The organism is Companilactobacillus mishanensis (genome assembly GCF_003946505.1).
GTDB lineage: Bacteria > Bacillota > Bacilli > Lactobacillales > Lactobacillaceae > Companilactobacillus > Companilactobacillus mishanensis.
Genome location: NZ_RHON01000002.1, coordinates 173,015 through 288,357, shown reverse-complemented (window position 1 = coordinate 288,357; position 115,343 = coordinate 173,015). Strand labels below are relative to the sequence as shown.

Below are 115,343 nucleotides of genomic sequence, written 5' to 3'. Positions count from 1 at the left end.
TCCAACAATTCCGCACATAATTATAGATCTCCTATACTGGTATAGTTTATTCTTTAATATTGGTATAGGTCTGTTTACTGCCTATATCTTTTTAGAACAATTACAACTTTACTAATGTAACGGTATTATGTCAACTATTTATTAATATTTGTTAAAAAAATAACGAGAATGGTACATATGGTACAGACCGATATCGGTATTGGTATAAACCGAATAAAAAAAGAGATTGGCTTTTGCCAATCTCTTAATTAAACACCCATATCTTTTTTAACTACGTCTGCAATACGTTCTGTAAATGTGTTCACTTTTTCCTCAGTTGCAGCTTCGCACATTACACGTAATAATGATTCAGTTCCGCTAGGACGAACCAACACACGACCGTCTCCATCCATCTCTGCTTCTACTAATTTAATAGCATCTACGATGTCTTGATGGTCCTTCCAGTTGTTCTTGTCACTAACTGGAACATTGATCAATCTTTGTGGATAAATTTTCACTGGTTCGGCTAATTCTGATAAACTTTTTCCAGTTTCTTTCATAACATGAAGTAGATGGATACCTGTCAACATTCCATCACCAGTATTCATATATTCAAATAAAACAACGTGACCAGATTGTTCGCCACCAATGTTATAGTTATTTTCTCTGATTTCCTCAACAACATGACGGTCACCAACAGCTGTCTGAACATACTTCATATCGTTAGCTTCGATTGCTTTATATAATCCCATATTGCTCATAACTGTTGTAACAATAGTATCTTTCTTCAAACGGCCACCATCATGCATATATTTACCTAAGATGAACATGATCTTATCACCATCAATGATATTTCCATTTTCATCTACAGCAATACAGCGGTCACCATCACCGTCAAAAGCCAATCCGGCAATAGCATCTGAATCTTTGACCTTTGCTGCTAATTGCTCAGGATGTGTTGATCCAACGTGATCATTGATATTGATACCATCTGGATGTGAGGCCATGATGTCAAAGTCAGCATTTAGGTCGGCAAATAATGTACTTGCTAAACGACTTGTTGAACCATTTGCTGTATCCAAAACAATATTCATACCACTTAAATCATCAGAAATTGTTTGCTTCAAGAATTGAAGATATTTTTGAGCACCTTCAGGATAATCTGAAACACTACCTAATCCTTCAGCAGAAGGTCTTGGCAAAGTATCTTCTTTGGCATCTAAGAGTGCCTCAATTTCATCTTCAACATCATCTGGTAACTTATATCCGTCAGAACCGAAGAACTTGATACCATTATCTGAAGCTGGATTATGTGATGCAGAAATCATAATACCGGCATCTGCTGATACAGCTCTAACTAAATAGGCTACAGCTGGTGTTGTAACTACCTTCAAGTTCAAAACTTCGATACCTACTGATAAAAGTCCAGAAATCAAACTGTCTTGTAACATTTGTCCTGAAATTCGTGTGTCACGTGCAACTAACACACGTGGACGGCTATTTTCATTTTGAGAATGCTTAGTTAGTACATAACCACCAGCACGTCCCAATTTAAAAGCTAATTCGGGTTTAAGCTCTTTGTTAGCAATTCCCCTAACACCGTCTGTTCCAAAATATTTTGTCATAAATACACTACCCCCAACGTTTAATCTGCGTCGTTGTTTTCATCATTATTGTTATTTGTTGAATCTTCATTATCGTTATTATTATCACTTGATGTATTATTGCTTGAATTATTATTGTTAGAAGAACTTCCACTTCCACTAGAACCACGAACTGAAATAGAAACTATCACCATCTGTGGATCTGAAGAAGTTATCTGTCCTCTAAGTGCATCAGCAATATTAATATTACGCTTAGTTTCGTCAGTAATACCAGTTACGTCGACTGGAAGTTCGATCGAATTACCAATTTTATCCAGCTGACCTTGAGTACCATAAACTGTTACGGAATCAATGTCGCCATCAAAGGAGTAACTCATCCCTGATGGGGAGCTCCCCTTTTGGGTAAAATTTATGCTGACCTTCTTACTCGGTAAACTGATCGGTATCTTAACATGAACCGTCTGTGGCTCAAGTGTAACGTTCAGAGTCTTACCTTTTTTATCCAACGCTTGGACCAGAACTTCCTGATCAAACGTATTCTTTATACCTTTTGGCAAAATCGGTTTAACGACTAATTTATCGATTTTTTTAATATCAGCTGCTGATCCAGTAACACGAACAGTATCAGGAGAAACACTTGGCTTACTTGCCTCATATCCTGATGCTAGTGAACTCTTGCTGTACGAAACATTTACTGGAAATGACTTAGATTGTCGTTTCTGAATGTTTACATTCACGTACTTAGGCTTAATAGTATAAGTCAATTCAGAATTCAAACCATTCTGTTGGATCCTAACTTTGTGCTTACCTGGCAAATATTTTTTCAAGTCCAAATATAAACTAAAGTTTTGTGTGTTCTTTGTGGCAGTTACTAACGCCGAAGGTCCCTCAATCGTAATTTTTACGGTAGATGGATAGCCAGTAATATAGTAACTATCAGTATTGGCTTGAATGGTCAACGGAACAGTCATGGTTGCCTTAGTTGTTGCAGTCGATTGACTTGATTGATTTGAATCTCTAGTTGAGCCCACGCCGGGGGAACTTACACTTATGAAAAGCCAAAGAGCGGCACAAAGTGAAATAAAGGCATAGAAATAGTTACTATTTACTATCTTCTTCATCATTCTTATGCTTCCCCCTCTTCTTCCGGTTTCTCAAAGTAATCATGTCTAAAATAGAACGATTATTGTCCTCGGTAGATTCTGAAAGTTGAGCCTTCAAGTATTTCAAATAGTCCTCACGAGATAAGTCCAGCATCATGTGACCATTCTTGGTTATCATGACACCACCTGTTTCCTCTGAAACTACGATAGTAATTGAATCAGTAACCTCACTGATACCAACTGCAGCTCTATGTCTAGTACCCAGTTCCTTTGGAATCGTATTACTCTCTGATAGTGGCAGATAAGCTGCCGCTACAGCAATGCGATTTTTTCGAATAATTACTGCCCCATCATGCAGGGGCGTATTCGGAATGAAAATATTAATTAATAATGCACCAGTTACTTCAGCATCCAAATCAATACCAGTTTCGACATATTCTTCAAGACCAGTATTCATTTCTAAAGTGATCAGGGCACCAATTCTACGCTTACTCATATACTGAATAGCTTGGTCAAGACTTTCAATCAAGTGATTCTTAGTCTTACCTTCCTCGTTACTATTAGTACTGAAAAATGGCATTCGACCTAAATGCTCCAAGCCACGTCTAATTTCTGGCTGGAAAATAACTACGATAATAATTACTCCCCAGTTGATAAGTTGATCCATCAAGAACGAGACAGTATGCAGGTTCAATGCCCAACTGATTATTTTAATTAGAAAGATGACAACGATACCTTTTAGTAACTGAACCGCCTTAGTCCCACGGATCATCGAAAGTACCTTATATAGAACATACCAAACTACCAAAATGTCAGCTAAATTCGCAAGGTTTTGCAATGTAAAAATATTGCTTGGTATAAAATTCATAATTTTTACCCCTCTTAGCTCGAAATCAATTATAGCAAACAATTAGTATTATAAAAGCCTATTTAAAGGTCTATATAATCTTATTGTATATCGAAATTAATAACTTCTTCACTATAATTGATATTTTTCCGAAGATTATTGGCAGTCACACGACTAATTTTACCTTGCTCCAATAGATCCTGAACATAGGCTCTTTGATAGCTTAGAGCATTGACTTCGAGATTGATTCTCTCAACATTGAATTTCTCAGAATGGTTACGACGTTTACCCTGTAGTAATTCCAATCTTTCTTCATAATGTCTTTGGAAAACATATAACAGATTGTCATATGCCATCTCGCCATCATTTTCTTCTAGCTCACGGAGTTTTTCGAGAGCACGTTTTGCTCCAGCAACAGAAGCAATTACAGCTTCGTGGTTATATTGAATAACTTCTTCCTGTTTGACAAATGGTAGATGAATAAATCGTGTTAACTCACGAATCGTTCTACGGAAGTAAGCAATAAAGAACTCAGTTGTTTGATTGTATCTTTTCTTGACTAGTCCTTTTTTATACTTTTCAATTTTCTTAACGGCCGTATCATAACCATCTTCAGAAATTTTCTTGTTGTCATAAAGCTCTTCGACTGCTTCTAATTCACAATTGAAACAAACATCCCATAACTCAGCATCTTTTTTACCTTTGATACGCTTCTTGCTGATTGGATCTGGTCCATTAGACTTTAGTTGTAGATTATGCAAATTAAATACATATTCAGCAATGACTGTTGTATAAACCATATCTCTGTTATCAAGATTTTCAGCACGTAACTTACTGATGGTTTTTTCCAAGACAACTTTATTTGCTTCATTAGGAGTTAATTCAGTTTTAGTCGAAACGACTTCTGTATCATCAGCTTCATCATCTATATCAAGATCTTCATCGGTATTTATTGAGTTACCACGATATGTGATTGGTGCACTACTCTTGGTAATCAACGGAATCAAAATTGTTGCTCCAAGTAAACTGTAAATAATTACAGCACTAGCAATAAATAGTAACAAAGTTCTGGCTGGGAAAGCGGCACCGCTATTTGTAACGAATGGCAATGACAATACACCGACCATGGTAACCGCACCACGAACTCCAGAAATACCAGACATTAAACTGTAATAAAATCTAGTACCAGAAAAAAGATTGAAGTTAGTTCTATCTGATCTTTCAAAGAAAGTTGAATAGAAATAACTCCAGATGAATCTAATGACTACTAAAGCGACCCAAATAACGAAAGCAAAACCAAGCGCCTTGAAAGTATTCATGTTATCGTTATGGATCAATTCTTCCATCGCGAAAGGAATCTCGATACCTAAAAGAACGAACACAAATCCATTCAAAAGGTAAACTAGCATGTCCCAAGTACGTGAAGAAACCAGTCTGATTTCTGGACTGAATGCACCAGTTGTTCTGCTAGACGAAATATTCAAAATACCAGCAATAACAACAGCTACAACACCTGATACATGTAATAGATCTTCGGCAATATAGTAGATAATAAATGGAATCAAAATTTGAATAATAGCATGAAGAATCGAATCATCAACACCTTGGTTGATCAAATAAAGTCTTACACCATTGAATATCCAAATCATAACAGCTCCGGCAAGTGCACCAACGATTGCTATATAGAAGAAGTCTAGAGTTGCACTACGAAGCGAAAATACCCCTGTTACAGTGGCAGCAACAGCATATTTGAAGCAAATCAAACCAGATGCATCGTTGATCAAACTTTCACCACTGATCAGATGCATTAATTTATCAGGTAATTTAGCCTTTTTAGCGATTGATTGAACGGCAATCGGATCAGTTGGAGATAGAACAGCAACTAATGTGAATGCGGTAGCCCAAGGCAAACTTGGGACCAACCATTTCACTAATGCTCCACCAACGACCGTCGAAACGATTACCAAAATAATCGCATTACCCATAATTGGACCCTTTAATTTCCACAATTCTTTCTTGGGAAATCTGTTCCCATCATTAAAAAGAATCGGTGCAATAAACACTAATAAAAACCATTCTGTATTGACCATAATTTTTACATTAAGAGTCATTGCTGCAATAACGCCCGCAACAATTTGAATCAGACTGGCTGGTATAGAAACGAAATAGTGGCTAATTATGTTGGCCACGATCAACAATGAAATAATCAGAATGATTGTTTCAACTATTTGCACTGACTTCACCCACCTTTGTATCATCGCCTATGATCCGTACTTCGGTTTGTAGATCGATGTCGAAATCTTTTTTTATTGTTTTTTGGATCAGATGTATCAAATCCATATAATCAGTTGCTGTTGCATGATTTATGTTAACGATAAATCCTGCGTGTTTCATTGAAACTTGTGCTCCACCGATAATGTGTCCCTGCAATCCTGCTTTGATGATCAGAGGACCTGTGAAGTGGCCTGTAGGACGTTTGAATACACTCCCGCAGCTTGGGTATTCAAGTGGTTGCTTCGAACGTCTCAAAGCGTTTAAGCGGTCCATTTCGTCTTGAATCTGTTCTTTGTCACCTGGTTTTAGTTGGAAAGTTCCAGAAATGACGATTCCACCATTCTCTTGAATGACACTGTGACGATATGAAAAGTCCATTTGTTCATGAGTAAATGTACGAATTTTTCCGTCTGGTAACAATACTTCTGCAGATAGAAAAGCGTTCGTGATTTCACCACCGTATGCACCGGCGTTCATGAATACAGCCCCACCTACACTTCCAGGGATACCGGCAGCAAATTCTATACCAGTCAACCCAGCTTTTTGTGCAGCTATGGTCGTATCAATAATAGTTGCTCCAGCCTCAGCTGTCACTTGATTACCATTGACTTCTATCTTATTGAAGTTTGGCAAAATTATTACAACGCCTCGAATGCCACCATCTTTGATAATTAGGTTGCTAGCATTACCAATAATAGTGATTTTTACATTATTTTCTCGAGCAGTATTTACTATTTGAACTAATTCTTCACGAGTCTTAGGAAATGCCAAGGTGTCGGCGTTTCCTCCAGTTTTAGTGAAAGTATATTTACTTAATGGTTCATCATTTTTGAATTCAATATTAGGTAATTTATCTGTTGGAAAGTTCAAGTTACATCATCCTTTTTGTGTACATAAGCTATTACTAATTTTATCATAGACTATGTAACATAACGAATAATCGAGCATACTAGAATGCTATAATTGGTCGGAGGCTATTATGAAACTCATTTCGTGGAACGTAAACGGACTTAGAGCCGTTGTAAAAAAAGATTTTAAACAAATATTTGATGATTTGGATGCTGATATTTTTAGTATCCAAGAAACCAAATTACAAGAGGGACAAATTGATCTAGAACTAGAAGGTTACCATCAATACTTCAACTACGCTGACCGTAAAGGTTACTCAGGTACAGCAGTATTTTCAAAAACTGAACCCATCAAAGTAACTTACAACCTAGGTGTCGACGAATTAGATCACGAAGGTCGCACAATAACGCTAGAGTATCCTGATTTCTATTTGGTCAATAGTTATACACCCAATTCTCAGCAAAAATTAAAACGACTCGATTTCAGAATGAGTTATGACGACGCAATGAGAAAACATTTAAAATCACTCTCAGAAAAGAAACCTGTCCTACTATGTGGGGATTTAAATGTTGCTCACGAAGAAATAGATATCAAGAATGATAAAACTAACCATCAAAATCCTGGCTTTTCTGATCAAGAAAGAGCAAAATTTGGAGAACTATTAGATGCCGGATTCGTCGATAGCTTTAGATACTTACATCCTGATGAAGTTAAATATTCTTGGTGGAGTTATAGATTTAATGCACGTAAGAATAACGCTGGATGGAGAATCGACTACTTTGTCGTATCCGATAATGGCAAGTCAATGATCAAGAACGCTGATATTCTAAACGATGTCTTTGGTTCTGATCACTGTCCTGTTGAAATAGATTTAAATACAGAAGGTGAATAATATGAATTTCGTATCAATGGATTTCGAGACTGCCAATGGCCACCGGACCAGTGCCTGCTCATTAGCTTTAGTACTTGTTCGAGATAGTAAAATCGTGGACAGTTTTTATACTTTGATCAATCCTCAAGAAAATTTCAGTCCACGTAATATCCAAATCCATCACATCACGCCACGTGATGTCCAAGATGCACCAACATTTGACCTTGTATGGCCACATATCGAAACACTTTTTGACAGCTCACATCTTGTGGCTGCACATAATGCCAGTTTCGATAACAACGTTTTAAAAAGCACATTAAGTAATTACGGAATTTATCCTCCAAAATTCTTAACTATCGATACCGTTCGGACTAGTCGCAAGTTCTATCCGGAAATGCCTAATCACAAATTAGATACAGTTTCTAGAAGTCTGGATATTCAACTAAAGCATCATCACAATGCACTCGCCGATAGTATTGCCTGTGCTGAAATACTTCTCAAAACTGAACAACAATTTGGTAGCGAGCAACTAAAAAAGATGGTCAAGCTAACTAGCTAGACCATCTTTTCCATTATTTGAGTCTTTTTACTACGTGACCTAGTAGTGAATCCATACTTTTTATAAAGTTGGATCGCTGCTGGGTTATTTTTATACACTTCTAAAGTAACTTTTTTTATTGGTGCCGATTTCGACCATTCTAACATTTCCTCCGTTAGATATGAGCCAATACCCTGATGCCAAAAGTCTTTATCAACTACGATTCCAAATTCAGAACTCGCCTTGTCGATTTTTTCTAAACGACTGAATCCGATTATCTGATTCTCAAATATAGCTATCATCAATTCATCCAACTCTGATTCGTATATTTCATCTAAAGACTCACGTTCTTGTTCAACAGATAAATTTTTAATTGAATCATGCTCGATAAAATCACTCTGATCACTAACTCTATTCAAAAAATCGATCAACATTTCTGAATCGTCAGGAATAGCTTCACGAATAGTCAATTGGTCACTCATACAATGCCTCCAAAATCACGAGATGAATATTTATCACCGTGTAACTTAATAGTGATATCTCTATCATCTTCACCAGCGCGCTTTATATTGACAGAAATGTGATCCTCAGGAACCTCATCTTTAATAAACTGAGGCCATTCGACCACGGTCACACCATTACCATGAAAATATTCATCGAAACCTAAATCTTCATCCGGATTATTTTCCAAACGATAAGCGTCCATATGATAAAGTGGTAGTTTTCCATCTTGATACTCGCGTATCAGGGTAAAAGTTGGACTCTTGACGTTTTTCTTGATTCCCAGACCACGAGCCAAGCCACGTGTGAATGTAGTCTTACCGACTCCTAAATCGCCGTTTAATAAGATTACATCACCTGGCTGGATCAGTGTTGAGAATTTGTTTCCAAAATCTTCAGTTTCAGAATAAGAATGTGTTGTTAAATGATATTCGAGCATGTTCGACCTCAAAATTTAAAATTAAAGTGCAAGTGCAGCAGTTAAAATTGACAACTTGAATACATCATCAGCGTTACATCCACGTGAAAGATCAGAGATTGGTTTGTCGAGTCCTAATAGAATAGGTCCTACGGCGTCGTATCCACCGAATCTTTGAGCAATCTTGTAACCAATATTTCCGGCTTCAAGTTCTGGGAATACGAAAACATTTGCATTACCAGCAACTTTTGAATCAGGTGCTTTTTGGTTACCAACTGAAGGAACGAGTGCGGCATCAAACTGTAATTCACCATCGATAGGAATTTCAGGTGCTAATTTTTGTGCAACTTTTGTTGCTTCGGCTACCTTAGTAACTTCATCACTCTTGGCACTACCCATTGTTGAAAAGCTCAACATTGCAACTTTAGGGTCAATGTCAAATAGTGGTGCAGACTTAGCAGCTTGAACAGCGATTTCTCCCAATTCTTGAGCATTAGGATTGATGTTGATCGCACAGTCTGAGAACAAGTATCTTTGGTCACCCTTTTGAAGAACGAAGGCTCCACTGATTCTTGAATTACCTGGTGCAGTCTTAACAATTTGTAAAGCAGGACGCACGGTGTCACCAGTTGAATGGATCGCACCAGAAACCATACCGTTAGCTTTATCTTGATAGACTAACATTGTTCCGAAATAATTGTTATCTTTAAGCATTGTTTCAGCTTGTTCTTTAGTATTCTTACCTTTACGACGTTCTACAAAGGCATCTACCATATCATCGAATTCTGAGTATTCATTTGGATCGATAATTTGAATATCTCCCAAGTCTAACGAATTGTCGCCAGCTACCTTAGTAATATCTTCCTTGTTACCAATTAAGATAGGTTTTAAAATTTTGGCACTGTTTAGTTTTACAGCAGCGTTCAAAATTCTTGGCTCGTTACCTTCTGGGAAAACTATTGTTAAATTCTTCCCATCAATTTTGTTCTTTAAACTTTCAAATAAATCCATTTTCATTCCTCCATTTCATCGACAACCGTTGGTAATTGCCAATTGATTACCCTTTCATTATAAGATAAAAGCGCTTCATTTGTGCGAGAAAATGGTTTTGTTCCAAAAAATCCATGATATGCCGACAATGGACTTGGATGTGGGGAGCTAATAATTGTGTTCTTAGACTGGTCTATCAACGATGATTTACTCTTGGCAGCGTTTCCCCAAAGTATAAATACAACTCCACCTTTTTTGGACAAAGCTGAAATTGCATAGTCAGTCAATTGTTCCCAACCTTTACCACGATGTGAATATGCTTGACCCTTTCTGACAGTCAAAACTGAATTTAAAAGTAAAACTCCTTGATCTGCCCAAGCTTTTAGATAACCATGATTCACTGGTGTACATCCCTCATCAGATTCCAACTCTTTATAAATATTTTTTAAAGATGGTGGAACTCGAACTCCTGGCTCCACAGCAAAACTGCAACCAATTGCCTGATGTGGCTCGTGATAAGGATCCTGTCCCAAGATAACTACCTTAGCATCAGCGTATGAAGTCCATTGGAATGCTTGAAAAATATTATACATATTTGGGTAGATTGTTTGAGTTTCGTATTCTTCCTTCAAAAAATTGTGTAATTTATGATAATATTCTTGTTCAAACTGGTCTTTCAAGACATCCTGCCAGTCATTTTGAATCAATGTTTTCACTTGATACACCCACCTAACTAATGTAATTTTTTCAATAGAAATATGTTAATATGCAATTATAAGCATAACTCATTGGAGGTTTTATTTTATGATCAAAATTATCGCATCAGACATGGATGGAACTCTCTTGAACGATAAAATGGAAGTCTCATCACGTAATATCGATGCTATAAATGAAGCAACAGCCAATGGGATAGATTTTCTCATTGCTTCAGGTCGAGGACTATCCGAAGCTAAGCCATTTTTAAGAAACGAAGTTCATCCTGGATATATAACTTTGAATGGTGCCGAAGTATACAACCAAGATGAAGAACTTATTTCGAGTAATCCCATTTCCAGGAAGAGTGTCAAAACAATTTCTGATTATCTGAAGGCAAATGATCTGTATTTCGAGCTTATCACTGATAAGGGAATTTTTTCAAATAGCGAAGAAAAAAGTGTCAGCAGTCTCGCTGAATTGTTACATATCCTCAATCCAAATACGACATATGAACAAGCACTAACAGATACTAAGGAAAAAGTTAAACATTCCCAGACCATTTTCATTGACGACTTAAACGAAATTTTGGATAATCCTGAATATAAATTAATGAAATTTCTAGTTTTTGATAGTCGACAAGATGAAGTCTTCGGACCATTAAAAGCGGAATTAAGTAAAGACAAAGACATTGTTGTAACATCCTCTTCACCAAACAACGTTGAAATCAACAGTGTAGATGCTCAAAAGGGCATCGCTCTGATGGAATATGCAAAATCAAAAGGTGTAAAGCCCGAAGAAACTATGGCAATCGGCGATAACTTAAACGATTATTCAATGATAAAAGCCGCCGGAATCGGAGTTGCTATGGCAAATGCCGTTCCTGAGATTTCTGAAATTGCTGACCAACACGCTGACACCAACGTCAACGATGGAGTTGCTAAAGTTATCGAAGAAGTAATCAAAAAAAATAATACCGTAGGTAATTGCGAATGAACTTATACATACGCAAGGCTGATCTGATTTCTGGTAGCATCATGGTAGTTTCAAACCAGAATAAAGAGACCGTCTTTATAGCCTCACGAGACAAAAATGATCCATTTCAGATTCAATTATTCAATCGACTAAACCAAAAGATTGCTGAGATAAAGCTGAAAAATAGTTTTCTGCGGATCTTTTCAATTGAAAAAGAAGGCAAAGAAATTGCCACTATAAATGCCATCCCAATGTTAGATGTTAAATATGTTCATCTTGGCATCATCAATTGGAATATCGTTGGCAACTTGCCTCTTTCTGAATATCACGTTAAAAAGAACCGTGAGGTCATTATGGAAGTTACGCCCACCATTTTGAGTTTGGGTAATCAGGGCCTTCAACTGAAAATCAAAAATATTGAAGATTTAGAAGTTGGAACATTGATAGCAATATTCTTAGATAAATACATTAAGATGCCTGGACTACAACCGGATGACAAATTAACTGAATTACAATCAAAATCTAAGTTATCGTTTTTAAACTTTAAAATAAACAAAAAATGCTAAGACTCAAAATTTGAGTTCTTAGCATTTTTTATATGGCTTTTGAAGATTGATCATTATCACTCAATGGTACTTGGTTCAAATCAAATTGCATATGGTCATACAAATGACTACCAATATACAATTGGCCAACCTTCTTAAAACCTATTTTGTCATAAACATGTTTAGCTGGTTCGTTATCAACGTCAACATTGAGACTCAAAACCTTTTCTCCACGCTTCTTAAGCATATCGATAAAGTCGATCATTGTTTCAGTTCCGACACCCTGGTTTTGGAATTCAGGTGCTACCGCAAATGAATCCAAATACCATTCACCGGGCCAAGCTTCTTTGTCAGTAAATATCGAACTTTGATTGATTCCGTGTTGTTTAAGAATCTTCACCAATGGATCATCAATTGTTTCTTCAGCTTCCTCAGGATAACTGACAACAATTGCAGCCACTTTATCGTCTTTTTCATTTACAAGAATGTGATCAAGTCCGTAGCGGTAATTTGAAAGTTCGAAGCCCTCTCTAATTACTTGCTCCATTGTGTCATTACCAGCTTCTTTAAAAATATCTAATTCCATTTCATCGAAAATCTGGAATAATGTGGGTAATATCTGGTCGATATCTTCCTCTTTTGCGTTTCTAAACATCATTTCACCTCTCATAACATGATACATTAAGTCACTGTAATTACAAATCTTCATATGCCGTCATTTGTCTGCCTTCAATCTGTAATTTATTTTCACATTATTAACATCTGCCTCTTTTAAAGGCTTACGTCTTTGATATTTTGAATCAACAACTTTAGAAAAATTATCTAAAATTTTAGATGCATATTTTCCACTTAATGGATCAGTACTACCACCTATTGTTTTATCATCCAAGATTTCATAATCCCATAAATAATCTTGATTTTTCTTGTAACTCTCTTCATTAACAAAAAAGGAATAAGTATATCCACCAATCACTTTACTTGGTGCTATAAAAGTAAATGTCACACTTTTAATTCCCTCAAAACGTTTTACAACATCTTCTACAATCTTTTTCTCATTTTCTTTATGCAACTGTTCCTGACTTTGTTGTCTTTGCACTTCTTGATTATGAAGAAAGTCCTCAATTTTCAAGGTAATTCCTCCAATACAAATAATTAAGACCAGAATAATAATTAAGGTAATGATTCTTTTTCTTTTACTCATGTTTTCCCCTAATACAAAAAAACGTTTTATTACATAAAAATGAATAAAACGTTTAAATATTTAATTAGCTCCAAAATTAACTGTATGCAAGGAATTCATAAGTCTTCTAGGATGTTTCCTTACATAAATTGTTCTATCACTTCATAATATTTTACATGATTTCGGTTGATTAACAAATTAGTTACATAAAAAGGACAGACCATTGCTGGTCTGTCCTAAATAAAAGCGAAAATATTATAAAACTCGATGATTTTTTCATCTTGGAAGGTGTAATCTCAAGTTTTATTTTTTGAGGTGGTGTTTCAATTGCTGTCAACTTTTCCTGTCCTCTAAAAATAATATTAAACTATCAATTTACCTAATAACATCAGCACTATTCTATTAATGTTTTAAAACAACACAGTTTTGTAAAACTGCGTTAAATAGTCAAATGTGTTTTGACGATATTACCATAATCATGTAATTGTTGGATCACGATTTTCTTATCAGTTACCATTTTCCCATCTAACCATGTTGTCATCACAAACAAAAAACCGCCCATTAGGTAGTTTTCTGTCAGTAAAGGTGTATTTAATGGCAGTTCAAATCTATGAAACGATGCACTCAATATTCCTAACAAGTAATCCTGACGATTCATCAAGGTCGTTAAATGATATAAATTCAAGCAAAGTATCTTGTTTGCCAAAATATAATCAATTGTTGAAACAATCACTTCATCATAGTTTGTACATTCCAGCATTACTTTTCTGATGACCGTGTTCTCAAATAAATATAAATAAATATCTTCGATACAGTCAAAATGGTAATAGATTGTACTTCGACTCATTTTGGACGTCTTCGTTAGATCGGTGATTGTGTATTTTTCGTAAGCACACGATGATAATTGTGTTTCCATTGTATCCATTAGATGTTTCTTAGTTAGGTTCATCGTTGCTCCATATTATTAGACGTTTAATTATCATATCATAATCATTAGAAATATCCTATAAACAATATAATAAAAAAACGCCATCAAGCGAGTTTTCCTAATAACGTACTTTCGTAGCACGTTGGATTTCTCTTTCTTGATCACGTTTTTTGATTGTCTCACGTTTATCGTATTGTTTCTTACCTTCAGCAACTCCAATTAGGACTTTAGCAAAACCATTTTTAAGATAAACTTTCAACGGAATTACAGTAATACCCTTTTCTTGGACTGATCCGGCGATACGACGTATTTCTTTCTTATGAAGCAGTAGTCGACGATTTCTAAGTGGATCATGGTTGAACTGGTTTCCTTGATCGTAAATAGCAATATTTACGTTCTCAAGCCACATTTCACCATTTCTCGCTTGGACAAATCCGTCTTTGATATTCATTTTTCTAGCTCGAATTGACTTGATCTCAGTTCCAGTTAGTTCAATACCAGCTTCGAAGGTTTCGAGGATGTTGTAATCATGTCTCGCCTTACGATTAGTTGCTACTTCATTAGCAGATTTTTCATGATGTTTTTTCAAGCTCATCACCTGCTTTCGTATTTACCACGTCTCTTGTGATTGTTTTGGCCGCCTTTTCCACCGCGACCACTGTTTCCTTTACCGTTTCCGCGACTATTGCCACCTTTACGGTATGTTGGACGACTGTGACTTGCACGACGCTTCTTGAATTCAGCTTCACGTTTGTCAGCAGCTTCTTGTTCTTCTTTATTTAGAACGCGTTCAAAGTCAATTTTACGATGTTCAACATCAGCTCTAATAAGTTTTACTTTGATTGCTTGACCAACTTTGAAAATCTTACCAGTATTACGTCCATGCATCGACATGCTCTTCTCGTCATATTCGTAATAATCATCTTTCATATTAGAAATATGAATTAGACCTTCAACGGTATTTTCAAGTTGGATAAACATACCAAAACTAGTTACAGAACTGACAACAGCATCGAATTCTTCACCAACTTTGTCTTCCATAAATTCAGTCTTCTTAAGATCATCAACTGCACGCTCAGCATCGATAGACTTACGTTCACGACTTGAAGTATGTTCAGCAATTGGGCTAAGTTTGCTTGACCATTTTTCCTTCTCTTTATCAGTAAAGCCGTTCTCTGCATATTCATGGATCATTCTGTGAACGATCAAGTCAGGGTAACGTCTGATAGGTGAAGTGAAATGTGTATAGTATTCTGCAGCCAAACCAAAGTGCCCCAATGGATTGTCTGAATATCTAGCCTGTTGCATACTTCTCAATAACATGATCGTAACAACTGGTTCTTCAGGTGTGTCAGCAACTTTTGCTAATACACTTTGGAACATCTTAGGCTTGATATCTTTTAGATTACCTTTGACTTCGACACCAATGGCGGCAACGAATTCAAAGAAGTTTTTAACTTTTTCTTCATCAGGTTTTTCATGGACACGATATAAGAATGGAACGTGTTTCAAATTGTAGTTTTCAGCAACAGTTTCGTTGGCTGCCAACATGAATGATTCGATCATTCTTTCTGAAACACCACGGTTACGCAATTTAATATCGATTGGCTTACCGTTTTCATCAACAATGATTTGTGCTTCTGTTTCTTCAAAGTCGATAGCTCCACGCTCGTGACGCTTGTTGAAGAGGATTTCATGAAGTTCTGCCATATCCTTCAACATTGGAGTCAATGCAGCATATTGGGCAGTTAATTCTTCGTCACCCTTCAATATCTCGTTAACATTGTTGTATGTCATACGATATTTAGATTGGATCACACTTGGGAAAATATCATGAGAAATAACATCCCCTTGAGGATTTATTTCCATTTCACAAGTCAATGCTAGTCTATCTTCACCAGGGTTCAATGAACAAATACCATTCGAAAGTCTAAATGGAAGCATTGGAATAACTCGATCAACTAAATATGTACTTGTACCACGTTCATATGCTTCATCATCGATCGGTGAACCTTCACGAACATAGTGAGTAACATCAGCAATATGAACACCCAAATGGAAGTTACCATTTTCAAGTTTTTCAACTTCAACGGCATCATCGAAATCCTTTGAGTCATCCCCATCAATAGTGATAACTGTGTTCTTCGTCAAATCTTTACGTCCTTGACGGTCAGCTTCTGTAACGTGATCAGGAATTTCTTCAGCAGCCTTTAAAACTTCTTTAGGGAATTCTGGATTGATGTCATTATCAAGAACGATTGAAATAATATCGACACCAGGATCATTTTTGTTACCAATGATTTCTAATGCTGTACCTTCCATACTTTGTGGATGAGCGTCATTAGGATATTCATCGATAGACACTTGGACCATATCACCCATTTGTGGATGAAGGCCCTTATCTGAGATGAAAATCATATATGAAGCTAATCGTTTTTCATGACTTTGAATGTATCCAAAATGGCCAGATTTTTTAACCTGAACATCACTATATGGATGGAATTCTCCAACGATTTTATCGATCGATCGTTCAATAATTTTTGTAACTTTTGCTTCTGGACCTTTGTCATCCCATGGATTTGAAGGTTTAGTTATTTGAATCTCAACTTCATCACCATTGACAGCGTGAAGTGTGTGATTCTTGGTAACGAAAGCATCTGGTTCAACTTCGTCATATCTGACAAAACCGAATCCTTTTTCATTAGCTTTGAAGACACCTTCCAAAACTTGTGTCTGTTGTGTCATTTTGAATTCTTCTTTATTGGTCAAGGTAATCTTACCTTCACCTTCAAGCACAGCCAATGCTTTAACGACACGTTTAAATGCTGAGGCACCGTGCATTCTCAAAGCATCTTCTACTTGTTCAGAGGTATATCTACGATCCGGATTACTTCTGAAAAACTCAAGTATGTCGGCTATTAATTTATCTTCTTTATCAGGCATTTCTATCCTCAATATTTTCTAAAAAGTTTAAAACATCTTGCGATAATTCTTTATGGGCACGATTTATAGTCAGAACATGACCTGCATCATACCAATGTATTTCAGATGTTTTAACATCAGCGTCAACTTTAACCGCACCATTGCGGTCGACCATTTCGTCAGTCTTTCCTTGACCGATAAAAAATGGCTTATTGATATCTATTAATTTTTCGTCAACAGCATCTGTTGTTTCTTGTAATCCTGCTAAGAACCCATCGATACGTTGATCAATTTCTGTTAATTTTGTTTGAATCGTAGCACTATCCAACTCGTTTAGAGCATAGACTTTTTCTGAGTAAGTCAGAAATGCTGAACGAATATTTTTGAAACTTTTGTTGTATAAAGGAGAACCAAAGATACCACCAGCAATAATTTCTGGACATTCTTCGACGGCTTTTGAAGCAAAAATTGCTCCCAGCGATAGTCCAAAAATGTATATTTCAGTTTTACCTTGAGACTTCAAATATTCTATCGATTCATTAACTTGTTTCCACCAAGCGGTTGCCCCACCCTGATTGATTATGTCAAGTGGTTCACGTGTTCCGTGTCCCGCAAACATTGGCGCATAAGCGGAATATCCATTTCGCTCCAGGAATCGTCCTAACAATCTCATATCGTTCGGAGTTCCAGACAACGAGTGCATTAGGATAACTGCTTTGGGTCCATTATCAAAAAAGAATGGTTTTGGTGCAATAATTTTCATCTAAATTACTCCTTATAACAAAAAACCTCCTGAGATTCTCCAGGAGGGTTACTTGTTTAGTGAGATGATAAATATACTAAGACTAGCGCAAATACGAAGAAGAGTACTAGTAATACATAGGTAACTTTAACCATGAAGGCTTCGAATCCACGCTTCTTTTGGTTATTGAACAAGTCACCACCACCACCAGACAACGCATTCAAAGCATCTTGTTGCTTTGTAGGTTGCATAAGTACGGCAATGATTATCAATACAGATACGATTATAAGTAATACTTCAAAAAGATTATACACCGGCAAAACCCCCGTTCATGGTGTTTAAAGCTGAAATCACTCCTAAAACAATAACATAAAACAATTCAAAATTCTAGTCTATTCCATTGATAAGCTCAGTCAATTTTCGTTTTAATAATGAGCGCTTACCCGCGTTGACCATCATTACTATGCGGTCACCGGCTTTTATCATTGTATCGCCTCGCGGAATTATTTGGCTTTCCCCACGATAAATTGCAATAACTAAAATATCTTTGGGAAATGCAATATCACGGATATATTTTCCATCAATACTGCTACCTTCAAATATCGGAATTTCCACACGATCAGTCAAATGACTGACTCGATTCAAATAACTATCATTTATATTAAGTTTTTCCTTCAATGACTCATAAATTGGAGCTCCATTAAGCATATCCACCACAATGTATGCGACCAATGAAATCACTGCAAGTGGCATCAGATGTCCAAGTGAACCTACCATTTCCGTCACCAGAATTATTGCGGTAAATGGCGCTTTACCAATACAGGCAAAGTAACCAGCCATTGAAAAAATAATTAGATTGCTCTCAAAAGTCAGTGGTAAAAGTCCTACCTGATGCATAAATACCGCATAAATTGCACCGATTATGGCACCCAAATTTAGGATCGGCAAGAAAATACCACCAGGTAAACCAGAACCATAAGATACCATTGAGAATATAAATCTCAAAGCAAACAAGCCTATCAAAATCCAAAATCCAACTTTCAAATTATTCAAGTTGACGATCATATCATTTCCGCCACCGATAAATCTAGGAAAAGTCATTCCAACTGGAATCAGTAAAATCAGTGGAATCATTCCTTGTAGATGACGAGGAATTTTTGTTTTGGCATATAGACTTGGCATATATAATAGAACTTTTTGATATACACGTCCCATTAATCCCAAAACAATTCCTAGCAATAGTAAATGCCAATAATATTTGATCGGCAAACTCAATTTATAAGGAATGTTCAATACTGGTGTCAATCCAAATACATACAAGGCAATCAAATTAGAACTGACCGCACTTGCCAAAGCAGTTATCCAAACCATTGGTGAGAAGTTATGATAAACCTCTTCCAAAACAAACATCGATCCCGCAATTGGGGCATTAAATGCCGCCGCAAGTCCACCAGCAGCCCCACTGGCGATCAAAATACGCTTAGAAACTCCAGAATCGACTTTCAGGACAGTTCCAAATCCTTGTCCAACACTTGCCCCCAATTGAATTGCAGGGCCTTCACGGCCAAGAAATAGACCAGGACCAATACTCATGATTCCACCGACAAATTTACGCCACAGAATCGACCACCAATTGAGCTCTAATTCACCATCTAATTGAGCTTCAACTTGCGGAATACCAGATCCAGAAATATTGGGTTGTTTTTTCAACATCATGGAAACCAATAATCCAACCACCACAAGAAAAATCAACAATCCAACAATGAGCCAGCCATTATGTCGCGCTTGTATGAACAATCCTTGGAATGTTTTTAATAAGCTTCCGATCGACCACCTAAAAGAACTTACGATGATTCCTGTTAATACCCCAACGATAATCCCTTGCAGAGTCAATATTAATTTTTCACTATCAACCGAAATTGACTTCATCGACTGCCCCCTCATATTCAATAAACATAATTACACATTAAATTTCAAAATCTGGCATCTGATAAACAGATGGTGATTCGGCCTTGAAACCAGCTTCTAACAACTCAATATCAGTAATTGCTTCCTTGTCAGTAACTAGTTTGGGAGCATCATTAATCAAAGTGTCATAAGTTGCATCATAAAACTTGCCATAATCCCCGACAGGAGTTTTGATCTGCTTCTTGATCCAATCACCGTTGGAATTACGATAATTTGCTACACCGTAGTACATTGGACTATCTTCCCCAAATCCTTCACTACCTGGCATAATACCGGCTTTTAAATCATTTTCTTGTTGATCGGCACCATATTTAATAAATGAACCATTGGTACCATGGACGATAAATCGTGGATAATCACTAGCAACCACAAACTCTGCCTTAACTTTAACTTTGTTTTTCGTACCATAATGTAGATCCACATCAAAATAATTATCGACTGCATCTGCAACTTCATTATTTCTAATATCGTAGGCAACTGTATCAGGTCTTCCGAAAATAGAAACCATTCTATCCATTAGATGAATTCCTAAACCATAAAAAGTACCTTGCTCTTTTGTTCCAGAATCAGTAACTGTATTTGGACGATAATAATCAATATGAGATTCAACTTCGAGAATATCTCCGAGGAATCCTTGTTCGATAACTTTTTTAACAGCTAAATAATCGCCATCAAATCGTCTATTCTGATATGGCATAACTAGAACTCCGTTCTCACGGCCTAGTTTTAATAGCTCTCGAGCATGTTCAACTGAATCAACGAATGGCTTTTCTACAATCACAGATTTATTTGCCAAAATAACACTTTTAGCTAACTCATAATGTGTGCTAGCTGGCGTACAAATGGTAACTAGATCAATTTCTGGATCATCCAAAACATCATTCAAGTTAGTAGTAAACTTCGTACCTTTATCTTTGTAAGGTTGAGCCAATTTATCATCAACTGACTTTCTTGTATACACTTTTGCAAGTTCAAAGTCGGGTCTAATATTCAAATATGGTAAATGATATCTGTTTGCAGATTTTCCAAAACCAATAAACGCTATTCGTAAACTCATATGAAGTCTCCTTTTTTAAACACATACTATTACTATATAATTTTGAGCACAAAAAAACAGTCCCGAAGGACTGTTTTTAATAAACTAAAAATTATTTGTTCAAGTTATAGAAACTGTGGATACCTTTGTATTCAGCTTGGTCACCTAATTGATCTTCAATTCTCATCAATTGGTTGTACTTAGCAATACGGTCAGTACGTGACATTGAACCTGTCTTGATTTGACCAGCATTTGTAGCAACAACAAGGTCAGCAATTGTTGTATCTTCTGTTTCACCAGAACGGTGAGAAACAACAGCTGTGAATCCAGCTTCTTTAGCCATTTCGATAGCTTCAAAAGTTTCTGTAAGTGTACCGATTTGGTTAACCTTGATAAGGATTGAGTTTGAAACTCCCATTTCGATACCTTTCTTCAAGTAGTCAGTGTTTGTAACGAACAAGTCGTCACCAACTAATTGAACCTTGTCACCAAGTGCTTTTGTAACTTTTTGCCAGTCTTCCCAGTTGTCTTCGTCGATAGGATCTTCGATTGTGATAACAGGGTACTTGTCAACGATTCCGTCAAGTAAGTCGATGAATTCGTCTGTGCTCAATGAAGCACCGTTTTCGCCTTCACCCTTAAGGTCATACTTGCCAGTTTCTTTGTTGTAGAATTCTGATGATGCACAGTCAAAACCGATTGAGATATCGTCGCCTGGTTTGTAACCAGCTTTTTCGATAGCTTCAACCAAGATCTTGAATGGTGCTTCGTTGTTTTCAAGGTCAGGAGCAAATCCACCTTCATCACCAACGGCTGTGTTTAGTCCACGGTCTTTAAGGATTGATTTAAGTGCTTGGAATGTTTCTGAACCCATACGTACGGCTTCATGAACTGATTTTGCACCAACAGGTACGATCATGAATTCTTGGAAGTCAACGTTGTTATCAGCATGCTTACCACCATTAATAACGTTCATCATTGGTGTTGGTAGAACATGGGCGTTAGGACCACCAAGGTATTCGTACAATGGAAGACCAATTTCGTCAGCAGCAGCACGTGCAGCAGCTAATGAAACACCTAAGATAGCATTTGCACCAAGGTTACCCTTGTTTTCTGTACCATCTAATTTGATCATTGCGTCATCAAGAGCTCTTTGGTCAGTTACATCCATACCAATAACTGTCTTAGAAATCTTGTCGTTTACGTTTGAAACAGCTTTAAGAACACCTTTGCCACCAAAACGTGATTTGTCGCCATCACGTAATTCAACAGCTTCGTGTTCACCAGTTGAAGCACCTGATGGAACAAGTGCGCGGCCAAAGCCACCTAATTCAGTATATACTTCGACTTCAACAGTTGGGTTACCACGTGAGTCAAGAACTTCGCGACCTAAAATATCAGTAATTACAGACATAGATTATAAATCTCCTTTATGAGTTTTAATACAAATCAATTTTAACCTTTATGAAGGTCAAATTAAATATCATTTTATTTATTTATTATTTTTGAAAGTTAACTAATGCAAGGAATGATTCAGGATCCATACTTGCACCACCAACAAGTCCACCATCGATATCTTCTTTAGACATCAAATCTTTAACGTTAGCAGGTTTAACTGAACCACCGTAAAGGATACGTACTTTATCAGCAGTATCAGCGTCATACAAACTAGCAATCTTTTCACGGATTACGTGAACCATTTCTTGAGCTTGATCACTTGTAGCTGTTTTACCAGTACCGATAGCCCAGATTGGTTCGTAAGCGATAACTGATTTAGCTAAGTCAGCAGCAGAAATGCCTTTAACAGCATTTTCGATTTGACCAGTAACCCAGTCTTCAGCTTTTCCAGCTTCACGTTGTTCAAGAGTTTCACCACAACAGATGATTGGCAACATGTTGTTCTTAAGAATAGCATGTGCTTTCTTGTTGATGTCTTCGTCAGTTTCGCCAAAGTATTGACGTCTCTCTGAATGGCCGATGATTACATAATCAAGACCCATTTCTTGAAGAGCTTTTGGTGAAGTTTCACCAGTAAAGGCACCTTCATCTTCAAAATAACTGTTTTCAGCAGCTGTCTTCAAAGGTTGACCTTCAGCACCTGCAACAAGTGTTGTTAAGTCAATAGCAGGAGCTCCAATAATGGCTTCTACACCAGATTCTGGTAATTTACCTTTGATACCGTCTAAAAATTCTTGGGTTTCTTTAGGATTTTTGTTCATCTTCCAGTTACCCGCAATAATAGGTGTACGCATAAATTTAACACTCCTTTAATTATTTGTCTGAGATTGAATCAATACCAGGTAATACTTTACCTTCAAGGTATTCTAGTGAAGCTCCACCACCAGTTGAGATGTGTGTAAGCTTGTCAGCAATACCAAGGCTCTTAGCAGCAGCAGTTGAGTCACCACCACCAACGATTGTTGTAGCATCTGATAAGTCACCAAGTGCACGTCCAACTTCGAGTGTACCTTCAGCAAACTTGCTCATTTCGAATGCACCCATTGGTCCATTCCATACAACAGTCTTAGCACCCTTCAAAGTATCTTTGAACAATGCGATTGACTTAGGTCCGATATCCAATGCCATTTCGTCATCAGGAATATCAACACCATCAGTAGTTGTAGCAGCAGCGTCGTTTGAGAATTCTTTAGCGACGATGTGGTCTACAGGAAGAACAATTTTGTCGCCTGCTTTTTGAAGGAGGTCCTTAGCAAGTTCAACTTTGTCTTCTTCGAACAATGACTTACCGATCTTGTGGCCTTGAGCAGCCAAGAATGTATAAGCCATACCACCACCGATAATGATATGGTCTGATTTTGGAATAAGATGTTCAATAACACCGATCTTGTCTGAAACTTTAGCTCCACCAAGAATAGTTACGAATGGGTGTACTGGATTGTCAACAGCGTTACCCAAGAACTTGATTTCTTTTTCCATTAAGTAACCAGCAGCAACTGGTTTGCCAGCAGCTTTCATAGCTGTTGAGATACCAACGTTTGATGCATGGCTTCTGTGAGCTGTACCGAAAGCATCATTGATAAATACATCACCAAGTGAAGCCCAGTATTCGCCTAATTTAGGATCATTTTTACTTTCGCGTTTACCAAAGTCATTGTCGATATCTTGGAAACGAGTGTTTTCCATTAGTAAGATGTCGCCATCATTTAGTTCGTTGATAGCATCTTCTAATTCTTTACCTTCGTTAACAGGTACGAATTTAACTTTTAATCCGCTTAATTCTTGTAACTTTTCAGCAACTGGTTTTAATGACAAGGCTTTCTTGTCTTCATCACTCTTGATACGACCCAAGTGAGAAAGTAAGATCACTTTTCCGCCATTTTCAGCAACATACTTGATAGTTGGGATAGCGGCAACGATACGGTTTGTATCGCCAACAACACCATCTTTGATAGGAACGTTAAAGTCGACACGCATTAGAACTTTTTTGTCTTTTACATCAACGTCAGAAACGATAAGTTCGGCCATTATAAATCCTCCAATAGTTTTCCTTCAAAAAATGGCGGAAGGAGTTATCCTCCCTCCGCCAATTTAATACGTTAAATTAGGTTGTAAACTTTGTTATTTTAAACTATGAATTAGTTTAAGCTAGCAAATTTTTCAAGTGTACGAACCATTTGTGCAGTAAATCCTGATTCGTTGTCATACCATGCAACAGTCTTTACAACTTGGCCGTCACCTGAACCAACGATTTGTGTTTGTGTTGGGTCGAATACTGAACCAAATGATGTACCGATAACGTCAGATGAAACAATTTCATCATCGTTGTAACCGAATGAAGGGTTGTTGTCAGTATATTTCTTGATAGCAGCGTTAACTTCGTCAACAGTAACTTCTTTACCAAGTGTTGTAACTAATTCTGTAAGTGAACCTGTGATAACTGGAACACGTTGTGCATGTCCATCAAGTTTACCTTTAAGTTCAGGAACAACCATACCAAGGGCTTTAGCAGCACCAGTTGAATGAGGGATGATGTTTGCAGCAGCAGCACGTGCAGCACGAACATTACCTTTACGTTCTGGACCATCTTGAAGCATTTGTGTAGCTGTGTATGCGTGAACTGTTGTCATTGTACCAGCTTTGATACCGAATTCTTTGTTTACGGCATTAGCTAATGGTGCAAGACAGTTAGTTGTACATGAACCAGCAGATGCAATCTTAACGTCGTTTGTTAGGATGTCATCGTTAACACCATAAACAACTGTAGGCATTTCACCTGATGGAGCTGAGATCAATACACGTTTTGCACCGGCATCGATATGAGCTTGTGCTTTTTCTGATGATGTGTAGAAACCAGTACATTCAAGAACGATGTCAACACCGTCGTTGCCAACCCATTTAAGGTCTGCAGCATTCTTTTCAGCATATACAGGGATTTCTTTACCATCAACGATGATTGAGTTTTCTGTAGCTGTAATTGAATCAGTCTTGAAGTTACCATGAGCTGTATCATATTTAAGTAAGTGAGCAAGCATAGCAGGTGATGTCAAGTCGTTGATTGCTACAACTTCCAAATCACTGTCGATTGATGCAATACGACGAAATGCTAAACGTCCAATACGTCCAAATCCATTAATACCAACTTTTGTAGTCATACAAAAATTCCTCCTTCAGGAAAGTAAAAATATATTATATTTTTTTAAGGGTTATCCCTTAAAATCGATTGTGAGGCACCTTCATCAGTAATTAATATGGTGTGAGAAGGTGCATTTTTCATATATGCTTGAATTGCAGTAGCTTTAGATGCACCACCAGCAATCGCAATCACATATTTAATATTAGTAAGGTCCCGAACATGAAGTCCAATTCTAGGTACCTTATAGACAAGCTTACCATTTTGATCAAAGAAATCTCCAAATGCTTCAGCTACCGCATTACTAGATGAGATTGTTAGTTTATCCTCATCAGAAAGATTTCTTCTCTCAGCCATAACGCTCGCCGTTCCGATACTATGAACAACAACATTACACTTATATATTAAGTCAAGTACTGACTTAATTGAAGCCTCATTTTGGAGAGATTCAAAACTTCTCTCACTAATGTCTTCTGGTAAATATAAAGCCCTGTGTTGTCCGTGAGTTCTGTTGGCCATTTCGGCACACACACTGTTGGCTTGGATAATCACTGATTCTCCAACTCCACCACGTGCTGGCAAGAATAACAAATCGCGATTCTTAGAAAGACTTGGCGATAAGTTGCGCGCCACACGTGCAAGTGTGCTACCACCTGTAACAGAAATCAAGTTTTTACCTTTCGGTAAGATCGAACTTAGTAGTTGGTTCAGTCTCTGGCCAAAGGAATCGATCACACGATACTGTTTGTCTGAATTACCTGGCAAAACAATGCATCGTTCAATTCCTAACTTTTGACTTAATTGCTGTTCGATAAGTGCTGTACCCTGAAAGTCAGCTAGTAATTTGCTCAGTTGACCATTGGCTTGAATCCCCGCCTTGGTTAGAGACATTCCTGACTTGGATGAATTAATCAATCCTTGATTCTTCAAAAGGTCAGTCTCGGTTCTAAGGCTTCGTTCAGTAACATTGAGGTCATCTGCTAGGACCCGACGGCCCACCGGTTCCATTAATTTGATACTTTGCAGTATCCTGAAACGTTTTTCAACTGTCTTAATGAAATCGGGAGCAACCAAATCCAACAATTCTAAATCATCATTAATTGTCATTTGATATACTCCTTGGGACTAATCCTGTCCCTGTATGTCCTTTTGTGACCCATATACTCAAAAAATAAAAGCCCGGATAAACTTTGTTACCTCTCAAGCACAGTTCCTATTATAAACGCTCGTGCGAAGAATTCAAGTATAAAGTAGCCAAAAGTATAAGGTTTTTTTTATTTTTGCGTAAGATTTACATTTCAAATTTGTTTGAGATAATATGTTTATGAATGCGCCGCTAGTGTAATGGATCGCACACAGGATTCCGGTTCCTGGAATGTGGGTTCGACTCCCACGTGGCGCATATGTTTGTTGGGACATTTTAAGTCCACACTTGGTTACTATCGATTGATCGTGGCCTTTTTTATCACGTTTAATAGTTAATATCATGTTTTTATAATCGAAATAATATCGTCTCAATCAATTAATTGTATATCGGCTTGCTTATATCTTTTCCTATACTATAGTTATAAAATTATAACTGTATCGGGGAAATCATTTAAGTTTGATTTAAGGTAGCAACGGTATTACTTAACTAATACATAGGAAAGCGGGAATTGGTTATGAAACATAAGAAAACGTTATTATTAGTTGTTCTGTTAGCATTTTTAACAGTTATCGGAACAGCTTGTTCATCTAGTAGTTCGGACTCAAGTAGTAAATCTTCGACTTCTTTTAAGAAGACTGATACAAATGATTCAAAAAAAGATCCTTCTTTATCAAAAGTAACTAGTGAGGTTGAATCTAAATTCAAGCAATACAGTTATAAAGATAAGAAGACTGGTGTAACATTACGTTACAACTTATTCGTTCCAAAAAATTATAGTAAGGATAAATCATATCCGATGTTAACATTCATTCCTGATGATTCAGTCACTGGACAAAGTACAAAGACTGGTATCACTCAAGGATACGGTGGTAGTATCTGGGCGACAAATTCAGAACAAAAGAAACATGCTAGTTTCGTCTTGATTCCAGTTTTCGATTCATCAACTGTTTCCGGTGGAATGGGAGAATTTGGATCCAAAGTAGTTAAGAAAAATGTTAATACATACCTAGACTTACTAGATCATCTCGAAAGTAAATATAGTATAAACAAAGACAGGCTTTATGGTTCAGGTCAATCAATGGGTGGTATGACAATGTTCTACCTCAACGCTACTCATCCTAATTTGTTTGCAGCTACTCTTTATACATCATCTCAATGGGATGTTAGTCAACTTAAAAAACTAAAGAATCAAAAATTCTTCTATATTGCTGCTGGCGGAGATTCAAACGCTTCGACTGGTCAAAAAAATGTTAAGAAGATGTTGAAGAAAGATGGCAAGAAATATACATCCGTTACCTTGGATGCAACAGCTTCAGCTAAAACTAAGAATACCGCAGTTAATAAGTTGATCGACAAGAACGAAAAAGCCAACTTTATTACTTGGAAATCAGGTTCAGTGCTTAAGGATTCAACTAAAGGAATGGAACATATGGCATCGTTTGATTATGGCTATACGACTCCCGCTGTCCGTGACTGGTTATTCAATCAATCTAAATAGTTATATTTTTTTAGGAAATAAATTAAAGGAGAATACCAATTGGTATTCTCCTTTTTAGTATTTATCTATCTTCAATACCTGTGTGCAATTTGCGAATAAAAATGAAGCATGTTAGCAATAGTAACAAACAGGCACCGAAGCCTAATTTGATACCAACTAATTCCCCACTCATCGTTCCCATGTCACTATGTTTGTCAGCAATAGTAATAATAGCAATCAGTAACGCAGTTCCAAAAGAAGCAGCGACTTGTCTTAAAGTGTTGTATAAAGCTACCCCATCAGGAATTTGTTCGTTTGGCAAATATGACAAAGCTTGAGTCTGGATCGGTATCAACACTAGTACCAGTCCAAACTGTCTTATCGTTTGCCCTAATGTAATCATCAAGATTGAGGTCCCTGGTGTGACCAAAACTTGTAAAGTTGTTCCAATACAGTCAATCGTTATCCCAATCAAAACTAAAAATCTAACTGGATATTTGTCGAACAATTTTCCACTTATTGGTGACATGATTCCTGTCACCATCGCACCTGGTAATAATACCAACCCAGAAATCAATGCACTTTTATGGAAAACATTTTGGATCAGTATAGGTAATAAAATTGTATTTCCATACATGGTGACCATCAAGATCATATTTAGAATGTTGGCAATATTGAATTGTGTATGTTTAAAAACATTCAGATTAACAAAAGGATTGCTGGATCCCTTTTGGGTTTTGAAAAATAATGCGGTAAATACTAGACCGGCAATTAATAAACCTAGAATGTTCCAAGAAACAAAGTTGTATTCACCAATGTTAGAAAATGACCAGAGTAAGCACAATAGTGCAAAACTCGCTGTGACCATCCCTTTTACATTGAAAGTTAAATCCGTTTCTTTGGTAATTCTAGGTAACTGGAATACCGACAAAATGATGCTCAAAAGTGTGAATGGCATAGTCATGATGAACAAGTATCTCCAAGAAAAGCTGTCCAAGACCACTCCAGAAAGTGTTGGACCAATGATCGGAGCAAAATTGAATACCAGACCTATGATTCCCATGACACTTCCACGATGTTTTTTATCAGTTGAACGCATTGCCATAACATTGACAAGTGGATTCATGACTCCGGCACCAATTGCTTGGATCATTCTTCCAAGGACTACTAACAAATATTGATTAGCAATGGCACCGATTAAAGATCCAATGAAGAAAAATGACGAGAATAATAAGAATAGCATTTTGAACGAAAACTTTTTCATTAAATATGCACTGACTGGGATCATCAATGCATTTGCGAGCATATATCCATTACTCAACCACTGTGCAGAAGAATATGAAATATGGAATACATGCATAATTGGTGGCAGTGCAGTGTTCATCAAGGTCGAACTTAGCACGCCAAAGAAACTACCAAATAAAACTATAAATAATGAATTTCGTGTCCCCTTTTGCATTATTCTCTCCCTTTAAACATTAGTTGACATAAGCAACTTAAATAACTATATTTAATTTAGTTGCTTATGTCAACCAATGGAGGGAATAATGAAACAATCAGATATTGATAAGATTCGCCAATTCGATCGATTTTATACAAATGTATTAAAACTGACCGATAAATATCATCTGCATACCCACTACACACTCCTGGAAGCACGAATACTTTTGGAGATAAATGCCGGAACCAACACCGCAAATCAGCTACTGACCTTACTTAAATTAGATAAAGGATATTTAAGTCGTGTTTTGAAAAAGTTGGAAAACGATAAGCTGATTTCAAAGGAAGTTGATCCTAGCGACCTAAGAATCAAGAAATTAATTTTGACCAATGACGGACATGCTGCCTTGGATGTGATCAATAGTCGAGCAGATTCACAAATTGAGGGATTATTTGCGAATGTGCCTTCAGAAGACATAAATAATATTATAAAATCAATGGAAGAAATCCAAAACAAATTGAAAGAGTGAACAAGAAAAGATCATGGCAAATATTTATTTGAGAAAATCTACAATAGAAGATTTAGATTCAATCATGGAAATTATCGAAGAAGCACGGGCCCTACTAAAAAAAGATGGTAGCCCTCAATGGCAAGACGGATCACCTGATGTTGCCACTATTAAGTTGGATATTGAAAAACAAGAAAATTGGGTGTTGATGGTCGACGACAAAATTGCTGGAACTACTACTTTGATGACTGAAAATGATCCCAACTACAAAATCATTCAAGATGGAAGTTGGAACAACGATGACACCCCATACGTCACAGCGCACAGAGTTGCCATTTCAAATAAGTTTCGAGGGATGCATCTAGGAAAATTCTTATTTTCAAATTTAATGACCATCGCCATTGAACATGGATTTAAAAATTTCCGAATCGACACACACGAAATGAATAAAAGAATGCAAGGTTTATCAGTCAGTTTAGGTTTCAAAAAACGTGGAATCATTTATGTTGGGCCATCTGAAGATGATAGACGGATCGCATTCGAATTAAATCTTTAAGCCACTAGTTGTGAGAGGAAGGATCATTTGGAAACTAGACTAGACGACATCAGACCGGCTGATGTTGGAGATTATATGAAGGTATTTGCCTGTACGGCAGTCATGTTGCAGTCCGTATTAGGATTCGTGGTTGGTACTGAGCCATCAAATGACATCCAAATTGTTATTAGCTTCCTATATAATCTAGTTAAATTCACCGCGCCAGCATTTATTTTTGGAATCTTATATTCGACTATGCGCACTAATATGAACTCAGATTTGAAAAATTACCCACATTATTTAAAAAACCAATGGTCAGCCTTATTTGTTCCAACAATTTGGTGGACTCTAGCCTATCTACTAATATTTCCCACAGTCCAACAAATAAACCATTACAACAATTTAAGTAGTTTTCTATGGCAGTTTATCAACGGAAATGCGGCGCCCCATCTCTGGTACAACACTATGATGTTGCAATTCATCATCCTCATGCCACTGTTCTGGATGCTGGGAAGATGGGCAAACAATTCTGATTCCAGGGCACTATGGATAATCATTATTACCATCGTTGGATACTTTGCTTGGATTTATTTTTATGATTTAAAAGTATTTCATGGACTTGAATCAACAAATTGGTATCTACTCGATAGATTGTTTATCAGTTTTATCATCTATGGGATATTTGGAGTTATCGCTTGGATCTACCGAGAACAATTTGAAAACTTGATCAAAAAATCTTGGATTTTCATATTGGTCGCCTTGATTGCGACTTTTATCTGGACCAACAAAGAATTGTTAAGCTTTGGATTTCCATTAAAATTAGCCAACGCTCCATACTATAAGCCATCTATGACACTGTATTCACTTCTAGTGATTGGATCAGTGGCAACCCTAGCAATCAATCACCTTCGTAAAAATTCAAAAGTCTTACCAGTGTTTCATTTTTTGGCAGTATACGCATATCGTGCCTATCTATCGAACGTTTTCTGGCTCGAAATAATCTGGTTAATTTTTGGAAAAACGCTCGCTCAGTCACATCCAATTTGGTCAATTTTTATATGTTATTTTCTTACTTGGATATTATCGTTCTGTTCAGCTTATCTACTACATATCATCTGGTCCAAAATGAAATCTGGCGCCAAGCAAATCACAGCCTGATTTAACTATTTTGTGGGATAATTATTCAGTTAACAAATAAAACATATTTATTTTTATTTTATGAGCTTAGTTTGTTGACCCAATATAAATTATATGCTAAATTAGCACTGTACTATTTAGAGTGCTAAAAGTTAGTTAGCGCTAATTAATAATAGGAGGCAGTATATGTTAGTTCCTACAGTTATTGAACAAAGCTCACGTGGCGAACGTGCCTATGATATTTATTCAAGATTATTAAAAGATAGAATCATTATGTTATCTGGTGAAGTTAACAGTCAAATGGCCAACACAGTCATTGCAGAATTACTTTTCCTAGACGCACAAGACTCAGATAAGGATATTTCAATGTACATCAACTCACCCGGTGGTTCAGTTACCGACGGATTAGCTATTGTTGATACTATGAATTTTGTTAAATCTGACGTGCAAACAATTGCAACAGGTTTGGCTGCCTCAATGGGTAGTGTTCTTTTGTCATCAGGAACAAAAGGTAAGAGATTTGCTCTTCCAAATTCAACTGTCCTTATTCACCAACCATTAGGTGGTGCTCAAGGTCAACAAACTGAAATTGAAATTGCAGCCCAAGAGATTTTGAAGACAAGAAAGAGATTAAATCATATCTTGGCCGATAACTCTGGACAAACCTTCGAAAAACTTCAAAAGGATACTGATCGTGATAATTACATGACAGCCCAAGAAGCTAAAGATTACGGTTTGATCGATGAGATTATGACAAACAAAGCAGATAAATAATTTTTATAATTAAAGTAGAAAGCAAATTATTTTGTTTTCTACTTTTTTTGTGGAATGGACAATAAAAAATAATAAGCCTATTCTTAGTTTGAAGGAAGTAATTATCATGGAAGACAAGCAGATCCAAAACCCAATGAGTAGAAAGTTATTTGTCAGCACCCTGCTGGCAGGTACTTTTACCATGTCGATCAGTCAATCATCCCTCTCGACAGCCTACCCAACCTTGATGAAATTTTTCGGTGTCACCGCACCTACGATCCAATGGTTAACTACAGGTTTTATGTTGATCATGAGTATCATGATGCCAATCAGCCCCTGGTTGCTAAATAATATTTCGTTCAAAAAATTATTCCTGAGCGTTGTCGGAATATTTGGAATTGGAACATTAGTGATCATCGTATCCCAAAGCTTTGCAATGGCAATGCTTGGGCGAGCGTTAGAAGCTATTGGGGTGGGAATTTTATTCCCATCGTTTCAATCGGTACTACTAGCAATAACCCCGGAAGAAAACCGTGGTACAACAATGGGATTTGCCGGACTAGTAATGGGTTCCGCACTTGCTAGTGGCCCAATTATCTCCGGTATCGTCTTGAATTATCTGAAATGGCAAGGACTCTTTGTAATTTTTCTAATTATTATGGTTCTCATCTTTGTTTTAGGATCATTTTATATCAAAGACGTCATGCCACGTCATAAGATGAGATTGGACTTTCTATCAATCGTTTACTTAGTTGGATTGATTGGTCTACTTTATGTCGTCAATCAAGCCGGCAGCACGCACAGTTTTGGAACTAGCTTATTGATTATTTTGATAATCAGTATTGTTCTGACCGGATTATTTATTTATCGTCAATTAACTTCAAAGGAACCATTACTCGATTTGAAAGTTATGAAGACATTCAATTTTGATTTGGCAATTTTACTCACCGGATTTTCATATATTTCATTGATAGTTGTTACAATTATCTATCCACTTTATTATCAAAACATTTTACATACATCCGTTTTGATTTCAGGGTTAGCCCTAGTCCCACCAGCAATCTTGTTAAGTATCTTAAATCCATTAACAGGTAAATTGGCTGATAAAATTGGTTTTAAGCCTACCTTACTCTCCGGAATGTCAATGATCGTCGTTGGCTGGTTCCTATTATTTGTTATCAACATCAAACTTGGCATCTGGCCAATGATTCTGATTGCCATGTTGATCGAAGGTGGAAATGCTTTCGTTATGATGCCAGCAACAACATTAGGTGGTAATTCATTACCCGAAGATCTGATTCCACATGGTACTGCGATTATCACGACGGTTCGTCAATTACTAGGATCATTGGGTGTTAGTTTAGCAACCTTGATTCTAGTAAGCAGTAATCAAAATCATAACCTACCAGCAAACGAAGGATTAGCCGGATATCACAGTGTATTCACTTTCTTCTTCGTACTTGCACTAATTGGTTTAGTATTTGCCATCATGGTCAAAGATTACAAAAAGTCTCCAAAAACACAAAAATAACACTTCATTATGAAGTGTTATTTTTTTATACTTTAGCCTCTTCAGCCATTTGATTTATCTTACGTAATCGATGATTGATACCAGATTTTGAAATGGAGCCACTTGGTACCATGTCACCCAGTTCCTTCAAGGAAACTTCAGGATTATCTAATCTCAAAATTGCAATCTCTTGTAATTTCATAGGTAAGGAATCTAATCCAATTGTGTCACGTAGATATTTAATATTCTCAATTTGACGTTCAGCTGCTTCAACTGTCTTGTTGATATTAGCATTTTCGCAGTTAACTAAACGGTTAACTGAATTACGCATATCACGGACTATTCGGATATCCTCGAATTTTAGCATTGAATTAGTTGCACCAATCAATTGCAGAAAGTCGGCGATACGTTCTGCCTCTTTCAAATAAACGATATACCCATTACGACGTTTAGTCGTTCTTGCATTCAATCCAAAATGATTCATCATTGTGGCGATATCGTCGTTATGAGATTCATAGAGTGAATAAATTTCCAAATGATAACGAGATGTCTCAGGATTATTGACACTACCTGTGGCCAAAAATGCTCCACGTAAATAAGAGCGCATTCTTTGGTCCTCTCCTAATATGTCAGGAGTTACATCAGTATTGATCGACAAACCTGTTTCATCAGTAATACCTAAGTCTTTCAATACTTTTTCTGTATCACGTTTCAGACGAACAAGATACTGATTGTTCTTCTTCAACTTCATTTTTTTACGAACTAATAGCTCAGATTCCATTCCATACTTTTGTTTGATCAATGAAAAAATTCTTCTCGCAATTGCGGGATTTTCGGTTTGTACTGACAACACGAAGTGATGATTTTGTAAACTTAATGAACCATTCATTCTGATCAGAGCGGATAACTCAACACGAGCATGCTCTGGATGGACCTCTAAGCTAGTGAGTTCTTTCTTAACCTCACTTGCATAGGAAGCCATGTTATCTCACCTCATTTTTTCTATTCCCTGTTTGAAATGCTAAATTAAGAATTTCATGGGCAATCTTGTCTCCATCATGGAATGCACCGTGATCACGCAATTTGAGAAAATCATCAGAAATGACTTTACATCCCATTTTGCGTAGTGATTCAAAGTCAGGCTCAACTTGATTAATATATTCGTCGTACTTTTTACGATCCATGTACCCCTTGGGAATTGGACGGGTGTTGACTAAAACAGTGTCAACAAAATTAGCACCTAAGTGATCATCTAAGACCTTTACGTGATCAGCATCAGTAAAGCCTTCTGTCTCACCAATCTGCGTCATAATATTACAAATATATACTACTTCCGCTGGTGTCTGTTTGACCGCTTCACCAAGCTGTTTGATCATCAAGTTAGGCAGAATACTTGTAAATAAACTACCTGGTCCTAAGACAACTACGTCAGCTTGCATGATCGATGCCAAAACTGGCAACAATGTCTTGGGCTCATCTTCAGGATTATCTGAATTTGTTACCCAGACTTTTTTGACGTGTTTACCTGAATGAGTGATTTCATGCTCCCCTGACAAAGTTGTTCCGTCAGTGAATTCTGCATTCAGCGTCAATTTAGTATTTGAAGCTGGGAAAACATTCCCATCGATACGCATCATTTTCGACAATTCTTGAACTGCATCAAAAATATTCGGTGTCATTTCACTCAAAGCTGCAATTATCAAGTTTCCTAATGCATGTCCTGAGAAAAAGTCATCATCACTCTTGAAGCGATGCTGGAAAACTTCTAGCTCTGGACTTGGCAAATCAGACAATGATGCCAATACGTTACGGATGTCCCCTGGTGGCACAACGTTGATATAATTTCGAATTATACCTGACGAGCCTCCATCATCTGCCACTGTAACGATTGCGGTGATATTTGCATCTTCTTTTCGTAAACTGTTCAATACAACTGGTAAACCAGTTCCCCCACCTATAACAACAACTTTTGGACGACGTCCTTTTACGACTCGTACTATCCTATTTGCTGCCATTTTGAATAACCTTCTTTTGAGATTTGTCCATATCACGGTGTGTGATATCTACATAATATTTTTCTTTCAAATCTGTACCTAATCTTTGTGCAATAGCTACTGAACGATGTTGTCCACCTGTACAACCAACTGCTATCGTCAAACTTGTCTTACCTTCTTTTTCATATCCAGGCAAGATATCTTTCAATAGTCCATAGAATTTATTGTAAAAATTCTCTGTTTCTGGACTATCCATCACATAATCATAAACTGGTTTATCCATCCCTGTTTGGACTTTCAATTCAGGAACATAGTAAGGGTTTCTCAAAAAACGAACATCCATTACTATATCTGCATCGATTGGTAAGCCATATTTGAAACCAAATGACATTACCTCTACGTGAAAGGTTGGAACTTCTGAACTCTCTTGGAAATTAGCAAAAATCGCTTCACGCAATTGTCTTGGTGACAAGTCAGTTGTATCAATTACGACTTGGGCACGAGACTTCATTTCACCGAGTAATTCACGTTCTTTTTGGATTCCATCCAATAGACGACCTTCCATGGCTAACGGATGGCTACGACGTGTCTCTTTATATCTTGAAACCAGTTCCTCATCTGATGCATCAAGGAACATGATCTTCATTTCGACCTTTTGATCTTTTTCTTGCTCATCAACTTGCATTTCAGCTAGCATTGAGAAAATTTCATCATAGAAGGCGCGAGATCTAATATCAACAACTAGAGCAACTTTACTGATAGTTCCTGATTCATGCACCAATTCCCAAAATTTTGGAAGTAAATTTGGTGGCATATTATCTATACAAAAATATCCTAAATCTTCAAAAGATTGCATTGCTACAGTCTTTCCAGCACCGCTCATTCCGGTAACTATGACTAAACTAAGTACCTTTTTTGACATTAGTGCACCTCACATTCAGATACTAGCATAACATTACAACCCGGGCGTGTCTATTTTAATGTCATCTGAATAATATTCTTTTATTAGAGTATAATGATTGCCATAAATAAATCGTTTGTCTGTGGAGGTTTCTTAATTGAATACTGTCTTCCTGATACTACTCCTTGTTGCTGCTGTCGTCGCAGCTAATGCTCTTTTTACTAAATTCAATGTAATTCCCGCTGCTTTCGTTCAAATTGCTGCAGGTTTGATTTTGTCATTATTTCCTATATATAAAAATTTCCATCTTGAACCTGAGGTGTTCTTATTAGTAATAATCTCGATGTTGATGTTTAACGACGGTCAGCATACTAGTTTAGGACGTTTGACTAGGTCATTTGGAACAACATTCTCTTTGGCGGTCGAATTATCAGTTGTTTCGATCGTCATTGTTGGATTTTTGACACATCTCCTTATACCGAGTTTGTCACTAGCACTAGCATTTGCCTTAGGATCAATTATTACTCCTACTGATGCCGTTGCAGTTTCTTCAATTACCAATAAGGTCATGGTCCCGACCGAAGTTATGAATACCTTGGAAAATGAATCACTCTTTAATGATGCATCAGGTATCGTAGCAATGAATCTACCAATTGCTGCCGCTGTTACTGGAAAATTTTCAGTCTGGCATGGACTGGGCGACTTCTTCTTCGTCTTCTTCGGAGGTATCGTTGTTGGGGCAATATTGGGTGCCATCATCGTTCAAATACGTATCCGACTAATTAATAATCGTGTTGATATGCCTTCCGTGATCGTCCCCTTCACATTACTGACACCGTTCGTTGTTTATCTTTCTGCTGAAGCGTTAGGTGTTTCAGGAATCTTGGCCGTTGTTGTTACCGGTCTTTTCCATGGTGTTCAACAGAACAAACTTAGACTGACGACATCATCACTACAAATCGTCATGTCATCCACGTGGAATATTATTTCTACTATCTTGAATGGAATAGTTTTTGTTCTATTGGGACTTTCGCTGCCAAGTGTTATTGCCAGCTTGCGTAGCCGAGGAACTTCATCGGTAGCAATATTGATTGGTGTCGGAATCCTACTATACGTTGTCATGACTGTTTTGAGATACTTATGGACCCGATTTGATCTTGCCAGAATCCGAGCTTGGGACAAACATGATAAAAACAGTAATAGTATTGTTCTTGCCCTAAGTGGCGTTCATGGAACTATTACTTTGGCCATGGCGTTTTCTTTACCATTCACACTAAACGGCAGGCCATTTACATATAGAACCGACATGATTTTTATTGCTAGTGTTGTGATCATAACTAGTTTGCTGGTCCCAACAGTTATCTTGCCACTAATGCTTCCAAAACAAGTTTCTAAAGTATCAGAAGTTGCAATTGCTGATGCTAAAGGTTCAATGGTTACACATGCGATCCAATTAATAAAAACAAAGTATGGCAATACTGCCGCGGCTAGCCAAGTTATCAACATATTGGATGGTCAACGAACAGTTGATGGTAAATTGAACAAGAATAAATTAGACAAACTATTTGAGGGCTGTTTTAATGCCGAACAACTTGCTATAGATAAAAATCTTGCAGATGGAAAAATAACAAGTCAGTACGCCGACTTATACATGAACGTTGCTCAGAGAACCATGATGCATTACCAGCAGAATGGTTTCCAGAAGTTCAAATTTGTATTTAAGTTCAGAATTGGCCAAAGATTATCCTTGTCTGAAGATGCACGCAGAAAACGTAAAGAGTTCAAGAAAATGAAACCAAACGGGATGAGTAAGGAAGAATTGATCAGACGTAATAGGAGCATGTGGACCAAAATGAGATCTGTTGAAGAAATCCCATATTCCAATGTAATCGACTATCTAAACAAAAACACGACCGAAGATAATGCCAAAGAAGTTAGCGTGGCACGTCGTGCTTATGATGAAAGACATCGTCGTCTTTCTGGTCAAGGTGAATCGATGCAAGATGAACAAAACGAATTGTTAATTGAAGCATTCCAGCAAGAATACAATTTCATCCAGAATCAAGTCGCTAGGAAAGTTTTTGACCGTGAATTAGGCAACGCACTTTATGAACAAATTTCTACAGATCAATTAGTTTACCTTCAGTCAGTAAATGACGATTAAAAAAAGACAGTTATTTCGGTTTTACAGGTACTGCAACCATTTTTTGCAACAAATAAATAAAAGCACTATCTGATTTTTATTGGGTTACTGATAATCGGTATTCTACCGGTGATTGGTAACCCAATTTTTGTAAAATACGTTCATTATTCCAAAATTGGATGTATTCATCCACCATTTCAATTACAATTGAATTTGAGCCTATTGGCTCGTTGTTTATGTAGAACGTTTCAGACTTTAGTGAGGAATGAAACGATTCTATCAGGGCATTATCAGCTGGAGTTCCTTTACGGGACATACTTCTGATGATGCCTTTTTCTCTGCACTCATCAAATACTTTCCTTGATGTATATGTGGATCCTTGATCACTGTGAAGTATTGTTTCCTCGCCCAACTCTGGTAATTGTGCAAGAGTACCAAGAACCAATTGCTCATCAGGATGATCTGATATTTTATAAGCAATTATTTCATTGTTAAATGTATCCATGATTGTTGATAGATAAAGCATGCACGTGCCAAAAGGTAGATACGTGATATCTGTCGTTAATTTAGTTAATGGGGTATCGGTATCCCAATCACGATTAATTATATTATCAAAGGTTTTGAAGGGATTTCCTGACCGATGTTGTACCTTGATTTTTACTTTACAACCCCAATTATTTTTGGACATTATTCGTCTCACTTTTCCTTCAGTACAAGCAAATGAAACTTTAACCTTATTGAATACTTTGCGATAACCAAATCGGAAGTGAGCTACTTTACAAACTTTATGAATTTCTTGCTTCAGTTCTTTGTTTCCGGGTTCTTTTGGTTTGAGATTCCTATAATAGGTGGATCTTGCAATACCTAGTATTTCGCAAATTCTCGCAATCGGAATATCGTGACTTAGTTCTGTGATCATATTGATGGTGGATTGATTTACCACAACCTTTCCTTGATTAAATATTTTTTTACGACAGTTAACTCTTGTTTCATTGCTTCGATATCTTGTTGGTATTGAATCTCTGATGACTCACCGGCGTTACCTTTTCGGTATTTATATTGCTTACCTGGTTCCTGTCTAAGTCTGTAATAATCGCATTTCGCACATATTTGCGCCAAGTGTGAATAAGTCCATCACTCTTTAAACCAAGCCTTTGAACAATTTCTCTTCCCGACATTCCGGTATTTAGAAGCCTAACTGCCTCCAATTTTGTTTCATATGAATATCTATTGTTAGTCAAAATAAAAACACCTCCGAGATTTATATTATCTCAGAAGTGCTTTTATTTATCTGTTGCATATTATAGACTCAGTACCACAATCGATAATAACTGTCTATTTTTTACTTCTTATCTTTTAAAGCATCTTTTGTACGTTTAGTATCACGTTTCAAAATTGGTCCTAAATACTGACCAGTGTAACTCTTCTTAACTTTTGCAATATGTTCTGGTGTTCCAGTAGCGACAACATTTCCGCCACCTTCTCCACCTTCTGGTCCAAGGTCGATGACCCAATCTGAAGACTTGATAACATCTAAGTTATGTTCGATGACCAAAACAGTATTACCTTCATCAACAAGTCTTTGAAGAACATCCAATAAACGTTTGATGTCGTCTGTATGCAATCCAGTTGTAGGCTCATCTAAAATATAGAAGTTGTGTCCATTAGACTTCTTGTACAATTCAGAAGCCAACTTCATTCTTTGAGCTTCACCACCAGATAATTGTGTAGCTGATTGACCTAGTGAAACATAGCCAAGTCCTACATCAACAATTGTCTGGAGCTTTCTTTTGATTCTTGGAATATTACTAAAGAAATCAAGTGCTTCTTCAACCTTCATATTCAAAACATCTGAAATGTTCTTGCCCTTATAAGTTACTTCCAAAGTCTCAGAATTATAACGGGTTCCATGACAAACCTCGCAAGGTACGTATACGTCAGGTAAGAAGTTCATCTCAATTTTAATGATTCCGTCACCACGACAATTTTCACAACGTCCACCTTTAATATTGAAAGAGAATCTTCCCTTTTTATATCCACGTAATTTTGCTTCATTTGTTTGTGAGAACAAATCTCTAACATCATCAAAGACGCCAGTATACGTGGCAGGATTACTTCTTGGAGTTCTTCCAATTGGGCTTTGGTCAATGGCAATCATTTTCTCAAGTTTATCGTAACCAATTATTTTCTTATACTTACCAGGCTTTTGAGAATTACGATTCATCTTCTGTGCCAGTGCACGCTTCAAAATCATATTGACTAAGGTTGACTTTCCAGAACCAGACACACCAGTAACTGAAATAAATTTACCAAGTGGAAATTTAACATCAATATTCTTTAGATTATTTTCAGCAGCGCCTTCGACTTCAACGAAGTCACCAGAACCCTTTTTGCGTTCCAAGGGTACTGGAACAAATTTCTTACCAGCCAAATATTGTCCAGTTAGTGATTTTGGATTATCCTTCACTTCTTCTGGAGTTCCAGCAGCAACAATTTTACCACCTTTTTCACCAGCACCAGGTCCAACATCAATCAAATAATCCGCAGCCAACATTGTGTCTTCATCATGCTCGACAACAATTAATGTATTACCGAGGTCACGCATTTTCTTAAGTGAACTGATAAGACGATCATTATCACGCTGATGTAATCCAATAGAGGGCTCATCGAGAATATACATGACACCTGAAAGATTAGATCCAATCTGTGTAGCCAAACGAATACGTTGAGCTTCACCACCAGAAAGTGTTCCGGCAGATCTAGACAATGACAAATACTCCAAACCAACGTTGATCAAGAAAGAAAGTCTGTCTCTAACCTCTTTCAAAATTGGTTTAGCAATTACTGTATTCTGTTCACCTAAAGTTATTGAATTGAAGAATGGTAGTTCATCTTTGATAGAAAGATCTGAAACTTCAGCAATATCTTGGCCTTCAACTTTGACTGCTAAAGCTTGACGATTCAATCTCTTACCATGACAAACAGGACAAGTAAGTTCAGTCATATACTTACGCATAACCTCACGTGTAAAATCAGAACTTGTCTCATGATAACGACGATCGATATTTTTCAAAACACCTTCAAATGGAACATCAACATCCCTGACGCTTCCAAAGTCATTTTCATAATGGAAGTGGAACAACTTGCCATCTGATCCATTCAGAATCAAATCTTTTTCACGTTTTGATAGCTTATTGAACGGAGTATCCATATTGATCTTAAAAGTCTTACATGCTTGAGCAAGCATTTCTGGATAATATTGAGAACTAATTGGGTTCCATGGAATAATGGCCCCTTCAGCTAGACTCTTTGATGGATCTGGAATTACAAGGTCCATATCGACTTCTAGCTTCATTCCTAGACCATCACAGGCCTCACATGCACCAAAAGGAGCATTGAAGGAGAATAATCTTGGTTCCAACTCTCCAACTGTGAAACCACAAAGTGGACATGAATTCTTTTCAGAGAAAACCATCATGTCACTACCAATAACATCGATGTTCATGTATCCATCTGATAATCTCAATGCTGATTCAACAGAATCAGTTAAACGAGATTTGATATGGTCATTAACAACGATTCTATCAACGATAACATCAATATCGTGTTTCTTATTTTTATCCAGTTCAATATCTTCACCGATATCTCGAGTCTCACCATCAACTCGTACACGAACATAGCCTTGCTTTTGTATTTGAGCAAGAGCTTTTTTGTGTTGTCCCTTTTTGGCACGAATAACTGGAGACAGTACTTGTAATTTAGTACCTTCGTCTAATTTTAAAACTGCATCAACCATCTGTTGGGCTGATTGGCTAGTGATCACCGTACCATCATTAGGACAAATTGGAGTCCCAACTCTGGCCCACAGTAAACGTAGGTAATCGTTTATTTCTGTAACTGTCCCTACAGTCGATCGAGGGTTCTTTGAGGTAGTTTTTTGGTCAATAGATATAGCTGGACTTAACCCATCAATAGAGTCAACATCTGGCTTATCCATCTGTCCTAAAAATTGTCTAGCATATGAAGAAAGACTTTCAACATAACGTCTTTGTCCTTCAGCGTATAACGTATCAAATGCTAATGAACTCTTCCCTGAGCCAGATAAACCTGTCATTACGACCAATTTATCTCTAGGAATAGTCACATCAATATTTTTTAAATTATGAGCTCGTGCCCCATGAATTACTATTTTATCGTTCAGCATTCCTTAATCCTCTTAATTCATTTCTGCCTTTAATTCTAGAATTGTATCACGTAAATTAGCAGCACCCTCAAAATCAAGTTTCTTAGCTGCTGATTCCATTTGTTCGGTCAAATTATCGATCAATTCATTCTTTTCTTTCTTACTCATATCTTCAAAGTTCAAATCATCTTCAACAATTTGTTCCTTCTCAGATTCCGAATTATCGACCTTATGGAACATTGTAATTGCATCGCGGATCGGCTTAACAATTGTAGTTGGTGTTATGCCATGTTCTTTATTAAACTTCATTTGGACTTCACGTCTGTGTGCAGTGTCATCTATCGCACCTTGCATAGATTCGGTTATAGAATCAGCATACATAATGACTCTACCATTTTGGTTTCTTGAGGCACGTCCAATAATCTGAACAAGTGAACGTTTGGCACGCAAGAAACCTTCTTTATCGGCATCCAAAATGGCAATCAATGAAACCTCAGGCACATCGATACCTTCACGAAGTAAGTTGATACCAATAAGCACATCAAACTTTCCAAGTCGCAGATCTCTGATAATTTGACTACGCTCAATAGTCTTGATATCACTGTGCAAATATCGGACTTTTATACCTAGATCTTTAAAGTAATCGGTTAAATCTTCTGCCATCTTCTTAGTCAAAGTCGTGACAAAAACACGTTCATGTTTTTCAACACGATCGTTTATTTCCGCGACCAGATCATCGATTTGTCCCATGATCGGTCGGACCTCGATTACCGGATCTAGCAATCCAGTTGGACGAATAACTTGTTCCACTTTATTCGGAGTTCTATCTAGTTCATATGGACCAGGTGTTGCAGAAACATACATTATCCTTTTGACATGAGTTTCAAATTCTTCCAGTTTCAATGGACGGTTGTCCAATGCACTTGGAAGTCTAAATCCATAATTTACTAGCATTTCTTTTCTAGCTCTATCACCGTTATACATACCACGGATCTGAGGCATGGTAACGTGAGACTCATCGATCATAATATTGAAATCGTCAGGGAAGAAATCTAACAACGTAAATGGAGGCTCTCCCTCTTTACGTCCTTCCATGTGCCGAGAATAATTTTCGATACCAGATGTATATCCCATCTCACGCATCATTTCGATATCATACTCAGTACGTTGCTTGATACGTTGAGCTTCAAGAAGTTTACCTTCTTTTTCAAACTTAGGAACTTGAACATCCAACTCATGTTGGATTCTTGTCAAAGCTTGTTCCATGCTGGCATCACTGATCATAAAGTGAGTTGCAGGGAAAATACCGATGTGGTCCATTGATCCAATGATTTCACCAGTCAAGGCATTCATTTCAATAATACGGTCGATCTCATCACCAAAGAATTCAACTCGAATAGCATTATCATCTCTTGATGCTGGGAAAATATCCACGACATCACCACGAACACGGAAACGTCCACGTTGAAAATCGATATCATTACGTTCAAATTGGTTCTCTACTAATTCTTCAAGTAACTTATTACGTGATATCTGCTGACCGACTCTTAATGAAATAATACTGTCAGCATATTCTCTTGGATCACCTAAACCAAAGATACATGAAACTGAAGCCACAACAATAACGTCATTACGCTCAAGCAAAGAGCTTGTGGCCGAATGACGTAACTTATCGATTTCATCATTGATACTAGAATCCTTTTCGATATAGGTATCACTTGATGGAACATATGCTTCTGGTTGGTAGTAATCATAATAACTAACAAAGTACTCAACAGCGTTATTGGGGAAAAATTCTTTCATTTCACCATACAGTTGTCCAGCCAAAGTTTTGTTATGAGAAATAATCAAAGTCGGTTTATTAAGATTCTTGATAACATTGGCCATGGTAAAGGTCTTACCGGTACCAGTGGCACCTTCAAGAATCATTTCTTTTTCACCATTTTCAAAGCCCTTAGTTAGCTTATCGATGGCTTGCGCCTGATCACCAGCAGGTGCATATTTAGAAACCAAATCAAATTTATTGTCATCTACTCTATCTATCACTTTTTAACCTCCAGAGCTAAAAAATACATCTAACTCAAACAAGAATTAGATGTATTTGCGTTAGAAAAGATTATATCGTACATACATATTAACATACCGAACATACTTTCGCTACAGTTTAGCTTTGCTTTGAAAAACGCGGCACAGCAAGGAAAATTAGCAATCCAATTAGGAACAAAATACTTAATGATGCAGCACCAATTGTGGATTTACCAGTCATTTGTGTAATAACTGCAACAATCAGTGGACCTAAAACTGCTGAGAATTTTCCTAGAATATTATAGAAACCAAAGAACTCGCTTCCGGACTCTTTAGGTATTATTTTACCAAAATATGCTCGACTTAAGGCTTGTAATCCACCCTGACTAGTTCCAACTAATATTGCTAGAACCCAGAAGTCCGTGACTGTCTTGAGTCTCAATGCATAAAGACAAATTACAAAATAAACAATAATTCCAATGATAATTCCAGTTCGAGTTGAAGTTTTATCAGCTACCCATCCGAATAGCAACGAAAATGGGAAAGCTATCAACTGCACTGCCAACAATACGATCATAAGCATTGTTGTATCGATTCCGATATCCATACCGATTGATGTCGCCATGGTAAATATGGTATCGACTCCATCTATATAGAAGAAATATGCGACCAGGAACCAAGCAACTTGTTTGTACTTACTGATATGTTTAAGCGTCTCGAATACTCGCTTTAAACTGCCAGTAACTGGATTACTTGTCGGTTGAACCGAATACTTCTGCTGAACATTTTTTTGAAGTGGAATGTAAAAGATGATCCACCATACGGCAGCCACGATGAAACTCCACCTGGCTACGCCATAACTGCTTAGCATGCCAAATCCATTGGTTAATTGTAAAACTAAAAATAATATAAACGCCATAACTCCACCAAGATAACCAAATCCATATCCTACTGAGGAAACTTGATTCATCTGTGTATTATCAGCAACATCCGTTAGGAAACTGTCATAGAACAAGTTTGCCGCGGAATATCCGATAGCTGACAACACATATATGGATATAAGTGTTTGCCATTGGCTCGATGGTACCAGTGCTAAAGCAACAGTCGCTAAAATACCGATCCAACAAAAAACATTCAGCAATCGCTTTTTATATCTCGGATAATCGGCCAGTGCTCCTAAAAAAGGTGCGAGCAGTGAAACTAATAAGGTTCCAAAACTATTGGCATATCCCCAAAACGCCGTTGCATTTGCTGCACTTACCCCGTTCCCTTGAGCAATTGATTTGAAATATATCGGTAGAACGGCGGTCGTGACAATTATTCCATATCCGGAATTGGCCCAATCATAGAAGACCCAGCCCCATTGTTGTTTATTTAACTTCAAGATGACACCCCTTTATTTTTGTAGAACATCCTCTATGCAAGTACCTGGTAGTCCTTCATCGAAGCTCAATCCCAACAATTTAGCAAATGTTGGTGCCTCATCAACTAAATCGGCTTTGGCAACTGTGGTATTTTTGTTCACTGCTGGTCCATTGAACAATAACGTTGTTTGATAATCGGTTTTTTCTGGATCATAACCATGGACCCCGTTATAACGGTCCGATTGTCCTAACGTTGCAGGATCAACTTTTTCAACTACTGTAGGTCGGTTACTTTCATCTGTGAAATAGTAGCCTGCTTTTGCTTCTACCATCAATGTACATTCTGGGTCAGCACCACGTTTTGCCGTTTCATCTTTCGTATACACTTTTTCGACACCTTCAACGTGTTCAACTAAATCACGCAATTCATTTATGTGGTCAAAATTTTTAGTGTAAATATAAGTTGAACCATCACAAGTTTTTGCCATTGCTGACCAGTCCTTGCCGAAGGTTTGGTCATCCCTTGGTTTTAGCCAATCCTTCTTTGCAAACAATGTATTCAAATGAATCATCTTATTAACATTTATCTGATAATGATCACCCAATATTACAAAGTTAGTATCATCAAATGTGCCAGCTTTTTTTGTTGCATCAATTATCTGCTCAACATGCTTATCCAAACGATGCAAGGCATCCATCGCTTCATCTGAACGAACACCATAACAGTGCCTCATGCTGTCCATATCAACTAAATGAATCATAGTCAGATTTGGTTTCTTATTTTCCAATGTATCGACTGCACAAGCTGTGATAAATTCATCCAATTGTGGCTGTTTGATACCATTTCTCAACTTACCATATTTGTGATTCATTTCGAGTAAGAACATTGGAGAACTGGCTTTCAAAGAAACCATCACTTGATTAGTCCAAATTCTATTAGGAAAAATTTCTGCCAGATTGTAATTTATTTTACTTCCAGCTGTTACTGGCCATAAAAAGGCAGCTGTCTTCATACCCTTTTGGCGGGCCAAGTCATACAAAGTTGTCGACTTAACATCCTTTTGGTACCAATACCAATCGGGTGAGCGTCTTTCTGGTTGAATCTTGGTATTATTGACAATTCCATGAACGCTTGGATATTGTCCCGTAATAATAGTCGTATGAGACGGATAAGTAAGTGTTGGATAAATACCAGTAACAGACTTTACCCAAGTTCCTGTCTTCATTAATTTATCTAAAGTAGGTAATGAATCTCGATGTTCATTAAGATCCCTATACCCCAATGAATCCAATGAAATTATGACCATATGTTGATTAGTCGCCAAAATATAAAATCCCCTTTTAGAAAACAAACTCAATAACAATTATTATATCTCAATTGACAGATCGATGTCATAAGGTTCACGAAACATAAAAAAATAGATGTGAGTTTTATTCACATCTATAATTGAAACTATTTTAATTTATATAATTAGCTAACCACTATCAATGATTTGATAGCTTCACGATTTGTCATTGCTTGATAAGCAGCATCAATATCATCTAAGTCAAATTGCTTTGTAAACACTTTTCCAGGATGAATATCTCCATCTAAGACAGCTTTGAGTAACAACTCTTTATCATATGTTGTTACAGATGCTGGACCACCAGCAACAGATACATTACTACCAAATGATTCAGTCATATCCATCTTAGGTTGATGTGGCAAGCCAACACGACCAACGATTGCACCTGGACGAGCAATCTTCATTGCTGTATCAGTTGCCAATTCAGTTCCGACACATTCCAAAACTGCATCGGCGCCAGAATTATTTGTTAACTCCATGACTTTAGCAATACCATCATCACCACGTTCGGCAACAATATCAGTTGCTCCAAATTCTAAGGCTAACTTTTGACGATCTTCATGACGACTCATGGCGATAATTTTACGTGCACCACGCATTTTTGCAGCAATTACACCACATAATCCCACTGCACCGTCTCCGACAACTGCAACTGTATCACCTTGTTGTACGTTAGCAACACGGGCAGCATGATAACCAGTAGCCATAACATCAGCTAAACTCAACAAGGAATTTAACATTTCGTCGCTATAATCAGCAGGTTTTCCAGGAATTTTTACCAACGCCCATTCACCATGTTGAAATCTAACATATTCAGCTTGAACACCGCTACTGAAATTATCAGTATGATTCTGACAATCTCCATCAAATCCGGCTAAACAAGCGGCACAATGTCCACAACCGTGAGTGAATGGTGCAATTACAAAATCTCCTGGAACAACGGTAGTAATATCACTACCAACTTCTTCGACGATACCGATTGCTTCATGACCATTGTTTTGTGAATTTGCATCTTTATCTTCAAAACCACGATATGACCATAAATCAGATCCACAAACACAGGTACGGACAACGTGAATAATAACATCATCACTCGCCTGAATTTGAGGTTTCTCACTATCCTTGATTGCGACTTTTCCTGCTTTAACAAATACAGTATCCTTCATTTTACTATCTCCCAAACTTAGATTACTATTCCCAACTATCGATTTCTTTAGCAAAATCATCTAATTTTTTGGCAGCATTATCATCACTGTCACTTGTGATTCCTATATAGAACTTCATTTTTGGCTCAGTACCTGAAGGTCTAATAGCCACCCAAGTTCCATCTTCCAAAATATATTTCAAGGCGTCAGCTTTTGGTAGGCCAGTGTCTTTAGTTCCAGCAGAAGTTATATCTGTTCCATTGAGATAATCTAAGGATTCGACAACTGGTACCCCATCAATTTCTTTGAGTCCTTCTTCACGGAATTCTTTCATGATTTCTGCCATTCTAGCTTTACCTGACACGCCATCAAAAGTCTTAGAAATGGTTTTTTCACGATAATATCCAAATTCTTGATATAGATCTTCTAAGGCATCATAAATTGTCTTACCTTTTGATTCATAATAAGCAGCAGCTTCAGCTAATAAAATAGTTGATTGCATAGCATCTTTATCACGAACAAAGGATTTTACAAGATAACCATAACTCTCTTCAAATCCAAATAAGAATTCATGGCTTCCAGTTTCTTCGAAGTTTTCAATTTTCTCGGCAATATACTTGAAACCAGTTAAAACGTCATACATTTTCACGCCATATTTTTCAGCAATCTTAGTTGCTAATTCAGAAGAGACAATCGATTTAACGACTGCACCATTATCTGGCAAAGTACCGGTTTCTTTTTTAGCTTGTAACAAATAATTTAACAAGACAGAAGCAATTTGATTACCTGTCATTAATTTGTATGAACCATCTGGTTGTCTAACAGCAGCACCTAATCTGTCAGCATCCGGATCAGTAGCAATCAAAATATTAGCATCAATTTTTTTGCCACGTTCAATTGCCAAATCAAATGTCTGAGCAAATTCTGGATTTGGAAACGGAGTTGTTGAGAACTCAGGATCTAAGATTGCCTGTTCAGTGACCATACTGAAGTTCTCAAAGCCTAAATCTTGAAATACTCGAGGAGCAATCATTTTTCCTGTTCCATGAAGCGGTGTATAGACAAACTTCATCTTATGGCCAACTTCTTTGATCAAGTCATGATTTACAACAACTGTATCTAGTTTTGCCAAATAATCTTGATCAACATCTTCGCCAATCAGTTGCATCAACTTTTGGTCTCGTAATTCATAAACGGTCTTAACATCTATGGAAAATAAATCTTCAGCTTTTCTAACAAATTCGGTAATTTTATCAGATTCAACAGGAGGCATTTGACCACCATCAGGACCATAAATTTTGAATCCATTATATTGCTTAGGATTGTGACTAGCGGTGATCATGATTCCCGCATACGTATGCAAACTTCTGACAGCAAAAGATAATTCTGGAGTGGGTCTCAAGCTATCGAAAACATAACTCTTGATGTTATGTGCACCCAAAACCTTGGCTGACTCAATTGCAAAATCCTGTGAGTGATATCTTGAGTCAAAACTGATCGCTACACCACGTGATTTTGTTTTATCGTCCAATGTGTCCATGAATAATGCCAAACCTTCAGCTGCTTGTCTGACTGTATAGATATTCATTCTGTTGATTCCGGGTCCAATAACACCTCGCATACCAGCAGTTCCAAATTCCATGGGTGAATAGAAAGCTTCTTCAGCTTCCTCAGAATTATTTTTTAAATCATTTAATTTTGACTTTAACTCTGGATCCAATTCAGAATAATCAAGCCAACGTTTCATATTTTCTTGCCAAGACATGTTTGACGGTCCTCCTACTTTGTAAGTCCTTACATTACATTATAGCAATCAAGGCCAATAATAAAAATGAATGTCACCATACTAACTGAAAATAATTAAATCTAACTTAAAAAGGGTACAAAAAAAGAGTTCAGGTCATCCCTAAACTCTCACTTATTAACTATTTTGAAGTTACTTTTGTATCTGCATCTGACAATGTTTGGATGTAATTGAAGGCTTCTTGTCCAGCAATTCCACCATCACCGACAGCTGTAGTGATTTGACGCAAGTCTTTCTTACGAACATCACCGATAGCATAAATACCAGCAACTTTAGTTTTCATGTGGTCATCAGTATCGATCCAACCAGCATCATCCAAAATTCCAAGTCCTTTGAATGATTCTGTCATTGGTTGAATTCCAACATAGATAAAAGCACCTTTAGCGGGAACAACATGTTCTTCACCAGTTTCTTTATCTACATAACGAACACCAGCAACTTTATCGTCTTCATCAACGATTTCTTTTACGTCGGCATTCCAAACAAATTTAATTTTATCATTTTTAAATGCACGATCTTGAAGGATCTTTTGGGCACGCAATTGGTCACGACGGTGAATAATTGTAACGGATTTTGCAAGTTGAGTTAGGTAAACTCCTTCTTCAACAGCAGAATCTCCACCACCGATAACAGCAACATCTTGTCCCTTAAAGAAGGCACCATCACAGACAGCACAGTATGAAACTCCACGTCCAGATAATTCATTCTCTCCAGGAATACCGATTTTCTTGTATTCAGAACCGGTTGCAATAATTACAACACTAGTTTCGTAATCTCCATCATCGGTATGCACAATTTTTTTAGCACCATTGTCCTCGATTGATTCAACAGCACCATATCCGAATTCAGCTCCAAATTGAGTTGAAGAATTGAACATCTTTTCACTTAGATCTGGTCCCAAAACTGAATCAAATCCAGGATAATTTTCAATTTCGGCTGTGTTATTCATTTGTCCACCGTAAATACCACGGTCCAAAATCATAACTGACAAATTAGCACGGGATGCATAAAGTGCTGCAGTCAAGCCCCCAGGACCTGCACCAATAACTACTACATCGAAAGTTTTCATTGCGTTACCTCCTTAACACTCAACAAATATTACCATTTTTATTTTAAATTGCTATTAAATTGCTCACACTTTTTCAACATACCAAGGAATATCATTCTTACGACGACGATATATGATCAGAACGATTGCGGCGATAAGCAAAATAACTGAAAGTACTTGTGAAACTCTAACACCGGGCATGATATACAAACTGTCAGTTCTCATCCCTTCAACGAAGAAACGTACGATTGGATACCAAACTAAGTAACTTAAGAATACTTCACCACGTTTGTAAAGCTGCTTACGATGTCTTATGGCAAGTATTATTATTAATCCTACTAGATTGGCCATCGATTCGTAAAGGAAAGTGGGTTGACGATAGGCTCCATTAATAAACATTTGCTCAACAATGAAATGAGGTAAATGTAATGACTGCAAGAAATCTAACGAGGTCTTGGCTCCAAAGGCTTCTTGATTCATGAAGTTACCCCAACGACCAACTATTTGACCTAACATTACAGATGGTGCTGCAATATCAAGCATCAACCAAACTGAGAGCTTTCGACGTTTACAGAGTACTAGTAAAACAATAAATGCCGCAATCAATCCACCATATATCGCGATACCACCGTGCCAGATTTTAATTATTTCACCTGGATTTGCCATATAAAATGGTAATTCAAAAATCACATAATAAATTCGAGCACCAATCAAACCAATTGGAACACCAAATAATACTAGATCCAAAATATTGTCCGAATCAATGCCACGACGAGTTGCTTCTCTCATTGCCATAATTACTCCAACTAGAGCACCTAGAGCAATTATGATCCCATACCAATGTATTTCTAAATTACCTAAATGAAACGCAATTGGATTCAATGCAAGTAAAGTCATTACTTATCGTCTCCATCATCGGAATTTTTTTGACCATTTTCTTTGATCAAAGATCCCAAGTTTTCTTCAAATTTCTTTGTTGCATCAAAGCCCATTTTTCTAGCTCTAAAGTTCATAGCAGCAACTTCAATGATAATTGAAATATTACGACCAACTTTAACTGGAATAGTAATTTGAGGAACACCAACATCAAAGAAATTACGAGTCTCTTCCATTGAACCTAAACGATCATAATTTTTATCTGGAGACCAATCTTCCAGGTTGATGATCAATTGAATATCACTTGAAGAACGCACTGCACCAGCACCAAATAAGTTCATGACATCAATAATTCCAATACCACGAATCTCAAGCAAATGATTCAAAATTTTTGGCGCTTCACCGACAATTGTCTTCTCATCTTGTTGATAAACATCTACACGGTCATCAGCAATCAGTCGGTGACCTCTTTTAACAAGTTCCAAAGCTGTTTCACTTTTACCAATACCTGAATGACCAGTCAAGAGAATACCAATACCGTATACGTCGACTAAAACACCGTGAACAGATTCTCTGGGTGCTAATCTTTCATCCAAATATTCGGTGATCAAACTTGAGAGTCTAGTTGTAGGTAATGCAGATCCAATAACTGGGACCTTATGTGCTTTCGCTGCCTTAAGTAATTCATCACTAGGAGTGATGTCACGTGCAACCAACAATACCGGAGTATCTTCTCTACACAACTCCAACATGACCTTATAGCGATTATTATCAGTCATCGAATGTGAATAGGCAGATTCTGTCTGTCCAAACAATTGAATACGTTCACTTGGATAGTAATCAAAATAACCTGTTAATTCGATACCGGGTCTAGAAATATCACTCGTCGTAATCTTTTTATCATCGAGTAATTCTTCGCCACCGTATACTTTTAAATTATTATCTTTTACTAAATCAGTAACAGTTACAAAATTTGCCATACTCTAACCTCTCCAACTCTTTTTATTAATTCTATCATCAATTTGCATATAAAAAAAACGCGTCTATCCGCGTTTTTGAAAATTGTCTCTAGCAAAACCATTAATAATTGAATTACAGATTGCCATGATGATTGCAACAACTAAGGCAGAACCAAAGCTACTAAAATAAAAACGACCAGATAGCAATGCTGATGTAATTTCTAAAGTGATAGCACTAATCACAAATGAAAACAGTCCAAACGTCAAAAATGTTATCGGTAAGGAAATAATGTGTAATATAGGCTTCACAGTCCAGTTCAACAACACCAGGATAAAACTAGCAATGATTGCAGTTGCAAGTGTGTCAACTCTGAACATATTTGGCAACAATGCAGCTATTGCTAAAAACAATAGTGTATAAATTGCTGTTTTGATCAATAATCTCATTATCTTTCATCCTCATCATTTCTTCTTTTCAGAATTTGTTGATCTTGCATGAGAATGGAGCCGATGAAACGGATTATTTACATTATGTCTAAAACTTGCCCTTTGAATATTTCTTTTTTCAGGAATCAATAAATAACAGGCAATATAAACAACGATCGGCATAAAGAAACTATATGGAATCAATACAATAAATGCTAACCGTATCCATGTAGAGTCTACTCCAAAATATTCTGCAAGCCCCCCACAAACACCGGCAACAAAACGATCTGTAGTAGATCTGGTCAAACGTTTCTTCATGGTTTCCACCTCAACTTGTTAGAAAAATATATAACATTGTGACGGAAACTTCAAGCTACTATTCTTCGGTATCAGTCACATGCTTCTGACTTAGTTCTACCACATGTCCAGTGTTCAGGTAAACAACCCATTCACAAATATTTGTGGCATAGTCACCAACACGTTCCAAATAACTTTCAACTAACATATATGAAGAACCACTAATAACATTGTCTACAGACTGCTGCATATCCTTGATGCACATGTCATTGATCAACTTACCTCGCTTGTCGATGTCACCGTCTTTTGCAGCAACGTCTTCAGCCATTTGTCCGTCTTCTTTTAGATAAGCTTCCAATGAATCTTCAACGATACTTGTAGCCATATCACCCATTTCAGCAATCAATTTCTCAATTTCTGGAATACGAGTTGTCCCCTTAACTCGAATCGTTTCTTGAGCGATACTTACAGCATGATCACCCATACGTTCAAGATCTGAACTGGCTTTCAATACGGTAACGACCATTCGTAAGTCAGATGTAACTGGTTGTTGAAGTGCAATCATTTCAAATGACTTTTTCTCCAAATCGACCTCACGCTTATTGATAAAACGGTCGTTTTCAATTACTTCTTTTGCCAAGGCCTTATCGTGGTTAATGTAGGCCTTAACTGATTTCATAATAGCTTCACTGGCCATCATGCCCATTTCTGAGAATCTTAAATGTAAATTATTAAGTTGTTCTTCAAAAGTACTTCTCATTCAATTTGCCCCCTTATCCAAATTTACCTGAAATATAGTCCTCAGTTTGTTTTTCTTTAGGATTTAAGAATATATTCTTTGTAGCATTTACTTCAATTAGCTCACCGTTCAAGAAAAAGGCTGTTTTGTCTGAAATTCTTGAAGCTTGTTGCATATTGTGAGTGACAATAATTATTGTATATTTATCTTTCAAAGTTAACAACATATTCTCAACTTGCGATGAAGAGATTGGATCCAAAGCTGATGTTGGTTCGTCGAGCAGGATAATATCCGGCTTAACTGCCAATACACGAGCAATACAAACTCTCTGTTGTTGCCCACCTGAAAGTGATAAGGCACTTTCATTCAACTTATCCTTTACGTCATCCCAAACAGCAGCGTTTCTTAAACTTGTTTCTACTGCTTCATCCAAAGTTGCTTTGTCTTTAGTCCCAGCTAATCTCAAGCCATAAACAACATTGTCGTAAATCGAAAAAGGAAACGGATTGGGTTGTTGGAAAACCATTCCAACTTGTTTTCTTAATTCAACTGTATCGATATTTGGTGCGTAGATATTTTTTCCATTTAATTCAATATTACCAGTTATAGTAACATCAGGAATCAAATCATTCATTCTATTTAAACAACGCAGATAGGTTGATTTACCACATCCAGATGGTCCGATCAAAGCAGTGATCTCATTCTCCACGAAATCTAAATTAATACCTTGTAAAGCTTCTTTTTTTCCATAAAATAAATGGACGTCTGATGAAGTTAATATTTTTTTTGCTTCAACCATTTTTGTCTTCCTTTATCCAAAGTGTCCAGATACATACTCTTCCGTTGTTTCCATCTTAGGTCGAGTAAATATCTTTCGAGTTTCATTAAATTCAACAACATGACCTAAGTGGAAGAATGCAGTGTAATCACTGATTCTTCCGGCTTGTTGCATATTATGTGTAACTATAATAATTGTATATTTGTCTTTTAAACTCAACATCGTCTCTTCAACGTTAGATGTTGAGATAGGATCTAGTGCACTGGCAGGCTCATCCATCAATAAGATATCAGGTTTCATGGCAATTGCTCGTGCAATGCAAAGCCTTTGCTGCTGTCCACCTGAAAGTGACAACGCACTCTTACCAAGATCATCCTTGACCTGGTCCCACAATGAAGCTTGTTTGAGCGTCGTTTCGACAATCTCATCAAGCTTCTTTTTATCATGCAGACCATGTCGTTTCAAAGCAAAAGTAATGTTGTCATAGATTGATTTCGAAAACGGATTGGGACGTTGAAAAACCATGCCGATGTGTTTTCTGGTTTCATAAATATCAACATCATTCTTGTTGATATCAAGTCCACGATACAAAATTTGACCTTTGACCGTGGCTCCAGGTACATTATCGTTCATTCTATTCAACGACCTCAAGAAAGTTGACTTACCAGAACCAGAAGCACCGATCAGTGATGTGATTTTATATCTTTGAAACTGAAGTGATGCTTTGTGCATTGCTTCTTTTTCGCCATAAAAAACTTGAAGATCCTTGGTTTCCATAGCAATCTCGTGTTCATCTTCATCCAAATGATAGATATACTGTTGATTTAATTTTTGTTCGTCCATATTATTCTCCAGTCATCTTTTTATAAACCAAGTTTCCAACGTAACGAGAAAGCAGATTGAATATTAAAACGGCAATTATCAAGACAGCTGATGCTCCAGCTGAAACTTGAACAGCATCTGGAATCAATCCTTCAGAATTGACTTTCCAAATGTGGACCGCCAAAGTTTCCGCAGGACGGAAAAGATTCAACGGACTTGTGATACTGAAAATATTAAAGTTTGAGAAATCAAGTGGCGGAGCACTTTGACCAGCTGTATAAATCAATGCAGCAGCTTCACCAAAGACTCTTCCGGCACCAATGATCATACCGGTAATTATTCCGGGTAAGCTATCAGGTATGATTACGTGAATGACAGTTTCCCATTTTGAAAGACCCAAAGCTAAACCGGCCTCACGTTGTGATTGTGGTACGGATTTTAATGAGTCTTCAACATTACGAGTAAGAATAGGTAAATTGAAAACTGTTAATGTCAACGCACCAGACAAGATAGAAAATCCAAATTTAAAACTAATTACGAAAATCAAGAATCCAAATAGACCAACAACGATTGATGGCAATGAGCTTAATACTTCAATTGAAATTCTAATAACTTCAACGATTTTATTTTTTCCAGCGTATTCTGACAAGAAAATACCGGCAGAAATAGCGATAGGAATAGATATAAGCATTGACAGGATCAATAAGAAGAATGAGTTAAAAAGTTGGATACCGATTCCACTACCAGCTTGAAAAGCCTTTGATCCAGAAGTTAAAAAGTGCCAGTTAACATAACGTAGTCCACTTCCTAATATGTATAGTAATAATCCTGCAAGAATCAATACGATTATTCCAGACATAAAGTAAATGACACCTGTGGCAATCTTATCTTTTGTTTTTTCGTTAAACATTAGAGCTCACCTCGCTTAGCAATCGCTCTAATAACGAAGTTGAATACTAATGACATGATCAGCAATAGCAAGGCTAATGACCAAAGGGCATTATTAGCTGTCGATCCTATTGTTGTATTTCCCATGTTCATTGTTAGAACACTTGTCAAAGTTGATGAAGGTGATACTAGGTTTTGTGGTAACAACATCGCATTACCAATTACCATTTGAACTGCCAAAGCTTCACCAAAAGCTCTAGACATACCAAAAATGACCGCAGTCAAAATCCCAGGTGTAGCTGATCTCAAGATAACTCGAGAAATTGTTTGCCAACGAGTTGCACCCAACGCTAATGATGCTTCACGATAGTATCTAGGAACGCTCCTAAGGGCATCTACGGACATTGACGTAATAGTGGGTAGTATCATAACAAAAAGTACAAATGACCCTGCTAGGATACCAAAACCACTACCACCAGCGATGTTTCGTACAAATGGAACAACAATTGTCAGTCCAATGAAACCATAAACAACTGATGGAATACCAACTAGTAATTCAATAACTGGCTGGAGTATCTTCCTTCCCCATTTTGGCGATATCTCGGTCATAAAAATTGCCGCTGCAATAGCAAATGGTGTACCTATCAAGGCAGCAATAACAGTAACTGCAAACGAGCCAATAATCATTGGTGCAGCACCAACAATAGGATGACCTGCACTATCTAATTTATTTGGTGTCCAAACTGAATGAGTCAAAAAATCTATTGGATTAACTCCATCTTTAAAGAAGATAATTAATCCTCTAGATGCAACAAATCCAATAATTGTTACAACCAAAATAACGATAATAGCAGTGAAACTAAAAGAAATTATCTTACCTTTAGTCTCCCTTTTTGCTGATACTGATTTTTTAAGTAAACTTTCCCTAATCGGATCCTTCAATTATCTTCCCTCCTGAGAAACAGGCGTAACATTACCCTTCGCATCTTTGTCATATTGCATATCATTTATAGGAACATATCTTAATTTTTGAACAACATTTTTTTGAACATGGTCAGTCATAATATAATTCAAGAAATCTTTCGTCATACCAGTGGCTTTGCCATTAGTATACAAATGTTCATATGACCAAATTTTCCATTTATTCGTTTCAATATTTTTGATGGTAGGTGCAATATGATCAACTTCCAAAGTTTTTACAGAATCATTTAAATAAGGCATTGCTAAATAACTGATTGAACCAGCTGTGTTGTCAACAATTTGACGAACCATACCACTTGAGTCTTGCTCTTGAGAACGAGCGAACGGAGTGCCATTCATAACATCATTCTCAAATGAAGAACGTGTACCACTACCGTCTGCACGATTAATGATAGTAATTCCAAGATCTTGGCCACCAACTTGTTTCCAGTTAGTTATTTCACCAGAAAAAATCTGACGCAATTGTTTTATTGTTAATGAATCTACCTTCACATCTTTATTGGTTATCGGAACCATCCCTACAGCACAAATACGGTGATCGACCAATTTTGAAGAATCGATATCACTTTTTTGCTCTGCATAGAGGTCAGAGTTACCTATATTAACTGCACCTTGCTGGATTTGGCTCAATCCGGTACCGGTACCTCCACCTTGTACATTGACATACTGATTTGGGTTATCCTTGGTAAATTCTTCTCCCGCTAACTCGACTAATGGTTGTGCGGCAGAAGAACCTACTGCTGTGATAGTCTCTTGTCCATTACTACCTTTGCATCCAGTCAACACAAAGACAGCAGAAAAAAGCAGGACAAATAAAGCGACAACTCGTTTTTTCAATATTCTCACCTCTATATCGTTCATATTAATATATGGATGTATATTTTTTGTATATATTTGTGGAAACAAAAAAGATTGAGAAAAAAATTCTCAATCTTTTTAAACTTTATAAAGGAATTTCGAATGTAAACGTTGTCCCTAATCCTAAATCAGAATCTATTGTCAAATTACCGTCTAAATTGTCAACTGTCTCTTTAACAATAGCCAATCCCAATCCAGTACCACCAGTTTCTAAACTACGTGATCTATCGACTCGATAGAATCTTTCAAAGACTCTATTTTGATCATCTTGAGAAATGCCGATACCGGAGTCCTCAATAATAACCCGTAGTCGGTTTTCGATTTCGTCATGATGAACAGCAATCTTGATGGTTCCGTTTTCCTTATTATACGAAATTGCATTTTTGATTAAATTATTCAAAATTAAATTAACTTTAGCTCGATTGATGGTTACTTCTTTATTGCCAAAGAAGCTTTTCTCAACTTTAAGATGATGTTTATCGATCGACACTTCCATACTTTGCAAAATTCGTTCGATGTCAGTTTCCATATCAACAAGTTCTGTTGAATCATTATCCTTTTTAATTTTAGATAATGAAAGGATATCCTGAATCAACTCCGTCAATCTAACACTTTCGTCATGAATGATTTTCAGGAAGTGCTCACGTTTTTCAGGATCATCTTGAGCACCATCAAGTAGTGTTTCAGAAAATCCTTCGATGGATGTTATTGGTGTCTTCAACTCATGACTTACATTATTTACAAAATCAACTTGCATTTGTTCCATATGACGGCTTTCCGTCAAATCATACAGAATAACTAATACTTGCTGATCAAAATCTTCTCGTGTATGAACCAAATGAATAACATTTGCGTCAACATATTTTTGAGAATTTCCAACCAGTTGGATCTCTCGATGGTAATTTTTATTCTTACGCAAAGAATGTTCGATCATACGGCTTAAGCCATATGTCTTAACATCCTCAATAAAAGGATGAATATCGTCGGTAATATTTTCATCTAGCAACGATGCCATCGCTTGATTATGTAACAAAACTTCACCCTGAGAGTTTAGCAGCATAACACCAATAGGCAGATGTCCTATCAATCCTTTAAATCTACGTTCACGAAGTTTTGCATCTTCTCTAAGCTGACTAATGTCTTTATTGATTTGATTAGTTTGCTCAACTAATTCGTATAGATCGTCATCTGGTGACAAAATGAGTGAAGAAATTTCTTTGTTCTTTCGAACACGTCTCAAGTTATTCGTCACACTATCAATATCTTTTTTCAATATTTGACGTTGACGATAATAAATTATCACGATTGTATCAACGATTATAAAGAACAAAATCCCAATAAGTGTAAATGTTAATGGGTCTTGATTCCATAAACGAGAATATTTTTTTGCAACCACATAATCGCCATTGTTATAACGGTAAAACATGGTTCTATTACCAAAAGATCTGTCGGTGGCATATTGTTCACTCATTGAAAAATTACCACGATGAATTAAATCTGAAGCCTTCTTTGAAAGAGTGCCATTTTCTTTGATGTTCACATAAGTTAAATCTGTAATATCAGCCGATGTGCTTGGCTTGTGATTTTTCCTCAATTCATTATATGAACTTACTTCATCTGAAAAAGCCGCACGTTGCGAATTTCCAAGAATATTATCAGCAAATAGTGCTAATGCCAGAAAAAGGACAATGGAAATGATGATTCCAAATATTGGACCTAACCTTCTTTTCATCCCTACACCTCTAAAATATAACCGAACCCATGGACGGTTTTTATTATTTGCGGATCTTTTGTTTCCTTTTCGATTTTATCACGTAAATGGCTAATTTGGATATCGACCATCCTAATTTGTGAATTAGAATTTATTCCCCAGACACTTTCAAATATTTGGTCACGGGAAACGACTATTCCTTTGTTCTTGATCAGAAATGCCAGTAACTCAAATTCTTTTCTTGTCAGTGGTATATCGACACCATCCATATCAAGACTTTTTAATGATTTGTTCAATTTAAAGACTGTCTGTTTACCTGAAGATTTTCCCGATCTACGCAGAACTACTTCGATTCGTGCAAGTAACTCCTTGACGCTAAACGGTTTAGTTACATAATCATCTGCTCCACTGATCAAACCCTCGATTTTATTTTCCTCAGTATCAACAGCAGTTAAGAAGATGACAGGTGTAGCATCCCCTTTAGCTCTGATACGTTTTAAAACATCAATTCCACTAACTTTTGGCAACATTTGATCCAACAATATCAGGTCAAATTTTTCTTCTTCGACCATTTCGATAGCTTGCTTACCATCAGTTGCCTTTTTCACATCATAATTGTTGTTTTCCAAATTATAGTCGATCAACTCCAAAATTGCGGGTTCATCATCAACTGTTAATATTTTCTTTTTCATGATTAGTCTGGGTTATCCCCTTGTAATTTCCATTGTAAATAGGCGTAAATAAATTGGTCCAAATCTCCGTCCATAACCGCTTGACCATTACCTGTTTCATAATTAGAGCGATGGTCCTTTACCATTGTATATGGATGGAAAACATATGAACGGATTTGAGAACCCCAACCGATGTCCATTTGTTCACCTTTGATTTCAGCATTTCGCTTAGCTTGCTCTTCTTGTTCTTTTTGGAAAAGTTTAGCTTTCAACATACTCATAGCTGTTTGTCTATTTTGTAGTTGTGAACGTTGTGCTTGTGAACTGACGACTATCCCAGTCGGAATATGTGTGATCCTAACGGCTGATGAAGTCTTATTGATATGCTGTCCACCAGCACCTGATGAACGGAAAACGTCAACTCGCAAATCATCGTCGTTGATTTCTACATCGATGGAATCATCCAATTCCGGCATGACATCAACCGAGGCAAATGAGGTATGGCGTCTACCTGCAGAATCAAATGGTGAAATTCTGACCAAACGATGAACTCCACGTTCAGAGCGCAATAAGCCGTAAGCATTTGGTCCAGTTATCATGATGGAAACACTCTTTATTCCGGTCACGTCACCTGGTTGGTAATCTTCAAATTCTACTTTAAATTCATGCTGGTCTGCCCAGCGTTCATACATTCTAAGTAACATCTCACCCCAGTCTTGTGATTCGGTACCACCAGCACCAGGATGTATTTCTAAAATTGCATTGTGCGAATCATATGGTTCAGATAACAACATTGTTAATTCGTAAGTCTGCATTTCTTTATTGATACTTTCCAAGTTATCCTCTAATTGTTCCATCAACTCGGGATCTTCATCTTCTTGGTACAATTCTGCCAAAACAGACAGATCTTCAGAAGATTGTTCAAGGTTCTTGAAATTGTCATACTTATCTTTTAACAAGTTGTTCTCATCGATCAGTTTTTGGGCTTTCTCATGATCATCCCAAAAACCATTTTGAGTCATCCGAGATTCGTTCTCGGCAATACTCTCTTCCAAATTTTCTAAGTCAAAGAGACCTCCGGAATTGATCGATTTTTTCTTCTATTTCGGAAATATTACTTTTTATTTCACCAAATTCCATATTTTCACCTTTGTATAAAAAAAACAGGCCAAGGCCTGTTTTTTATCTTTCCATATTTTGTCTAATTTCAGCCTTCATGAATAATCTAGTTACGTCATATTCGATGTCAGAGATCATTTCCTCAAACATACGATATCCTTCTTCTTGATATTCAACTAATGGATTAAGTTGTCCATAACCACGGAGTCCGATTGATTGACGCAATTGATCCATTGCATCAATATGATCTGTCCAGTGTTCATCAACAACACGAAGAATAACAACTTTTTCGAATTCTAGCATTTGTGCTGGATCTCCAAGTGAGTCTGCTTTTTCATCGTAATTCTTGTGAACTAAGTCCATAAGATATTTCTTGATTCCATCAGCATCACGCATTTGAATATCAACAACACTAAAGTTTTCATCTGAAACAATTGCTGCTTTAGCAAAATCAACAATTGCTGGAAGATCCCATTCTTCTTTTTTACCTTGAGTATGAACATCAACTTGAGCATCAATTGTACGTTCGATCATTGGCATTAATACCTTGTCTAGATCTTCGTCTTCAGAGATAACTTCCATTCTCTCTTTATAGATAACTTCACGTTGTTCACGCATAACATCATCATATTGCAAAGTATTCTTACGTGTATCGTAGTTATTACCTTCAACACGTTTTTGAGCTGACTCAACTTGACGAGTCATCATTCTACTTTGGATAACTTGATCATCCTCTTCAACACGAAGTGCTTTAAGAATATTCTTGATTCTTTCAGAACCAAATCGTTTCATCAAGTCATCTTCAAGTGACATGTAGAATTGAGTAACACCAGGATCACCCTGACGTCCAGATCTACCACGAAGCTGGTTATCAATACGACGTGATTCATGTCGTTCAGTACCAATAACAGCAAGTCCACCTAAATCAGTAACACCAGGTCCAAGTTTGATATCAGTACCACGACCAGCCATATTGGTAGCAATAGTAACCGCACCACGTTGTCCGGCGTTCATAACAATTTCAGCTTCCTTAGCATGGTTCTTAGCATTAAGAACAGCATGTGGAATGCCTTTTTCATTCAATAATTTTGAAAGATATTCTGAAGATTCAACGGCAACAGTACCAACCAACATAGGTTGTCCTTTTGCGTGACGTTGTTCGATATCTTTAACAACAGCAGCAAATTTACTCTTCAATGTAGGATAAAGAACATCATCTTTATCGTCACGAATAACAGGTTTGTTAGTTGGAATAGAAACAACTTCCATGTTATAGATTTCTCTAAATTCTTCAGCTTCTGTTTTGGCTGTACCAGTCATACCAGAAAGCTTGTCATACATACGGAAGAAGTTTTGGTAAGTGATGTTGGCCATTGTCTTTGTTTCATCTTGGATCTCTACGCCTTCTTTAGCTTCAATAGCTTGGTGTAGTCCATCTGAATAACGACGACCTTCCATAACACGACCAGTAAATTGATCAACGATTTTAACTTCGTTGTCTTGAACAACGTAGTCAATATCCAAATGCATGATTTCATTGGCACGCAAAGCTTGATCCAAATGGTGGTTCAAGACAGTGTTATCAATGTCATACAAGTTATCCAAACCAAAGTAATCTTCAGCTTTTCTAATACCAGTTTCAGTTAAACTGATTGACTTTGTAGGCCAATCGATCTTGTAGTCATCTTCAACAAGAGTCTTAACAAATCTGTCCGTACGAACGTACATTGCTGTAGATTTTTCAGCAGCACCAGAAATGATCAAAGGTGTTCTAGCCTCATCGATCAAAATTGAATCGACCTCATCAACGATGGCGAAATTAAGTGGACGTTGAACCATTTGTTCTTTGTAAACAACCATGTTGTCACGAAGATAATCAAATCCTAGTTCACTGTTTGTTGAATAAGTGATATCGCAGTTGTAAGCTTCACGTTTTTCTTCTGCATCAAGTTGGTTAACGTTCAATCCTACGGTCAAACCTAACCAGTGGTATAACTCACCCATTTCTTTAGCATCACGGCCAGAAAGGTATTCGTTAACAGTAACAACGTGTACACCTTTGCCTGCTAAAGCATTTAAATAAACTGGTAAAGTAGCTGTTAAAGTTTTACCTTCACCAGTTTTCATTTCAGCAATATTACCTTCATGAAGTGTAATACCACCAATTAATTGAACTCTAAAAGGATATAGTCCTAGAACTCTTTTAGCACCTTCACGGGCTGTAGCGAAGGCTTCTGGCAAAATATCATCCAATGTTTCGCCCTTTTTCAGTCTCTCTTTAAACTCAGGTGTCTTAGCTTGGAGTTGTTCGTTTGACATTTTACCGTAATCATCAGCTAATGCTTCGATTTTATCGGCAATTCTGCCCATACGTCTAACTTCTCTTTTATCGCTTTCGACCCATCTTCTTAATGGATTTGCCATATTTGTATATCTCTCCTAAACGTTATAAACATATCTACTATTCTATCATTATTTAATGTACTTTTAAACTTAATCTTGTGATAAACGGAAAGTACACTTCCAGAGTTTTTATTCTACACCTTATTTTTAAGCATGTGGACTATTTTGCATAAGTTAAGGATAACTAAAAAAACGCCCATCTATGATTGGCGTAATACTGGAGTTAAAACACATATTAAGTTTTATTTACATAATTTGTGAGCATCAAAAAAGGTCTGGATTCCTCCAGACCCCAAGTTTTATTCGTTTGTTTCGATCAAGCCATATTTACCATCGTTACGTTTGTAAACAATGCTTGCACCGTTAGTTTCTGAATCTTCAAAAATGAAGAATTCGTGGCCTAACATTTCCATTTGAAGTACAGCTTCTTCTGCATCCATAGGTTTCAATGAAAGACGTTTTGTTCTAACGATTTGTGACTCGTCTTCTTTGGCATCCTCAGGTGATACATCATCCAATGGAATGTCCTTGATGCCTGGTTTTTCACGGTCTTTACGGTTAACCTTTGTCTTGAATTTCTTGATTTGTCTCTCAAGCTTGTCAATTACTAGATCGATACCTGCATACATATCGTCGTTCATTTCTTCAGCTCTCAAAGTAATATATGGAAGTGGTATGGTAACCTCAACCTTTGTTCCTTTTGATGGGTAAATCTTCAAGTTGACATGGGCAATAGGATTACTATCTTCGCTGAAATATTTTTCCATTTTAGAAACTTTCTTTTCAACGTAATCACGGATTGCGGGTGTTACTTCAATATTTTCGCCACGTACATTAATTGTTAACATAAAAACCTCTCCTTCCGGTGATAAGGAATCTTTAGAGCTAAGATCACTCCTCACATTGATTATATAATTGTATGAGCAAACTGGCAACGGTTTCACTAGCGAGATAATGAAAAAGTATAAATATTTTGAAAACCAGCCATTTCCAAAACAGCTCTGGCATGCAGTAAAGTCCGGCCTGTCGTGTATATATCATCCAAAATCAACATTTTCATGTTTTTGTCCTTTTTCCGAAAATCAACTTTTAATTGAAAAGTTTGTGGTGTATTCAAACGCTCCAGCTTATTCTTTTGTGCTTGAGGTCTGTCAGCATCTTGCTTCAGGAAAACTGACTCTAATGAAAAAATATCTTGATACAATTCATATACAGGGTCGAATCCACGATCATCAAAATGACTTGGACTGCTTGGAATATAAGTTACCAAATCAAATTTGTGTCGCAACGCCCAATGTCTGATCTCATGTGAAAATAAATCTGCCATTAAAACGTCACCATATCGCTTATATTTTTTAAAATAATCATGCATAAACTGATTATACCCATAAATCGCAAAATGTTGATTAATAATTTTATGATTTTCCTCCCAATCAGTGCAATCATTACATATTTTTAGAGTTGTGATTTTACTGCATCGCGAACAAACCTCGAATTCCGAAAGTTTGACTAACTGTCGATTACAAAAATCGCAAATTGAACGATCAGATATTTGAGAAAAAGTTAATATTTCAGACACTGATAGGTTTCTAGTGATCTGCTGCCCACAATTTAAGCAAATCACTTCTTTCTAGCCTGCTTATTTACCGATTTAATTTCATCACAGGCCAACTTGATCTGGCGAGAATAATAATTGTAATAGAAATGAACTTCATCATCTGGTGAATCCTTTGAGCGTCCTGCTCGACCTGCAATTTGGATCAATGCCGTTTTCGAAAATTCTTTGGCATCAGCGTCGATCACAATAACTGTGATTTGATGGAAGGTCACGCCTCGTTCCAAAATTGTTGTTGTCAGTATCGCTTGTACTTCATCATTTCTAAACATCCCTACTTTATTGATTCTGTCAGCATCCTTAGAACTAACTGAAACCATTTTTAAATCTGGAAAAGATTTTCTAAGATTACTTTCGAATTCCAACATTTCTGGGATACGTGGGAAAAACAACATAAATTTTTCATGCAGTTTTACTAGTTGTTCAATTCTAAATTTCAATCTCGGATTTATTTTCGTAAAGTTACTGGGTTTAAATAATAGATGCGTTTTAGGTTCAGGTAGCGGATGCTGATGAAACCGCTGATACATTTTAGAAAGATTGAGATTTTTTGCATCTACTCTGTTTAACAAATGTAACGGTGGAGTGGCGGATAAGTATACATTCATTCCGTTTGGCTTTTTAGATTTCTCGATTGCCCGTTCAAGCATGATGTCCCCTGCGAGTGGAAATGAGTCCACCTCATCAATTATCAATACGTCAAAAGCCTGCTCAAATCTAATCAACTGATGCACTGTAGCAATCATTATTTGCGTACAATGATATTCTTCGTCCGAACGACCATGAAACAAAGCTATACTTGTATTCTCAAAGGCAGCCTTGATCCGTGGGAATAATTCAATACAGACATCGATTCTTGGTGAACAAATCGCAATCCTTTTATCATTCTTAATTGCCTCCGCAATAAGTGGAAAAATCATTTCGGTTTTTCCGGCTCCAGTAACTGCCCAAACTAAATGATCTTCAGATTGATAAAATGATTCGATCAGCTTCATTGAGATTGTTCGTTGCATTTCAGTGAGTTGTCCTCGCCACGTCAATGGAAAACTTTGTTGACCAAAAGTCACTTCATTGTTTGTTATGATTAATTGATCATCTAAATATATTTTCCCAAAATTAAGACAGCCACGACAATAAACTTTCTTCCCCTTGAATATGTCCGTTTGAACCCGTGTCCCACATCTATGGCAAATGTCATCGACAAATGCGGGTACACAACGACTACCATTCTCCAAGATTTGACTAGACTGTACTTGTGTTAGTAATCTAGTATCAATGATTCTTCCACCATTTAATTCACTAATTTTATCCATACTTATAATTACGCAAAAGGAGCTAATATTTTTTTGGAAAATTTTAAAACGATTGCTCATACTGATTCTTATGAAAAAGACATTAAGAAATCTAAATTCATCGTACATTTGGCACAAACTAACAGTGAACAGGAGGCTAATGAATTTATAGCTAAGATAAAAAAGCAAGAATCCAGCGCAACTCACAACTGTCATGCCTTTATTGTTCAAGAAAACGTATTGATCGAGCGGATGTCTGATGACGGTGAACCTAGTGGAACTGCTGGATCACCGATATTAAATGTTCTACAACAACAAGAAATGTCCAACGTTACTGCAGTCGTGACTAGATATTTCGGTGGTATCAAGTTGGGAGCCGGTGGTCTGATTCGCGCATATTCTTCAACAACTGCTGAAGGAATCAAAGAAATTGGTTTAGTCGAAAACCGCTTGCAGCAAGGCTATCATCTAAACATTCCATATCATCTTTATGATAAATTTGAAAACTACGCCAACAATTCAAAAATTCTGCTGGAAAACAAGCAATTTTCTACTGACGTTACAGTTGATGTATTCCTTGATTTGGAAACTCAAAATGTGATCATTCAAGATATTACTGATCAATTCCAGAATCAGATAAAATTTAAAAAAACAGATCAAGCCTTTAAACAAATTCCTATTAATGCAAATTAAAAATGAGTTGAGTAAGTGTAAAAACACTTTACTCAGCTCATTATTTTTTCTCTAAACGTTTAATAAATTTTTGAATTGAATGTAATAATGGTTGTCGATTATCTCCCATTAATCCAATGGACTCGACAAACATCTCAAGCCCCAGTAGTAACGCTATCGTTAGCAACACGCTGCCCCAGAAGCTTGATAATGGATATAGCAATGAAATAAATGCAAATACCAATGCTAAACCGTAAATTACTAATACTGTTTGACGGTGAGATAATCCTAATTGCATCAAGCGGTGATGTAAATGGTGTTTATCTGCCTGCGTTATTGGCTTCTTATTCAAGAAACGACGTAACATCGCGTATACGGTATCTGTGATTGGAACACCCAAGATAACCACGGGAATCAACATTGTAATGAAAGTTACGTTTTTCAAACCTTTCAACGAGAACACAGCAATCATAAACCCTATGAACAGTGCCCCGGTATCACCAAGGAATATACTTGCCGGATGGAAGTTGTGCGGTAGAAATCCGACCAATGCGGCAACTAAAGCGAAAATCCATATTGCAACATATACATTAGTAATATTCAAGAAGAAGTAACCAACTATCCCCATCGTGAATAGTCCAATAATCGAAACTCCAGTAGCCAATCCATCAAGCCCATCAATCAAGTTAACGGCATTGGTTATGGCAAGTATCCAAATTATAGTTATTGGGAAACTCCACCAACCAAGTTTGAAGGAACCAATGATTGGTAAGACAACTTCGTTCATTCTTATTCCAGCAAGGAAATAAATAACTAATGATGCGACGAAGATACCTGCCATTTTAGCCTTTGGAGACAATTCTCGAATATCGTCAATGATACCCGTTAACACGATAATTGTTTCAGCTAAGAAAACACTGAACAATTCATGCGAAGGAAACTGGTTTCTCAATAAAACAAAAGTCGAAAAGGTAAACGCAATAAAAATAGCCAAGCCACCCATAGTTGGCATTGGTTTTTTGTTTACTCGACGTGCATTAGGGTTATCGACCGCACCCAAAATATATGCAAGTTTTATTACAAAGGGAGTTATTACAGCTGACAGAATCATTGTCAAAAATAACTTCACTATCACACTAAACATACTTGTTATACCCCCAAGATCCACTTTCCAATAATAGTTTAATTATACATTAACGATAGGCAATACTAAAAAGAATTTTAAACAAAAAAAAGAATGGTCAAATACCATTCCTAATTTTCTATTTTGCTAATTCAACTTTTCTAACCTCACGAACAACTGTGACCTTAATGTGGCCAGGATATTCGAGGTTATCTTCAATTTCGTTTTTGACATCTCTTGAAAGAATTGCTGCTTGATCATCAGAAATTTCTTCAGGTTTTACCATGATTCTGATTTCATGACCAGCTTGAATAGCATAACAGTGATCAACACCTTCATGCTTATTAGCGATTTCTTCAAGTTTCTCCAAACGATGAATGTAGTTCTCCATTGACTCGGATCTTGCGCCAGGTCTTGCGGCTGAAATTGCATCAGCAGCAGCAACGATTGTTGCAATGAGAGAAGTTGGTTCAACGTCCCCATGATGTGAAGCAATTGTATTGATAACTACTTCTGGTTCTTTGTACTTCGTGGCGATATCTACACCTATTTCTACGTGAGATCCGTCAACTTCACGGTCGATAGATTTACCGATATCGTGAAGTAACCCTGCTCGTTTTGCTAAAGTAACATCTTCACCCAACTCACCAGCCATAACAGCGGATAACTTAGCTACTTCGATTGAGTGACTTAAGACATTTTGACCATAACTAGTACGATATTGCATACGTCCAATAATTTTGATTAAATCTGGATTTACGGAACTAATTCCTAGACTATAAATAGTTTGTTCACCAAGCTCACGAATACGATCATCCATTTCCTTGCGCGCTTTATCGACCATTTCCTCGATACGTGCTGGATGGATACGACCATCTTCGATAAGTTTTTCAAGTGCCATACGGGCAATTTCTCTTCTTATTGGATCAAATCCACTTAGAGCGACTGCCTCAGGAGTATCATCAATAATCAAATCGATACCAGTTAAAGCCTCGATGGTTCTGATGTTACGTCCCTCACGACCAATAATACGGCCTTTCATATCTTCGTTTGGCAATGATACTGTGGTGACTGTTGATTCAGAAACAGTGTCAGCGGCGCTACGTTGAATAGCGGCAACAATCAATGACTTAGCCTCTTTATCAGCATATTGCTTAGCTTGTTCATTACTTTCGTTAATCATTGAAGCTCTTTCATGAGTAAGCTTCTTGTTTAAATCATCCAAAATTATTTTACGTGCTTGGTCTCTAGTCAAATTGCTTACTCTCGTCAATTCCGCTTTTTGTTCATTGAGAGTATCGGTCAATTGTTTATCTTTTTCATCAAGTTCATTTTCTTTAGCGGAAATATTGTTTTCGTTTCTTTCGATGTTTTCCTCACGTTTTTCCAACGATTGGTCTTTTCTATCCAAAATATCTTGTCTTTCGAGAATACGATCTTCTTGTTTCTTAACGTCTTTACGACGATCATTCAAATCGTTTTCTGTCTTCTCACGATATTTATGTGCTTCATCCTTGGCTTCAAGTAAAGTCTCTTTCTTTAAGGATTCAGCAGACTTTTTTGCATCTGCAACAATATCTTCAGCTGTCTGTTTAGCTTGTGAAAGTTTTTTTTCGTAAGAGTCTTTACATAGTGCATATCCGAAAAAGGCTCCAACTACCAATGTTATTAAGGCAAAGAAGAGGGTTATGACAGCATTAAACATGCCATCACCTCCATCTCTTTTACTTTTTAATTTGTTTGTAAAATCTTAGTATGTTACAAAATTTTTACATACAACTTTATATTATAGAATAAATTCCTTCTGTCAACCAAACAAAAAGCAAAAAAAGAGCCCTAATTGGACTCTTTCTTTTATTTATCAGCTGATTTAGGAGTTTCCACATCTAATTTAATTTCTTCTGCGGAATCCTTTTTTTCTGCTTTTGTGGTCTTTTTACTATCTTTTGTTTCATCTTTTTTTGAATCAGTCTTTGATTCTTCATCAGAACCATCTTCTGACTCATCGTTGCCATCCATATTGTATGCATCACGAACACGTTTACGGATCTCATCCATCTTATCTGGATTATCGACCAAGAATTGTTTGGCATTCTCACGGCCTTGACCAATTCTTTCATCGTCATATGAGTACCATGAACCAGCTTTGTTTACGATATCCTTCTCAACAGCCATATCGACCAACTCACCAGTCTGTGAAATACCATGACCATACATAATATCAACAAGAGCCACTTTGAATGGTGGAGCAACCTTGTTCTTTACAACTTTGATTTTAGTTCTGTTACCGATAACGTCGCTACCATCTTTGATCTGTTCAGCACGACGTACTTCAAGTCTAATTGTTGAATAGAATTTAAGAGCACGACCACCTGGTGTTGTTTCGGGATTACCGAACATGATACCAACTTTTTCACGGATCTGATTAATAAATAAAGCAATAGTCTTTGTCTTGTTTATTGAACCAGAAAGTTTACGTAATGCTTGTGACATCAATCGAGCTTGTAATCCAACATGAGCATCCCCCATGTCCCCTTCGATTTCAGCCCTTGGAACTAAAGCAGCAACGGAATCGACAACAACAATATCAACGGCACCACTGGATACCAAGGCATCAGCAATTTCCAATCCTTGTTCACCAGTATCTGGTTGAGATAATAGTAAGTCATCGATATTAACGCCTAATGCAGTGGCATATGCAGGGTCCATTGCGTTTTCTGCATCAATATATGCTGCTGTACCGCCCTCTTTTTGAACTTCGGCTACAGCGTGTAGCGCAACAGTAGTTTTACCTGAACTTTCAGGTCCATAGATCTCAACGATTCTTCCTCGTGGAAATCCACCGACACCTAATGCGTTATCTAATGCTAAAGAACCAGTTGATACAGTCGAAATTTGGGTGTTCAAATCATCACCCATTCGCATGATGGCACCTTTACCAAAATCCTTTTCGATTTTCTTTAAGGCAACATCCAATGCTTTTTGTCGTTCATCTTTAGCCAAATTGTTTTCCTCCTAATGCTTTCATCACTAGTAATAGTATTAGTAAATCACCAAAAAAGCAAGAAAAAAGCAAACATCTGTTCGCTTTTTTTCTAAGCAATTCTTTGAACGAGAACAAAGGCTGAAATGACAGCTTTTCTACGAATTGCATTACGGCTGCCTTCAAAGTGGAATTCTTTAACTTCCACAACGTCAGTATCTTTGTCGTAAACTCCGATAAATACAGTACCAACACGATTACCTTCTAGCTGTTCGGGTCCAGCAACACCGGTAACGCCCATACCAATATCTTTGTCCAATAACTTAGCAGTAGATTCTGCCATCTCCTGAGCAACAGGCGCACTAACAACAGTGTGAGTATCAATAATACCGTTAGGAATGCGCAACAGCTTTTCTTTCATCTTATCTGAGTACGTTATATAGCCACCCTCATAGATTTCGGATGCACCCGGTACGTCAGCAATGGTTGACTGAAATAAGCCCGCAGTAACACTCTCAGCAGCTGTGATCGTCTTACTATGCAGTAACAGCATGTTCACAGTGTCTTGAGGTATTGTTTGATATTCCGCTGGAATTCCTGCTTCAAAATCGGCAGCTTCAATTTTTTCTCGAAAATCTTCAAATCTTTCTCTATCCATTGTTCTCACTTCTAAATTACGTTTTATTTTTTAAATAAATCTTTGCTTTGAATAAAATAATCTACACCTGAATATAAAGTAAAGAATAAGCAGATGTATAAGAAAATCTCACCAATTGGAAATGGGTTAAAGATAACGTTGTGAAGCAATAGGAAGATAATTGCTAACATTTGTGTTGTTGTCTTGATCTTTCCTGGCATTTGAGCGGCCATTACTGTGCCACCCTCTTCAAGAACTAACATTCTTAATCCAGTTACAGCTAACTCACGGCAAACGATAATGGCGATAACCCAAGCAGGTGCCATTTTTAATTCCACAAGGAAAACAAATGCTGTCATCGTTAGCATTTTATCTGCCAGTGGATCAGCAAATTTTCCGAAATTTGTAACAATTTTATTTTTACGGGCAATTTTTCCATCAGCTAAATCTGTTAAAGATGCAATGATGAAAACTATTGCTGCAACAACATGATTGACCGGAATCAAATCATTTAAAATATAAAAGTCGCCCCAATTGCTCCATCCAAAAGCTAATAAAATAATAAATACTGGAATTAAAATAATTCTAAACATAGTTAACTTATTTGGTAAGTTCCACTCCATTGTTAGACCCCTCCGTATTATTGAAAATGAAGTACCCTCGGGTACATATAAACAAATGGCGCCGACCGTTTGAGTAGACACCATTTTAAGACTTAACCTTATTCGACGTTAAATGTTAGTGTCCTAACGATAGTTGAACTATCACTAGTTGATCCTAAATCAACATTCTTTCCGGCAATTGAAATTTTTGTATTATGTATATTACCTGTGTGGATCGCGAACTTCTTAGTGTCGGAAGTAAGTTTTGTAGATTTTTTATCTCCATCACTAATTGCTTCTTGCCATGTTGGTGTTGTGTCTGAACCTACAGTGTATGAGATCCAAGCTTGACCACCATCAGCAGTTACGACCACATCGGCATCTTTGCCAGCAGGCAAATTCTTAACAGTATATGTTCCTTTAGTATCAGATTCCTTAATACTAATTGATTTAGTCTCTGATGCAGACTTCTTCTTAGTAGTTGTTGTCTTCTTGTTACTATTACTGTTGGATTTTGAAGAAGATGATTCTTCTGTATTGTCTTTTGGAATTGTCACTTGTGAAGAACTTTGACTTCTGTGCACCATTCCAAAAATAATCACACCAATGATAATAACAATTATTACACCGACAATGATTTGGGGAATGTAATTTCTCATTCGTGAAAAAATTGAGTCAGAACTGTCAGAAATAGACCTTGTTTTCTCTTCGTCTTTACCTTCATTAGGTTCATGAGGTTGTGAATCAGGGATTTCTGCTTTGTATTCCTCTAGCAACTCATCACTGGGAATTCCAACGGCGTCTGAATATTGTTTTATAAACGCACGTACATAAAAATCGCCAGGAAGATGATCAAATTGACCTTCTTCAATAGCAATTAAATATCTCTTTTGAATTTTAGTGACATTTTGCAAGTCATCTATTGTATAACCCTTTTTTATACGGGCATTTCTTAATTTTTGGCCTATTTCGTCCATTTCTTACCACCGATTAACTAATTTTTATAAGTATACCATATCATAATAATAATTCGCGACATTACAATAACCATCCACCGGCGAAATAAATCGTCTGTCCAGTTAAGTAATTCGACTTCATACATACCAAATACGAAACTAATTCTGCAATTTCTGAAGAGTTCGCCAACCTATTTGCTGGTATTTCTTCACGAACTGCTTCTAAGTCTTGAGTAGAAAACTCGTTGTTCATCTTTGTGTCAACGGCACCTGGTGCGACAACATTCACTGAGATACCCAGAGAAGCTACCTCTTTAGAATACGCGTCGGCAAATGAAGTCATAGCTCCTTTTACAGTACTATAGACAACTTCCATTGCTGATCCGATTTTTCCATATATCGAACCAATAAACACGACCCTACCATGATGCTTCTGTGCAAGTTTTTCTTGTAGTTCTTTCAAAATCAATATTGGCTGTTTGATATGAATATTCCATAACGAATCTAGTTCCTTTTCATCCATATCTACTAGCAATTTATAATATGTATTTCCTTGAGCAAAAATTATTGTATCTAAGTCAAACAATTGAGTCGTCAATTTATCTACATGATCTGACTCCATGTCAAACTGGACGGGAATAAAATCTTGATGTGGATACTTATCCGAAAGTTCTTGATAGAGGTTCAATATTCTGTCTTTATTCTTATTGTAATGGAGATATAGAGACCAACCTTTTTCTGCCAAATTCTTTGCTGTACTGGCTCCGATATCACCAGAACTACCCATTACTAATGCGTACATTAATCTTTACCGTCCGCTAATAAGTTATAGTAAGTAAAATTATCATTCTGAAATACTTCATCAGCTGAATTTAAAACTTCATCCAAACTGATTGAGTCCAACAATTGGACTAACTGCAAGTAATCCACATCGTAAAAATACAATTCTGCCATTTGATTTGCGATAGCATCTGGTGAATTCTGGGCAAACAGATAAGCTCCTATTGCATCACGTTTGATTCTTTCAAATTTATCTTTAGTCAGAACGTCCTTCAATTTGTTGTCTAACAAACACTTATGCAAATAATCTTGAAATTCTTCAGGTTTGTTAGTCGACCCACTGATAATGATAAAGCAATAGTCATTTTCTGCAACCACATTGTAGGAAAAACTATCGTCAATTATATCTTTATTGGTCATATCTTGATAATTTTCTGAAGACTCACCAATTAGAGTTTCCATGATCATATTTAAAATATACTGAAGTTTGACCAAATCATATCCACGTGAATTAGTGTCAACACGAATACCGAACGCAGATCTACTTTGGCTGATATTCATCTTACCTTCTGCGCCAGGACCAATTTCAACAAAACTATTTTCGGCCGTCTTCGGACATCCTTTGTCTGTCTCGAATGGTGACTGCTCCACAATATCGACTACCTTATCAAAATCCACATCTCCAACAATTGCTAGGCTCATGTTATCTGGTCGGTAATTTGTCCGATAAGTATCTAAAAGATTCTTGGCATTTATTTGTTGTAATGTTTCGGTCGAACCTGCAATATCAGCAGCAATTGGATCTCCTGGATATAGCTGTTCCAAGATTCTTTGTTCAAGGACCCACTCTGGCATGTCCAAATACATTTGAATTTCTTGATTGATAATGCCACGTTCCGAAGCAACATTTTCTTCAGTAAAGTGTGGATGTTGGAATAGATCCAACAAAATCTTTAAATTATCATACGGGTTCTCAAGTGTTTGAAACAAATAAGCGGTCTTAGTGTAACTAGTATATGCATTGGAGTTAGCACCATATTCGGCAAATTTTTCAGAAACATCATAACCTGGTTTGGCAAACAATTTATGTTCAATGAAATGAGCAATACCGGCTGGTAACCTCGAACCATCTGCCAACTTGGTATTCACTGAACCAAAATTAGCCATGGCTACACTATAAATCTGCTTGTATCCCTTGAGTGGAACCATTTCAATTTCAAATCCATTTGGCAATTTCTTTGTAAACTTTTGTAGTTTTTCCGCCATACTAATCTCCAATCAATTCATATTGAGCAATACGGTGCATATGTTCAGCTACAGACTGGATATTATTTCGATCTAGTTTGTTCAACTCAGCTCTAAACGATTTGTCATCAAGCAATGTCTTGGGATAAATAGTCTCCCAGATACTCCTCATAATGTAGTGCTGAATACTATCTGAACCAATCTCTCGTCTGGTAAACAATACCTTCTTGGCATGCTCTATCTGGCTGTCTGTAAACTTACCATTCTTCATAAAATCAATTTGTTTTTGAATCAAATCAATAGCTTGATCAATATCTTTTGCATCTAATCCACTTTGCACGGTCAACAAATGGTCTGTTGCTTGGTATGAACTAGAAACTGAATATGCCAAACTATTTCTTTCTCGAACTTGTAAAAATAATTGCGACTGGTCATCGCCACCAAAAATCAAATTCATGGCTTGTGGTGCTAAATGACTGAATCCTTTATCAAGTTTTTCAGTAACGTAGGCGATAGATAAACGACTTTGGTTGATTGATTCATGGTCTAACTTCTCTGCAGGAGATTTAACTAAATCATCAAAGTTTGGTAATTGAATCTTAATATCGGTTCTTTCACTTTTCAAACTCTGACCAAGCAAACTGTCTCGGATAAGTTTGGAAATTTCGGTTGGATCAACATCCCCAACAACATTGATCAAAATCATATCGTTCTTGATCACGTCTTTGTAATATTCATATAATGCTGAATTCTCAAGTGAATCCAGTTGTGTAGCATCACCGAATATCGGTATCTGCTTATTGGGATTGTTGTGATTCACCAATTTGAACAATTCCAAAACACTGACAAGATCTTTGTTATCACCCACGGCATCTAAATTAGACATCATGTTTCGCTTTTCGATGGTAAAAGCTGTGTCGTCGAATTCATTTGTATTTTTCAGGTTAGGATTAAAAATAATTTCAGATAGAACTTCAATATTATCTTGTATTTGACTCTTATCGCCAATCAAAAACTTAGGATCGGCAAATTCAACACTGAATCCCAGGTCATTGAAATTTAATAATGAACGAGTGTACGCATTGATTTCAGCACCATACAACTCCATTTCACGATCATTTAATGACTTAAAGCTTGGATATTTTTTAGATGAATTACTCAAAACATTGGCGAGCAATCTTCTCTTTGTTGATTCATCTTTTGACAATGGACGTAAAAAGTCGATTTGAATTTTAATTGTTCTAAACTTATCCAACTGATTTACGTTCAGTACAACATTTTTGGCTAAGATTTCTTTCACTTTTTCACCTGTTTTTCTCGAATTGCTGTCAATTGTTCTGGTGTTAATAATACCTTTCTAGGTTTACTACCCTCAGATGGTCCAACAATTCCCTTATCTTCCATTTGGTCTACGATTCTTGCAGCACGATTGTATCCAATTTGAAATCTTCTTTGTAACATCGATACACTTGCCGATTGTTGTTGAACAATCATGTCAACAGCATCATCCCAATATTCGTCATTTGGTTTGCTGTTTTCTTCATTGCCTTCTTCGGAAACATCTGTCGGTATCATGTCTTCATTATATTCAGCTTGTTGTTGCGCACTGACAAACTTAACGACGTTCTCGACTTCCTCTTCAGAAATATATGCACCCTGCAAACGAACTGGTTTACTTTTACCAATTGGTTGGAAAAGCATATCTCCTCGACCAACAAGTTTCTCGGCACCAACAGAATCCAAAATTGTTCTTGAATCGATACCTGATGAAACGGCGAAAGCTATTCTTGATGGAATATTTGCTTTGATCAATCCAGTAATAACGTCAACTGATGGTCTCTGAGTTGCAATAATAATATGCAATCCAGCAGCACGGGCCATTTGGGCTAGACGAACAATGGCAGCTTCAACTTCGTGACCAGCTACCATCATCAAATCAGAAAGTTCATCAACGATAACGACGATAAATGGTAGTCGTTCCATCTGCTTGTCTTTAGGTGCGGTTTTGTTATATTCATCAACTTCATCGTTATATTCACCAATATTACGATGATTTGTTTCGGCAAATAATTTATAACGGCGTTCCATTTCAGTTACAGCTTTTTGTAAAGCACCAGCGGCTCTTCTTGCATCAGTAACAACTGGTATCAATAATTGTGGAATTCCGTTGTAGACATTCAACTCAACCATCTTTGGATCGATCAAAATCAATTTAACTTCGTTTGGTTTAGACTTCATCAGTATACCGGTGATGATTGTGTTGATTGCAACAGACTTACCACTACCAGTAGATCCGGCAATCAATAAATGGGGCATTTTAGTTATATCAGCTTCAATAATATTTCCTGAAACATCTTTACCTAATGGCACAACCAATGGATCAACTTTATTCTTTTGGTTCTCAGTAATGTCTCTAAATGACACAGCCGAAGTAGTCTTATTTGGAACTTCAATACCAACAAATGACTTACCAGGGATCGGTGCCTCGATACGAATATCTTTTGCTGCCAAAGCTAATGCTAAATCATCGGCTAAGTTAACGATTTTTGAAACCTTAACACCAATAGCAGGTTGAACTTCATATTTAGTAATAGTAGGTCCTAAACTAGCTTTTTTGACATCTACATCAACACCGAAACTCTTGAATGTACGTTTTAATTTATCTTTGTTTTCATCGATCAGTCTCACTTCAGCACTTTGATCAACTTGTGGGACCTGTTTCAATAAATCTGGTGATGGCAATTGATAATCGTCATCAGAAACATTTTTTTGTTCAAATTGAGCATGTGGAGTCGGTAAATCTTTTTTATCATTTCCATCAATACCGAAGGGTTTTGACATTATTTTTGCCTCACCTGTATTTGAAGCTGGTTCAGGTGTTGCAGTTTTTTGACCGGTTGGCATATCAATGTGAAAATCCGATTCAGCTTCAGGTTCAGGGGTTTTATCTTCACCGTGAGCAAAACTGTTCACATCTTGATATTTATCATCTTCACGATCGATTGGCTTTTCTTTCTTTGCCGGCTGTTTCTTAGGTGCAGCTTTTTTGTTATCCACATAGTTTGTATAACTACCCGAAAACGAGTTTTTAACACTTATTAATCCATCACGAACATGTTTCATCAGTGACTTCGTAACGTCAGAAACTTGTTTCATCGTTACATTAAACAACATCAAAATCCCCGCTACTACGAAAACACCAGCAACTAGATTAGTTCCCCATCCAGAAAACAGCTTCATAAAAATACTGAATAGATAAGAACCGACCATCCCTCCACCGACTGAATGGCTGACACTTGAACTGGACATATCTGCACTTAAAGTATTCCAAGTTATCAGATTATAATTGTGATAAAGATTCAACTTGGTAAACAACATTGCGTGCAACAAAATAAGGGTTCCTAAGTACGTGAATAGAAATCCAAAATTTCGCTTAGGATTCATTTTTGGCATTTTCCCAGTCGCAATTAGAAAAGCACCAGTGAAAATACTAATTATCAAAAGTACTTGATAACTGTCACCAACAAAAATTCGATAAATATTGTCATAGAATTTTCCAACGATTCCCAACTTAAACAAACCTAAGATTGATAAAATTATCAAAATTAGGCCAAATATTGATTTGAACAATCGAGTGTTATTTACATTTTTTGTTTTATTACTTTTATTTGTTGTTCTTTTTGGCGTCTGTTTAGACTTTCTTCTAGCCATGCGTACCTCGCCTTATGTTATTCATCAATAAAAATTATACAGTTACATAACAACTGTTGAAACTAAAAAAGCGCATTTCTGCGTTTTTTTTACTCTTTCTTATTCTTCTTTTGTAAATCCTTCATTGCTTCGTTAGGTTCGACCGTATCTGAAGGTGAAAAGTTAAGTGAGACCCCGTGATTTAATGTGATTGCTGTTATTTGATAAGTTATGGTTTCGATATATTCAACCAATGGACGAGAAATTTGTTTAACATCCTTATTGGAAATATCTTCTGGGTTACCATGAAAGTCTATCAACTGTGAAACTTGACCAATCAATCCAGATACTTTAAATGGTGCTCCCTGAGGGTGGATCTCAAAAGGAATAACCACTTGAACGATTCTTCCTTCAGATTCATCCATTGGTTCGCCATTGTTATCCTTCAATTCTGGATGATCGATAGTGATTTTCAAATCTTGTTTGACTTCTTCGTCAGGAGCAACTAAATCGTAATGAAATGATTGAACTGAAACTGGTCCTTTTTTTGTTTTCATTTTTCTTTGCCTTCTAGTCTAATTTGTCATGTTCATAATGATGTTCTAATTCTAAGCCTTGGAAATTTTGTTGACGCACTGCTTCATAAATTACTAAAGCACATGTATTAGAAAGATTCAAAGCTCTGATATTATTACTCATTGGAATTCTCAAACACTTGTCTGGATTATCACGCATAAAGTCTTCTGGTAAACCAGTTGTCTCTTTTCCAAATAAGAAATAGTGATCTTTTGAAGTATCACTAAAGTCTTGATCACTATATGTTTTATCAGAGAACTTCGTAATCAAGTATAAATACTTATCGTCTGGAATTGAATTCAAAAAATCATCCAAATCGTCGTGATAACTAATATCGACTTTGTCCCAGTAATCCAAACCAGCACGCTTCATGTGTGCATCGTCAGTACTGAATCCAAGTGGTCGAATCAAATGTAATTTTGTGTTAGTACCGGCACAAGTTCTGGCAATATTTCCAGTATTTGCTGGCATGAGTGGTTGGTAAAGTGCAATATGATTTGTCATTATTATCTCCTTAAAATAAAAAAACGCATACCCTCGGTGAAAATCACAGCAAAGGCGTGCGTTAGTAAGCTTATCTATTTACTTGCTTTTATCAAAATTGCTTCTGATAAAAACAAGCAATGACAAAGTTTATAAATAGTATAGACGATGATTTTCACGCAATCAATAGAAATATGAATTATTTGTGATTTTTTTGAGAAGGATCAAGTTTTTCCGGATCATTTTGTGCTTCTGTTTTGTTCTCAACCGGAGTATCCGCGGCTGTTGTGACCGTTTCTGCCTCCTGCTCAGCTTCTTCAGCAGAATACCAATTTGAATTCCGTTTGAACCATCTGAAAATTCTAGTACAGATTATCTTCAAAATTGCGAAAATTGGAATACCAGCAATCATTCCGACCAATCCATACATTCCAGCTGAAACTAATAGGACCAAGATTGTCGTAACTGGGTGCATCTGCATCTTGTTTCCGACAATAATTGGTGATATCACACGAGTTTCGATAGTCTGCTCGACCGCAAAAACGATCAAGACTTTCAAAACCATTGCTGGTGCAATAAATGCCGCAATAACTAATGATGGCAATAATGCCAGTGTCGATCCAACATAAGGGATCAAGTTTAAAATCCCAGCAACGATTCCGAGTATCAATGCGTATCGTTGCCCAATGATCAAATAACCGACGAAGAACATTACTGCAACCCAGAATGCAACTGTCAATTGTCCAGTAATATATGAGCTAAGTGATTGGCTGATTTCAGAAAGCATTTCACCAGTAGATTTCTTTACTCTATCTGGGACAAACTTGAGAACAGATTGTTTGAACTTCTTATCGTCTTTAAGCATAAAGAATAAAATAAATGGTGCTGTTAACAGTATCATAACGACGTTTGTTACGATTCCCACTGCAGAACCAATATTGTTAAAAGTTTGTGGAAGAATATCATTCATTGACTTGGAAACACTCTTACTGAGATTAGTGTTAGCTTCAACAAGGCGTTCTCTGACGCCTGACATTTTCGGATCCGCAAACATTTTCTGTAAACTCTTATTTAAGTAGTCCCAATAGTTAGGCCAATTTTTTATCAACGAATCAATTTGGCTCTGAACGAACGGAATCAAAGACATGATTCCCCATACTAATAAGGCAGCGATAATGATAAAAATGAAAGTAATTGAAATAATTCGGTTAACATGAAACTTTCGTTCCAAAACATTAATTAGTGGATTTATTAGATAGTATAAAACTAAAGCCAAAATAACTGGCGGCATCGTTATACCTAAAATTTGCCATAAAGGATCAAAGACAAATCCAATTTTTGAAAATAAAAAGATAATTAAAAAAACAATTAGGACATTGATCAGAAAAACCGTGGCTTGATTATTCAAAAACCAACGGTAAAACCAACTTTTACCCTTTTTTGAGGTCTCTTTCATTACTTGCCCCCGTATTAATATTTGGTAATTACCATTATACTGTATACTATACACGTTTGGAGGTAAATTTTATGCTAGAAGATGTTCTACTTAGCGGTTACACGCGAAAAACTGGTAAGGGTGTTTACAAGTCTCAACTCAATACTGAGACTGGTGAACTAGCTGATCCGGAATTGTATTTGAATTTGGAGAGTCCAACCTATATTGATGTTACAAATGACCTCAAACTGGTCGCCTTAGCTAAAAAAGGTGACAAAGGTGGAGTGGTACTTTATGACATCAGTGGCGAAACTCCCAAATTGTTAGATGAACAATTTAACGAAGTAAATTCACCATCATTTATTAAATTCGATCCAAGTCGCAATTTGATTTTCAGTGCTTATTTTCATTTAAGCAAAGTAACAATTGATAAAATAACTGACGATAACAAAATCGAACGTCAGTCAGAAATCAATTTCAAAGGTACTGGTCCAAGACCTGAACAAGATCAATCAAAACCACACTACAGTGTTTTAACACCAGACGGTAAATTGATCATCTGTGATTATGGAACCGATAGGATCCACATTTATGATATCTCTGATCCTACTGACCCCAAAGTATTGAACGATTATATCGCTCCAGCAGGTTATGCTCCAAGACATCTGGTATTCCACCCAACCAAGCCATATGTTTATGTTGCCTGTGAGTTATCATCCAAAGTTCTCGTGCTAAAATACGAAGCTGAGACTTCTCGCCTAACACTTGTGGACGAAGCATCAGTCGCAAAGGATGAACAGAAAAATACTACTGCTGCAATTCGTATCACAAAGGACGGTAGATTCTTATATGCTTCAACCAGAGGTGCTGATACCATAGCTACATTAGAGGTCAGTGAAGACGGCAGTCGCTTAAAAGAATTAGGTACAGCCAAAACAAACGGTAAAGGCCCAAGAGATTTTGAACTCGACCCTTCAGAAAAATATTTATTAGCAGCCAATCAAGATTCTGATGATTTAACGCTATTTAAACGCAATCCTAAAAAAGGAATTTTAACAATAACTAAAGATAATATTGGAATTCCGGAGTGTGTATGTGTACACTTTATCTAGTTTCAGATTAATTTAGGAGAAAAAATATGTTCATTGAAATAATAAAAACTATTATTTTGGGTATCATTGAAGGTTTTACTGAATTTCTTCCAATCAGTTCAACTGGTCATTTGTATTTAGCAGATGAATTCGTAAAACTGAATGAATCCCCAGCATTTATTCACATGTTCATGGTAGTTATTCAATTTGGTGCTATCCTGGCTGTGATTTTAATTTACTTCCACAAACTAAATCCATTTTCACCGAAGAAAAACAAAGTTGAAAAAAATCAAACTTGGAAAATTTGGTTGAAAGTATTGATTGCTATCCTCCCTTCTGTCGTAATTGGTTTACCACTAAATGACTGGATGGATGCACATCTAACTAGCTGGCAAGTAATTTCAGCCACATTATTGATTTATGGTATTTTATTCATCGTCGTAGAAAATTACTTCAAGAACAAGACGCCACAAGTTACCGATTTAGATTCTCTTTCATACAAAACAGCATTGGGAATCGGACTATTTCAAGTACTTTCATTAGTTCCTGGTACTTCACGTTCTGGAGCAACAATTTTAGGTGGTATCTCAATTGGTACTTCAAGATTCGTTGCAACTGAATTTTCATTTTTCTTAGCTATTCCAACAATGTTTGGGGCCAGCCTTTTGAAAATCGGAAAGTATTTCCACAATGGTAATACATTCACTGGTGATCAAACGATAATCCTACTCGTTGGTACATTTGTATCATTCGTCGTAGCGTATGCTTCAATCAAGTTCTTACTTAACTATATTAAGAAGAATGACTTCAAGGCATTCGGTTGGTATCGTATAATCCTTGCCATAATCGTAATCATCTACTTTGGCTTATTAAAACAAGCATAATTTCTGAACATGACTTTTTATAAGTCATGTTTTTTTATTATCAAAATGATTCTAGGATAAAAATGAATTTGCTATATTATGATACGATGTATTAGATTTTCAGTTTAATCAAATCACACAAATTATATATATTAAGTTCAATTAAAACTTCAAGGAGGACTATATTTATGTACAAAGAAATCGCCGTTGAAAATTACACCAACATCCCTCAAGCCGTCATGGCAGGAGCCAATAGAATAGAATTAAATGACAACCTGGCTGTCGGCGGAACCACTCCCAGTTTGGGTGTTCTTCAAGAAACTAGTAAGTACTTGCAAGAAAAATCTATCCCATTAGTTGAAATGATCCGTCCTCGTGGAGGAAATTTTGTCTATAACGATATCGAATTAAAAATGATGGAAACTGATATTTTTCAAGCCCAAAAGTTGGGAATCGATGCGGTTACTTTTGGAGCATTGACTCCAGATGGCGCACTAGATGAAGATGCTTTGGAAATGATGATTGCTGCATCATCTGGCATGCAGGTAGTCATCAATATGGCTTTTGATGAAATTGATAATAAACACCTTCAGAATTCATTGGACTGGTTGATCGACCACGACGTTGATCGCATTTTGACTCACGGTGGTCCCTTATCTGACTCAATCGATAGTACTCTGCCAACCATCAAAAGTTATATAAAATATGTTGATGGAAAAATCGATATTCTTCCTGGTGGTGGGATAACATCTGAAAATTGTGATGCCATTGCTGCTGAACTTGGTGTCAACGCGTTACACGGGACAAAATTAATTGATTTAGGTTAAAAAATAGAGGAAACATTCAAATGAATGCTTCCTCTTTTTTTCATGATCCAACAAAATGTGAAATAAATACTCCAGCAATACTGAAGTAAATCAAGACACTAGTCAAATCACTAAGTGTTGAAATAAATGGTCCACTGGCGACAGCTGGATCGAATCCAAAGCTTGCCATCATCATTGGAATCAAGCTTCCGGCTAAGTTGGCGACCATAATTGCTGCACACATTGCCAATCCAATTACGAAGCCAAGAACGAAATTGCTCTTCCAAATACCAACTATTAAAAATACTGACACCCCTGTGACAAAACCAGTCACAAATCCTGTCAATAATTCTTTACCGATCAGTTTGAAGAAATCGCTCTTGTCGATCTCATCCACGGCCAATCGTCTGACCGCAACGGCCAAACTTTGAGTACCGGCGTTACCAGCAGTACCAGTGATTGTTGAGATAAAAACTGCCAGGATACTTGCTTGGGCAAGTAATCCTTCATAATGATTGACTAATGTTGCGGTGAACATTGAAAGTAATAACAAAGTTATCAACCAAGGTAGACGCTTTGATGCGGCTTTCAATGGTCCATCATGCTCTGATTCATCAACGTTAACGGCAGCCAAACCAGAATAATCTTGTTGAGCTTCGTCATCGATAACTTCAATAACATCATCAACAGTGATAATTCCGACCATATGATTAGCGTGATCAACAACAGGAACAGCTAAGAATTCATAATCTCTAAATACTTTAGCAACTTCTTCCTGCTCTTCATCAACATTGACACTAATGATGTCAGTATTCATAACGTCTCTTAAATTTACTTCGGGCTTTTGTAAAATCAAATCACGCAGTGACATGACACCGACCAAATCTTTATGATCATCAAGCAAATAAAGATAATAAATGGTTTCGGCAGTCTCTGCGAATTTTCTTAGATCCTGAATCGCCTCGCCAGCTTTGATACTTTCGTTAAATTCAACGTAGTCGGTAGTCATGATACCACCAGCAGTCTCAGTATCGTAATGCAACAATCCACGAAGATTGTTGGCATCTGCCTTTGGCATTTGTTCTAAGAATTCATCAACATGTGATTTATCCAAATGTTCCAGAACATCAGCTGCATTATCATCGTACATATAGTTCAACATGTCAGCAGCGTATTTAACGTCCATCTCTAGAAGAAAATCTGGAATCTCGGGTAAATCATCTTGAAGTGTATCAAACATGTCACCCATTTCATTGGGTTGTAAAATTCCATATAACTTTTGTCTTTCTTCTGCATCTAAGGTGAGATAAAAAGTACTTTGATCATAAAAATGCATATCCAGATAGGTTTTTCTAAATCGTAAATTATCTTCCTTATCCAAATATCCTTTTAAAAGATCAAACTTTTCATGAAGTTTTTTTTCATTTTCATCCATATTTGACTCACCCCCTTAAAGTATTTCGAAGATATTTCATATCATCTGGTAATGGTGCTTTTAGCTGCAATAATTCATGTGTCACAGGATGCACAATATTCAACTGGCTACAATGTAAAGCCTGTCGATCGATCAGTTTCTCTTTACATTTACTGTACATGAAATCCCCAAATATCGGGTGTCCAATAGCTTTCATGTGTACTCTAATTTGATGGGTCCTCCCCGTCAACAATTTGAGTCTGATCAAGCTGCCATCACGATATTTTTCTTCAGTCTCGTAAAGAGTCTTTGATTCTTTACCATTCTCGTGGTCAATATTTCTCAAATAAAATGCTTCACTATCAATTCCGATTGGTAGATCAACTAACCCTTTTTCAGGTGAAATTTGACCATAAACAATTGCTAAATAATATTTTTGAAACTTTTCTGAATGTAAAATCTGATCCAGCATTGAGTGAGCATAGGAGCTTTTTGCAAACACCATAAGTCCTGATGTATCACGATCAAGTCTAGTGACCAAATGTATCGTACCATTTTCATGCTTGGATTCCAGATAATATTTTACTATATTTGCCATCGTTTTACTTGTTAATGCTTTAGCTGGCAAACTAGCGATCCCTGGCGGTTTGTTGATCACCAAAAAATAGCTGTCTTCGTAGACAACATTGAGTTCACCTGGCATTGGCTTGATCAAATCTGATGGTTCCTCATAACTCATGACCACAATGACTTTATCACCAGTTTTTAAGTGAAAGTCAAAATGACGTTGTTTATGGTTTACAAAAACCATCCCACCGTTATTTTTAAGATTATGTAACTGACTACTTGAAAACTTGTGATGAACTAAAAATTTTCGAACGGTCTTCTTATCAGACTCTTGAACAGTAAAATTCAAATAACGTCTAGTTTTCATCTTGACCTAAAAACGCTGTTTCTACACGAGTCCAGAAATGACGATGACGGTATTGGGCAAATTGTGCTCGACTCTCGCCTAATTTGATCTTTATGCATTCAACATCACTCAACTCAACGATGATTCCATCAAAATTGATCACATAGTCTTCAGCATCTTGAGGATACAAATGAACTACCTGATTTTGAGGAATTATTATGGGCGATGAAATTGTTCTGTAGACACGATTGTTGATCGAAGCAATTTCGACCATTTGGAAAACATTTATTTTGGGATGGATCAGTGCGCCACCGACAGCTTTGGAGTATGCGGTCGATCCTGTTGGAGTAGAAAAGCACAAACCGTCTCCACGAAAACTTTCAAAATATTCTCCATCGATATCAACTTGTGTCTTCATAGTCAATGCTGAAAGTCGACGAACAACAGCTTCATTAATGGCAATTCCACTACGAGTTGAACCGTCTTTCATTTCGATTTTTGCATCAATAAGTGGATAGCTAGTCGAAGGAATATCTTCTTGTGCAGCGATTATTCTTCTGACTAGTTCATCGATCTCTTCATCTGTCCAATCTGAATAAAACCCTAGATGGCCAGTATGTAGAGCGACGAATTTAACTTTATCCAAATGTGAAGCATAGGCATGAAAAGTACTCAAAAGTGTTCCATCCCCACCAACACTGATTACGAGTAACGGATCCTTTTGATCCAGATCCATCCCGCTAGCAATCAACTCATGCTTTATTTTTTGTGCAGCAACAACTGATTGCTTTTTTCTATTATTATTTACCCAGAATTTCATTTTTTATGCGACCCCGTCGAATTATTAACATCACGTTTTCTATCAGTAAAATACTGCTGTGCATCTTGAATTTCTTCTCTGATTTTAGACATCTCTTCATCAAGTAAGAAAGATGCTTCTGCAGCTCGTTTGAGCCTCTCGTTTATTTCTTCAGGAAAATCACCTTGGTACTTGTAGTTCAGAGAATGCTCGATAGTTGACCAGAAATTCATTGCCAATGTTCTAATTTGAATCTCAGCTAGAATATTTTTCTGACCAGTTGCTAATTGAATCGGATATTCGATAACAACATGGTATGAACGGTAACCACTAGACTTGCTATTAGCGATATAATCACGTTCCTCGATAACTCGCATATCTTCTCTTTGGTGCAGTAATTTTGCCACATCATAAATATCTTCTACAAACTGACATTGTATTCTGATTCCAGAGATATCTTGCATATCTTGCTCTAAAAGATCTTCAGAAATATAACGTCGTTGCATTTTCTCTTTAATACTATCGACAGTCTTCACTCGACCAGTAACAAATTCGATCGGAGAATGCTCATTTTTTTCTAAAAACTCTTTACGCGCATTACGGAATTTCAATTTCAATTCATCAACTGCTTGCGTGTATGGTATCAAAAACTCATTCCATTTAATTTCAGACATTTTGACCTCACTTTACTATTTAAATATAGACTAAACCGCTTTAATATTCATCTAAAAATAATTTTATTAAATATAAGCCGTTTGTTTTACATTTTCTCCAGATAGCTGTTAGAATGATTTTGCTAAAGAGATGGAGGGAAATAGCGATGTGGGAAGTATTTTTGTATATAAATCCCTTATGTTCGTTCTGTTTGAAGGTCGAACAGTCGATCATCGACTTCACTAGAAAAAACAATATAGATACACAATACCATTTTGTAACTACCAGCAATATGGAAACTATCAACGATTATATGATATTGAAAGGTATGAAACCCTGTGACTTAGAAGGAAGAATCGGGGTTACTCAGGATGTCTACGACGCCTCACTCTTGTACAAGGCAGCTGCCTGCCAAGGAAATAAAAAGGCTCGCAACTTACTGATGAATCTTCAACAAGAGGTAAATACCAATCAACGTCCTTACAATGATGAAACCATTAAACTTGCTGTAGAAAAAAGTGGTCTCGACTACAAAGCTATTATGACTGAAAAAAGCGGTGACGCTGTTAAAGAAGCCGTCAAAAAAGATCAAGAATTAGCTTGCAAGATGCATGTCGAAAAAGCACCAACTGTTATTGTTTTTGATGATGAGGATCCGACGAAACCAGGGGTAATGATAAATCAATTTGGAAGTGAAACTTCCGAAGAAATTATTAACGAGAACTTGATTGCCATGCTCGAAAAAACTATGCCACACCAGATTTCAGAACCAAAGTCAAAGTATTATACAAATGATTCGATTATAAATATAGAGAGATATAGGAGATAGTTAATTTTAACTATCTTCTTTTTTTGTCTAAAAGTGGTTGATGCAGACGCTTGTTTTCCATACCACAAGTGACTGCCCATTGTGGATTTTGATAAATTGGCTTACATGCCGTAAAAAGTTTTCCAATCAGAAATTTTTCAACTGTTAGCTCATTTCTTTGATAATAAGCAATTTTGAAATTCTTGAACTTTCGACTGTTTAATCTTTGGATCCTTTCCACTTGGACATCTGTGATTGCCAGTTTCTTACTTGGTCTCAAATGAGGTTTAAAATTCAATAGCTTCGTTACCTCACTAGCTTTAAAAATTCTTTTTCCACTGCTTATTTTACTGAATGGGCCATTGAATCTGATTTGATAAAACAATTGGAATTCCTCATTGATGGGATCAAGCATCACAACATAGAATCCCCAAAAAACATTATAAGAAATAAACTTCAGATGAGCTTTGGTGATATTCTTTTGCAAATAATCTCCACCTAGTATCCAAATATTTTCAAGATCTGAATCGTAATAGCTCTTGACCCTTTTACTCAATTTATTGACGTCTATCTTGGCACACTGATACTCGACGACAGTTTTTTTGTCGATCAAAATATCCGGTCTCTGACTGATTTTATTGAGATAAACTTCTGACTCGATGTTTGGATAACTCAGCTTTTTCAAAATCTCAATAATTAAACTTTTACCTTGTTTATGTATATCTCTTTCATTAGTATCATTATCAATTTTATTTTCATGTCTAAAGAATGGAGTTTCAGATGTAAAAATCAATTTGACTGGTAATTTACATCTTGGGCAGAAATATCTTTCTTGTCCATTACATTCGATTGCGTTGATCAATTTTTGTTCATCATTTAATGCTGCGTACATTATCTTCACCTCGAGATAAATTACGCAGGAATATTAAAACTTTTCCAAACAAAAAGGAGTTGGGATGCTATATCCCGAACTCCTTAAATTTTAATTTCTAAACAACGTGACGTTCGAAAGGATCTGAACTGATTCCATCTTCAAGAATCTTCTTTGACCATTCTTTAGCTGAGAACAATGAGTGGTCACGATAGTTACCACAACTGTATTTGTCTGTTCCTTGAACATCTTTCCATTCGATCTTGTTAGCAATTTCGTCGAGAGCACCCTTCAATGCTTCGGCAACTTCTGTTGTTGAGTGTTCACCCCATGTGATCAAGTGGAATCCTGTACGACATCCAAATGGTGAGCAATCAATAACGCCTGATAGACGATCTCTTAATAATCCTGCAAGTAAATGTTCAATTGTATGAAGTCCTGCTGTTGGAATTGCATTTTCGTTTGGTTGAACTAAACGCAAATCAAAGTTTGAAATTGTGTCACCTTTATCACCATGTTCTACTGTAATTAAACGAACATATGGTGCCTTAACCTTTGTATGATCCAATGTAAAACTTTCAACTTTTGCCATAAAATAAAATCTCCCTTACATGTTTATAATTCCATTTTAGTCTTAATTATTAAAATATGATAATGGTTTATTAACTTCGATCTTAGTTCCAAAGTATTTTTTCTTGATATACTTTTGAATTTGCTTATTATGATAAAGCTTAACTAACTTTTTATAATCCTTATTATTTTTATTCTTAGCTGCCGTCGCCAATATATTCACGTTATCTTTCGTGCTTTGATTCAAGCTTTCATGATAAAGAGAATCTTTCAATACATGTAATCCTCCGTCCATTGCAACGGTGTTTCCAATAACCACGACATCGACATCGTTCAAAACTCTTGGACCAGTAGTATCATCAATTTCCTTGAATTTTAAATGCTTAGGATTACTTGAGACATCTTTGGTATCACTCAATGCATCGAATCCCTTTTTCAAAGTTATCAATCCAGCCGATTGCAATAACTGCAATGCTCTTGATGTATTGGCTGGATTGTTTGCAATAGCGATAGTCGTACCATCTTTAATGTCACTGACCTTCTTAAATTTTTTCGAATAAATACCCATAGGTTCCAAATATGTTGTACCTAACGCTGCCAATTTACTCTTAGGATTTTCTCTATTGTAAGCTTGATAGTAAGACCAAGATTGGAAGGCATTAACATCGATTTGTCCTTCAGTAGTCCCGTTATTCAACTGTGTTGGATCTGTTATCTGCTTCACAGTAATGTTAAGTCCAGCTTGTTTTGCTTGTTTACTCTTGGCAATATGTTCCCAAATTTCAAAATCTGATCCTTGTGAACCGACGGTGATGTTTGAATTATTTTTACTGGAATTGTTTCCACAACCTGCTAATACGAAAACTATTAGTACAGTAATGATTCCAATAAATAAGCCACTATATCTTTTCATAATCTACTCTCTCCCCCTAATAAAACAAAAAATCGTCCCTACAATGCAGAACTAGTCTGCTTGTAGGGACGATTTGACGTGTTACCACCCTAATTCGTATATTGTTTACACAAAATACCTCAACGACACAAAATTATGTCCGGGATGATATCGCATCCTTGCGTGCTTTTGGCTTTCACCTAGGCAAGACTCAGAGCTCATATTCGAATCATTTTTCGTTCCGTCCTCTCACTATCTAACGGTCGCTTGTAACTACTGACTGATTCTACTCTTCTCTTCATCGTCTAATGAAATTAGATTTGTTTTAATTGATTGGTGATTAATTTACACTTACTGAAAATCTTTGTCAACCTGACATTGAAGTTTTCCACAAAAAAAAAATAGAGACAGCAATTTTGCCATCTCTAATAAAAGATTTTAATCTTTAAAATAATATCTTGTAAGTTCCAAAGCTGTTTTACTCATTAGTTCTTTACCATATTCTGATAATACGGCAGCGGTAACTTTAGTTCTGTAACTGTACTCACTTAGTAACGCTAAGACGTCATTATACGTCATCGTATGCATTTCATCTGTAAATAATACAAGTTGTAGGTAGTATGAACCTTTATATTCCCATAAATTAGAGATACCACTCTCTAAATGAAGAATATTAGCAAGTTGAATATAATCTTCAAAATTCTTAAATTCTGCGATTATTGTCTTAGTTGGTGTATCTGGATCATTCAAATATGGTGCTGTATCAGCGTCATACTCTTCATGTCCCAACTCGTTAGTATTCATAGGAGTCAATTGATTATCCTCTGTTCCGTCAACGAGATCACTATCCAATGGCAATGAACCTGTGCCGTCGTCATCGCTTGACTTACTAATTAGCAATTCCAAACCTTGCTTATTTGGCAATATCTGGAAAGTAACTGGTTCGTTGTTTGAAAAAGTGTGGTTCTTGTCCACCTCATCCAAAATACTATAGAAAAACGACTCGATCTGCTTCTTATTACCAAGCAAGTCGAGAACGGTTACCCCACGATCCTGCAAATCCTGCGTACTAAGAATGACTCTGATCGTATTTTCATTAATATGATCCATTTCCATCATCGTCACCTCAATTCTGTATCTACATTTTAACAGTCTTGGAAATGTTGTAAAGTAAAGAAGCTCTTAAAAAAACAAAATGAAGAACCTAATTTCTGCGAAATTAGATCCTCCATTATTTTACAAGCTGCTTAATCCTATAAGCCTGCCATAAGTTGAGCTTTTTGTAGCTCCATAGTCCGAACACTTCTTGGTAAAAATCTTCTGATTTCATCTTCATTAAATCCAACTTGGAGACGTTTGTCATCCATAATAATTGGACGTTTCAATAAACCAGGGTTTTCTTGAACTAATGTCAATAATTGATCAATAGTCAAGTCATCCAAATTAGTCTTTAGATGTTGAAAAGCTTTGGAACGAGTCGAAATGATTTCTTCTGTTCCATCTTCTGTCATTTGTAGAACTTGTTTGATTTCTTGTTTATTTAAAGGTTCGGAATAAATATTTCTTTCTTTGTAGGGGATGTCGTGATTTTCAAGCCATGCTTTGGCTTTACGACATGAAGTGCAACTTGGAGATGTGTAAATAGTTACCATAATAATCTCTCCTTTTTTCACTAAAGTGTGCCAAGGTCTTTCCTTAACACTATATATTGTATCTCAATGAAATTATAAAATCTACACTATTTATAATAAAAATAGCGAATATTCGTTCTGTAATTCATCTTTTGTGAAAGTATTTTTCACTGATAACACACGTTATATATAAGATTCACAATCTTTCATAAGATAAAATTAATTTCTAAGATAAGCAAAAATTAATGGTAATTGATATCAACCTACATAAAGACTTGTGCTATCTAGACTTCAACTTCGAGTCCAGTAAATGCATTAATTGTTGGAATTGAACCAGCATAATGCTGTGATTCCTTTAACATAGTATCAGCATCGATGTGCTGTGGAAGATGACTGATCATCAAACGTTTTACACCAGCAGCTTTTGCTAATTCTCCGGATTGCTTGGTAGTCATGTGCCACATTTTTCCTGTTTTATCTTCTGGAAAGTTTGTATCTGTGATCAATAACTCACTATCCTTTGAAAAATCAACGAGGCCATCGAAATATGCTGTATCTGAAGTATATACAATGGATTTATCATTTTTCGTTATTCTCATCGCATATGCTGGGACTGGATGGATCGTCCTGAGGAATTCAAATTTAAGTGAACCGATCATTGTTGGTTCATAATCATTGTAAGCGATACCTTGGCTAACGCCCTCCATTGTCAGTTGCGCATAGTTGACAAAATCTTGAGAATGACCGTATATAGACAGTAGATCATGCTTTCGATTTTCTTTGTCAAGTTGCCAATTGTATTGAAGAACACCAAGGTCGGCAGTATGGTCATGGTGATAATGGGATAGAACCACAGCGTCTAGTTGAAGCGGATCAATGTAATTTGATAATTCATTCAAAACTCCACTACCACAATCGATCAAGATGTTTTTACCTTCATCTTGAAGTAAATATCCGGAAGTTCCGATTCCCTTATAAGGATAACCACCATAAAATCCAAGTACTGTAAGTAACATATAAACCCTCCAAAATTTTTAGAAAGGATTTCAAAAATTATGAACATAACATTAAAGCTAGGCACATATAATTTTTTAAAAAATCAGCTAACTTCTGCTGATACTTTATTAAAACCCTTATTTGATAGTAAAGCAGACCATCTTTTAATAAAAGAATTAGCCACATCTGGTGAGTACAGAAACATCAAGGGTGACATAGATTCCTCAAAAAATTTGTATCTACTTGTATATATTAAACTGAATAATGAGCAAATTTCCATCTTTGAAGACAAAGTATTTTATAAATTTAAGGAGTTCGTTATCGAAAACGACGAACCTGCCATTTTTCAAAACCGAGAAGATTACCGTGAATATCTCTTAGTAAACTCCTTTTCAAAGGATGCAGAACTCAGTGACTGGAAATATCTCATCATGAAAAAGCTAAAAGACGGTCTTCAAAAGTCAAGCCAAGAACCACTTGGATTTTTCCAAAAAGCCTATATAAAAGCTAATTGATCCGCTGTTTGACGCTTCTCCACGATAGATGGAAAGTAAGGATTCCCACTAGGCCATATAGAGCAATATATGCCAGTCCAATCATTCCAAAGGACAAAAGTGACGATTGCTTCAATGCAACGTTAATGACAATTGCAGCGATAACTGATTGGGCTAAAGCAAAAATTATTGGGATCGTAAATAAGAAACTCGTTTCTCTTCTAACAATTTGTTTCAACTCGTTTTCAGTCAATCCGACCTTCTTTAAAGTCTTCAACTGACGCCATTCATAATCATCCTTTAGCAACACTTTTAACGTCAATAAGCTACCCAAGGCAATCAATAATGCAATACTAAATATAAATATCAAGAAAATAAATATACCTGTTAACTGACGAATTTGAATTCGCGCATTAGCCTGACGTACATATGGAACTTGATTGTATTCATTAGTATGCCAATCTCGATCTTCTGAATTTGGTATCTCTTGTAAACTAGATTTTTCAATATTTGATCCGACTTTCACTCTAATGGAATTCGGATTATTTTTTTTGTCGATTTTTTTGATGAACTTATGAGATAGCTTATCCGAGCCATGAAAGTCCCATCCGTAAAAAGTGTCGCTGAACTTTGTCGGCAATTTAGCGAAATATTCATCCGGAACAACCATAGCAATTTCAGAAAACATTGCACTACCAAAAGGATAGAAAGCACCGATTTTCACTTTGTTTATAGTCTGTTGATTTTGAATGATAACTGAGGACTTCGCATCTCTGTATTTTGTATACAGAGTTTGTGGATTACCACGAATCTCCAAGAACTGATGTGAATTTATTTTAGGATTGTTTTTCCTGATCATTTTGGGCATATTTCGATAAGAAGAATATGGCATTGCCATGACTAAACGTTGCTCATAATCTCCAGTATTTTGGTTATAAATCTGTCCAATGGTTTTCTTAACTGGTGAGGAATATTCCTTTTTCACTTTTGAACCGTTAGAATTCAGTTCATTTCTGATTTCTTTAGCTGTATTTTGATTAGCAGAAATTTCAAATGGATAGGAATTACTATAATCTGAATGCACAATTTGATAACCCATAAAACAAAATATTAATATGGTTAATGCTAAAGCAGATAATTCGGTTACAAACCAGATTATCGAAGTATTTTGTACTAATCTTTTTCGTAAATATTTATAAGCAAATAAATTGGTACCGCGATAAGAGAACGTCTTGATTTTTTCCAGTATTTTTAAAACAAGTGGTAAAAATCCATAATATATCAAGTATGATCCAACCAGGAACAGCAACATAACGACCATTACACCTGGTAATATTTCATCTAAAACATTGGTCTGCTTCGATTCTTGGATCAGTGGTATTGAAACAAACATCCCTATGAGAAATAACATTGCACCTAATATGCCTAGTAATGATTTGCAGAAGTCGTTTAAATGCAGTCTAGTTCTCTTAGAATTCTTGCGTTGCATCCAATAGACTCTCAATGCGTTGACCAAACTAAATATTAATGCAGATGTTATGAAAAATTGAAACATCATATGAAATGCTACCATCGAAAAATGGAATCTAAATTCCATCCGCACATGCATCAGATAAACCAGTAACATTCCAAAAAACTTTTGCAATATAACGGCGACCAGCATACCGATCAGCCAGGCAACAATTTGGACAATGAATGTTTGGATGAAAGCAATAACGGCAACAATATGCCGAGACATCCCTAATTTTTCATAGGTCATAAATTCTTGTCTTTGTTGTTTAACAAAAAAACCACCAACGTAAATCATGTAAATAAACGTAAAGAATGCAAAAATAAACATCATTCCTTGCATCAATGATTTCAAATTTGCATGCCAATTACGAACCATTTGTAACGATGGATCGTCAACTATTGTTGCCAAAACACTCAAGACTGTTATCGCAAAACTACACGACAGAATATAAATCAAATAGCTATCGCGAAAATTGTAAAGGCCTCGTCTAATTATTTTCAGGTACATTGAAGTAACTACCTCCTCCAATTGTTCGCTGCATGTTGATGACTTGCTCAAAGAAATCAGTTCTTTGACCAGAATTAACGATCTCAGAAAATACTGACCCATCTTTAATGAAGATTACCCGACTACAATAACTTGCTGTAAAAGCGTCATGCGTGGCCATAAGAATAGTCGTTTTCTCTCGTTGATTTATCATCTGCATATAATTGAGTAACACCGTCGCAGATTTGGAATCCAGACTACCAGTGGGTTCGTCAGCAAATAATATCTCTGGGTTGTTTATCAATGCTCTAGCTGCTGCAATTAGCTGCTTTTGACCTAGTGATAGGTCATCGATCGAGCGATTCTTTAATTCAGAAATATTTAGTAGATCATTCATATGTTCGACACGTTGCTTGATCAATTTTTTTGGTGCATGATTTAGGACAAGCGGCAAAATAATATTCTCTTGAACATTTAAAGAGTCTAGCAATTCAAAGCTTTGGTAAATAAACCCCATTTTTCTGCGACGATATTTGGCCAGTTCTCGATCATGTTGTTGAGTCATATCGATATCGTCTATCAAGACTTGACCGTGATCAGGGCGGTCATTACTTGAAATTATATCCAACAAGGTTGTCTTACCAGCACCAGATGGTCCCATGATACCAAGGAATTCACCCTGCTCAACTTCTAAACTGATATCCTTCAAAGCATGGACCGCATTCTTTTTTTTACCAAAATCTTTTGCAACATTCTTTACTATTATTTGCACCACAAATTTCCCCATTATTCCATTGGTATTGTTATCATTGAGATAGTGTCTACATTTTATCACGAGGATGGTTTCAAAATGGTCAAAATTATGATTATTGAAGATGACGCTTCAATTTCTAAATTAATCAGTGAAAACTTACAGAAATGGCAAATGGATTCCCACGTTGTTCAAAATTTTGAAACAATTATGGATCAATTCAAGGACTATCAACCAGATTTAGTTTTACTTGATATCAATTTGCCTATCTATGATGGCTACTATTGGAATCAAGAAATACGCAAGATTTCAAAAACACCCATCATAATAATCTCTTCAAGAAATTCGAACATGGATCAAATCATGTCTATGAATATGGGGGCTGATGATTTTGTTGAAAAACCTTTTTCCGTCGATATTCTTATTGCCAAAATCAATGCCTTACTACGTCGAACTTATGATTTCTCTAAGGATTCGTCAGATATTATCGAGCACAACGGCCTCAAGCTTAATTTATCGGATGGAACAGTTGAAATTGGTGATAACAAAATCGATCTATCAAAGAATGAATATAAATTGTTGCAACGGTTACTAAAAGACCAAGGAAAAATTGTTTCTCGTGAACAACTATTAAACTTCATGTGGGATGATGAAAGATTCGTCGACGACAACACCTTGACCGTCAATATCAATCGCTTAAGAAACAAATTTGAAAAAAATGGTTTGTCCAACTATATCGTCACTAAAGTTGGCCAAGGATACCTTATTCCGTAGGAGGATATTATGACATTTTGGAAATACCTACGTGACCATTTTCTTTTGGTATTATTGATTATTTTGAGTATCAGTTTTTTGGAAATAGTACTCTACCTTGACCCACGAATGCACTATCAACGTGGGACTCTGATCTACACTTGGATTTTAGCTATCATAATCGCTTTTGCTGGATTGATTTTCATGTATATCCGCAAGAATAATTGGTTCAAACAGCTAAATGAATACCAAGAGGACCTTTCAAAAGAACTGGACGGTGCTCAAACCAATGAGCAAAAATTTATTCAAGAAAAAATCAACAATATTGTTTTAGAATACAGAAATGAGTTGACCCAGCTATATCAAAATCAAAAAGAGCAACGTGAATATACTGAATCTTGGGTCCACGATATAAAAGTCCCTCTGGCGGCTCTCAAATTAGCTCAAGATAACGAGTTAGACCAAGAACTTATTTCAGAAGAGACCGACCAGATCGATTACCTAGTTGATCAGGCTTTGTACTTTGCTAGATTGAATAATTTTTCAAATGATTATTTGATTCAGGAACAAAATCTAAATGACATCGTTAAGTCTTCGATTCGAAGCAACAAACGTAATTTCATCAGTAAGCGGATCGGTATTGAAATGAATATCACCGATGACAAAGTTTTGACTGATGAAAAATGGTTAAGTTTCATTCTTAATCAAATTATTTCAAACAGTCTGAAATATACTGAGCAAGGTGGAAAAATTTCTATATTCACCACTAATACCAATAAAGAAATTAGTCTGCACATCAAAGATAATGGTGTCGGAATCGCTCCACAGGATTTGAGTAGAATCTACAACAAGGGATTCACTGGAACAAATGGGCGTCGCTCTGGAAGTAAAGCTACCGGAATGGGACTTTATCTAGTTAAAAATATGATCGACAAACTTGGTCATAAAATCAGTGTAAAATCCGAGCCAAATAAAGGTACAGAAACAATCATCACTTTCGTTGATCTGCCTTATTACGAAAATTAGACAGCAAAAAAGCACGCATAACCCATGAATGGTTCATGCATGCTTATTTTTTTACAAATTTTTACCAGATAAAGTCATAGCGTTTAATGCAACGATAACAGTTGATAGTGACATTACGATCGCACCAACTGCAGGACTCAAAACAAATCCGATTCCAGATAGAACTCCAGCTGCAAGTGGGATAGCAATGATATTATATCCAGCTCCCCACCATAAGTTCTCAACTGTCTTTCTATAAGTCTTTCTTGATAACTCGAGGAACTTGATAATATCGCTTGGATCACTGTTGTATAGCACTACATCAGCAGAATCGATTGCGACATCAGTACCAGCACCGATGGCAACTCCGATAGTTGCACTAGCTAAACTAGGTGCATCGTTGATACCATCACCGACCATCATTACATGATGACCATCCTTTTCTAAGTCTTCAATAATGCCATGTTTGTCTTCAGGAAGCAATTCAGCCTTGTATTCGGTAATTCCAAGTTGTTTCGAGAACGACTCCGCAGAGGCTTCATTATCACCAGTCAACATGATTGGGGTGATGTTTCTCTTCTTTAAATCACTGATAAATTTAGCAGAATTTGCTTTAACTTTATCACCTAGAGCAACAAATCCGATTACTTGATTACTTTTAACCAAGAAACTGACTGTATTCCCCTTATCAAGATAATTTTGAACGTCTTTGACATCATAAGTTAAAGATTTTTCATTCAAATATTTCATGTTTACTAATAGATATTCTTGGCTATTGGAAACACCCTTCATACCATAGCCTTTTAGTGCCTGAACATCTGAAAATTCGGCAGGTGTAACTTTTTGTTCTTCAGCTTTTTCCATTACACCACTGGCAATTGGATGACTTGAACCATTTTCCAAACCGGCAACAAGTTTCAATACTTCATTGTCTTTTAAGTTGTCATTTAATGATTCCAAACCGTTAACAATGAATTTACCTTCAGTTAAAGTACCAGTCTTGTCCATAGCAACATAGTCGATCTTGCGACTGTTTTCAACTGCTTGATTTTCACGAATGATCAAACCATTTGTAGCAGCAATCGAAGTACTGCGCGACATTACTAGTGGGATTGCTAAACCTAAGGCATGCGGACATGCGATAACTAAAACTGTAACTAAGATACTTAAGGCATTACTCATAGAGCCAACGATTGCCCAGTAAATAAATGCTACGATACCAACCGATAAAGCGGCATAGAACAACCAGCCAGAAACACGATCAGCCAATTTTTGTGTTTTAGATTTACTTAATTGAGCATCTGAAACCAATTTACTGATCTGTGATAAATAACCTTCTTCAGAAGTCTTTTCTACTTTGACTTGAATAGTTCCTTCACCATTGATCGACCCGCCAACAACTCTACTATCAATTTCTTTCTTAACAGCTTTTGATTCACCTGTGATCAATGATTCATTGATGTAACTAGAACCCGCAACGACCACTCCATCTAGTGGAACTGACTCACCAGCACGAACTTCAACAATATCGCCAGCTTTTACACTTGTAATATCACTATCTTTGAAGTCATTTCCTGATTGTAAATGAACTGTATTAGCAACTAATGCCGAAATCTTATCGAGCGCATTTCCAGCACTCATTGTTGATTGCATTTCTATCCAGTGACCTAACAGCATGATGACGATCAATGAAGCTAATTCCCAGAAGAAGTCCATAACTGGTGTCTTAGTTTTAACAATGTCATTCATTACAAAAGCGTACAAGCTATAAATGTATGCAACACTGATACCCATTGTTATCAAAGTCATCATTGCTGGGCGTTTGTCTTTCAATTCATATTTGGCACCAGTGAAGAATGGTTTACCACCATAGAAATAAAGGAAGGTTGATAAAACTAATACGATCCAATCTGACCCTGGAAACTGGAATTGAAATGGTAGATGCAGTCCCATGATTGGTGACAAGATAAATACTGGAATACCTAAAATCAGTGAGATCCAAAACTTCCGCTTCAGTTCCCCCATATCCATATGTATCATCGTGCTACCTACGGACATGTTCATGCCTTCCATGTTTTCGCCTGAATCCATATTCATATCTTTCATCATGCAGTCTCCTTTCCAAGGCAGTCACACTCAACTTCCTCTGGGGCAGAAATTATTTTTTTATTTAATAACGAGATAATATCATTTATATCGCTTTTAGAAATTTCAGAATTATTGATTAAATCTTCGATAGCTTGACCCTTTTTCATGCAACAAAGGCTATCAAATAAATTATTGACACTTTCGTGAATGGCATCTGATTCTTCAATCAACGGAGTATAAACATAAGGTCGAGACGCTTCGTCAGCTTTTAGAAAGCCTTTTTTCTGCAAGCGAATGATCAAAGTTTTTATTGTGGCTTCTTTCCAATCGGTTTTTCTCTGAAGGTACATGATTGCTTCTTTGCTGGTAGCTTGTCCTAAGGTCCAAAAAATCCTCATTACATTCCATTCGGCATTACTCATCGTTTCAACTTTTGTCATTGCCATCTCTTCCTTCGTTTACATCTGTAATCTTTACAAAACACAGTTTACAACTGTAATCGTACTTTGTAAAGAAAAAGACACATCTGAATTCTCATTCAAATATGTCTTAGAATTTCTATCTAATAGGACATGCACCGCCGGCACAGTCTGATTGGTCGACAAGTTCAATATCTTTTTTATCGTGATTATCATTTTCTTTAGCAAATTCTTCAGCAACGTCTCCATGGATCTCGGATAGTTTTTGAAGATATGTCTTCTTATCAATTGGTTCCTTAGGTGCTTGCTTGAAGTCAGCACCGCTATATGGAAGCAATGAAGTTGATTTTGTAGTATGACGATATTGACGCATCAAAGGAGCAATTTGGTCGCCCTCTTCTGGTTGGAAAGTAACAGTACAACTTACTGCATTATCTGACCAGTATGTTTGTAAGAAAGCTTGTGTAGCAAACTGTTCAGCAATTGAAACATTACCAGCTGATGCAAAATATTTTCCGTCAGCGTTGGCAGCTTTAACCGGGAACTCAACGCACATTGTGTGTTTAGTATAAACGTCAGGTTCAATCTTGTATCCACAAGCCTTCAGTGCTGGCAATAATGGATCAGAATCTTGGAATCTGATTCTTTGAATCAAATAACCTGCGTAATGGAAATGCATTCCTTCAGAAACTCCTGCTAATTTAGCAACTGTTCCTGATGGTTTTACAGTTGTGTGCTTGATTGAAGTATTGCAATCCAATGTATCTGAATAATCTTTATCAGCATCAACAACTGATTGATACATATCACTAACACGTGAGACAATTTCAGGATCATAAATTGGTTTCTTGATTTTAGTTCCAGTCTCTTTATCAACTGAATCTTCAAATCCGGTAACTACACGATGTCCAAAGTTTGACAAGATCCAATCTTGAATACCTGACATTGATACACCGATACGTCTGTTTTCAGCAATGGCATTTCTTGAAACTTCCCAATCGTAGCTACTGAATGTAACACGTTTAGTGAATCTTGTACCTAGTGTGAAGGCATCTTCTAGCTCCCAACCTTGTTCTTGGGCAACTTGTGGAAATACCTCAAATAGATTACATGGCTCACCATTACTCAATGAGATCTCACCACATGGGTTAGTTCCTTCAACATTAGGATCAGCATCTGGTTGGTATACATCAATAATACGACCATAATTCTTTGATAATTCCAAATTAACGATACCGGGTTCACCATTATGTCTAATTGAGTCTGCGACAGGTTCATAGTCGTTAAACATTGAATCTACGGCGACACTATTATTTGATGCCCAACGGTGATGATAGAGCTTTTCTTGGTCTTGTTTCATAGTAATGAAGTCATCATCTTCAGCTCCACCTAAAGCAAGCTCAGCTGAACGACGAACATTACCTGCAACAACAGTCTTACCAATCATATTTCCCATATCAGTACAGTCAACAGAAGTTAATCTTTGACCGACCTTATTATTCAAAACTTCGTTGATATCTCTGAACATTTCGATCAGTGGAACAGGACCTGAAGCAGTTCCACCAAATCCTTTGATTTTTTCACCTTGTGCACGAATATCAGTTATATCTAGTACCACTTGGTTAAGTTTCTCTGGATTTGTTGACTCAAAATGAGCATCGATCATATTAGCATTTCCAATTACCCAGCCTTCTCTTGTGTCAGGCAATTTGTAGAAACGGCTATTGTCCAAATCATTGTTTGCCATCCACTCGTCACGATCGACAGCACCTTCATCAATTGCTGCTTGGTAAGACTTACTTTCTTTGCCAATCAAAACGACAAGGTCTGTTTTAAAGTCGACAGCTGGAATCTGCTTAATATTGCTAGGAACAACAGAAAATCCAACACCGCCACCTTTCATCAATTGATCGAACATAAATGAATAAGGCATCGATACAGCTACTTGTTCTTTGTCCAAATAACTTGGAACAATATGACTTTCACCGTATTTTTGTGGTCTGATAGCGATGAACCAGCAGTTGTTCAAAGCATCACCATTTCTATCTTGATACTCTGTACCAGAAATCCAAAGATTTCTTCCTGATGGGGTGGCTGATAATCCATAAATCAGCTTGAATAAGTTCTTTGCTTCATCAACCAATGCTTCATAATCATCGTCAGAAATATGGCCACTCTTTAAACGAGGATCCAAATTAATGTTTCCTTCAACAACACGTTTAACAGTTTCATCCCAGTTTTCAGTACGATCCAATTCTGGAATCCAACGTGCGTATGTTCTCTTATATGTTACCCAACCGAGTTCTCCCCAGTGTGGTTCAATTTCTTCTTTGACTTGGTCAATAAATTCTTGACTTAGTGCAATTTTTGTTTTGATTATATCCATGAAACTCACCCCGTAATTATTTTCAATACCATATATAGTATCTCTTTAAATTTTAATTAACAATATGTTGTATGAAAATTATTTTTACGAAAAGTGACGTGAAACATTATTTATCAGTCGACCCATCCTATATGACGTCTATGTGTAACGCTGTCAAGCACAAATTATTTTGGTCAAAAAATTATTTTTTAATTCAAATTTACTGATAAATGTCAATACATTAATCAAATTTTATTGGTGCATTTTTTAGAAATGGTTTTCACTAATAATTTAGTTATTAATCTATTTAATAATTGTTATTTTATAAAAATATAGGCAACTATAAATCCATATGTATCAAGGCCTTAGGTTGATATTGCAATATGATTTATTCAATAACTTTTTGTGAAATTTACATGGTACTATAAAAAAATAGTGATTTATAGATTACTAAATTTTATTTTCAAAAATATGCGTTGATTTTATTGGAAAAAATTTGGAAGGAATAACCTGATGAGCATTTTTTTTAAGTTACGCATCGTTCGATCTTCACTGATTTTAGCTTTGATATGTGGGTTTCTATTAGCTATCTTACAAATAATTCAATCCGCACGCCCTATCTTGACCAATAGCAATAACTTCTCAGATTCCCCATATACCCGCTGGCTTTCGATAGACATGTTTTTTTCCGGTTCCATGATGTTCTTTATGTTATTGCCGCTAATCGCGTGTATACCCACTTCTATGCTTTTAAAAGAGGATATGGATTCCGGCTTTATACAACAAATTCAAATTAGAAAGCGAACTGACCACTTAATACTGGGATATATTTTAACTGCATTCTTGGGTGGATTCCTAGTAATAATGATCACTATGGCTTTCAATTTTGTGAGTTACTTTGTCTTATTACCAAACTTGAAGCCCGATAATTTATTGAACAGTAATTTATTAATCTCAGATCAGAATACCTTATTCGTATCGATGTATTATCGACATCCCCTCATTCATGCAATTGCGTCAATCATCTTTACCTCACTATGGGGTGGACTCTTTGCCTCATTTGCGGCTGCAATATCAATATGGTGTAAAAATAAATTCGTGGGACTTTTTTCTGGGCTGTTCTTACAAATTTTTCTATTTATTCTGAATATTATTATCAAATTACCGGACAATCATAGTTACGTACCTTTTGATTTTATCCGCGAAGAATCACCCTCATTTATTGATTTAAAAACAACCATGATATCAACATTAATAATGATCATTTGCACAACGATTCTAATATTGAAAGGTCGGTCTAAGAAAATTGTTTGGTAAAATTCTTCAACAACAGAAGGTTATTTTGCCTTCACAAATTAAAACTGGCGTCAATTTTTTTATACTTATAATATTGATCGGACTGGCAGGAACCAATCTCCTGACATCTTCGAATCCACTTTTTCTGGATGTATATACCAATATCTTTGATCCATTCCTTATTAGTTTAGGATTATTTCCCACAGTTCTGATTGCTTCGGTAATCAATCTAGAGTATCGAGTAAATGACGTATTGTTAATAAGAACTCATCAAGTAATTGCATTTCAGATGATGCTTAAATCATTTTTTATTATCGTCCCGCTATGGCTTTCATGGATATTAACTTTCTCATTCACAGTGCTTTTTTCAGAAGTCAAAACAATATTTTTACAAAATTTTTCTCTGATAATGTTTGCGAGTTTGTATGTGCTATTCGTAATAATCTTCCTAGTTGCAATTGAATTGAATCTATATCTCTTTACTAACTCAAAACTAGTTTCATTTCTAATCACGATAGCCATTAACTTTATTTCATTTTTCCTATACAAAGCCAAAATAATGACATTCATTTTTTACTTCTCAACACCTGAACTTGCAATTGATTTTGCTCAAAGAATGCTGCTAATGATAATCTTGATAACATTTTTAGGATTCAACATGGTCAAGCTGTCACTACGAAAGGATCTCTAATGCTACGTTTACTAATGAATCAATGGCTTTTCTTCTTCCAAATCATTAAGAAAAGACTATTTGTTTTTATTTCAATCGTTTGCATAGCTGAGATTTTAATAGGAATGCAGACATTTCAAAATCCAAATTTATCAGTGATAAGTCAATTCTTTGATGGTGTCAGTATCATGGAAATCAAATCACAACAAGTTCATCTGCCAGTACTATGGTTCTGCTATCTTTTGATCCCGGGTTTGATATTGATGAATAGTATTGATCAAGTCACTAAGTCTAACTCAATCAAATTGAGGGGATTAAAATTCAGTACTTTAGAATTGGGAGCTGTAAATTTAGTTTTGATCAGTTTGATTTCTCTTCTTTATACATGTTCAACTTTCTTAGTATTTTTATTACTGTTCAAAATTGATCCGGACATAATATTGAATCCAAATTCAATCATCAATAACCAATTGATAATATATTTAGCCAGCATCCTGTTCTTAGTGATATTCGTGCTTCTGACAGTTCAGTGTTTGATTGCTGTTTTTGAACCGAGAATATCAATTGTCGGACCCATCATAATTCTCATCTACACTATTTTTAATCCTAATAAATGGAATATTCTCAATAACACCATGTTGTCCAGATTTAACAGTCAGTTGAATATACAATTACTGCTCATAACCATGATTGTAATATTTACGATCTCAGCATTGTATCTTTATTTAATCCGCAGTTCCGATCTAACTTAAAGGAGAATCACATGAACTTTATCGAATTAGACTCAGTAACTAAAACTACGAAGAAACGAAACCTCCTCAATCAGGTTTCATTTAAGATTCAAAAGGGTGAGATTGTCACACTCGAGGGCATCAATGGTTCTGGAAAAACATTGATTTTAAAAGCAATTCTCGGCTTGATTCACACTTCAGGTCAAATCTCTGTTGCGAACTCACAAGTTAGGGTTGAAAATAAATATCCAATAGAAGCAGGTATATTGATAGAAAATCCTAGTTTGATTGAAGGTTTCAATGCCTTTCAAAATTTAGAACTACTTGCAAAATTGCAACCCAGAATTGAAAGATATGAAATTTATGACCTATTGAGAATTTTCCATCTTGATAAGGCGGGAAATGAAAAAGTTAGAAAATTTTCATTGGGAATGAAACAAAAACTTGGCATCGCACAAGCTTTACTTGGCCAAAATGAGCTTATCGTTCTAGATGAACCTACAAATGCACTAGACAAAGGAAGCATTGCTGACTTGATTACTATTATTAAAGAAATCAATGAATCTGGTTCTACTTTTATCATCGCAACTCATGACAGCAAGTTTATCGATGAAATTTCTACAAGACGTCTCTATGTCAAAGATGGTGAGGTTTATGATGAAGAGCAATAAGATACCTATTTTATTTTTCATCGTAACTTTGATGCTATCGGTTACCTTTGTTATCTCATACAATCGCATCAACGCTGATACTCGTGGACCAGTTAAAGAAGTGATGTTTTCAGCAAATAAATTAGTTAAAGCTCACAATATCAATTTTGAAATATTAGATGTAAAGAAAACCAATACCAATGACACAACTGAAATTGCAGTTTTGATGCACGTTGTGAGAACTGGAAATAGTAATTTTGGATTTAAAGCAAACAATAACAATTTCATTGAAAATGTCTGGCTGAATATACCTTATAGTAGTCAAGTCCATCCAGAACCCTTTCCCACGGACGAACTAGGACATCGCGTGACTTTTCACGATATACAAAATAAAAAAGATATGAAACTGATCCTTAAATTTCAGACTGACAAAAAGCAGCTTGATAAATCCAAAAATGCTCGAGTTTCATTCATGATCCCAAACGGTAAACATTACACAAAATATTCTTTGTTAATTAATTAACAATCTTTTTGATCGGGCGAGTATAATAAACTTATCAAGATGTGGAGGTCTCATTATGGAAGACAATATTTCATTGGTAAAGAAACAACTCTCAACCGTGATCGATCCTGACATGGAAATCGATATAGTAAATTTAGGCTTGATTTATGATGTTGAACTCAACGGAACAACCTGTGATGTTACTATGACAATGCCCACACGTAGCTGTAGATATGGAGAAAGCATTGTTCAAACTGTAATAAAAAGTGTTGAAGCGCTCGATTTCGTCGATAAATGCAATCTCAAAATGGTCTGGGAACCTGTTTGGACCAAGGATAGAATGACAAAAATAGCTCGTTTATCTTTAGGAGTTTAAAATAAAAAGACGTTGGCTGAGAAATCAGTCAACGTCTTTATTTTAGTCATCAGCATGAACATCAAATGATGATAATAGCATTTCCTTAACGCCAGCGGCATCAGGATCATGTTGCCCTTTATTCTTATCAAGAGCTCTAATTTGTTCCATGTCTTCGTTAGTAAGTTCAAAATCAAAAATGTTCAAATTACTCTTAATACGACTTTCATGCACTGACTTAGGAAAGACAATAATGCCTTCCTGGTTTTCAAATCTCAGAATAACTTGTCCGACATCTTTATTATACTTATCAGCCAATTTAGTAATTACAGGGTCATGTATCAAACTTTGATTACCCTGACCTAATGGAGCCCATGCTTCGAGTTTAACATCATCCTTATCAAGAATTTTACGTAATTCTTTTTGTTGGAAATATGGATTAAATTCAACTTGATTTACTGATGGCATTATTGAGAACTTAGGAACAAACTCATTCCAAATTTTTGGTGTCATATTTGAAACACCAATAGATTTCAATTTACCATCTTTTTTCGCATCTTCCATAGCACGCCATGCTCCTGGAACATCACCATAAGGCTGGTGGATCAAATAAAGGTCAATATAATCCAATCCTAATTTCTCCAATGAAAGATCAATTGCCTTCGCTGCAGCATCATATCCAAAATCTTGAAGCCATAGTTTACTTGTTACCCAAATTTGATCACGTGGAATTCCGCTATCTTTAATAGCTTGTCCCACCTCTGCCTCATTAAAGTAAGCAACTGCAGTATCAATATGACGATACCCAAAGTCCAATGCCTGTTTAACTGCTTTGTAAGTAGAACCATCACTTGGAATTTGAAATGTTCCAAATCCGATTACTGGAATTTCATTTCCATCGTTTAATTTAATTGTTGGAATACTCATATTTATTTCTCCTCTTAATGTAATTGTTTTAGCTTTGAACCAAATATCTACTTGGTCGTACTTGGAACAAGATGATCAGTATACTGCTTTATCTACACTTGTCACATTCTTATTTAATAACTGATCAATTCAAGTTCAAAACAAAACAATTATCTGTTGTTACTTTGTTTCCTTAAAACTCGAATAACTTTACTATAACTTTTTAAAATTAGTTTGAAAATTACCAAATAATTATGCTAGCATACGTTTAAATTATACTTGGAGGCAAAAATAATTTCATCTTGGCCTAAGGTATAAAAAAACACTGAGAAAAATTTTCTCAGTGTTTTTAATTAATTATTTTAAGTATTCTTCAACTAACTTCTTGTTATCTTCGTTTGTGATTGATTCATTAACTGCGCGGTCAGCCAAATCTTTAAGATCAGCTGTGCTCAATTTCTTCATCAAACTTCTTACACGAAGTACTGAAGTTGCACTCATCGAGTATTCATCAAGACCCATTGCGAGAAGTAGTGGAACCATAATATTGTCTCCAGCTGCTTCACCACACATACCGGCCCATTTGCCCTCTTTGTGTGCTGATTCAATAACATGTTTAACCAATCTAAGAATAGATGGGTTATATGGTTGATAGAGGTATGAAACATGTTCATTACCACGATCAGCGGCCATTGTGTATTGAATCAAATCGTTTGTTCCGATACTAAAGAAGTCAACTTCTTTGGCGAATTGATCTGCCAAAATTGCTGCTGCAGGAACTTCCATCATCATACCTAATTGAATTTCATCAGATACTTTGACTCCGTCAGCAACTAACTTAGCTTTCTCTTCTTCAAAGACCTTCTTAGCATCACGGAATTCTTGAAGTGTACCGATCATTGGGAACATAATACGTAATTTACCAAACTCAGAAGCTCTGAGTAAAGCACGTAATTGTGTTCTAAAGATATCTTGTTTATCCAATGAAATACGGATAGCACGATATCCCAAGAATGGGTTCATTTCTTCAGGAAGTGGAAGGTATGGCAAATGTTTGTCACCACCGATATCCATAGTACGGACAACGACTGGCTTACCTTTCATTCCTTCAAGAACTTTCTTGTAGGCTTCAAATTGATCATCTTCTGTTGGCAATTCTTCTGACTGCATGTACAAAAATTCTGTACGATACAATCCGATACCTTCAGCACCGTTATCAACTACACCTTGTAAGTCGTCAGGTGTACCAATATTTGCAGCGATATCGAAGTGTTTGCCATCAGCTGTAACTGTTGCTTCATCTTTAAGTTTTTCCCACTCTGCTTTTTCAGCAGCGAAGTCAGAAGCAAGTTTTTGATAGTGTTTAACATCTTCATCTGATGGGTCAAGAATGGCAGCACCATTTAGACCATCAAGGATGATTGTGTCACCATCTTTAGCATCCTTAGTTATTGAGTCAGTACCTACGACAGCTGGTAGTTCCAAAGAACGTGCCATAATTGCTGAATGAGCAGTACGTCCACCAATATCTGTAACAAAGCCCTTAACATATTTCTTGTTAAGTTGGGCTGTATCACTAGGAGTTAAATCATGGGCAACGATAATAACCTCATGATCAATCAATGAAGGATTAGGCAAATCTACGCCAAGCAAGTGAGCCATAACACGTTTTGTAACATCACGCACATCGGCTGCTCTTTCTTGCATATATTTGTTGTCTGTCATACCTTCAAAAATTGAAATGAAGTTATCAGATACATCTTTTAGTGCTTGTTCAGCATTAACTTTTTGATCTTTGATTTGTTGCTCAATGGCTCCAGTGAATTCTGGATCAGCTAGAATCATCTTGTGGGCATCAAAAACTTGAGCTTCTTCGTCTCCTAAAGATACTTTTGCGATATCTCGGATTTTTGTAAGCTCATCATCAGATTTAGAGATAGCATCGTTTAAACGTTTAACTTCGCCATCAACGTCTGAAACTGCCTTCTTGTCGAAAGATAAATCTGGTTGAACTAAAAGGTATGCTTCCGCAGTAGCAATTCCATCACTAGCTGCGATCCCTTTAATAGTTTTAACCATTATTCAGCAAGTCCTTCCTTTGTCATTGTTTCTGAAATAGCTGCGATAGCATCTGCAGCGTCATCACCGTCAGCTGTAATTGTAACGTCAGAACCTTGGCCAACACCGAGTGACATTACACCCATGATTGATTTAAGGTTAACTGATTTGCCGTTGAATTCAATATTGATGTCTGAGCTGAATTTACTTGCAGCTTGTACCAACATTGTTGCTGGACGTGCATGAATACCTGTTTCTGCTATAATATGAAAATCTTTTTTCTCCATAAGTAATTACCTCACCATATTCTTAAAATTCGTAGATACCTCTACAATATTCATTACTTAATTTACCATTATATAGTATCCTTCACAAGTCTTTTATACTATTTTAGTGGTCTCTAAGCCTTATCTCATAGGTCATACAACGCTTACAGTTGGGAACTCTTTCCTATTCGTTAATAAAGTTTTATTTTTTATGTTTTATTAGTAGATAAAAAAATTAAATTTTCCAAGACTTAGCACTTGCATACCCAGAGTGCTAATTGTATACTACGTTTGTATTCTGAAAAAAGGAAAGGTGGGGTGCAAGTGCTTTGTCAAAATTGTCAAAAAAATGAGGCAACAATCCACTTATATACAAGCGTCAATGGTAAGAGAACCGAAATTAATCTCTGCCAGGACTGTTATCAGAAACTAAGAAATGAATCTAGTGAGGGTATGAATAATATGGCAGAAAATCCATACGGCTTTTCAAGTTTTGAAGATTTATTCAACGCCATGAACGGCGGTGCTCAGCAACCTAATAATGGTTTTGAACAACAAGGTCCTCAAACACAGGCTGGAGGAAACGGTGGCAACAATGGTGGTCGCCGTCCTGGTAATGGAGTTCTAGATCAATATGGTGTTGACTTAACTGCTCAAGCCAAAAAAGGTCAAATAGATCCCGTTATCGGCCGTGATAAAGAAATTAACCGTGTAATCGAAATTTTAAATAGAAGAACTAAAAATAATCCAGTATTAATTGGTGAAGCAGGTGTTGGTAAGACAGCTGTTGTTGAAGGACTTGCTCAAAAAATCGTTGATGGCGATGTTCCTGAGAAACTTCAAAACAAACGTGTAATACGTTTGGATGTTGTTTCATTAGTACAAGGAACTGGTGTCAGAGGTCAATTTGAACAAAGAATGCAACAAATGATCACTGAATTGCAAAAGAACCAAGACATCATCTTATTCATCGATGAAATTCATGAAATCGTTGGTGCCGGTAACGCTGAAGGCGGAATGGATGCAGGAAATGTTTTGAAGCCTGCCCTAGCCCGTGGCGATATGCAATTAGTTGGTGCTACTACTTTAAATGAATATCGTACAATTGAAAAGGATTCTGCTCTTGAACGTCGTTTACAACCTGTTCAAGTTGACGAACCAACAGTTGATGAGACTATTCAAATTTTGAAGGGTATCCAACCTAAATATGAAGATTACCATCATGTAAAATATTCTAACGAAGCTATCACAGCTGCAGCTGAACTATCAGCTCGTTATATTCAAGATAGATTTTTACCTGATAAGGCAATTGATTTGATCGATGAGGCTGGTTCAAAGAAGAACCTTCAAATAAACCACATTGATATGTCGGAACTTGATAATAAGATTTCTGACGCAGAAGTTCAAAAACAAGCAGCATTGAGAAACGAAGACTATGAAAAAGCTGCCTACTATCGTGATCAAGTTACAAAATATCAAGAAATGAAAGACAGTGCTAAAGACGAGCCAGCTGACAAGTCTGTAGTTACTCAGAAAGAAATTGAGAAGATCATTGAAGAAAAGACTAACATCCCTGTTAGTGAATTGACTTCTAATGAACAAGCTCAATTGAAGAATCTTGAACCTGACTTGAAAGGTCACATTATTGGCCAAGACGAAGCTGTTAGCCAAGTTGCTAAAGCAATTCGTCGTAACAGAGTTGGTTTCAATAAGTCTGGTCGTCCAATCGGTTCCTTCCTATTTGTAGGACCTACTGGTGTTGGTAAAACTGAATTAGCTAAACAGCTTGCTAAAGAGTTGTTTGGAACAACTGATTCAATGATCAGATTCGATATGTCTGAGTACATGGAGAAATACTCAGTGTCTAAACTTATCGGTTCGCCTCCAGGGTATGTAGGTTACGAAGAAGCTGGACAGTTAACTGAACAAGTTCGTCGTAATCCATACAGTTTGATTTTGCTTGATGAGGTTGAAAAAGCACATCCTGATGTTATGCATATGTTCTTGCAAATTCTTGATGACGGACGTCTAACAGATTCTCAAGGACGTACCGTAAGTTTCAAGGATACTATTATCATCATGACTTCAAACGCCG

At 36.5% G+C, this 115,343-nt stretch carries 109 protein-coding genes and 1 tRNA gene (2 of these 110 running past the window's edge); 26 read left to right on the top strand and 84 right to left on the bottom strand.

What is annotated here, in order from left to right:
* The 6 genes from glmS to murB form a co-directional block, all read right to left on the bottom strand.
* A protein-coding gene (gene glmS / locus EKM63_RS03985) for a glutamine--fructose-6-phosphate transaminase (isomerizing) (protein ID WP_125703946.1) crosses the window boundary here: on the bottom strand, positions 1–18 show its 5' end (the start). 1,794 nt of this gene lie to the left of the window's left edge; the window shows 18 of its 1,812 coding nt (coding positions 1–18); it begins with the start codon at positions 16–18; its stop codon lies off the left edge, out of view.
* Positions 19–248: 230 nt separating this feature from the next.
* Positions 249–1,604, bottom strand: a complete 1,356-nt coding sequence (gene glmM, locus EKM63_RS03980) for a phosphoglucosamine mutase (protein ID WP_125703944.1) — start codon at positions 1,602–1,604, stop codon at positions 249–251.
* Between the two features lie 20 nt (positions 1,605–1,624).
* Positions 1,625–2,707 (bottom strand): CdaR family protein, encoded by a 1,083-nt coding sequence (locus tag EKM63_RS03975; RefSeq protein WP_125703942.1) that lies wholly within the window; start codon positions 2,705–2,707, stop codon positions 1,625–1,627.
* Positions 2,685–3,554 (bottom strand): diadenylate cyclase CdaA, encoded by an 870-nt coding sequence (gene cdaA, locus EKM63_RS03970; protein ID WP_125703940.1) that lies wholly within the window; start codon positions 3,552–3,554, stop codon positions 2,685–2,687. Before cdaA ends, EKM63_RS03975 begins: the two co-directional genes overlap by 23 nt.
* Before the next feature lie 80 nt (positions 3,555–3,634).
* On the bottom strand, positions 3,635–5,767 hold the full coding sequence (locus EKM63_RS03965; RefSeq protein ID WP_125703938.1) for a cation:proton antiporter: 2,133 nt from the start codon (positions 5,765–5,767) through the stop codon (positions 3,635–3,637).
* Positions 5,754–6,677, bottom strand: coding sequence for a UDP-N-acetylmuramate dehydrogenase (murB, locus tag EKM63_RS03960; protein ID WP_125703935.1), 924 nt, complete (start codon positions 6,675–6,677; stop codon positions 5,754–5,756). Before murB ends, EKM63_RS03965 begins: the two co-directional genes overlap by 14 nt.
* 109 nt (positions 6,678–6,786) lie before the next feature.
* On the opposite strand from murB, the gene EKM63_RS03955 reads away from it, so the two are divergent.
* Both EKM63_RS03955 and EKM63_RS03950 read left to right on the top strand, forming a co-directional pair.
* Complete coding sequence (locus EKM63_RS03955) at positions 6,787–7,548, top strand: exodeoxyribonuclease III (RefSeq protein ID WP_125703933.1); 762 nt, start codon at positions 6,787–6,789, stop codon at positions 7,546–7,548.
* Position 7,549: 1 nt separating this feature from the next.
* A complete protein-coding gene (locus EKM63_RS03950) occupies positions 7,550–8,086 on the top strand; it encodes a 3'-5' exonuclease (RefSeq protein ID WP_125703931.1) in 537 nt (178 codons plus the stop codon).
* Here the strand turns inward: EKM63_RS03950 and EKM63_RS03945 are convergent.
* From EKM63_RS03945 to EKM63_RS03930, 4 genes are read right to left on the bottom strand one after another with little or no spacing between them, the layout of a single operon-like run.
* Positions 8,083–8,547 carry a GNAT family N-acetyltransferase gene (locus EKM63_RS03945; RefSeq protein WP_125703929.1) on the bottom strand — a complete coding sequence of 155 codons (465 nt, stop codon included), beginning with the start codon at positions 8,545–8,547 and terminating at the stop codon, positions 8,083–8,085. The two genes, EKM63_RS03950 and EKM63_RS03945, sit on opposite strands and share 4 nt — an antisense overlap.
* Positions 8,544–9,005 (bottom strand): tRNA (adenosine(37)-N6)-threonylcarbamoyltransferase complex ATPase subunit type 1 TsaE, encoded by a 462-nt coding sequence (gene tsaE / locus EKM63_RS03940; protein WP_125703927.1) that lies wholly within the window; start codon positions 9,003–9,005, stop codon positions 8,544–8,546. Before tsaE ends, EKM63_RS03945 begins: the two co-directional genes overlap by 4 nt.
* Before the next feature lie 21 nt (positions 9,006–9,026).
* Positions 9,027–9,995: a phosphate acetyltransferase gene (pta, locus tag EKM63_RS03935; RefSeq protein WP_125703925.1), complete on the bottom strand. Its 969-nt coding sequence runs from the start codon at positions 9,993–9,995 to the stop codon at positions 9,027–9,029.
* Between the two features lie 2 nt (positions 9,996–9,997).
* Positions 9,998–10,690 (bottom strand): uracil-DNA glycosylase, encoded by a 693-nt coding sequence (locus EKM63_RS03930; protein ID WP_125703923.1) that lies wholly within the window; start codon positions 10,688–10,690, stop codon positions 9,998–10,000.
* An 88-nt stretch (positions 10,691–10,778) separates the two neighbouring features.
* On the opposite strand from EKM63_RS03930, the gene EKM63_RS03925 reads away from it, so the two are divergent.
* Both EKM63_RS03925 and EKM63_RS03920 read left to right on the top strand, forming a co-directional pair.
* On the top strand, positions 10,779–11,663 hold the full coding sequence (locus tag EKM63_RS03925) for a Cof-type HAD-IIB family hydrolase (protein ID WP_125703921.1): 885 nt from the start codon (positions 10,779–10,781) through the stop codon (positions 11,661–11,663).
* A complete protein-coding gene (locus tag EKM63_RS03920; RefSeq protein WP_125703919.1) occupies positions 11,660–12,208 on the top strand; it encodes an LURP-one-related/scramblase family protein in 549 nt (182 codons plus the stop codon). The genes EKM63_RS03925 and EKM63_RS03920 overlap by 4 nt, the downstream gene beginning before the upstream one ends.
* 28 nt (positions 12,209–12,236) lie before the next feature.
* On the opposite strand, the gene EKM63_RS03915 is transcribed toward EKM63_RS03920, so the two are convergent.
* The 14 genes from EKM63_RS03915 to EKM63_RS03850 all read right to left on the bottom strand — a co-directional run bounded on the left by EKM63_RS03915 (position 12,237) and on the right by EKM63_RS03850 (position 26,661).
* Complete coding sequence (locus EKM63_RS03915; protein ID WP_125704154.1) at positions 12,237–12,842, bottom strand: GNAT family N-acetyltransferase; 606 nt, start codon at positions 12,840–12,842, stop codon at positions 12,237–12,239.
* Positions 12,843–12,902: 60 nt separating this feature from the next.
* Entirely contained in the window at positions 12,903–13,388 is a 486-nt protein-coding gene (locus EKM63_RS03910) for a hypothetical protein (RefSeq protein WP_125703917.1), read from the bottom strand.
* Positions 13,389–13,806: 418 nt separating this feature from the next.
* A complete protein-coding gene (locus tag EKM63_RS03905) occupies positions 13,807–14,214 on the bottom strand; it encodes a TetR-like C-terminal domain-containing protein (protein WP_125703915.1) in 408 nt (135 codons plus the stop codon).
* A gap of 199 nt (positions 14,215–14,413) precedes the next feature.
* Positions 14,414–14,890, bottom strand: coding sequence for an SsrA-binding protein SmpB (gene smpB / locus EKM63_RS03900; RefSeq protein WP_125703913.1), 477 nt, complete (start codon positions 14,888–14,890; stop codon positions 14,414–14,416).
* Positions 14,890–17,238, bottom strand: coding sequence for a ribonuclease R (rnr, locus tag EKM63_RS03895; protein ID WP_125703911.1), 2,349 nt, complete (start codon positions 17,236–17,238; stop codon positions 14,890–14,892). The genes smpB and rnr overlap by 1 nt, the downstream gene beginning before the upstream one ends.
* The gene (locus EKM63_RS03890; RefSeq protein WP_125703909.1) at positions 17,231–17,980 is read right to left on the bottom strand and encodes an alpha/beta hydrolase; all 750 of its coding nucleotides are present in this window, start codon (positions 17,978–17,980) and stop codon (positions 17,231–17,233) included. Before EKM63_RS03890 ends, rnr begins: the two co-directional genes overlap by 8 nt.
* Positions 17,981–18,036: 56 nt before the next feature.
* A complete protein-coding gene (secG, locus tag EKM63_RS03885; RefSeq protein ID WP_125703907.1) occupies positions 18,037–18,273 on the bottom strand; it encodes a preprotein translocase subunit SecG in 237 nt (78 codons plus the stop codon).
* Positions 18,274–18,346: 73 nt separating this feature from the next.
* Positions 18,347–19,888: a ClC family H(+)/Cl(-) exchange transporter gene (locus EKM63_RS03880; protein ID WP_125703905.1), complete on the bottom strand. Its 1,542-nt coding sequence runs from the start codon at positions 19,886–19,888 to the stop codon at positions 18,347–18,349.
* A 37-nt stretch (positions 19,889–19,925) separates the two neighbouring features.
* Positions 19,926–20,984, bottom strand: coding sequence for an oxidoreductase (locus tag EKM63_RS03875; RefSeq protein ID WP_125703904.1), 1,059 nt, complete (start codon positions 20,982–20,984; stop codon positions 19,926–19,928).
* 91 nt (positions 20,985–21,075) lie between these two features.
* Positions 21,076–22,377 carry a phosphopyruvate hydratase gene (eno, locus tag EKM63_RS03870; protein WP_125703902.1) on the bottom strand — a complete coding sequence of 434 codons (1,302 nt, stop codon included), beginning with the start codon at positions 22,375–22,377 and terminating at the stop codon, positions 21,076–21,078.
* A gap of 85 nt (positions 22,378–22,462) precedes the next feature.
* Entirely contained in the window at positions 22,463–23,215 is a 753-nt protein-coding gene (gene tpiA, locus EKM63_RS03865; RefSeq protein ID WP_125703900.1) for a triose-phosphate isomerase, read from the bottom strand.
* 19 nt (positions 23,216–23,234) lie between these two features.
* Positions 23,235–24,449 carry a phosphoglycerate kinase gene (locus EKM63_RS03860; protein WP_125703898.1) on the bottom strand — a complete coding sequence of 405 codons (1,215 nt, stop codon included), beginning with the start codon at positions 24,447–24,449 and terminating at the stop codon, positions 23,235–23,237.
* Positions 24,450–24,559: 110 nt separating this feature from the next.
* Positions 24,560–25,576: a type I glyceraldehyde-3-phosphate dehydrogenase gene (gap, locus tag EKM63_RS03855; RefSeq protein ID WP_125703896.1), complete on the bottom strand. Its 1,017-nt coding sequence runs from the start codon at positions 25,574–25,576 to the stop codon at positions 24,560–24,562.
* Positions 25,577–25,620: 44 nt separating this feature from the next.
* Positions 25,621–26,661 (bottom strand): sugar-binding transcriptional regulator, encoded by a 1,041-nt coding sequence (locus tag EKM63_RS03850; RefSeq protein WP_125703894.1) that lies wholly within the window; start codon positions 26,659–26,661, stop codon positions 25,621–25,623.
* 223 nt (positions 26,662–26,884) lie between these two features.
* On the opposite strand from EKM63_RS03850, the gene EKM63_RS03845 reads away from it, so the two are divergent.
* A tRNA-Arg gene (locus EKM63_RS03845) sits at positions 26,885–26,956 on the top strand.
* Positions 26,957–27,215: 259 nt separating this feature from the next.
* Positions 27,216–28,199 carry a carboxylesterase family protein gene (locus EKM63_RS03840; protein WP_125703892.1) on the top strand — a complete coding sequence of 328 codons (984 nt, stop codon included), beginning with the start codon at positions 27,216–27,218 and terminating at the stop codon, positions 28,197–28,199.
* A gap of 61 nt (positions 28,200–28,260) precedes the next feature.
* Here the strand turns inward: EKM63_RS03840 and EKM63_RS03835 are convergent, their stop codons facing one another.
* Entirely contained in the window at positions 28,261–29,637 is a 1,377-nt protein-coding gene (locus EKM63_RS03835) for a DHA2 family efflux MFS transporter permease subunit (RefSeq protein WP_125703890.1), read from the bottom strand.
* 88 nt (positions 29,638–29,725) lie between these two features.
* Here EKM63_RS03835 and EKM63_RS03830 point away from each other — a divergent pair, with 88 nt between their 5' ends.
* From EKM63_RS03830 to EKM63_RS03810, 5 genes are all read left to right on the top strand, one after another.
* Positions 29,726–30,148, top strand: a complete 423-nt coding sequence (locus EKM63_RS03830; protein ID WP_164504899.1) for a MarR family winged helix-turn-helix transcriptional regulator — start codon at positions 29,726–29,728, stop codon at positions 30,146–30,148.
* 13 nt (positions 30,149–30,161) lie between these two features.
* On the top strand, positions 30,162–30,683 hold the full coding sequence (locus tag EKM63_RS03825; RefSeq protein WP_125703886.1) for a GNAT family N-acetyltransferase: 522 nt from the start codon (positions 30,162–30,164) through the stop codon (positions 30,681–30,683).
* Positions 30,684–30,758: 75 nt separating this feature from the next.
* Positions 30,759–31,820: an acyltransferase family protein gene (locus EKM63_RS03820; protein ID WP_125704152.1), complete on the top strand. Its 1,062-nt coding sequence runs from the start codon at positions 30,759–30,761 to the stop codon at positions 31,818–31,820.
* A 165-nt stretch (positions 31,821–31,985) separates the two neighbouring features.
* A complete protein-coding gene (gene clpP, locus EKM63_RS03815; RefSeq protein ID WP_125703884.1) occupies positions 31,986–32,573 on the top strand; it encodes an ATP-dependent Clp endopeptidase proteolytic subunit ClpP in 588 nt (195 codons plus the stop codon).
* A gap of 106 nt (positions 32,574–32,679) precedes the next feature.
* Positions 32,680–34,083, top strand: a complete 1,404-nt coding sequence (locus tag EKM63_RS03810) for an MDR family MFS transporter (protein ID WP_125703882.1) — start codon at positions 32,680–32,682, stop codon at positions 34,081–34,083.
* Between the two features lie 25 nt (positions 34,084–34,108).
* Here EKM63_RS03810 and whiA read toward each other — a convergent pair whose 3' ends face one another.
* Genes whiA through rapZ form a run of 3 tightly spaced genes read right to left on the bottom strand, consistent with a single transcriptional unit; the run spans position 34,109 to position 36,978 of the window.
* Entirely contained in the window at positions 34,109–35,044 is a 936-nt protein-coding gene (whiA, locus tag EKM63_RS03805) for a DNA-binding protein WhiA (protein ID WP_125703880.1), read from the bottom strand.
* Position 35,045: 1 nt separating this feature from the next.
* Positions 35,046–36,077 (bottom strand): gluconeogenesis factor YvcK family protein, encoded by a 1,032-nt coding sequence (locus EKM63_RS03800; protein WP_125703878.1) that lies wholly within the window; start codon positions 36,075–36,077, stop codon positions 35,046–35,048.
* On the bottom strand, positions 36,064–36,978 hold the full coding sequence (gene rapZ, locus EKM63_RS03795; RefSeq protein ID WP_125703876.1) for an RNase adapter RapZ: 915 nt from the start codon (positions 36,976–36,978) through the stop codon (positions 36,064–36,066). The genes EKM63_RS03800 and rapZ overlap by 14 nt, the downstream gene beginning before the upstream one ends.
* 136 nt (positions 36,979–37,114) lie before the next feature.
* On the opposite strand from rapZ, the gene EKM63_RS03790 reads away from it, so the two are divergent.
* Positions 37,115–39,121 (top strand): cation:proton antiporter, encoded by a 2,007-nt coding sequence (locus EKM63_RS03790; RefSeq protein ID WP_125703874.1) that lies wholly within the window; start codon positions 37,115–37,117, stop codon positions 39,119–39,121.
* 76 nt (positions 39,122–39,197) lie between these two features.
* Here EKM63_RS03790 and EKM63_RS03785 read toward each other — a convergent pair whose 3' ends face one another.
* The 25 genes from EKM63_RS03785 to EKM63_RS03665 all read right to left on the bottom strand — a co-directional run bounded on the left by EKM63_RS03785 (position 39,198) and on the right by EKM63_RS03665 (position 68,471).
* Positions 39,198–40,064, bottom strand: a complete 867-nt coding sequence (locus EKM63_RS03785; RefSeq protein WP_225418258.1) for an IS3 family transposase — start codon at positions 40,062–40,064, stop codon at positions 39,198–39,200.
* A gap of 378 nt (positions 40,065–40,442) precedes the next feature.
* Entirely contained in the window at positions 40,443–43,304 is a 2,862-nt protein-coding gene (gene uvrA, locus EKM63_RS03780; protein WP_125703871.1) for an excinuclease ABC subunit UvrA, read from the bottom strand.
* Between the two features lie 12 nt (positions 43,305–43,316).
* The gene (uvrB, locus tag EKM63_RS03775; protein WP_125703869.1) at positions 43,317–45,329 is read right to left on the bottom strand and encodes an excinuclease ABC subunit UvrB; all 2,013 of its coding nucleotides are present in this window, start codon (positions 45,327–45,329) and stop codon (positions 43,317–43,319) included.
* A 118-nt stretch (positions 45,330–45,447) separates the two neighbouring features.
* On the bottom strand, positions 45,448–46,692 hold the full coding sequence (locus EKM63_RS03770) for an MFS transporter (RefSeq protein WP_125703867.1): 1,245 nt from the start codon (positions 46,690–46,692) through the stop codon (positions 45,448–45,450).
* Positions 46,693–46,704: 12 nt separating this feature from the next.
* Entirely contained in the window at positions 46,705–47,997 is a 1,293-nt protein-coding gene (locus EKM63_RS03765) for an alkaline phosphatase family protein (protein ID WP_125703865.1), read from the bottom strand.
* A gap of 146 nt (positions 47,998–48,143) precedes the next feature.
* Positions 48,144–49,184 carry a zinc-dependent alcohol dehydrogenase family protein gene (locus EKM63_RS03760; protein ID WP_125703863.1) on the bottom strand — a complete coding sequence of 347 codons (1,041 nt, stop codon included), beginning with the start codon at positions 49,182–49,184 and terminating at the stop codon, positions 48,144–48,146.
* A 25-nt stretch (positions 49,185–49,209) separates the two neighbouring features.
* Positions 49,210–50,928 (bottom strand): phospho-sugar mutase, encoded by a 1,719-nt coding sequence (locus tag EKM63_RS03755; RefSeq protein WP_125703861.1) that lies wholly within the window; start codon positions 50,926–50,928, stop codon positions 49,210–49,212.
* Between the two features lie 160 nt (positions 50,929–51,088).
* A complete protein-coding gene (gene trxB / locus EKM63_RS03750; RefSeq protein ID WP_125703860.1) occupies positions 51,089–52,036 on the bottom strand; it encodes a thioredoxin-disulfide reductase in 948 nt (315 codons plus the stop codon).
* 63 nt (positions 52,037–52,099) lie between these two features.
* Positions 52,100–52,912 (bottom strand): prolipoprotein diacylglyceryl transferase, encoded by an 813-nt coding sequence (lgt, locus tag EKM63_RS03745; RefSeq protein ID WP_125703858.1) that lies wholly within the window; start codon positions 52,910–52,912, stop codon positions 52,100–52,102.
* A complete protein-coding gene (gene hprK / locus EKM63_RS03740; RefSeq protein ID WP_125703856.1) occupies positions 52,912–53,871 on the bottom strand; it encodes an HPr(Ser) kinase/phosphatase in 960 nt (319 codons plus the stop codon). Before hprK ends, lgt begins: the two co-directional genes overlap by 1 nt.
* 63 nt (positions 53,872–53,934) lie before the next feature.
* Positions 53,935–54,297, bottom strand: a complete 363-nt coding sequence (locus EKM63_RS03735; RefSeq protein WP_125703854.1) for a phage holin family protein — start codon at positions 54,295–54,297, stop codon at positions 53,935–53,937.
* 15 nt (positions 54,298–54,312) lie between these two features.
* A complete protein-coding gene (locus EKM63_RS03730; protein ID WP_125703852.1) occupies positions 54,313–54,594 on the bottom strand; it encodes a PspC domain-containing protein in 282 nt (93 codons plus the stop codon).
* Between the two features lie 58 nt (positions 54,595–54,652).
* Positions 54,653–55,333, bottom strand: coding sequence for a phosphate signaling complex protein PhoU (gene phoU, locus EKM63_RS03725; protein WP_125703850.1), 681 nt, complete (start codon positions 55,331–55,333; stop codon positions 54,653–54,655).
* A 13-nt stretch (positions 55,334–55,346) separates the two neighbouring features.
* Positions 55,347–56,111 (bottom strand): phosphate ABC transporter ATP-binding protein PstB, encoded by a 765-nt coding sequence (pstB, locus tag EKM63_RS03720; protein WP_125703848.1) that lies wholly within the window; start codon positions 56,109–56,111, stop codon positions 55,347–55,349.
* Between the two features lie 12 nt (positions 56,112–56,123).
* Positions 56,124–56,933, bottom strand: a complete 810-nt coding sequence (gene pstB / locus EKM63_RS03715) for a phosphate ABC transporter ATP-binding protein PstB (RefSeq protein WP_125703846.1) — start codon at positions 56,931–56,933, stop codon at positions 56,124–56,126.
* A gap of 1 nt (position 56,934) precedes the next feature.
* Positions 56,935–57,822 (bottom strand): phosphate ABC transporter permease PstA, encoded by an 888-nt coding sequence (gene pstA, locus EKM63_RS03710; protein WP_125703844.1) that lies wholly within the window; start codon positions 57,820–57,822, stop codon positions 56,935–56,937.
* The gene (gene pstC / locus EKM63_RS03705; protein WP_125703843.1) at positions 57,822–58,742 is read right to left on the bottom strand and encodes a phosphate ABC transporter permease subunit PstC; all 921 of its coding nucleotides are present in this window, start codon (positions 58,740–58,742) and stop codon (positions 57,822–57,824) included. The genes pstA and pstC overlap by 1 nt, the downstream gene beginning before the upstream one ends.
* Positions 58,743–59,618, bottom strand: coding sequence for a phosphate ABC transporter substrate-binding protein PstS family protein (locus EKM63_RS03700; protein ID WP_377768718.1), 876 nt, complete (start codon positions 59,616–59,618; stop codon positions 58,743–58,745).
* Positions 59,619–59,724: 106 nt separating this feature from the next.
* On the bottom strand, positions 59,725–61,371 hold the full coding sequence (locus tag EKM63_RS03695) for a sensor histidine kinase (protein WP_125703839.1): 1,647 nt from the start codon (positions 61,369–61,371) through the stop codon (positions 59,725–59,727).
* 2 nt (positions 61,372–61,373) lie between these two features.
* Positions 61,374–62,042 (bottom strand): response regulator transcription factor, encoded by a 669-nt coding sequence (locus tag EKM63_RS03690; RefSeq protein ID WP_125703838.1) that lies wholly within the window; start codon positions 62,040–62,042, stop codon positions 61,374–61,376.
* A 2-nt stretch (positions 62,043–62,044) separates the two neighbouring features.
* Positions 62,045–63,161 (bottom strand): peptide chain release factor 2 gene (gene prfB / locus EKM63_RS03685; RefSeq protein WP_191988651.1). Its coding sequence is split into 2 segments (ribosomal slippage): positions 62,045–63,109 and positions 63,111–63,161, totalling 1,116 coding nucleotides; the frame shifts between segments, so codons are not numbered across the junction.
* 42 nt (positions 63,162–63,203) lie between these two features.
* Complete coding sequence (gene secA, locus EKM63_RS03680) at positions 63,204–65,564, bottom strand: preprotein translocase subunit SecA (protein ID WP_125703834.1); 2,361 nt, start codon at positions 65,562–65,564, stop codon at positions 63,204–63,206.
* 278 nt (positions 65,565–65,842) lie between these two features.
* Positions 65,843–66,391: a ribosome hibernation-promoting factor, HPF/YfiA family gene (hpf, locus tag EKM63_RS03675; protein ID WP_125703832.1), complete on the bottom strand. Its 549-nt coding sequence runs from the start codon at positions 66,389–66,391 to the stop codon at positions 65,843–65,845.
* Positions 66,392–66,486: 95 nt separating this feature from the next.
* Positions 66,487–66,870 carry a ComF family protein gene (locus EKM63_RS11410; protein ID WP_192917682.1) on the bottom strand — a complete coding sequence of 128 codons (384 nt, stop codon included), beginning with the start codon at positions 66,868–66,870 and terminating at the stop codon, positions 66,487–66,489.
* Positions 66,871–67,163: 293 nt separating this feature from the next.
* Positions 67,164–68,471 (bottom strand): DEAD/DEAH box helicase family protein, encoded by a 1,308-nt coding sequence (locus EKM63_RS03665; protein WP_164504897.1) that lies wholly within the window; start codon positions 68,469–68,471, stop codon positions 67,164–67,166.
* A 33-nt stretch (positions 68,472–68,504) separates the two neighbouring features.
* Here EKM63_RS03665 and EKM63_RS03660 point away from each other — a divergent pair, with 33 nt between their 5' ends.
* Positions 68,505–69,143 (top strand): YigZ family protein, encoded by a 639-nt coding sequence (locus EKM63_RS03660; protein ID WP_125703827.1) that lies wholly within the window; start codon positions 68,505–68,507, stop codon positions 69,141–69,143.
* Between the two features lie 40 nt (positions 69,144–69,183).
* On the opposite strand, the gene EKM63_RS03655 is transcribed toward EKM63_RS03660, so the two are convergent.
* The 13 genes from EKM63_RS03655 to EKM63_RS03595 form a co-directional block, all read right to left on the bottom strand.
* Positions 69,184–70,266, bottom strand: a complete 1,083-nt coding sequence (locus EKM63_RS03655) for a glycosyltransferase family 4 protein (RefSeq protein ID WP_125703825.1) — start codon at positions 70,264–70,266, stop codon at positions 69,184–69,186.
* 118 nt (positions 70,267–70,384) lie between these two features.
* Positions 70,385–71,950, bottom strand: a complete 1,566-nt coding sequence (gene rny / locus EKM63_RS03650) for a ribonuclease Y (protein ID WP_125703823.1) — start codon at positions 71,948–71,950, stop codon at positions 70,385–70,387.
* 149 nt (positions 71,951–72,099) lie between these two features.
* On the bottom strand, positions 72,100–73,248 hold the full coding sequence (gene recA, locus EKM63_RS03645; RefSeq protein ID WP_125703821.1) for a recombinase RecA: 1,149 nt from the start codon (positions 73,246–73,248) through the stop codon (positions 72,100–72,102).
* Between the two features lie 92 nt (positions 73,249–73,340).
* A complete protein-coding gene (locus EKM63_RS03640; protein ID WP_125703819.1) occupies positions 73,341–73,886 on the bottom strand; it encodes a nicotinamide-nucleotide amidohydrolase family protein in 546 nt (181 codons plus the stop codon).
* Between the two features lie 23 nt (positions 73,887–73,909).
* Positions 73,910–74,488 (bottom strand): CDP-diacylglycerol--glycerol-3-phosphate 3-phosphatidyltransferase, encoded by a 579-nt coding sequence (gene pgsA / locus EKM63_RS03635; RefSeq protein WP_125703817.1) that lies wholly within the window; start codon positions 74,486–74,488, stop codon positions 73,910–73,912.
* 98 nt (positions 74,489–74,586) lie between these two features.
* Positions 74,587–75,444 carry a helix-turn-helix domain-containing protein gene (locus tag EKM63_RS03630; protein WP_125703816.1) on the bottom strand — a complete coding sequence of 286 codons (858 nt, stop codon included), beginning with the start codon at positions 75,442–75,444 and terminating at the stop codon, positions 74,587–74,589.
* 61 nt (positions 75,445–75,505) lie between these two features.
* Positions 75,506–76,225 carry an elongation factor P 5-aminopentanone reductase gene (ymfI, locus tag EKM63_RS03625; protein WP_125703814.1) on the bottom strand — a complete coding sequence of 240 codons (720 nt, stop codon included), beginning with the start codon at positions 76,223–76,225 and terminating at the stop codon, positions 75,506–75,508.
* The gene (gene yfmH / locus EKM63_RS03620; protein WP_125703812.1) at positions 76,225–77,469 is read right to left on the bottom strand and encodes an EF-P 5-aminopentanol modification-associated protein YfmH; all 1,245 of its coding nucleotides are present in this window, start codon (positions 77,467–77,469) and stop codon (positions 76,225–76,227) included. Before yfmH ends, ymfI begins: the two co-directional genes overlap by 1 nt.
* 1 nt (position 77,470) lies before the next feature.
* A complete protein-coding gene (yfmF, locus tag EKM63_RS03615; protein ID WP_125703810.1) occupies positions 77,471–78,748 on the bottom strand; it encodes an EF-P 5-aminopentanol modification-associated protein YfmF in 1,278 nt (425 codons plus the stop codon).
* A complete protein-coding gene (locus tag EKM63_RS03610) occupies positions 78,745–81,159 on the bottom strand; it encodes a DNA translocase FtsK (protein ID WP_125703808.1) in 2,415 nt (804 codons plus the stop codon). Before EKM63_RS03610 ends, yfmF begins: the two co-directional genes overlap by 4 nt.
* An 89-nt stretch (positions 81,160–81,248) precedes the next feature.
* Complete coding sequence (locus EKM63_RS03605) at positions 81,249–81,695, bottom strand: DUF1149 family protein (protein ID WP_125703806.1); 447 nt, start codon at positions 81,693–81,695, stop codon at positions 81,249–81,251.
* 13 nt (positions 81,696–81,708) lie between these two features.
* Positions 81,709–82,218: a tRNA (uridine(34)/cytosine(34)/5-carboxymethylaminomethyluridine(34)-2'-O)-methyltransferase TrmL gene (gene trmL / locus EKM63_RS03600; RefSeq protein WP_125703804.1), complete on the bottom strand. Its 510-nt coding sequence runs from the start codon at positions 82,216–82,218 to the stop codon at positions 81,709–81,711.
* A gap of 178 nt (positions 82,219–82,396) precedes the next feature.
* Positions 82,397–83,653: an AI-2E family transporter gene (locus EKM63_RS03595; RefSeq protein ID WP_125703802.1), complete on the bottom strand. Its 1,257-nt coding sequence runs from the start codon at positions 83,651–83,653 to the stop codon at positions 82,397–82,399.
* A gap of 71 nt (positions 83,654–83,724) precedes the next feature.
* Between EKM63_RS03595 and EKM63_RS03590 the strand changes: the two genes are divergently transcribed.
* The 3 genes from EKM63_RS03590 to EKM63_RS03580 all read left to right on the top strand — a co-directional run bounded on the left by EKM63_RS03590 (position 83,725) and on the right by EKM63_RS03580 (position 86,413).
* Positions 83,725–84,744, top strand: a complete 1,020-nt coding sequence (locus EKM63_RS03590; RefSeq protein WP_125703800.1) for a lactonase family protein — start codon at positions 83,725–83,727, stop codon at positions 84,742–84,744.
* 26 nt (positions 84,745–84,770) lie between these two features.
* Positions 84,771–85,607: an undecaprenyl-diphosphate phosphatase gene (locus EKM63_RS03585; RefSeq protein WP_125703798.1), complete on the top strand. Its 837-nt coding sequence runs from the start codon at positions 84,771–84,773 to the stop codon at positions 85,605–85,607.
* A 167-nt stretch (positions 85,608–85,774) separates the two neighbouring features.
* Entirely contained in the window at positions 85,775–86,413 is a 639-nt protein-coding gene (locus tag EKM63_RS03580) for a copper homeostasis protein CutC (RefSeq protein ID WP_125703796.1), read from the top strand.
* Between the two features lie 40 nt (positions 86,414–86,453).
* Here EKM63_RS03580 and mgtE read toward each other — a convergent pair whose 3' ends face one another.
* From mgtE to EKM63_RS03560, 4 genes are read right to left on the bottom strand one after another with little or no spacing between them, the layout of a single operon-like run.
* Positions 86,454–87,827 (bottom strand): magnesium transporter, encoded by a 1,374-nt coding sequence (mgtE, locus tag EKM63_RS03575; protein ID WP_125703794.1) that lies wholly within the window; start codon positions 87,825–87,827, stop codon positions 86,454–86,456.
* A 7-nt stretch (positions 87,828–87,834) separates the two neighbouring features.
* Positions 87,835–88,740, bottom strand: coding sequence for an RluA family pseudouridine synthase (locus tag EKM63_RS03570; RefSeq protein WP_125703792.1), 906 nt, complete (start codon positions 88,738–88,740; stop codon positions 87,835–87,837).
* Positions 88,730–89,539, bottom strand: coding sequence for an NAD kinase (locus EKM63_RS03565; protein WP_125703790.1), 810 nt, complete (start codon positions 89,537–89,539; stop codon positions 88,730–88,732). The genes EKM63_RS03570 and EKM63_RS03565 overlap by 11 nt, the downstream gene beginning before the upstream one ends.
* The gene (locus EKM63_RS03560; RefSeq protein WP_125703788.1) at positions 89,536–90,192 is read right to left on the bottom strand and encodes a GTP pyrophosphokinase; all 657 of its coding nucleotides are present in this window, start codon (positions 90,190–90,192) and stop codon (positions 89,536–89,538) included. Before EKM63_RS03560 ends, EKM63_RS03565 begins: the two co-directional genes overlap by 4 nt.
* Positions 90,193–90,338: 146 nt before the next feature.
* On the opposite strand from EKM63_RS03560, the gene EKM63_RS03555 reads away from it, so the two are divergent.
* Complete coding sequence (locus EKM63_RS03555; protein WP_125703786.1) at positions 90,339–91,001, top strand: DsbA family protein; 663 nt, start codon at positions 90,339–90,341, stop codon at positions 90,999–91,001.
* A 10-nt stretch (positions 91,002–91,011) separates the two neighbouring features.
* Here EKM63_RS03555 and EKM63_RS03550 read toward each other — a convergent pair whose 3' ends face one another.
* The 6 genes from EKM63_RS03550 to EKM63_RS03525 form a co-directional block, all read right to left on the bottom strand.
* Positions 91,012–91,872, bottom strand: coding sequence for a competence protein CoiA family protein (locus EKM63_RS03550; RefSeq protein WP_125703784.1), 861 nt, complete (start codon positions 91,870–91,872; stop codon positions 91,012–91,014).
* A 97-nt stretch (positions 91,873–91,969) separates the two neighbouring features.
* Complete coding sequence (locus EKM63_RS03545) at positions 91,970–92,443, bottom strand: S-ribosylhomocysteine lyase (RefSeq protein WP_125703782.1); 474 nt, start codon at positions 92,441–92,443, stop codon at positions 91,970–91,972.
* A 42-nt stretch (positions 92,444–92,485) separates the two neighbouring features.
* Positions 92,486–93,334, bottom strand: coding sequence for a MetQ/NlpA family ABC transporter substrate-binding protein (locus tag EKM63_RS03540; RefSeq protein WP_125703780.1), 849 nt, complete (start codon positions 93,332–93,334; stop codon positions 92,486–92,488).
* A 417-nt stretch (positions 93,335–93,751) separates the two neighbouring features.
* On the bottom strand, positions 93,752–94,429 hold the full coding sequence (locus EKM63_RS03535; protein WP_125704150.1) for an adaptor protein MecA: 678 nt from the start codon (positions 94,427–94,429) through the stop codon (positions 93,752–93,754).
* Positions 94,430–94,566: 137 nt separating this feature from the next.
* Positions 94,567–94,965: a transcriptional regulator SpxA gene (gene spxA / locus EKM63_RS03530; RefSeq protein WP_125703778.1), complete on the bottom strand. Its 399-nt coding sequence runs from the start codon at positions 94,963–94,965 to the stop codon at positions 94,567–94,569.
* A gap of 263 nt (positions 94,966–95,228) precedes the next feature.
* Positions 95,229–95,960, bottom strand: a complete 732-nt coding sequence (locus EKM63_RS03525; protein WP_125703776.1) for an MBL fold metallo-hydrolase — start codon at positions 95,958–95,960, stop codon at positions 95,229–95,231.
* A gap of 39 nt (positions 95,961–95,999) precedes the next feature.
* On the opposite strand from EKM63_RS03525, the gene EKM63_RS03520 reads away from it, so the two are divergent.
* Positions 96,000–96,455 (top strand): hypothetical protein, encoded by a 456-nt coding sequence (locus tag EKM63_RS03520; protein WP_125703774.1) that lies wholly within the window; start codon positions 96,000–96,002, stop codon positions 96,453–96,455.
* Here the strand turns inward: EKM63_RS03520 and EKM63_RS03515 are convergent.
* A complete protein-coding gene (locus EKM63_RS03515; RefSeq protein ID WP_125703772.1) occupies positions 96,448–98,454 on the bottom strand; it encodes an ABC transporter permease in 2,007 nt (668 codons plus the stop codon). The genes EKM63_RS03520 and EKM63_RS03515 overlap by 8 nt on opposite strands.
* Entirely contained in the window at positions 98,435–99,220 is a 786-nt protein-coding gene (locus EKM63_RS03510; RefSeq protein WP_125703770.1) for an ABC transporter ATP-binding protein, read from the bottom strand. The genes EKM63_RS03515 and EKM63_RS03510 overlap by 20 nt, the downstream gene beginning before the upstream one ends.
* 63 nt (positions 99,221–99,283) lie before the next feature.
* Here EKM63_RS03510 and EKM63_RS03505 point away from each other — a divergent pair, with 63 nt between their 5' ends.
* Positions 99,284–99,958, top strand: coding sequence for a response regulator transcription factor (locus tag EKM63_RS03505; RefSeq protein ID WP_125703768.1), 675 nt, complete (start codon positions 99,284–99,286; stop codon positions 99,956–99,958).
* Positions 99,959–99,967: 9 nt separating this feature from the next.
* A complete protein-coding gene (locus EKM63_RS03500) occupies positions 99,968–100,963 on the top strand; it encodes a sensor histidine kinase (protein ID WP_125703766.1) in 996 nt (331 codons plus the stop codon).
* A 51-nt stretch (positions 100,964–101,014) separates the two neighbouring features.
* Here EKM63_RS03500 and EKM63_RS03495 read toward each other — a convergent pair whose 3' ends face one another.
* The 3 genes from EKM63_RS03495 to nrdJ form a co-directional block, all read right to left on the bottom strand.
* Positions 101,015–103,048 (bottom strand): heavy metal translocating P-type ATPase, encoded by a 2,034-nt coding sequence (locus tag EKM63_RS03495; protein ID WP_125704148.1) that lies wholly within the window; start codon positions 103,046–103,048, stop codon positions 101,015–101,017.
* Entirely contained in the window at positions 103,048–103,470 is a 423-nt protein-coding gene (locus tag EKM63_RS03490; RefSeq protein ID WP_125703764.1) for a CopY/TcrY family copper transport repressor, read from the bottom strand. Before EKM63_RS03490 ends, EKM63_RS03495 begins: the two co-directional genes overlap by 1 nt.
* Positions 103,471–103,588: 118 nt before the next feature.
* Positions 103,589–105,835, bottom strand: coding sequence for a ribonucleoside-triphosphate reductase, adenosylcobalamin-dependent (nrdJ, locus tag EKM63_RS03485; RefSeq protein ID WP_125703762.1), 2,247 nt, complete (start codon positions 105,833–105,835; stop codon positions 103,589–103,591).
* A gap of 1,702 nt (positions 105,836–107,537) precedes the next feature.
* Between nrdJ and EKM63_RS03480 the strand changes: the two genes are divergently transcribed.
* The 5 genes from EKM63_RS03480 to EKM63_RS03460 are packed head-to-tail and all read left to right on the top strand — an operon-like array spanning position 107,538 to position 110,039.
* The gene (locus EKM63_RS03480) at positions 107,538–107,801 is read left to right on the top strand and encodes a hypothetical protein (RefSeq protein WP_125703760.1); all 264 of its coding nucleotides are present in this window, start codon (positions 107,538–107,540) and stop codon (positions 107,799–107,801) included.
* Positions 107,801–108,532 carry a hypothetical protein gene (locus EKM63_RS03475; protein WP_125703758.1) on the top strand — a complete coding sequence of 244 codons (732 nt, stop codon included), beginning with the start codon at positions 107,801–107,803 and terminating at the stop codon, positions 108,530–108,532. Before EKM63_RS03480 ends, EKM63_RS03475 begins: the two co-directional genes overlap by 1 nt.
* A gap of 11 nt (positions 108,533–108,543) precedes the next feature.
* On the top strand, positions 108,544–109,182 hold the full coding sequence (locus EKM63_RS03470; RefSeq protein ID WP_125703756.1) for an ATP-binding cassette domain-containing protein: 639 nt from the start codon (positions 108,544–108,546) through the stop codon (positions 109,180–109,182).
* Positions 109,166–109,684, top strand: coding sequence for a hypothetical protein (locus tag EKM63_RS03465; RefSeq protein ID WP_125703755.1), 519 nt, complete (start codon positions 109,166–109,168; stop codon positions 109,682–109,684). The genes EKM63_RS03470 and EKM63_RS03465 overlap by 17 nt, the downstream gene beginning before the upstream one ends.
* A 55-nt stretch (positions 109,685–109,739) precedes the next feature.
* Positions 109,740–110,039 carry a metal-sulfur cluster assembly factor gene (locus EKM63_RS03460; RefSeq protein ID WP_125703753.1) on the top strand — a complete coding sequence of 100 codons (300 nt, stop codon included), beginning with the start codon at positions 109,740–109,742 and terminating at the stop codon, positions 110,037–110,039.
* 42 nt (positions 110,040–110,081) lie between these two features.
* Here the strand turns inward: EKM63_RS03460 and EKM63_RS03455 are convergent, their stop codons facing one another.
* From EKM63_RS03455 to EKM63_RS03445, 3 genes are all read right to left on the bottom strand, one after another.
* Complete coding sequence (locus EKM63_RS03455) at positions 110,082–110,945, bottom strand: aldo/keto reductase (RefSeq protein ID WP_125703751.1); 864 nt, start codon at positions 110,943–110,945, stop codon at positions 110,082–110,084.
* Positions 110,946–111,281: 336 nt separating this feature from the next.
* A complete protein-coding gene (ptsP, locus tag EKM63_RS03450) occupies positions 111,282–113,003 on the bottom strand; it encodes a phosphoenolpyruvate--protein phosphotransferase (protein WP_125703749.1) in 1,722 nt (573 codons plus the stop codon).
* A complete protein-coding gene (locus tag EKM63_RS03445; RefSeq protein WP_125703747.1) occupies positions 113,003–113,269 on the bottom strand; it encodes a phosphocarrier protein HPr in 267 nt (88 codons plus the stop codon). Before EKM63_RS03445 ends, ptsP begins: the two co-directional genes overlap by 1 nt.
* A 303-nt stretch (positions 113,270–113,572) precedes the next feature.
* On the opposite strand from EKM63_RS03445, the gene EKM63_RS03440 reads away from it, so the two are divergent.
* Positions 113,573–115,343, top strand: the 5' portion of a protein-coding gene (locus EKM63_RS03440) for an ATP-dependent Clp protease ATP-binding subunit (RefSeq protein ID WP_125703745.1). Its footprint extends 449 nt past the window's final position; only the first 1,771 of its 2,220 coding nucleotides appear in the window; the start codon lies at positions 113,573–113,575; its stop codon lies beyond the right edge, outside the window.

What these genes read in the sequence shown, in the direction of transcription:
- EKM63_RS03610 (WP_125703808.1), bottom strand. Translation starts at nt 81,159, where the DNA reads ATGGCTAGAAGAAAGTCTAAACAGACGCCAAAAAGAACAACAAATAAA.
- EKM63_RS03520 (WP_125703774.1), top strand. Translation starts at nt 96,000, where the DNA reads ATGAACATAACATTAAAGCTAGGCACATATAATTTTTTAAAAAATCAG.
- EKM63_RS11410 (WP_192917682.1), bottom strand. Translation starts at nt 66,870, where the DNA reads ATGGCAGATTTATTTTCACATGAGATCAGACATTGGGCGTTGCGACAC.
- EKM63_RS03475 (WP_125703758.1), top strand. Translation starts at nt 107,801, where the DNA reads ATGCTACGTTTACTAATGAATCAATGGCTTTTCTTCTTCCAAATCATT.
- EKM63_RS03565 (WP_125703790.1), bottom strand. Translation starts at nt 89,539, where the DNA reads ATGAAATTCTGGGTAAATAATAATAGAAAAAAGCAATCAGTTGTTGCT.
- EKM63_RS03560 (WP_125703788.1), bottom strand. Translation starts at nt 90,192, where the DNA reads ATGTCTGAAATTAAATGGAATGAGTTTTTGATACCATACACGCAAGCA.
- EKM63_RS03545 (WP_125703782.1), bottom strand. Translation starts at nt 92,443, where the DNA reads ATGGCAAAAGTTGAAAGTTTTACATTGGATCATACAAAGGTTAAGGCA.
- pstB (WP_125703846.1), bottom strand. Translation starts at nt 56,933, where the DNA reads ATGGACGAACAAAAATTAAATCAACAGTATATCTATCATTTGGATGAA.
- EKM63_RS03755 (WP_125703861.1), bottom strand. Translation starts at nt 50,928, where the DNA reads ATGTCTTGGCAAGAAAATATGAAACGTTGGCTTGATTATTCTGAATTG.
- EKM63_RS03905 (WP_125703915.1), bottom strand. Translation starts at nt 14,214, where the DNA reads ATGAGTCGAAGTACAATCTATTACCATTTTGACTGTATCGAAGATATT.
- EKM63_RS03925 (WP_125703921.1), top strand. Translation starts at nt 10,779, where the DNA reads ATGATCAAAATTATCGCATCAGACATGGATGGAACTCTCTTGAACGAT.
- spxA (WP_125703778.1), bottom strand. Translation starts at nt 94,965, where the DNA reads ATGGTAACTATTTACACATCTCCAAGTTGCACTTCATGTCGTAAAGCC.
- hpf (WP_125703832.1), bottom strand. Translation starts at nt 66,391, where the DNA reads ATGTTAACAATTAATGTACGTGGCGAAAATATTGAAGTAACACCCGCA.
- tsaE (WP_125703927.1), bottom strand. Translation starts at nt 9,005, where the DNA reads ATGCTCGAATATCATTTAACAACACATTCTTATTCTGAAACTGAAGAT.
- EKM63_RS03820 (WP_125704152.1), top strand. Translation starts at nt 30,759, where the DNA reads ATGAAGGTATTTGCCTGTACGGCAGTCATGTTGCAGTCCGTATTAGGA.
- pta (WP_125703925.1), bottom strand. Translation starts at nt 9,995, where the DNA reads ATGGATTTATTTGAAAGTTTAAAGAACAAAATTGATGGGAAGAATTTA.
- EKM63_RS03955 (WP_125703933.1), top strand. Translation starts at nt 6,787, where the DNA reads ATGAAACTCATTTCGTGGAACGTAAACGGACTTAGAGCCGTTGTAAAA.
- whiA (WP_125703880.1), bottom strand. Translation starts at nt 35,044, where the DNA reads ATGGCTTCCTATGCAAGTGAGGTTAAGAAAGAACTCACTAGCTTAGAG.
- EKM63_RS03495 (WP_125704148.1), bottom strand. Translation starts at nt 103,048, where the DNA reads ATGAAAGATATGAATATGGATTCAGGCGAAAACATGGAAGGCATGAAC.
- EKM63_RS03655 (WP_125703825.1), bottom strand. Translation starts at nt 70,266, where the DNA reads ATGTTTAGTGTGATAGTGAAGTTATTTTTGACAATGATTCTGTCAGCT.
- EKM63_RS03550 (WP_125703784.1), bottom strand. Translation starts at nt 91,872, where the DNA reads ATGTACGCAGCATTAAATGATGAACAAAAATTGATCAACGCAATCGAA.
- clpP (WP_125703884.1), top strand. Translation starts at nt 31,986, where the DNA reads ATGTTAGTTCCTACAGTTATTGAACAAAGCTCACGTGGCGAACGTGCC.
- EKM63_RS03540 (WP_125703780.1), bottom strand. Translation starts at nt 93,334, where the DNA reads ATGAAAAGATATAGTGGCTTATTTATTGGAATCATTACTGTACTAATA.
- EKM63_RS03920 (WP_125703919.1), top strand. Translation starts at nt 11,660, where the DNA reads ATGAACTTATACATACGCAAGGCTGATCTGATTTCTGGTAGCATCATG.
- mgtE (WP_125703794.1), bottom strand. Translation starts at nt 87,827, where the DNA reads ATGGATGAAAATGAAAAAAAACTTCATGAAAAGTTTGATCTTTTAAAA.
- EKM63_RS03875 (WP_125703904.1), bottom strand. Translation starts at nt 20,984, where the DNA reads ATGAGTTTACGAATAGCGTTTATTGGTTTTGGAAAATCTGCAAACAGA.
- EKM63_RS03500 (WP_125703766.1), top strand. Translation starts at nt 99,968, where the DNA reads ATGACATTTTGGAAATACCTACGTGACCATTTTCTTTTGGTATTATTG.
- lgt (WP_125703858.1), bottom strand. Translation starts at nt 52,912, where the DNA reads ATGACTTTACTTGCATTGAATCCAATTGCGTTTCATTTAGGTAATTTA.
- EKM63_RS03690 (WP_125703838.1), bottom strand. Translation starts at nt 62,042, where the DNA reads ATGAAAAAGAAAATATTAACAGTTGATGATGAACCCGCAATTTTGGAG.
- EKM63_RS03555 (WP_125703786.1), top strand. Translation starts at nt 90,339, where the DNA reads ATGTGGGAAGTATTTTTGTATATAAATCCCTTATGTTCGTTCTGTTTG.
- EKM63_RS03570 (WP_125703792.1), bottom strand. Translation starts at nt 88,740, where the DNA reads ATGAAAACTAGACGTTATTTGAATTTTACTGTTCAAGAGTCTGATAAG.
- EKM63_RS03535 (WP_125704150.1), bottom strand. Translation starts at nt 94,429, where the DNA reads ATGGAAATGGATCATATTAATGAAAATACGATCAGAGTCATTCTTAGT.
- EKM63_RS03470 (WP_125703756.1), top strand. Translation starts at nt 108,544, where the DNA reads ATGAACTTTATCGAATTAGACTCAGTAACTAAAACTACGAAGAAACGA.
- EKM63_RS03585 (WP_125703798.1), top strand. Translation starts at nt 84,771, where the DNA reads ATGTTCATTGAAATAATAAAAACTATTATTTTGGGTATCATTGAAGGT.
- ymfI (WP_125703814.1), bottom strand. Translation starts at nt 76,225, where the DNA reads ATGTACGCATTAGTAATGGGTAGTTCTGGTGATATCGGAGCCAGTACA.
- trmL (WP_125703804.1), bottom strand. Translation starts at nt 82,218, where the DNA reads ATGACAAATCATATTGCACTTTACCAACCACTCATGCCAGCAAATACT.
- rapZ (WP_125703876.1), bottom strand. Translation starts at nt 36,978, where the DNA reads ATGTCAAAAAAGGTACTTAGTTTAGTCATAGTTACCGGAATGAGCGGT.
- uvrA (WP_125703871.1), bottom strand. Translation starts at nt 43,304, where the DNA reads ATGCTGAACGATAAAATAGTAATTCATGGGGCACGAGCTCATAATTTA.
- EKM63_RS03735 (WP_125703854.1), bottom strand. Translation starts at nt 54,297, where the DNA reads ATGAGATTATTGATCAAAACAGCAATTTATACACTATTGTTTTTAGCA.
- EKM63_RS03910 (WP_125703917.1), bottom strand. Translation starts at nt 13,388, where the DNA reads ATGAGTAAAAGAAAAAGAATCATTACCTTAATTATTATTCTGGTCTTA.
- cdaA (WP_125703940.1), bottom strand. Translation starts at nt 3,554, where the DNA reads ATGAATTTTATACCAAGCAATATTTTTACATTGCAAAACCTTGCGAAT.
- rnr (WP_125703911.1), bottom strand. Translation starts at nt 17,238, where the DNA reads ATGCCTGATAAAGAAGATAAATTAATAGCCGACATACTTGAGTTTTTC.
- rny (WP_125703823.1), bottom strand. Translation starts at nt 71,950, where the DNA reads ATGTTTAATGCTGTCATAACCCTCTTCTTTGCCTTAATAACATTGGTA.
- nrdJ (WP_125703762.1), bottom strand. Translation starts at nt 105,835, where the DNA reads ATGGATATAATCAAAACAAAAATTGCACTAAGTCAAGAATTTATTGAC.
- EKM63_RS03975 (WP_125703942.1), bottom strand. Translation starts at nt 2,707, where the DNA reads ATGATGAAGAAGATAGTAAATAGTAACTATTTCTATGCCTTTATTTCA.
- EKM63_RS03590 (WP_125703800.1), top strand. Translation starts at nt 83,725, where the DNA reads ATGCTAGAAGATGTTCTACTTAGCGGTTACACGCGAAAAACTGGTAAG.
- EKM63_RS03525 (WP_125703776.1), bottom strand. Translation starts at nt 95,960, where the DNA reads ATGTTACTTACAGTACTTGGATTTTATGGTGGTTATCCTTATAAGGGA.
- pstA (WP_125703844.1), bottom strand. Translation starts at nt 57,822, where the DNA reads ATGTTTAACGAAAAAACAAAAGATAAGATTGCCACAGGTGTCATTTAC.
- EKM63_RS03915 (WP_125704154.1), bottom strand. Translation starts at nt 12,842, where the DNA reads ATGTTTAGAAACGCAAAAGAGGAAGATATCGACCAGATATTACCCACA.
- pgsA (WP_125703817.1), bottom strand. Translation starts at nt 74,488, where the DNA reads ATGGAGTGGAACTTACCAAATAAGTTAACTATGTTTAGAATTATTTTA.
- EKM63_RS03890 (WP_125703909.1), bottom strand. Translation starts at nt 17,980, where the DNA reads ATGAAAATTATTGCACCAAAACCATTCTTTTTTGATAATGGACCCAAA.
- EKM63_RS03830 (WP_164504899.1), top strand. Translation starts at nt 29,726, where the DNA reads ATGAAACAATCAGATATTGATAAGATTCGCCAATTCGATCGATTTTAT.
- EKM63_RS03880 (WP_125703905.1), bottom strand. Translation starts at nt 19,888, where the DNA reads ATGAAGTCAATTTCGGTTGATAGTGAAAAATTAATATTGACTCTGCAA.
- EKM63_RS03800 (WP_125703878.1), bottom strand. Translation starts at nt 36,077, where the DNA reads ATGGCAGCAAATAGGATAGTACGAGTCGTAAAAGGACGTCGTCCAAAA.
- yfmH (WP_125703812.1), bottom strand. Translation starts at nt 77,469, where the DNA reads ATGGCGGAAAAACTACAAAAGTTTACAAAGAAATTGCCAAATGGATTT.
- hprK (WP_125703856.1), bottom strand. Translation starts at nt 53,871, where the DNA reads ATGGCAAATTTTGTAACTGTTACTGATTTAGTAAAAGATAATAATTTA.
- EKM63_RS03640 (WP_125703819.1), bottom strand. Translation starts at nt 73,886, where the DNA reads ATGGATAGAGAAAGATTTGAAGATTTTCGAGAAAAAATTGAAGCTGCC.
- EKM63_RS03840 (WP_125703892.1), top strand. Translation starts at nt 27,216, where the DNA reads ATGAAACATAAGAAAACGTTATTATTAGTTGTTCTGTTAGCATTTTTA.
- EKM63_RS03445 (WP_125703747.1), bottom strand. Translation starts at nt 113,269, where the DNA reads ATGGAGAAAAAAGATTTTCATATTATAGCAGAAACAGGTATTCATGCA.
- smpB (WP_125703913.1), bottom strand. Translation starts at nt 14,890, where the DNA reads ATGAGCTTGAAAAAACATCATGAAAAATCTGCTAATGAAGTAGCAACT.
- EKM63_RS03630 (WP_125703816.1), bottom strand. Translation starts at nt 75,444, where the DNA reads ATGGACGAAATAGGCCAAAAATTAAGAAATGCCCGTATAAAAAAGGGT.
- EKM63_RS03695 (WP_125703839.1), bottom strand. Translation starts at nt 61,371, where the DNA reads ATGAAAAGAAGGTTAGGTCCAATATTTGGAATCATCATTTCCATTGTC.
- EKM63_RS03455 (WP_125703751.1), bottom strand. Translation starts at nt 110,945, where the DNA reads ATGAGTATTCCAACAATTAAATTAAACGATGGAAATGAAATTCCAGTA.
- phoU (WP_125703850.1), bottom strand. Translation starts at nt 55,333, where the DNA reads ATGAGAAGTACTTTTGAAGAACAACTTAATAATTTACATTTAAGATTC.
- EKM63_RS03510 (WP_125703770.1), bottom strand. Translation starts at nt 99,220, where the DNA reads ATGGGGAAATTTGTGGTGCAAATAATAGTAAAGAATGTTGCAAAAGAT.
- EKM63_RS03505 (WP_125703768.1), top strand. Translation starts at nt 99,284, where the DNA reads ATGGTCAAAATTATGATTATTGAAGATGACGCTTCAATTTCTAAATTA.
- EKM63_RS03945 (WP_125703929.1), bottom strand. Translation starts at nt 8,547, where the DNA reads ATGAGTGACCAATTGACTATTCGTGAAGCTATTCCTGACGATTCAGAA.
- EKM63_RS03760 (WP_125703863.1), bottom strand. Translation starts at nt 49,184, where the DNA reads ATGAAGGATACTGTATTTGTTAAAGCAGGAAAAGTCGCAATCAAGGAT.
- ptsP (WP_125703749.1), bottom strand. Translation starts at nt 113,003, where the DNA reads ATGGTTAAAACTATTAAAGGGATCGCAGCTAGTGATGGAATTGCTACT.
- EKM63_RS03490 (WP_125703764.1), bottom strand. Translation starts at nt 103,470, where the DNA reads ATGACAAAAGTTGAAACGATGAGTAATGCCGAATGGAATGTAATGAGG.
- EKM63_RS03835 (WP_125703890.1), bottom strand. Translation starts at nt 29,637, where the DNA reads ATGCAAAAGGGGACACGAAATTCATTATTTATAGTTTTATTTGGTAGT.
- EKM63_RS03665 (WP_164504897.1), bottom strand. Translation starts at nt 68,471, where the DNA reads ATGGATAAAATTAGTGAATTAAATGGTGGAAGAATCATTGATACTAGA.
- EKM63_RS03825 (WP_125703886.1), top strand. Translation starts at nt 30,162, where the DNA reads ATGGCAAATATTTATTTGAGAAAATCTACAATAGAAGATTTAGATTCA.
- glmM (WP_125703944.1), bottom strand. Translation starts at nt 1,604, where the DNA reads ATGACAAAATATTTTGGAACAGACGGTGTTAGGGGAATTGCTAACAAA.
- EKM63_RS03460 (WP_125703753.1), top strand. Translation starts at nt 109,740, where the DNA reads ATGGAAGACAATATTTCATTGGTAAAGAAACAACTCTCAACCGTGATC.
- eno (WP_125703902.1), bottom strand. Translation starts at nt 22,377, where the DNA reads ATGTCTGTAATTACTGATATTTTAGGTCGCGAAGTTCTTGACTCACGT.
- EKM63_RS03515 (WP_125703772.1), bottom strand. Translation starts at nt 98,454, where the DNA reads ATGTACCTGAAAATAATTAGACGAGGCCTTTACAATTTTCGCGATAGC.
- EKM63_RS03730 (WP_125703852.1), bottom strand. Translation starts at nt 54,594, where the DNA reads ATGAAGAAACGTTTGACCAGATCTACTACAGATCGTTTTGTTGCCGGT.
- EKM63_RS03810 (WP_125703882.1), top strand. Translation starts at nt 32,680, where the DNA reads ATGGAAGACAAGCAGATCCAAAACCCAATGAGTAGAAAGTTATTTGTC.
- EKM63_RS03465 (WP_125703755.1), top strand. Translation starts at nt 109,166, where the DNA reads ATGATGAAGAGCAATAAGATACCTATTTTATTTTTCATCGTAACTTTG.
- tpiA (WP_125703900.1), bottom strand. Translation starts at nt 23,215, where the DNA reads ATGCGTACACCTATTATTGCGGGTAACTGGAAGATGAACAAAAATCCT.
- EKM63_RS03950 (WP_125703931.1), top strand. Translation starts at nt 7,550, where the DNA reads ATGAATTTCGTATCAATGGATTTCGAGACTGCCAATGGCCACCGGACC.
- gap (WP_125703896.1), bottom strand. Translation starts at nt 25,576, where the DNA reads ATGACTACAAAAGTTGGTATTAATGGATTTGGACGTATTGGACGTTTA.
- EKM63_RS03595 (WP_125703802.1), bottom strand. Translation starts at nt 83,653, where the DNA reads ATGAAAGAGACCTCAAAAAAGGGTAAAAGTTGGTTTTACCGTTGGTTT.
- EKM63_RS03580 (WP_125703796.1), top strand. Translation starts at nt 85,775, where the DNA reads ATGTACAAAGAAATCGCCGTTGAAAATTACACCAACATCCCTCAAGCC.
- EKM63_RS03850 (WP_125703894.1), bottom strand. Translation starts at nt 26,661, where the DNA reads ATGACAATTAATGATGATTTAGAATTGTTGGATTTGGTTGCTCCCGAT.
- pstB (WP_125703848.1), bottom strand. Translation starts at nt 56,111, where the DNA reads ATGGTTGAAGCAAAAAAAATATTAACTTCATCAGACGTCCATTTATTT.
- secA (WP_125703834.1), bottom strand. Translation starts at nt 65,564, where the DNA reads ATGGCAAATCCATTAAGAAGATGGGTCGAAAGCGATAAAAGAGAAGTT.
- EKM63_RS03605 (WP_125703806.1), bottom strand. Translation starts at nt 81,695, where the DNA reads ATGAAAACAAAAAAAGGACCAGTTTCAGTTCAATCATTTCATTACGAT.
- EKM63_RS03860 (WP_125703898.1), bottom strand. Translation starts at nt 24,449, where the DNA reads ATGGCCGAACTTATCGTTTCTGACGTTGATGTAAAAGACAAAAAAGTT.
- trxB (WP_125703860.1), bottom strand. Translation starts at nt 52,036, where the DNA reads ATGAAAACTTTCGATGTAGTAGTTATTGGTGCAGGTCCTGGGGGCTTG.